Source organism: Streptomyces sp. NPDC018026 (genome assembly GCF_044327745.1).
Classification (GTDB): Bacteria; Actinomycetota; Actinomycetes; order Streptomycetales; family Streptomycetaceae; genus Streptomyces; species Streptomyces rubrogriseus.
Window position 1 is genome coordinate 1 of the sequence record NZ_JBIRFY010000007.1, and the last position, 88871, is coordinate 88871.

The following is an 88871-nucleotide window of genomic DNA, read 5'->3' on the forward strand; positions in this document are numbered from 1 at the left end:
ACTAATCCCCACCGAAGTGGTTCATCGTTCGACTTGCATGTGTTAAGCACGCCGCCAGCGTTCGTCCTGAGCCAGGATCAAACTCTCCGTGAATGCTTTACATCACGGGAGCGGAACAGTCGGAGGAATAATCCGACCGTTCACAGCGTCCTCGCTGTGTGTTACTTCAAAGGAACCTCAACCCGATCAGAGATCCGATCAGGTCGGGGTATCAACATATCTGGCGTTGACTTTTGGCACGCTGTTGAGTTCTCAAGGAACGGACGCTTCCTTCGTACTCACCCAAGAGACTCTCTCGGGCTTTCCTCCGGGCGCTTCCCTTCGGTGTTTCCAACACTATCAGGCTTTCCCGATGCTCTTGACCACTGTCCTGCGGGCATGCAGAAGGCGATCCAGCGATAGGATCTGATGAGTTGGATGCTGCCGAGGCGAGGACACCTTGCTACGCATCGCTCAACCCAGGCAGGAGTAACAACTGTACACGGGGCCGTGGAACGGGTGCAAATCCGTGAGGAGTGTGGTCTAGACCTCTAATCGGAACACTCATGCGGAACCGGTACTTCCTATGACATACCCTGCTGCTCAGTGTGCCGTCCGGGACAAGGCAGTGACGGCCCGTACAGATCCCCGCCCTGGGAGGCTTCCCATGACCACCGTCTCGTCCCCGCTCGCAGGACGCGCCATCGGACTGGCCGCCGTGCCCGATCCCGTCTTCTCCGGGGCCATGGTCGGCCCGGGCACCGCCATCGACCCCGTGCGGGAGCCCTCCGAGGCAGTCGCTCCGGTCGACGGCGTCATCGTTTCCCTGCACCCCCACGCCTTCGTCGTCGTCGACGAGAGCGGGCACGGCGTGCTGACCCATCTCGGCATCGACACCGTGCAGCTCAACGGCGAGGGCTTCGAGCTGCTCGTCAACAAGGGCGACACCGTCGTGCGGGGTCAGGGCGTGGTGCGCTGGGACCCGGCCGCGGTCGAGGCCGCGGGCAAGTCACCGGTCTGCCCGATCGTGGCCCTGGAGGCCACGGCCGAGGCGCTCACCGAACTGCGTGAGGACGGCGACGTGAAGGCCGGCGAGAGTCTCTTCCTCTGGAAGTGACGTCCGTGCCGTCGCTCGGCGGCATCGACTGCTGGCAGGACAACCACCGCGGCGGCGGGACCCGCCGCACTATCGGGACGGGTGAGATGGAGACAACGCTGCGAGGCGTCGGTGTGAGCCACGGTGTGGCGATCGGCGAGGTTCGGCACATGGGGACGGCGGTTCTGGAACCGCCCGCGAAGCAGATTCCGGCCGAGGACGCGGAACGCGAGCAGGGGCGCGCCCGCAAGGCCGTGGAAGCTGTGGCGGCCGATCTGATGGCGCGCGGCAATCTGGCCGGGGGCGAGGCGCAGGCTGTGCTCGAGGCGCAGGCCATGATGGCCCAGGACCCCGAGCTGATGGCCGACGTCGAGCGGCGGATCACCGTCGGGAGCACGGCCGAGCGTGCCGTGTACGACGCCTTCGCCGCCTACCGCGCCCTGCTGGCAGGTGCCGGCGAGTACCTGGCCGGCCGCGTGGCGGACCTCGACGACGTGCGGAATCGTATCGTCGCCCGTCTGCTCGGGGTTCCGATGCCGGGCGTTCCGGACAGTGACGAGCCGTACGTCCTCATCGCGCGGGATCTGGCGCCTGCCGACACCGCGCTGCTCGACCCGACGCTGGTGCTGGGCTTCGTCACCGAGGAGGGCGGACCGACCAGTCACAGCGCGATTCTCGCGCGGGCGCTCGGTGTGCCCGCCGTGGTGGCCCTGCCGGGAGCCGGCGAGATTCCCGAGGGCACCGTCGTGGCGGTGGACGGCAGCACCGGTGAGATCTTCGTGAATCCCCCTGCGGAGCAGAAGGCACGGCTGGCGGCCGAGGCCGCCGAGCGCAAGGCCGCGCTGGCCGCCGCGACGGGTCCCGGTGCGACCTCGGACGGTCACAAGGTGCCGCTGCTGGCGAACATCGGTGGTCCCGCCGACGTGCCCGCGGCGCTGGAGGCCGGCGCGGAGGGTGTCGGCCTGTTCCGGACCGAGTTCCTCTTCCTCGACGACAGCGAGAACGCGCCGTCGGAGGAGAAGCAGGTCACCGCCTACCGCCAGGTGCTGGAGGCGTTCCCGGAGGGCCGGGTCGTCGTGCGGGTGCTGGACGCCGGTGCTGACAAGCCGCTGGACTTCCTCACCCCGGGCGACGAGCCGAACCCGGCGCTCGGCGTGCGCGGTCTGCGTACCCTGCTCGACCACCCGGACGTGCTGCGGACGCAACTGACGGCGCTGGCGAAGGCGGCGGAGGGTCTGCCGGTCTACCTCGAGGTCATGGCACCGATGGTGGCGGACCGGGCCGATGCCAGGGCGTTCGCGGACGCCTGCCGCGAGGCCGGGCTGCGGGCGAAGTTCGGCGCGATGGTGGAGATCCCGTCGGCCGCGCTTCGGGCGCGCTCGGTGCTGCAGGAGGTGGAGTTCCTGTCGCTGGGGACGAACGACCTGGCGCAGTACACCTTCGCCGCCGACCGTCAGGTGGGCGCGGTGTCGCGGTTGCAGGACCCGTGGCAGCCGGCGCTGCTCGACCTGGTCGCGCTGTCGGCCGAGGCTGCGAAGGCCGAGGGCAAGAGCTGCGGTGTCTGCGGCGAGGCCGCTGCGGATCCGCTGCTGGCGTGTGTGCTGACCGGTCTCGGTGTCACCTCCCTGTCCATGGGTGCGGCGTCGCTGCCGTACGTGCGGGCGACGCTGGCGAAGTTCACGCTGGCGCAGTGCGAGCGTGCCGCGGCCGCCGCCCGGGCGGCGGACAGCGCCGAGGAGGCGCGGAACGCCGCGCAGGCGGTGCTGTCCGGCGAGTAGGGCCGGGTGCGGTCTGCCGCTCGGGCTGTGGTGCGGGGCGTTCCACCTTCGGGTGGGGCGCCCCGCCCGCGTTCAGTGGTGGTGTCCCGGTGGGAGTCGGTCGTCTCCGAGGTCGGGCGGTGCGCAGTAGTCGACGTTGGATTCCGGGGAGATGAGGTCGCCGGACTCGACGTCGGTGCAGTAGGCGTCGAAGACCTGGGCGGCGGTGAGGGGTTCGAGGCCGTATCCCCGCAGGCTCCAGCCGTGGATGCGGTCGGGGCCGCCCGGGGTGCTGATGCGCATGACGAGGCCGCCGGGGCTGTGCGTCGCCAGGCCGAGTGCGAGGACGCTGGTGAACTCCAGGGCCTCGGCCTCGTCGATGTGCGGTGTGCCGTCGGTCTCCTCGTCGACGAGGAGGACGGAGACGAGGGTCTCCTCCGGATGGCCCGAGACGCTGCAGACCAGGTGCCGGCTGCCCGGTGGTGCCGTTTCGAGGACGCGGCGCAGGAGGCCGGAGGCCCGGGTGAAGGCGGCGCGGCCGAGGTCCTCCCCGCAGGTGGCGCAGTTGCCGAGGCGGGCGAGGAGGGTCGACGTGTACTCCCAGGTGGCCTGGCGGACGGCTTCGTCGACGAGGGCCGGGAGCAGGTCGGTGAGGGGCTGGCCCTCGTAGGGCACGGTGGGGCCGTGGGCGGCGAGTTCGGCGGTGAACCGGGCGCGGCTGGCGGAGGCGTCGGCGTCGAGGCCCGCCGCCGTGCAGAAGTCCGCGTACTCCTCCGGGTCGAAGAGCGCGACCGTGGTGTGGGTGCCTTGTGCCGCGCGGGCCCTGAGCAGGGATTCCACCTGGCGCAGGTAGGCGGTGTGGTCGTGGAAGGTGAAGCTGCGGTAGCGCCGCATGGTGCGGAAGTCGTGTTCGTCGGTGAGCAGGCCGATGGTGCCCGCGATTTCGCGGCGCAGGACGCGTCGCATGGTGTGGTCGGTCTGGTCGGTGTGCGCCATCTTTCCCCCTGTGCACGGTCGATCAATGCTCACTCACAGTAATCGGCGGCACTGACAACGGGGCCGGGCGGGCGCGGGGAGCCGGCCGCCGCCCGGGGCGGGCGGCTCGTCGGCGTGCTGGTCAGGAGCGTTTGCGGGCGAGGTCCTCGTAGAAGTGGAGCAGGTCGAGGTTGTCGATGGAGCCGGGGTTGACGGCCTTGTCGAGCGGGGTGCCCTGGAGGAGGCGCTTGACCGGGACCTCGATGCGTTTGCCGGTCAGGGTGTGCGGGATGCCGGGCACCTCGATGACCTCGTCGGGGACGTGGCGCGGGGAGAGGTTGGTGCGGATGGTCCGCTTGATGCGGTCGAGGAGGGCGTCGTCGAGGGCGGCGCCGGGGGCCAGGTGGACGAAGAGGGGCATCCAGTAGCCGCCGTCGGGCTGTTCGATGCCGATGACGAGGGATTCCCTGATCTCGGGGAGCCGCTCGACGGCCTCGTAGATGTCGGCCGAGCCCATGCGGACGCCCTGCCGGTTGAGGGTGGAGTCGGAGCGGCCGTGGATGACGACGGAGCCGCGGGAGGTGAGGGTGATCCAGTCGCCGTGCCGCCAGACGCCGGGGTAGGTGTCGAAGTAGCTGTCGTGGTAGCGGCTGCCGTCGGGGTCGTTCCAGAAGCGGATCGGCATCGAGGGCATGGGGTTGGTGACGACCAGTTCGCCGACCTCGTCGGTGAGGGGGTTGCCGCTCGGGTCCCAGGACTGGAGGTCGGTGCCGAGGCCGGGGGCCTGGAGTTCGCCGATGTGGACCGGGAGGGTGGGGACGGCGCCCGCGAAGCAGGAGCAGACGTCGGTGCCGCCGCTGACGGAGGCGGTCCACAGGTCGGCGCCGCTCGCGGCGAACTCGTCGTGCAGCCAGCGGAAGCCGTCGGGCGGGAGCGGGGAGCCGGTGGTGGCGACGCACTGGATCGCGGAGAGGTCCAGGTCGCGGGCCGGGTGGAGGTCGGCCTTGCGGCAGGCCATGACGTAGGCGGCGGAGGTGCCGAAGAGGGTGGCGCCGGTGCGTTCCGCGATGCGCCACTGGGCGTCGGTGGCGGGGAAGCCGGGGCTGCCGTCGTAGAGGACGATCGTGGTGCCGGTGAGCAGGCCGGAGACGAGGAAGTTCCACATCATCCAGCCGGTCGAGGTGTACCAGAAGAAGCGGTCTCCGGGGCCGAGGTCGCAGTGCAGGCCGAGTTGCTTGAGGTGTTCGACGAGGATCCCGCCCTGGGACTGGACGATGGCCTTGGGCAGGCCGGTGGTGCCGGAGGAGTAGAGCACCCACAGGGGGTGGTCGAAGGGCACCTGCTCGTACCGGGGCTCGGTGTCCGCGGCCGTGAGGGTGTCCCAGTCCAGCGCGCCGTCCGGGGCCTCGGTGCCGAGGAGCGGGATGTGGACCACCGCGCGGAGGGTGGGCAGTTCCCGGCGGAGTTCGGCGACGGTGTCGCGGCGGTCGTGTTCCTTGCCGCCGTAGCGGTAGCCGTCGACGGTGAACAGGACGACGGGTTCGACCTGCTGGAATCGGTCAAGGACGCTGCGTGCGCCGAAGTCGGGCGCGCAGGAGGTCCAGACCCCGCCCACGGCGGCCGTGGCGAGGAGGGCGACCACGGCCTGCGGGATGTTGGGGAGGTATCCGCTGACGCGGTCGCCGGGGCGTACGCCGAGGGTGCGCAGTTCGGCGGCGAGTGAGGCGACCTGGCGGCGCAGCTCTGCCCAGGTGACGGGGGCCGGTTCGTGGGTCTCGTCGACGTACAGGAGGGCGGGTTCGTCCGGGCGGGTGCCGGCCGCGCGCAGTGCGTGTTCGGCGTAGTTCAGCGTGGCGCCGGGGAACCACTGGGCGCCGGGCATGGTCCGGTCGCCGAGCACGCGCGCGTAGGGGGTGGAGAAGCGGACGTCGAACCACTCCGTGACGGCTTTCCAGAAGGTGTCCAGCTCGTCGACGGACCAGCGGTGCAGGGCGGCGTATCCGCCCTCGTCGGGGGCTCCGTGGTGCTCGGCGGCCCAGGCCTGGAACCTGGTGATGCGTGCCTGGGCGATGCGTTGCGCATCTGGCTGCCAGAGCGGCTGCGGGTTCTCGGTCGACATGGGGCGGCTCCCGGACTGTGCGCGTCGTGTGCGTCCTCCGCGCACGGGCTGGGGTGTGCGCGTGACGCGGCTGACAGGGACGATGCCATGTGATCGACTTCGGCACCAGGGCGCGCCCCACATAGTCGGTGACATGAAGATGTGGTCCGGTCACGGGTGAACGGCAGTTGAACGACGCCTCCGGGCGCGGCGGTCGATGGCAGGGTGAGCAGCATGGACGGTCGTGACCTGGTGCGTTCGATGAAGACGGTCGGTTCCGTGGGGGTGGCGCAGGGGTTGCGTACGGTACGGGCGGCGTGGCGCAGGCGGCGTGCCGATGCGGCCGGGCTGCCGCCGCGGGGTGCTGAGCGGGCGCGGGTGCCGGGTCCGTTGCGGGAGGTGGAGCCGGGGCCCGGGGGCGGTGTCCTCCGGTTCGGCCGCTCGGAGCTGCGCGTTCTCGTGGCGGTGAGCGGAGCGGTGTTCTGGGGGTGGGACGGGGCCGCTCCCGAGCCTTCGTACGCGTTGGCGGGCCGCTGTCCGGAGCCGGATCCGCGGGCGGTGCTGGAGCCGGACAAGGACGGTGGTTGGCGGGTGGTGGCGGAGCGCGCCACGGTGGCCGTGTCCCGGCACGGCGCGGTGGAGGTGCGTACGCCCGGGGGTGTGGTCCTGCGCCGCGAGCTGCCGCCCCGGTGGTGGGAGCCGGTCGGCGGCGGCCCCGCCCGCTGGACGCAGCGGGCGGAGGTGGCGGCCGACGCCCGGTTCTTCGGGCTCGGCGGGCGGTCCGCGGGACCCCGGCTGCGCGAGGGCACGTACCGGCTGTGGAACACCGGTCCCGGCCTGCCCTTCGCCGCCGCCGAGGAGGCGTCCTCCGCGTCGTCTCCGTCGTCCGTCACGATGCCGGTGCAGTTGGTGGTGGCGGACGCCGGGACGCACCTGGTCTTCCACGACAGCACGTGGGACGGCACGGTGGCGTTGCGGGAGGGTGAGGAGGGAGCCGGGTCGGGGCACGACCGGCCGGGGCGGAGCGTGCTGCGGATGGACGGCGGTCCGCTGCGGTGCTGGGTGACGGTGGGCACCCCCGCGCGCGTGCTGCTGGCCTGGGCGTCGCTGACCGGGGCGCCCGCGCTGCCGCCGGCGTGGGCGCTCGGTCATCATCACGCGCTGTGGGATTCGGGCGACGAGCAGGATCTGAGGCGGGTCGTGGCCGGCCACCAGGAGCGGGAGCTGCCGCTGGACGCGGTGCATCTGGGCATCGGACACGGCGCCGCCCGTCAGGTGTTCACCGTCGACGAGGAGCGGTTCCCGAAGCTGCCCGTACTCGCCGAGGAGCTGCGCAGGGAGGGGGTCCGGCTGGTGTCGGCGGTGGAGCCGGCGGTTCGGGCCGCGCCCGGCAACCCCGTGTACGACGGCGGTGGCCGCGAAGACGTGTTCGTGCGGGATGCGGCCGGGTCGGTCGTCCGGGGCGTGGGGCGTCCGGGGGACGTGGTCTTCCCGGACTTCACGGGCGCGCCTGCGCGCGAGTGGTGGGGCGGGCTCTACGAGGAGCGGCTCGGGCAGGGGTTCACCGGGTTCTGGCACGACCTGGACGAGCCCACTTCGTTCACCGCCTTCGGGGAGTCGACGCTGCCGCGGTCGGCGCGGCATGCGCTGGAGGGCCGGGGCGGCGACCACAGGGAGGCGCACAACGTCTACGCGCTGTGCATGGCGCGCGCCGGTTACGAGGGGCTGCGGGCGCTGGCGCCCGACGAGCGGCCGTTCGTCCTCTCCCGTTCCGGGTGGGCCGGCCTGCAGCGCTACGGCGGCGCCTGGTCCGGGGCAACGGCCTCGGGGTGGCCGGGGTTGCGGGCGTCGCTGGCACAGGTGCTGGGGCTCGGACTGTGCGGGGTGCCGTTCTCGGGGCCGGATGTGGGCGGCTCCGAGGGGGATCCGTCCCCTGAGCTGTATCTGCGGTGGTTGCAGCTGGCCGCGTACCTGCCGCTGTTGCGCACCCACGCCGGGCCGCGGGCCGGGCACCGGGAGCCGTGGGAGTTCGGGACCGAGGTGCTGGAGCACGCGCGCGTGGCGCTCGTCGAACGGCGGCGGCTGCTGCCGTACTTCGTGACGCTGGCGCACCTGGCCCGGCGTACGGGTGCTCCCTGTGCGCGTCCCCTGTGGTGGTCGACGCCGGAGGACCGGATGCTGCGGGACTGCGAGGACGCGTTTCTGCTGGGCGACTGTCTGCTGGTGGCCCCGGTGCTCGGTGCGGGGACGGACCGGCGTGCGGTGCGGTTGCCGCGGGGCCGCTGGTACGACGTGGCGACGGAGCGGGCGTACGAAGGCCCGGCGCAGGTGCTGGTCGACGCGCCTTCGGGGCGGATCCCGGTGTTCGCGCGCGCGGGAGCGGTGATTCCGGTGCGGGGGGCGGACGGCGGGCCGGAGCTCGAGGTGTGGGCGCCCGCGCGGGGGCGGACCGGCGGTGGGCTGGTCGTGCCGGACGCGGGCGACGGCTGGGTGGAGCCGGAGATCGAACGGTACGTGTCCCGCTGGGAGGGGCGGCGGGTCGTCGTGGAGCGGGAGGGCGAGGACGGTCTGAGCGAGCCGTCCTGCCCGGTCCGCGTCCGTGGGCTCGCGGAGCGCCCGGCTCAGATGTAGCGGCCCTCGAAGAAGGCGCGTACGGCCCTGGTGTGGAGCGGGAAGGCGAGCTCTTCCGACCTGCGCAGGAGGTGCCATCCCTCGGTCTCGTCCGTGGCGGCGGAGGGCGGCAGGCCCTCGGCCGGCCGCTCGGGCAGCAGCCCGAAGAGCAGCAGGTGGCCGTCGGGCGAGCTCATGGCGTCGGCGAGCCGTACGTCGCGGCTCGCCGCGTCGATGCCGGTCTCCTCCTTGAGCTCGCGGACGACGGCCTGCCGCCAGTCCTCCCCGTCGTCGACGTAGCCGCCGGGCAGGGCGACGCCCCCGCGCGCGGGGGTCACGGTGCGGGTGATGACGACCAGGGCGGTGCCCTGCGTGTCGTACACGGGCTGGAGGGCCACCGCGACCGGCAGCGGGTTGCGGTAGGCCACGGTGCCGCACCCGGGACAGGTGCGGGGCCAGCCGGAGACGCCCTCTCCGTAGGGCGATCCGCAGCTCGAACAGTGGGAACCGAGCGCGGAGTTGGGAACGGAGGTTTCAGTTTCGGACACGCGGCGGACTGTATCCGATGACGGAGGGGACGGCTCCGGCAGGACGGTCAGCGGCGGCCGGAGAGCGACTTCGCGGAGACCGGGAAGTCGAAGTAGGTGTCCGGGTAGGCCTCGGGCTTGTAGGTGAAGTGCCACCACTCCTCGGGGAGGTTCACCAGGCCGACCTCCTCCAGGGTGTCCTTGAGCAGCAGCCGGTTGGCGCGCTGGACGCCCTCGATGCGGGGGTCGAGGGTGTGCGAGCGGGTGTCGAAGCAGTCGTATCCGGTGCCCATGTCGACGGAGTTGTCGGGGAAGCGCTCGTCCTCGGGGGCGAAGCAGGGCACCAGGGGCTGTCCGGGGTGGTACGGGCGGGTGGGCTCGGCCGGGAGCCGTACGAGGGTGAGGTCCACGGTGGAGCCGCGGCTGTGGCCGGACTTCTCGGCGATGTAGCCGTCGGCGAAGAGGCGGGTCTTGTCGACGTCCGGGTAGAACTCGGCCTTCATGTCCTGGTCGTCGAGGTCTTCGGCCCAGCGCACGAAGTGGTCGACGGCGCGCTGGGGCCGGTAGCAGTCGTACACCTTGAGGGAGTAGCCCTGCCGCAGCAGCCGGGTCTGGGCGAGGTGGAGGGCTTCGGCCGCGGGGCGGGTGAGGATGCACAGGGGCTGCCGGTAGCCGTCGACGCGCTCCCCGACGAAGTTGTGCGCGGTGACGTAGCGCATCTCCTCGATGATCGTCGGGTCGACGCCGCGCAGGGCCACGAAGTCCTCGGGGGCCCTCGGCTCGTGCCGTGCCTGCGCGGTGGCGGGGGCGGACGCGGCGGGGACGGCGGTGACGGCGAGCAGGGCGGCGAAGGTGGTGGCCAGACCGCGGAGCGCGGCGGAGAGTCGTGTCATGTCCCCTGCATTTATCAGGCCGGGGCTCCGGGAGGGAAGTGGGCGGCACCGCGACTCGCCGGGCACACACTGCGTGAGCGCACCGGAATCCTGCGTGAACGTCGCGTGAACCGGGCCCGATCGGGAGCCTGCCGCGCCATCCTGCTCCCGTGCGCTCCTGGACGGACACTCTCCGCTTCGCCTTCCAACCGGTGGTCAACCTGATGACCGGCGGGGTCGCGGCGCTGGAGATACTGGCCCGGCCGGAGAGCGGCGACGTGCTGGCCGAGGCGCGGCGCGATCCCGAACTCGACGGCCTGCTGGCGGTGTCGGCGCTGCGTGCGGCGGTGCGCCGGGAGACGCTGCTGCCGCTGCACGTCAACGTGTTCGCGGGCACGCTCGCCGACCTCGGTGGTCTCCGGCCCCTGCACGACGCCGTGCGCGAGGCGGGGCGGCTGCCGTGGGAGGTGACGCTGGACGTGTGCCCGCCGTACACGCATGTGCCGCGGCGGGCCCTGCTCGACGCGGTGGGCGTCTTGCGCGGGCAGGGGTTCCGGATCTCGGCGGACGGGGTCGGTGACGGGGACGCGCCGTTGCGGCTGCTGGCGGACCTGGCGCCGGAGCTGGTGAAGCTCGACGCGTCGCTGCTGGCGCGGCCTGCGGCCGTGCGGGCGATGCGGGTGCTGTGCGACGAGTCGGGGGCGCTGCTGGCCGTCGAGGGCGTGGAGACGGAGGCGCAGTGCGCCGTGGCGCGGTCGGCTGGAGCGCAGTTGGCGCAGGGCGAGCTGTTCGCGCCGCCCGCGCGGCTGCCCGCGGCGGACGTGTACGTTCCGCCCGGCTCCCCCGGCCTCGTGCCGACGCCTCGGCCGGGGCCGTCGGTGCGGCAGTTCGTGCGCCCGGCCGCGCTGTTGCCGGCGACGGCCTCGGCGGGGCGGGTGCGGGCGCTGCTGACCGGCTCGCCGGAGGTGTCCGGGGTGCTGCTCGTGGACCGGGACGGGATTCCCGTGCGCTCGGTGCACCGCTCCCGTTTCCTGCTGTCGATGTCGGGGCGCTACGGGCACGCCCTGTACGCCGACCGGCCCGCCGCCAAGCTCGGCGACCCGCCGCGGACGGTGGGCGTCGACGCGACGGCGTGGGAGGTGCTGGACGTGGTGGCCGTCGGTGGTCCGAGCCGTACGTCGGACGACGTGGCCGTGGTGGACGCGCGCGGGCGGTGTGTGGGCGTCGTACGGCTCTCGGACCTGGTGCGGGCGCTGGCGGAGAGCCGGGTGGAGGAGGCGGCCGGACTCAATCCGCTGACGCGGCTGCCCGGTTCGCAGGCGATCACGGACGAGGTGGACCGGCGGATCGCGGCCGGGCGGGCGTTCGCGCTGAGCTGGCTCGACGTGGACCACTTCAAGCAGGTCAACGACGGGGCCGGGTTCGCCGCGGGCGACGAGCTGATCCGGTCGGTCGGGCGGACGCTGCTGCGCACGGCCGCCGGGGAGACCCGCGTGGGGCACATCGGCGGTGACGACTTCCTGGTGCTCAGCGACCCGGAGGGGCTGGAACCGCTGGCCGCCGCCGTACTGGACGTGTCGTGGTCGGCCGGCGGGCGGCCCGTCACGCTGTCCCTGGCGACCGTCCTGTGCGCGCCGGGCAGCGTGCCCGACCACCGGCGGGCGGCGGCCCGTCTGGCGCCGCTGAAGAAGGCCGCGAAGGCGTTGGGCGGGGCGAGTTGGGTGCTGGGCAGGGCGGACCTGCCGGGCCACGAGGTCCGGCGCGGCACGGACCGGACGACGGCGCCGGCCGGCTGACGGGGTGGGGCAGCCGCCGTTCCGCGGGGAACCGTGCGGCCGGGCCGCGGTCCCTCCGCAGTCCCTCCGCGATTCCGGTCGGCCTTCACGACCGCCATGGAGACGCCGCGGCGCGACCGCGGCCGCCGCGGCCGACGCGGGGCGGTGGTACGCGGGTCCGTGGAGAAGGGTCCGGCCGCACGGACGACGGCGACGACGTGCGGCTGCCCGGCCGGCAGGCGGGCGGGCCGACGGCGGGGCCCTCAGGTCGGGACGGCCCGGCGGCGGTCCGCCGCCTGGGCCATCGCGTGCTGGACGACGCCGATGAGGACCTCCTTGACGGACTCCCGGTCCCGGGCGTCGCACATCATCAGGGGCACGTCCTCGTCGAGGTCGAGGGCCTGGCGGACGGTCTCGCCCGGGTAGCGCGCCGATCCCTCGAAGCAGTTGACGCCGACCACGAACGGGATGGAGCGCCGCTCGAAGTAGTCGATGGCGGCGAAGCAGTCCTCCAGGCGCCGGGTGTCGGCCAGCACGACGGCGCCCAGCGCGCCCTCGGACAGCTCGTCCCACATGAACCAGAACCGCTCCTGGCCGGGGGTGCCGAAGAGATACAGCACCAGGTCCTCGCGCAGCGTGATCCGCCCGAAGTCCATGGCCACCGTGGTGGTGTGCTTGCCCTCCACCCCGCTGACGTCGTCGACGGGCCGCCCGGCCTCGGTGAGCAGTTCCTCGGTGCGCAGCGGCCTGATCTCGCTGACCGCGCCGACGAGGGTGGTCTTGCCCACGCCGAACCCGCCGGCCACCAGGATCTTGAGCGTGACGGGCTCGACCGGCGGCTTGCCGCGCTGGGAACGCCCGAAGATCATCGGTCTCTTCTCCTTAACCTGCCGCCGCCCGACGGGCCCGGGGGCCGGCTCACAGTGCCCTCAGCCCGTTGATCACGTCGCGCAGAATGTTCTCGTCCGGCAGTTCGGCCGGGGGCACGGGCCGGTTGACGTGGACGAGTTCGATGTCCACGAGGTCGCCCACCAGGACCCGCACGACCCCGATGGGGAGGTCGAGTCCGGCGGCGAGTTCGGCGACCGACTGCGGGGCGTCGCGGCACAGGCCGACGATGTCCACGTGCTCCGGGGAGAGGGTGACGTCCGCCTCCGGATCGTCCGCGTGCGGTTCCGTGACGACCACCGCGATCAGGTCGAGGCGGTGCTGGGCCGCGCTGCTGGTGCGGCCGCGCGTCATGGCGTACGGACGGACGACGGGGCCGGCCTCGTCGTCGAACCAGTGGTTTGTTCCCTGACCGTCTGCGCTCATGTCATCCCACTTACCCGCCCGAGGGCAGATCGGTGCGCGGCGCGGCGCCCAGGTGCACGCCGACCCGCTTGACGAGCAGGGTCATCTCGTAGGCGACCTGCCCGACGTCCGAGTCGGCGTCGGACAGGACGGCCAGGCAGCTGCCGTCGCCGGCGGCGGTGACGAAGAGGAAGGCTTCGTCGAGTTCGACGACGGTCTGCCGGACGCTGCCCGCCTCGAAGTGCCGGCCCACGCCCTTGGCGAGGCTGTGGAACCCGGATGCCACGGCGGCCAGGTGTTCGCTGTCCTCCCTGGTCAGGTCCTTGGACACACCCGTGGCCAGGCCGTCGCCGGACAGGACGACGGCCTTGCGGATGCTCGCGACACGGTCCACCAGGTCGTCGAGGAGCCAGTTCAGCTCCCCGGACTTGGTCGCAGTGTGGCCGGTCGCCTTCGGTGCGGTCATCGACCGTCCCCCTTTGTCGTTCCTCGTGGTGCTGATGGTGCTGCGCCGCCGGGCGGGTCGTCACCCGTGGCGTTCTCCTTGCGGCCGCGCTGCCAGCCGCGCTGGAGCGAGGCCATGCGGTTGCGTACCTCGTCGGCGTCGCGGTCGGCGGGGTCGGAGCGGTCTTCGGCGGCCGGTTCGGGGCTCTGCCTGAGCTGGGGGGCCAGACTGGCCTGCCGGACACGTCGGGGCAGCGCCCCCGCCTCGGCGTTCGCGGGCGGAGCGTCCTCGCCCGCGGCGGGCTCGCCGCCACCGCGCCCGGCGGTGAGGCCCCCGGTTCGGTCGGTGATGGGGCCCTCGGTGCGCCCGGTGGTGCGGCCCCCGGTGCGGTCGGTCGTGCGGTCGGTGGGGCGGTCTCCGCGTCGGCGGGCGGGCAGGGCGGGCAGCTCGTCCGTTCGGGGGCCGGACGCGGCCGGGGGCTCCGTCCGGTCCGGGCCGGCCGCGGGCGGCTCGTCGGCGCTGCTTCGGGCGCCGCGTTCGGCGACGGGGCGCCCGTGCGAGCTGACCAGCTTGGGAGTGCGGCGGCGGGGCAGCGCCACCGGGGCGTTCGCCTCGGTTCCGTCCCCGGCCGTCGCCTCGTCACCGTGACGGGGCTCGGGGCGTCGAGGTCCGGTGCGGCGGGCCGCCTGGTCGTCGTCGGCCGCGACCAGGGAGCGCCGCGGGCGGAACAGGCCGCCGCGTTCGCTGTCCTGGTCGTCGAGGGCGCCCGGGAGGTCGTCGAGGGCGTCCAGGTCTACCGGCGCCTCCAGTTCGACGGGGCCGTCCAGCAGCGCGGCCGGTCGCTCCGGGAGCCGTGCGGGCACGTGGGCGAGGGCGGAACGGCGGCCCTCGTCCCGCTCCTTGTCCTTGACGTGCTGGGGACGGTCGAGGCGGAAACCGACGCCGTTGGTGTCCGGGGCGTCGTCGGTGAGCAGCGCGTCGGGGACGAAGACGACCGCGGTGGTGCCGCCGTAGGGGGACGGCTGCAGGGAGACCCGGACGTTCTGCCGCTGGGCGAGCCGGCTGACGACGAACAGGCCGAGCCGGTCGGTGTCGGACAGCTCGAACTCGGGTGTCTCGGCCAGCCGGAGGTTGGCGTCGAGCAGGGCGTCGGCGGCCATGCCGAGGCCGCGGTCGTGGATCTCCAGGGTGAAGCCGTTGGCGACGCGCTCGCCCAGCACCTGCACCGCGGTGTGCGGGGGCGAGAACACCGTGGCGTTCTCCAGGAGTTCGGCCACCAGGTGGGTGAGGTCGGCGACCGCCGGTCCGGTGACGGCGACGCGGGGCAGCCTGCGGACCTCGATGCGCTCGTAGTCCTCGACCTCGGCGACGGCGGCCCGCACCACGTCCATCAGCTGGACGGGCTTGCGCCACTGCCGGGAGGGTGCGGCGCCGGAGAGGATGACCAGGCCCTCGGCGTGCCGGCGCATGCGGGTGGTCAGGTGGTCGAGGCGGAACAGGTCGGCGAGTTCCTCGGTGTCCTCGGTCCTGCGCTCCATGGTGTCGAGCAGGGTCAGCTGCTTGTGCAGGAGGACCTGGCTGCGGCGCGCGAGGTTGACGAAGACCTCGGAGACGCCCGCGCGGAGTTCGGCCTGCTTGACGGCGGCTTCCACGGCGGCCCGCTGGAGGGTGTTGAGGGCCTGGCCGACCTCGCCCATCTCGTTCCGGTCGTATTCGAGGCGTGGCACCTCGGTCTCGACATCGACCTCCTCGCCCGCCGACAGGCGGCGCATCACGCTGGGCAGGCGGACGCCGGAGGCCTCGTGGGCCTCCAGGCGCAGCTGCTTGAGGTCGCGGATGAGGGAGCGGCCGACGCGGACGGACAGGAAGATGGAGTACAGCAGGGCGATCAGGCCGAGCGCTCCGGCGACGACGACCTTGGCGATGGTGCTGGTGGCGACCGGGTCGACGCGGTCCTGGTAGCGGTCGGCGGCGTTGTCGTCGAGGTCGCCGAGTTCCTTCAGGACGTTCCCGGCGGCGGTGTCCCAGCTCTTGGCCGTGACTCCGCGCGGGGTGCCGGTGTCGGAGGAGACGGCGGCCTGCTCGGCGACCCGGAGCGGGGCGGAGGAGGCGTTCTTCCAGAAGCGCTGGTAGCGGCCGCGTTCGGTGGAGGGCAGCAGCGGCAGGTTGATGTCGTACATCACGGTGCGCTGTGCGACTAGGTCCGAGACGTCCCGCACCTCCGTGCGGCTGAGCCGCCCGGCGACCAGGGCGGAGCCGAGGAGGGCGTCCTCGCGGGAGAGCAGTTCGCGGGCCCGGGAGACGTTGACGAGCGCGCGGTACTGCTTGTCGAGGCCCACGTCGTCGACGACGTTGAGGTTGGCGAGCAGGTCGTGGCAGGGGTCGACCAGGCGGTTGTAGAGGCCGAGTGCCTGGGCGCGGTTCACGGTGCCGTCCTCGACGCTGCGGCGCAGCGAACCGAGGCCGTCGAAGGCGTCCAGTACCGCGGTGAGCCGTTCGTCCCCGGCCCGGCCGAGGTCTTCCCGTACGCCGGCGTCGGCGGCGTTGCGGCGGATCTCCGCGACGGCCTCGTCGGTGGCGGTGCGGCTGCGCTCCAGTGCCGCCAGCCCGTCGGAGGCGCGGGGGTCGGCGAGGTGGACGAGGGTCTGGCGGCGTTCCTGCTGGAGGACCCGGACCGTGTCCGCGACGGGGTAGCCGACCTCTTCCACGACGGTGGAGAGGCTGAACAGCCGTGCCGCCTCCCGGCCCGTCAGGACCGTGGCGAAGGCCCAGATCGCGGTCAGGGACACCAGCGGCACGAGGAGCAGCGCCACGATCTTCCGGCGGATCGACTTCCCGCGAAAGCGCATGGCCTCCCCCAGCTGGACCCCCACCGGCGGGGGTACTCATGTGCGTCAACAAACGGCGCGAGCCTACTACTGACGCACAGGTAACTCGAAGACCCGTCCGGAGGCCGAACTTCCGCACCCGGGGCGAGCGATGGTCAGTTGTCCGGTCATTGCGGGAGATTGCCTCCCGGGATCCGTGGACGGGTGCGGGGCGGTCAGCACGGCGTGACGGGCGGATTGGCCGAAATTATTCGACTGCGCGGGATTTTCGGGAATCTTGGGGACCCGTCGTTCGTCATTCACTACGGGAAACGGAGGCGGAATCGGCCACAGGTGCCGCATCCCGCCCCCGGGCGGCGTAAAGCAGTGCAAGCCGGGCAGTCAGAGGGGAGACGTGTCCCCGGACACGGACGAGCGGTCTGCCGGCGGTGGGGAGTGACATGTTGATGGGCACGGCGCAGCGGCGGGGGGCGCCCGCGGACGACGGTGCGACCGGGGTGGCCGAGGAGACCTCGGCGGCGCGTCCGGAGGCGTCGGATCGCGACATTCCGGCGACCGGGCCGGGCACTCGGGCGACCGGGCCGGCCGCTCGGGCGGGCGAGCGGCAGTCGGGGTACCGGCCGTTGTGGCGCGAGGAACCCGCGCGGCGCCGCCGGATGCCGGACCCCGTGCGTACGGCGGCCGTGCGCGCGGTGCTGGTGGTCGCCGTGACGCTGATAATGGCGATGGTGGCCTTCCTGTGCACGCTGGCGGAGTCCTGGCTGGCGTTCCCGATGGTGCTCGGCAGTGTGGCGGGCACGGTGGTGGCCACCTGGGGCGTGCTGGACGTGTGGGTGACCCGGCAGGTGTGGAATCAGCGGCACGGTGTGGTGTCGGTGCCGAGCAGCACCGCGCGCGCCGTGCGCCGCGAGCGTCGCCGGGCGAGGCGGCAGGCGCGGGCCGCCGAGCGGGGCCGGGGGCGGATAGGCCGGCGGGGCGGCGCGGGGCAGCTGTCGCACCCCTGAGCGTCCGGGCGGTGCCGTCCGGGCGGCGGGAGTCACCGGATTACGCCGGCACCGACCGGTCGGCCTCGCGGGCGAGTTCGCGGGCGAGTTCGCGCCGTGCCCTCATGAAGGAGCGGGGGCGGTCCACGGCGAGCACGGCGGTGGTCCGGCCGTCGCGTTCGTAACGGGCGAGGAAACCGTCCTCGCCCGGAGCGCCGTCGCCCACCCGGCCCTCGACGACGCGGACGGTGTCGCCCGCCCGTCGTCGCCCGGCGAGCTGAAGGCGGGCTCCGTACTGGTCGGACCAGAAGTACGGCACCGACCTCGCGCTCTCCACCGTGCGTCCGGCGAGCAGGTTGGCCACGGCGGCCCGGGGCTGCCGGGTGGCGGAGGTCCAGTGCTCCGCTCGGGTACCGCCGACGCGGGCCACATCACCGACGGCGACCACCTGCGGCAGGGACGTCACACAGCCGTCGTCGCACAGGACACCGTCGTTCAGGACCAGCGGCGAGCCCGCCAGCCAGGCGGTGTTGGGCGTGGCCCCGATGCCGACGATCACCACCTCGGCGGGGAGGGTACGGCCGTCGCCGAGCACCACCCCGGTGACGGTCCCGCCGCCCCGCAGCGCGCTGACGGAGGCGCCCGTGACCAGCTTGACGCCACCCCGGCGGTGCAGTGCGGCGCACACGGCGGCCATCTCGGGTCCGAGCTGGGGCGCGAGCGGGAGGTCGGCGGCCTCGACGACGGTGACTTCGTGCCCGAGAGCGGCGCACGAGGAGGCCGTCTCCGCGCCGATGAACCCGCCGCCGACGACGACCACCCGGCGCGGCCCGCGGGTGAGTTCGGCGCGCAGGGCGCGGGCGTCGTCCAGGGTGCGCAGCGTGTGGACGCCGGACGGCCGGCCACCGGGGAGTCGGTCGCCGTACGGTGAATCGCCGGACCGTCGGCCCCCGTCGAGGCACCGGGCCGACGCGCCGGTGGCGACGACGACGCCGTCGGTGGAGACGGTGCGTCCGCCGTCGAGCAGGACGGTACGCCCGCGCGCGTCCAGGCCGCGGGCGCGGACGCCGAGCAGCCACTCGGCGTCCAGGCCGGCGCTCTCCTCCGCGTCGGTGAGCGCCAGCCGGTCCTCGTCGGCCCGGCCGGTCAGGTACTCCTTGGACAGGGGCGGCCGGTCGTAGGGCCGGTGCGGTTCGTCGCCGACGATCACCAGTCGGCCGTCGAAGCCCTGGGCCCGCAGTTCCCGGGCGGCGTACAGGCCGGCCAGCGAGGCGCCGACGACGGTCACGGTCCTCATGCGGCGCTTCCCTCCTCGGCGGCGAGGTGGACATGGACGACGCCGTCGTCGACGGAGACCCGGTGGGTGCGCACGGGCCTGCGGGCCGGAAGGCAGGTGGGCCGGCCGGTACGCAGGTCGAACGAGGCGGCGTGCAGCGGGCATTCGACCAGGCAGCCCTCGAGCCAGCCCTCGGACAGGGAGGCGTCCTGGTGGCTGCAGGTGTCGTCGATGGCGTAGAGATCGCCGTCGTCGGTGTGGAAGACGGCGATCGGCGGAGTGGACGCGACGCGGGCGGACTCGCCCTTGGGGAGGTCTTCGAGGCGGCAGACCGGAATCATGGGGGCTCCCCTCTCGGTCCGGAACGCGGGTCCTGTCGGGCCGCGGTGCGCGTACCCTTCCGGGATCCGGACGCTTGGGTAACATGATGTTTCACATGGCGCACTGGAGAGCGCTATACGCAACAGAATCCGGGGCGGACGCCCGTGCCGTCAAGGGCTTCCCGCAGACACGGTCCGCACCGGGCCGTCAGGTGATGAGAGTTGAGCCATGAGCCGCACACAGAGGCAGCCCGACCATCGTGAGGACCACGTGGCGAACAAGCAGGCCGGCGGCAGGGGCGCGGCGAGCGCCGTGCAGTCGGTGGACCGCGCCGTGAGCGTGCTGGAGATCCTCGCCCGGCACGGCGAGGCGGGCGTCACGGAGATCGCCGAGGAGCTGGAGGTGCACAAGTCCACCGCCTTCCGGCTGCTCGGCGTGCTGGAGAACCGCGGCCTGGTGGCCCAGGAGAAGGAGCGCGGCAAGTACTACCTGGGCGCCGGCGTGCTGCGCCTGGCGGGGGCGGCCGCGGTGCGGCTGGACATCTCGCAGGAGGGGGTGCCGGTCTGCCGCGAACTCGCCGACGAACTCGGCGAGACGGCGAACATCGCGGTCCTGGACGACGACGCGGCGGTCAACGTCATGCAGGCCCGCGGCACCGCCTCCGTGACCGCGCAGAACTGGCTCGGCCGGCGCACCCCGCTGCACGCCACCGCCAGCGGCAAGGTGCTGCTCGCCCATCTGCCGCCCACGTTGCGCGAGGGCCTGCTGGCCCGCCCGCTGCACCGGTTCACCGAGCACACCGTGACCGGCGCGGCGGTGCTGCGCGGCGAGTTGGAGACCGTGACCGGGCAGGGCTACGCGATCACCCAGGAGGAGCTGGAGATCGGGCTGGCCGCGGTGGCGGCGCCCGTCCGGTCCCACGACGGCAAGGTGATCGCGTCGATCAGCGTCTCGGGCCCGGTGTACCGGCTGACGCCGGACCGCCTGCCGGACCTGGCGCGGCGCACCTCGGCGGCGGGGGCCGAACTGTCCCGCCGCATGGGCTACGGCGGCTGACCGGGCGCCGGAAAGCGGCGCCTTCGGTGTGTGTTCCGGCCGTCCCGTTTCCTTTTGGCGAGGGGTTGACCCGTACCTCTTGACGGCCCGTGGACGGCGTTCCCACTATGTTCCTCACCGCGCAACCCATCGTGCTATGCGCAACAGCAGAGGAGCTTGTCGTGCCACACGAGGTCCGTGCCGTAGTCGCTGTGAAGAGGGGCGCACCCGTCGAGGTGCAGACGATCGTCGTCCCGGATCCGGGGCCCGGCGAGGTACTGGTCGCGGTGCAGGCCTGCGGGGTCTGTCACACGGATCTGCACTACCGGGAGGGTGCGGTCACCGACGACTTCCCGTTCCTGCTCGGTCACGAGGCGGCCGGCACGATCGAGGCCGTCGGTGAGGGCGTCGACGCACTCGCGCCGGGCGACTATGTCGTGCTGGCGTGGCGGGCTCCCTGCGGGGACTGCCGTTCCTGCCGGCGCGGGCGCCCCTGGTACTGCTTCCGGTCGCGCAACGCCGCCCAGCCGATGACGCTGCCGGACGGCACCCCGCTGACCGCCGCCCTCGGCATCGGGGCGTTCGCCGAGAAGACACTGGTCTCGGCCGGTCAGGCGGTGAAGGTCGACCCGGCCGCCCGGCCCGAGGCCGCCGGTCTGGTCGGCTGCGGGGTGATGGCCGGATACGGCGCCGCCGTCCACACGGGCCAGGTGGGGAGGGGCGACTCGGTCGCCGTCATCGGCTGCGGCGGCGTGGGCGACGCGGCGATCGCGGGCGCCGCCCTGAACGGCGCCGTGAAGGTCATCGCCGTCGATGTGGACGGCCGGAAGCTGGACCGGGCGGAACGGTTCGGCGCCACGCACACCGTCGACTCCCGCGGCACCGACCCGGTCGAAGCGGTCCGCGCCCTCACCGACGGCCACGGCGTGGACATCGCGATCGACGCGGTGGGCCTCCCGGAGACGTTCCGCCAGGCCTTCTACATGCGCGACCACGCCGGAGTGCTGGTCCAGGTCGGTGTCCCCACGCCCGGGACGACCGTCGAACTCCCGCTCGCCGACGTGTTCTCGCGCGGCGGCGCGATCAAGTCGTCCTGGTACGGCGACTGCCTGCCCAGCCGCGACTTCCCGTTCCTGATCGACCAGTACCTGCACGGGCTGCTGGACCTGGGGGCCTTCGTCTCGGAGACGACGACGCTGGACGGGGTGGAGGAGGCGTTCGCCAGGATGCGCCGCGGCGAGGTGCTGCGCTCGGTGGTGGTCCTGTGAACACCCGCGCCCCCGGCCGTCCGCCCCGCGTGGTGGTCATCGGTGCCGGTATCGTCGGCTGCTCGCTGGCCGACGAACTGACCGCCCGCGGCTGGACGGACGTCACCGTCCTCGAACAGGGCCCGCTGCCCGCCCCCGGCGGCTCCACCTCGCACGCGCCGGGCCTGGTCTTCCGCACCAGTCCGTCCCGCACCCTGACGGCCTTCGCCCGGTACACCGTCGAGAAGTTCTCCGCCCTCGCGCCGGACGGCGTGCCGTGCTTCCGGCGGGTCGGCGGTCTGGAACTGGCGACCACCGAGGAGCGCCTCGCCGACCTGCACCGCCGGGCCGGGTACGCCGCCTCCTGGGGCATGCGCGGCGAGATCGTCGGCGCCGCCCGCTGCAAGGAACTCTGGCCGCTGCTCGACGCGTCGGTGGTCCTCGGCGGCTTCCACACTCCGGGAGACGGCCTGGCGCACGCCCCGCGCGCCTCCCGCGCCCAGCTGGACCGCGCCGTCGCGCGGGGCGCCCGTGCCCTGGACCGGCACACCGTCACCGGCATCGAGCGGGAGGACGGCAGGGTCACCGGCGTCGTCACCGACCGGGGCGCCTTCCCCGCCGACCACGTCGTCTCCGCGGCGGGCTTCTGGGGACCGGTCGTCGGCCGCATGGCGGGTGTCGACGTCCCCCTGCAACCGCTGGCCCATCAGTACGCGCGGACCGGGCCGCTGCCCGAGCTGCGCGGCGCCACGGCGGAGGCCTCGAAGCCGATCCTCCGCTTCCAGGACCGGGACCTGTACTTCCGCGAACACGGCGACCGTCTGGGCATCGGCTCCTACGCCCACCGTCCGCTGCCCGTGGATCCGTTCGCCGTCCCCGGCCACGACGAGGCCCGCGCCCGGGGCATGGACATGCCGTCCTCGTACCCCTTCACCCCCGAGGACTGGGCGCCCAGCTGGGAGGACTGCCGCCGGCTGATGCCCGGCCTGCGCGGGGCCGGGATCGACTCCGGGTTCAACGGCGTCTTCTCCTTCACCCCGGACGGCATGCCGGTCCTCGGCGAATCCCGTGTGCTGCGCGGCTTCTGGCTGGCGGAGGCGGTCTGGGTGACCCACTCGGCCGGGGTCGCCAAGGCCCTCGCCGAGTGGATGACGGACGGACGGCCGTCGATCGACGTGCACGAGTGCGACCTCACGCGGTTCGAGGAGGCGCAGCGTTCACCGGCGTACGTCCGGGAGCGCGGTGCACAGCAGTTCGTGGAGGTGTACGACGTCGTCCACCCGCTGCAGCCGATGGAACGGCCGCGTCCGCTCCGGGTCAGTCCCTTCCACGCCCGTCAGCAGCAGCTCGGCGCGTACTTCCTGGAGGGCGGCGGCTGGGAACGCCCGCACTGGTACGAGGCGAACGCGCCCCTCGCCGCGCACCTCCGCCTGCCCGGCCGCGACGCCTGGTCGGCCCGCCACTGGTCACCGATCGCGGCGGCGGAGGCACGCGCCACCCGCGAGCGGGTCGCCCTGTACGACATGACCCCGCTGCGCCGCCTGGAGGTCACCGGCCCCGGAGCCCTCGCCTTCCTGGACCGCATGACCAGCAACAACCTCCGCAAGAAGCCCGGCGCGGTCACCTACACGCTCCTGCTCGACGAAAGCGGCGGCATCCGCTCCGACCTCACCGTCGCCCGCCTCGCCCCCGACCGCTTCCAGGTCGGCGCCAACTCCCCCGCCGACCTGGACCACCTGCTGCGCCACGCGCCGGACGGTGTCCACGTCGGGGACATCACCTCCGGCACCTGCTGCGTCGGCGTCTGGGGCCCGCTCGCCCGCGACCTCGTCCAGCCGCTCACCCCGGACGACTTCTCGCACGAGGCGTTCGGCTACTTCCGCGCGAAGCGGACCTACGTCGGCCACGTCCCGGTCACCGCGCTGCGCCTGAGCTACGTGGGTGAGCTGGGCTGGGAGCTGTACACCACGGCCGACCTGGGGCTCAGGCTCTGGGACACGCTGTGGGAGGCCGGGCGCGGACTCGGCGTGATCGCCGCCGGGCGCTCCGCCTTCGACTCCCTGCGGCTGGAGAAGGGGTACCGGGCCTGGGGCAGGGACATGACCGACGAGGACAACCCCTACGAGGCGGGCGTCGGCTTCGCGGTCCGCATGGACAAGGCGGACTTCGTCGGCAGGGCGGCACTGGAGCGCGCGGGCGAACCGGAGCGGCGGCTCACGCCCCTCCTCCTCGACGACCCCGCCGCCGTGGTGCTCGGCAGCGAACCGGTGTACGTGGACGGCGCTCCCGCCGGGTACGTGACCAGCGCCGCGTACGGCTACACGCTCGGCCGCTGCGTCGCGTACGCCTGGCTCCCGGCGGGTCTGGCCGAGGGCACGGGGGTGCACGTGGAGTACTTCGGCGCGAAGGTGCCCGCCACGGTCGCCGAAGAGCCCCTGTTCGACCCGAAGATGACCCGCATCCGCCGTTGACCGCCCCCAGGAGGCCCCGAGTTGTCCCCCACCTACGACGTGATCGTCATCGGTCTCGGCGGCATGGGCAGCGCCGCCGCCCACCACCTCTCCGCGCGGGGCGTGCGCGTCCTGGGCCTGGAGCGGTTCGGCCCGGTGCACAACCGGGGCTCCAGCCACGGCGGTTCGCGGATCACCCGGCAGTCGTACTTCGAGGACCCGGCGTACGTCCCGCTGCTGCTGCGCGCCTACGAGCTGTACGAGGACCTGGAACGGGCCACCGGCCGGGACATCGCCCTGCTCTGCGGCGGGCTGATGATCGGCCGCCCCGACGCGTGGACCGTCTCCGGCTCGCTGCGCTCGGCCCGCGAGTGGGACCTGCCGTACGAGATGCTGGACGCCCGGGAGATCCGCCGCCGCTTCCCGACGCTCGCGCCCGGTGACGACGAGGTCGCCCTGTACGAGGCCCGGGCCGGGCTGCTCCGCCCCGAGAACACCGTGGCCGCCCATCTCCAGCTCGCCACCCGGCAGGGCGCCGACCTGCACTTCGACGAGCCGGCCACCCGCTGGGAGCCGTACCGGGACGGCGTGCGGGTGCACACCGCCGAGAACACCTACACCGCTTCCCACCTGGTGGTCTGCCCGGGAGCGTGGGCGCCGCGGCTGCTCGCCGACCTCGGGGTGCCGTTCACGGTCGAGCGGCAGGTCATGTACTGGTTCCAGCCGCGCGGCGGCATCGAGCCCTTCCGGCCCGCGAACCATCCGATCTACGTCTGGGAGGACGCGGCCGGCGTCCAGGTCTACGGCTTCCCGGCCATCGACGGCCCCGACGACGGAGCCAAGGTCGCCTTCTTCCGCAAGGGGCGGGCCACGACCCCCGAGACGATCGACCGCACCGTGCACGAGCACGAGATCCGGGCCATGGCCGACCACATGTCCGGCCGCATCCCCGACCTGCCCGGCACCTTCCGCAAGGCCGCGACCTGCATGTACACCACCACGCCCGACGAGCACTTCGTCATCGCCCGCCACCCGGCGCACCCCGACTCGGTCACGGTGGCGTGCGGCTTCTCCGGGCACGGCTTCAAGTTCGTGCCCGTGGTCGGGGAGATCCTCGCCGACCTGGCCCTGACCGGCACCACCGCGCACCCCATCGGCCTCTTCGACCCCGCCCGAGGAGTACGCACGTGACGACGACTCCCCCGCCCCCCAGCCTCGTCCCGACGCTGCCGGGCCGCTACTACACCGACCCGGAGGTCTTCCGCGAGGAGCAGCGGCACGTCTTCGAGGCGCTGTGGTTCTGCGCCGTGCGCGGCGCCGACCTCGAACGTCCCGGCGCCTTCCGCACCGTGCAGGTCGGCCGCGAGAACGTGATCGTCACCCGGACCCGCACCGGCGACCTGCGCGCCTTCCTCAACATCTGCCGGCACCGCGGCGCCCGGCTGTGCCTGGAGGAGTCCGGCGAGGTGCGCCGCACCCTCCAGTGCCCGTACCACGCGTGGACGTACGACCTCGACGGCAGGCTGGTCGCCGCGCCCGACCTGCCGAAGATGACGGACGTCGACCGGTCGGCGTACGGCCTGGTCGAGGTGGCCCTGCGCGAGTGGCTCGGCTACGCCTGGGTGTGCCTGGCCGAGGAGCCGCCCTCGTTCGAGGACACGGTGTGCGGGGCGGTGGTCGAACGGCTCGGCGATCCGGCCGCCGTCGAGCGGTACGGGACCGAGCGGCTCGCGCTCGGCCGGCGCGTCCGCTACGACGTGCGGGCCAACTGGAAGCTGATCGTCGAGAACTTCATGGAGTGCTACCACTGCGCGACCATCCACCCGGAACTCACCGACGTCCTGCCCGAGTTCGCCGACGGCTACGCGGCGCAGTACTACGTGGGGCACGGCGCCGAGTTCGGCGAGGGCGTGGCGGGCTTCACGGTCGACGGCAGCGCGGGCTTCGGCAGGCTGCCCGAGGTGTCGGACGGCCAGGACCGCCGGTACTACGCGGTCACCGTGCGGCCGACGGTCTTCTTGAACCTCGTGCCGGACCATGTGATCCTGCACCGCATGTTCCCGCTGGCCGAGGACCGCACGGTGGTCGAGTGCGACTGGCTGTACGCGCCCGAGGTCGTGGCGTCGGGGGCCGACCTGTCGAAGTCGGTCGAGCTGTTCCACCGGGTCAACACCCAGGACTTCGCGGCCTGCGAGCGGACCCAGCCGGCCATGGCGTCCCGGGCCTACCGCACGGGCGGGGTGCTGGTGCCGACCGAGCACCACATCGGGATCTTCCACGACTGGCTGCTCGGCCGGCTCGGCTCGCGGCCGTCCTAGGCCGGTGACTGGGCGGAGGGCTGGGCGGGGAGCTGGGCCGGACGCTTGAACATGCGGGTCGCGGTGATCTCGCTGTGCACCGCCTCGCCCTCCCCCTCGGCGGCGGGCGTCGGCTGCGGCAGGCCGGGCCTGAGGTGCTCCTCCACGCTGATGTACTTCAGTCCCGCCCGGAGGTCGGCGTCGTTGCGCAGCCGGATGACCAGCGGGAACTCGGCCAGCGCGGTCGTGTCGAACAGGCCGGTGGTGTACAGGAGCTGGACGCCGAGCGCGTCGGAGACGGCCCGCTGGAGCTCCAGCAGGTAGGTGGCGTTGGCGCGGCCGATGGGGTTGTCGAGGAACAGGGTGCCGGCGTGGCGGTGCCGGTCGCGGCCCCGGTCGTTGCTGCGCAGCGCGGCCATCGTGCAGTACAGGGCGATGGCGGCGGTGAGCAGCTGGCCGCCGGAGAAGACGTCGCCCATCTGGCCGACGGGGACGCGTTCGGCGCGCAGTACGGCGTCGGGCTTGAGGATCTCGACGGCGACGCCCTTGGGCTGCAGGGCGGCGCCGACGCCGCGCAGCAGCAGGGACATGCCGTCGCGGCGCAGGTCGGAGTTCTTCTTCACGGCCGCGCGGGTGGCCTCGTCGACGACCTCGCCGAGCCGCTCGGTGAGGGTGGCCTGGTCGGGCTCCTCGAAGCGGATCCGCAGGAACTCCTGCCCGGACCACTCGCCCAGGCCCTCCGGCAGCCGGGACAGCCGCTGGGCGGAGCGGAGGGTGGCCAGCGCGGACTCGACCAGGCCGCGCAGCCGGTCCACGATCGAGTCGCGGTTGCGCTCCAGCTGGGCCAGCTCGTCGGTGAGGACGCGGAGCCGGGGCGCGAAGGCGTCCGCCCACTTGGCGGCGTGCTCGGGCAGCGCGGCGGCGGGCAGTTCGCGGATTTGCTGGCGGGCGGGGGTGCGGACCTGCTCGTAGCGGGTGGAGTTGGCGTGCCGGACGAGGACGTCGCTCGCCTCGCGCACGGCGGCCTCGGCCGCGGACAGGTCGGCGGCGCAGCCGCGCAGCGAACGGCGGGCCTCGGCGGCGGCCCTGCGGGCCTCCTCCAGGTCGCCCGGGTAGGGCTCGGGCTCCTCCGGCTCCTCCTCGGGCGCGTGTTCGCGCAGCAGGTCGCGGAGCATGGCGGCGATCTCGTCGAAGCCGCCGGCCGCGTCCTCGGCGGCGCGGTGCGCGTCGAGCAGTTCGGCGTGGGCCTCGCGGGCCTGGGCCAGGGCCTCGGTGCAGGTGGCGAGTTCGGCGGTCGCCGTGCGCAGCAGGCTCTGGGCGTGCTCGGCGTCGCGCGGCAGGAGCTCCTCGGGGAGGTCGGTGTGGGTGTCGCCGTCCTCGGGCGCGTGCCGTTCGGCCTCGCCGCGCAGTCGGCCGAGCTGTTCGCTCGCGCTCGACATGCGTGTTTCCAGGAGCTGCACCAGCTCCTCCGCGCGGGCGGCGGCGGCCTGCCGGGAGGGCCCGTCGGAGCCGTCGGGCGACTCCAGGAGCTGTGCGGCGCGGGTGCGTACCTTGTTGCTGAGCCGGTCGAGGTCCGCGCGGGCGGCGCTCTCGTCGCTCTCCGCGCGGGCCTGTTCGGCGCGCAGGTCGGCGCCGACGCCGACCTTCTCGTACACCTGGGAGGCGGCGCGGTAGGCCTCGCGGAGGTCGGGCAGGGACGCCTTCGGCGCCTCGGCGCCGTCCCCGGGTGCCTCTTCGGGTACGTCGTCGGGGGCGCCGGCGATCTCGGAGCGCTCGGCGCGCAGCGCGCGGGCGGTGCGGCGGGCGTCGTCGGCCGCCCGCTGGGCGGCGCGCCGGTCCTCGTCGGCGGCGCGGGCCCGCTCCAGGCAGGCCTGGGCGCGGGCCTCGGACTCGGCGCCCTCGTCGGCCAGTTCACGGAGTCTGACCTGCCAGCCGGCGCGTTCGCGCAGCCGGAAGGCGAGCCCGGCGAGGGCGTCGGCGGCGCGGCGGGCCTTCTGCGCGGCCTCCTGCCGCTCGTCCCGCAGGTGGACGGCCTCGGCGGCGCTCTCGTCCGCCTCGGCGCGCAGGGTGCGGGCCTCGGTCAGCTCGGCCTCGGTCTCCTCGGCGAAGGCGCGGGCCTCCTCGGCGGTCCGGGCCAGCTCGGCGAGGCGTCCGGCGGGGCAGCCGGTGCGCCAGGAGGCGAGCCGGGCCGCCAGCTCACGGTCCTTGCCGAGCCGGGCGGCCAGGGCGCGGATCTCCTCGTCCCGCTCGCCCGCCCGCGCGCGCAGCGCGTGCCGCTCCTCGTCGGCGGCCTGCTCGTCGTGCATGGCCGGGTTCGGCGGTACGAGGAAGACGTCGCCGGTGCCGGACTCGGGGGCCGGGGTGGGTGCGAGGAGGGCGGCGGCGGTGCCCACGGCGACGGCGGAGCGCGGCAGCAGGGCCGCGTCGCCGAGGACCTCGCGGGCGCGGGTGTGCGAGTCCGGGTCGGTGATGATCACGCCGTCGACCAGCTCGGGGCGGGCGGCCAGCACGCGCGCGTGGTCGCCGGGGTCGACGGCCTGGGCGAGGTAGCGCCAGCCGGGCAGGGCGGGGATGCCGTGCTCGCCGAGGAACTCGACGGTGGCCAGCACGTCCGGCCCCGGCGGCAGCAGTCCGCCGTCGCCGAGCGCGCCGAGGATGCGGGAGTCGTCGGCGGCGGCGGTGCGCAGGTCGAACAGCTGGCGCTCGGCGGAGGAGACGGTGTCGTCGAGCAGTTCGCGCAGCTCGTCGGCGAAGCGGTCGAGCTCCTCGGGGGTTAGGGCGCCGTCCGCCGCGGTGGGGGCGGCGGCACGGTGGTCGCGGTCCGCGTCCCGGCGGGGCTGCGGGATGCCGGGGCGGGCCCCGGCGGCCAGGCCGAGCAGCTCGGCGAGCCGCTCCTCGGCCGCCAGCGCCTCGGCGGTGCGCCGCTCGGCCTCGTGGGCGCGCTCGGCCGCGGTGGCGGCGTCCGCCGCGCGGGCCGCGGTCAGTTCGCCGCGGCTCTCCGCGGCGGCGGCCTCGCGCGCGTGCTCGGTGGCCCGGCGGGCCGTCTCGCGGGCGGTGTCCCAGGCGGCGACGGCCGTCTTCTCCGCGTCGCTGGCCGCGAGGGCGGCGCGGGCGGGGTCGGCGTCGGGCGCGCTGTCGTCCAGCCAGCCCGCGCGGACGGCCTCGGCGGTCTCCTGCTCGACCTCGGTGAGGCGCTGGCGCAGGTGTCCGGCCTCGCTGCGGGCGCGCTGCGCCTCGGTGGCGGCGTTGGTGGAGTCCCGGTGGGCGGCGTCGCTGACCTCCTGGAGGGCGGCGGACCTCGCCTCCTCCTCGTTGGCGTGGTGCTCGGCCTTTCCGGCCGCCGCGTGCAGGGCGCGGACGAGGCCGACGGCGGCCTTGGCGCGGGCGGCGAGCGCCGGGGCGGCGTCCCGCTCGGCCTCCTGGATGGCCGCGGACACGCGGGCGACCCGGTCGGCGGCGGCGCGGTGGCGCAGGACGGCCTCGGCGGCCTGCCAGGCGGAGTGCAGGGTGCGGGCCTCGGCCAGTTCGCGCTTCTGCGCGGCGGCGGCCTTCTCGGCGCCGGTCAGGGCCAGCGAGGCGTGCCGGTAGGCGAGTTCGGCGGCGATGAGGGCGCTGCGGTCCCGGGCGGACTCGGCGTGCGTGACGGCGTACGCGGCGGCCGTGACCCGCTGGGCGAGGTCCGAGGCCCGTACCCGCTCCTGGGCGCCGCGGGCGGTGAGCCGCCGGGCCAGGTTCCTGGTGCGGCGTTCGGCGGCGGCGTGGATGTCACGCGCGCGGGTGCGTGCTTCGGCGGCCTCGACGATCCGGCCCAGGAGGTCGACGGATCCGGCGGTGAAGTCCCGTTCGGCGATCAGCTCGGCGCGTCGGCCCAGCTTGTTGCCGAAGCCGCCGACCAGGTCGGCCAGGCCGTCGGTGTCGCGGGTGTCGGTGACGGCCCGCAGCAGCAGGTCGGTGAAGTCGGAGTCCTTCTTGACCGCGAAGAGGCCGGCGGCCTCGCCCTCGTCCGCGTTCATCTCGCGTTGGTAGCGGAAGAGTTCGGGGTCGAGTCCGAGGTCGCCGAGGTGCTCGATCCAGCGGTCGTGGATCTCCTCCCAGTGCACCTCCAGGTGCGGGTAGGCCTTGCCGGCCTCGGTGAGCGCGTCCCGGAAGCCCTTCATGGTGCGCCGCCTGCCCTGCGCGCCGGAGGCGCCCTCGACGGGCGGGCGGACGGCGGTGGCCTCGGCGACCGGCAGGTTGTCCAGGGTCAGTCCGGGTCCCGGCCGGAAGGAGTACCAGGCCTCGGCGAACTTCCGCGGGTCGCCCGAGACCTGCCGCCCGCGCCACTCGCTGACCTTGCCGACGACGACGCACTCGCCGGTCTGCACGTGCTGCCATTCCAGCGCCACGTGGCCGCAGTCGTCGGCGAGCAGGAACTTGCGCAGCACGCCGGAGCTGGCGCCGCCCAGGGTGTTGCGGTGGCCCGGCAGCATCACCGAGAAGATCAGTTTGAGGAGCACGGACTTGCCGCCGCCGTTCTCCAGGAAGAGCACGCCTGCGGGCGCGGGCCGGCGCGGCGGGCCGACGGGCTCCTCCTCGAAGAACTCCGCCTGCGTGGGGGCGGGGTCGGGCACGGGCCGGCCCACACCGCGCAGGTCAAGCACGGTGTCGGCGTAGCGCGCACCGGCGGGTCCGATGGAGTAGAGGCGGACCCGGGACAGCTCGTACATGGCGGACTCTCGTAAGTCTTCGGACGTCGGGGACGGTGGGACGGGTGCGGTTGTTCGGACGGGTGGTTGTTCGGTGGGGCGCGGGTCAGGAGGAGTGGAAGGGCAGGCCGGCGTCGGCGACCAGCTCCAGGTCGTCGCTCTCCTCGGCGGGCAGCAGCGTCGCCGTGCCGTCGGTGACCGGGACGACGCCCAGGTCGAGCAGCTCGGTCAGGGCGGCGCTGCCCGCCATGTCCCGCACCTGGAGCTGGTAGCGGGCCGTCGTCCGGTAGGTGCCGCCGTGGTCGTCGCCGGTGCGCTGGAGGAAGCCGGATTCGGTGAGGAACGCGGCGGCCTTGCCGACGATGCCGGTGGTGGAGCCGGGGAGTCTGCGCGCGTCCTTGGTGGCGCCGGTCGCGCTGCGCCGGACCCAGATCCGCCAGGCGGCCTCCAGGCCCGGGGCGTCGGTGGCCGGGTCGGTGTTCTCGCCCTGCCGCTCGGCCCGCTCCTCGAGTCTGCGGCAGGCCTGGCGGACGAAGGCGTCCACGCCGTTGACCGTGACGCGGCCGATGTAGCCGTCGTCGGCGAGGTCCTCGGGGCGCGGGTAGGCCATGGCGGCCACGGCGAGGTGGGCGAGGCCGTGCAGGAAGCGGTCGCCGGAGTCGGTGGCGGCCCGGCGCGCGTAGTCGCCCATGCGGACGGCGAACACCGAGTCCTCGGCGGCGGTCACGGCCATCCCCGCGCGCGGGGACACCTCCAGGACGATCAGCCCCAGGCCCGCCGCCACGGCGTCGGCGAGCCGTGCGAAGGGCGGATCCTCGCGGTAGCGGCGCAGCAGATCGGCGTACTCCTGGTCGCGGGCGGGCAGCAGCTTGGGCTGCAGGCCGAACGCGACGAGCCGCGCCGCGTCGGCGGCGTCGGCGGGCGTGACGGCCGCCGTGGCCGGTGCGGCACCCGCCTCCGGTTCGCTCCGGTCGACGTACTCGGTCACGGTCGGTGCTCCTCGCTGTGCTGTCGCGCTGTGCCGCGGTGGTGGGCCAGGGGGTGGGGGAGGTGGTGGCCGGAGCGGCGGTGCGGGCCGGTCATGCCGCCTCCGTCCGGTCCGCCGCCATTCCCGCCGCGTCCAGCAGTGCCGTGCCGACGATGAGGTCGGCGCCGCCGAACTCGGGGTCGTCCAGCTCGGTGCCGTCGTCCACGGCGAACAGCAGCTTCGGCTCCCCCTGCCGGTAGGCGGTGCCGACCGGCGGGCTGGCCGCGTGGACGGCCAGCAGCGCGACGAGGTACGGCAGTTCGGCGTCGCGGGCGCGGGCGTCGGCCAGCAGCCCCGACAGCCGGCGCGGGGCGTCGTGCGGCAGGTCGAGCAGCTCCATGGCCGCGCCGAGCTGCTCCTCGCTGAAGCGGCTGTCGTCCGGGGTGGCGATCAGGTCGGGCTCCGGCATCTCGGCGCCCAGGTGCTCCCGCTCCACCGGTGGGGTGAGGAGTATGTCGACGAGGTCGCCGACCCGGACGGAGACGGGCGTGCGCAGGCCGGTGCCGCGGGTGAAGAAGGCGTCGGTGACGCGCAGCGCCCGCTCCACGGGCAACGGCAGCACGGGGGCGACGAGATGGCCGTACAGGTCGAGGCCGGAGGTGGTCGGCGGGGTGGCGAAGGCCTGCCGGTCCTGTTCGGCGCGGAAGAGCGGGCCGGCCTCCAGGAGGCGGGACTGGAGCTGGGTGTGGCGGCGGATGCAGTCCTTGACGATGTCGACCAGCTCGGCGGCGCGCCGCTTGTGCTCGGCGTCCTCGGTCTCGTCGCGGGCCTTGCGGATGTTGGTGAGGATCGCGTTCTCGTGCCGGTACCGGTCGGCGACGTGGTCCAGGGCCTCGGCGATCATGTCGGGGACGGCACTGAGCCAGTCCACCGCGCGGACGTTGCGCCGGGTGGCGTCCAGGGCGCGGCGCAGGGTCTCCGAGTACTGGACGGTCCGGTACCTGGCCTGTTCGGCGGCAAGCTGGGCGTCGGCGAGACGGCCGCGGCTGATCAGCACCTCGAGCTTGACCTCGGCGGCGATCTGGGCGCTGGTGACGTCGGTGTCCAGGGCGCCGACGAGGACGTTGACCGCCTCGTCGGTGGTGCGCAGGTAGACGGTGCCGCCGGGGCCGGGGACCTCTTCGAGCAGTTTGAAGTCGTAGTCGCGGCGGACGTAGGTGCCGTCGGGCCCGAAGGTGCCGTACACCGCGCGGAAGCCGCGGTCGACGCTGCCGACGTTGATCAGGTTCTCCAGGACCCAGCGGGCCACCCGTTCGTGCTCGGCGGCGGGGCGGTGCGGGGCCTGGGCGGCGACGCGCGGGATCAGCCTGGCCACTATCTGGTCGTGGTCGGCGCCGGTGTCGAAGTCCATGTTGAGCGTGACGAGGTCGATGGCGGCGAGGGCGACCTCCGCCATGCCGTACACCGAGTACTCACCGGCGAGGTTGGCCTTGCGTGCGTCGAGGTCGTGCAGCGGCGCCGTGCAGGCGAGCGCGCGCAGCCGCCGCGCCAGCCCCTCGTCGGCGGCCGGGCCCGGGGCGGGGCGCGGCCCCGCGCTGAGCTGGGGCGGAACGCTGTCCGTCGATGCAGGCGAAGTCACGGTGCACAGACTAGGTCCTCCGTCTGACATCGACCCAAACGACGCAGATGGGCCCCCGGCCGGCACCGTGGCCGACCGCCGTACCGAAGGTGCAGCCGTGCAGGCGTGCAGCCGTGCAAGCCGTGCCGCCCGCGGCTAGCCCTCGTCCCCGACCCGGCGCAGGTAGACCTCCACGACGCGCTTCAGCGAGTTCTCCAGGTAGACCGCGAGCAACCGCGCCGCCGTCTCCCGCTCGCCGCTCTCCAGGGTGGCGAGGATCTCCGCGTTCCGGGCGATGTACGGCTCGTGCAGGCGCCGGGGGTCGTCCACGACGTGGAAGGCCAGGCGCAGTTCGGCGAAGACGCTGCGCATCAGCTCGTCGGTGCGTTCGCTGCCGGCGAGGGCCACCAGTTCCCGGTGGAAGTGGATGTTGGCCGTACCGACGGCTTTCCAGTCACCTTCGCGGGCCGACCGCCGTCCGTCCTCGACGGCCTCGGCGAGCCCGTCCAGGGGGTACGGCGGCTCGCCGAGGCCGCGGACGACGGCGCATTCCACGAGGGAGCGGGTGCGGTAGATGTCCTCGACGTCCTCGACGGTGAGGACCCGGACGAAGACGCCCCGGTTCAGCTCGTGGACCAGGAGCCGTTCGTGCGTGAGCAGGCGGAACGACTCGCGCAGGGTGTTGCGGGAGACGCCGAGGGCGCCGCCGATGCTGTCCTCGGACAAGCGGGTCCCGGGCGGGAAGTAGCCCTCGGCTATCCGGCTCCTGAGGATGTCCGAGACCCGCTCGGCGGTGCTGGTGCGCCCGAGGAGGGCGCGGTCGTCGGCCAGTCCCGTCAACTGCTCTGCCATGCCCGGAATTCAATCGCAGATACCAGAACGAAACAACAGGGGTATTGAGGGATCGTTGAACGATCCCCTACGGTGCCCAAGTACCGTCGCTGTACCGCTCGACCGGCACCCTCCGTCCTCCCCCTGCGAGGTGCACCATGAGCACTCCCCCGCCCCCTTCCCCTCGGACCCTCCCCTCCGGCACTCGCCCCCCGGGCACGCCCGAACACGCCCCGCAAGAGGGCCCGTTCGGCTGGCTGCGCGCCCTCGGCCCGCGGGGCCGCCGCGCCTTCGGCGGCGCGTTCGGCGGCTACGCCCTCGATTCCTACGACTACTTCACGCTGCCCCTGACCATGGTCGCGCTGGCCGCGTACTTCGGCCTGGACAGCGGTCAGACCGGGCTGCTCACCACGGTCACGCTGGTCGTCTCGGCGATCGGCGGCGCGCTCGCGGGTGTGCTGGCGGACCGGGTCGGCCGGGTCAGGGCGCTGCTGCTCACCGTGATCACCTACGCCGTGTTCACGGTGGCCTGCGGCTTCGCACCCAACTACGAGACGCTCCTCGTCTTCCGCGCCCTCCAGGGCCTCGGCTTCGGCGGCGAGTGGGCGGTCGGCGCCATCCTGGTCGCCGAGTACGCGAGCCCCAGGCACCGCGGGCGCACGCTGGGCGCGATCCAGAGCTCCTGGGCCGTGGGCTGGGCCCTCGCGGTGCTCGTGTACACGCTGGTCTTCTCGCTGGCCGGGGACGACCTGGCCTGGCGTGTCATGTTCTGGACGGGTGCGCTGCCCGCGCTGCTCGTGGTGTGGGTGCGGCGCAGCGTCCAGGACGCGCCGCGGGCCGCCGAGGCCCGGGAGAAGGGAGCCGGCAAGGGTTCGTTCGCGGCGATCTTCAAGCCGGGCACGGCGGACTCACCGGGGCTGTTGCGCGTCACGCTCTTCGCGAGCCTGCTGTCCACCGGCGTCCAGGGCGGCTACTACACCCTCGCCACCTGGGTACCGACCTATCTGAAGGACGAGCGCGACCTGTCGGTCGTCGGCACCGGCGGCTACCTGACGTTCCTCATCTCGGGCGCCTTCCTGGGCTACCTCACCGGCGGTGTGCTCACCGACGTGCTGGGCCGCAGGCGCAACATCTGGCTCTTCGCGCTGCTGTCGGCGGTCTGCATCCTGGCGTACGCGAACATCCCCAGCGGCGCCGACACCCTGCTCCTGGTGCTGGGCTTCCCGCTCGGCTTCTGCATGTCGGCCATCTTCAGCGGGTTCGGTTCGTATCTGAGCGAGCTGTACCCGACGGCCGTGCGGGGCGCGGGCCAGGGCTTCACGTACAACACCGGACGCGCCGTGGGCGCCGTCTTCCCCACCACGGTCGGCTTCCTCGCCGACAGCTGGGGCGTGGGCGGCGCACTGGTCTTCGGCGCCATCGGCTACGGCATCGCGGCACTGGCCCTGCTGGGGCTGCCGGAGACGCGAGGAAGGGAACTGGCATGAACCGTCCGCACCCCGCGACCGGGGACCGGCCGCTCGCCCTCGTCGACGAGCACGCACACGCGTGGACCCCGAAGACGGCCCGCGCCCGCTTCCGGAAGGGGCTGACCGGCCCCACGGCCGGAGTCGCCGCCGGCCACACCCAGGCCAACCTGATCTCCGTGCCCGCCGACTGGGCCTACGACATGCTGCTGTTCTGCACCCGCAACCCGCAGCCCTGCCCGGTGCTCGACGTCACCGACGCCGGGTCCTGGACCACGGTGCTCGCCGACGGCGCCGACCTGCGCACCGATCTGCCGCGCTACCGGGTGTGGCGGGACGGCGAGCTGGTGGACGAGCCGTCGGACGTGCGCGCGCACTGGCGGGACGACCTGGTGACGTTCCTGATCGGGTGCAGTTTCACCTTCGAGTGGGCGCTGGCCTCGGCCGGTGTCCCGATCCGCCACGTCGAGCAGGGCCGCAACGTCCCGATGTACGTCACCTCGCGCGCGTGCCGTCCGGCCGGGCGGCTGCGCGGGCCGATGGTGGTCTCCATGCGCCCGGTGCCGCCCGCGCACCTGTCGGCGGCGATCCACGAGAGCAGCCTTCTCCCGGCGGTGCACGGCAGCCCCGTGCACTGCGGGGACCCGTCGGCGCTCGGCATCGACGACCTGGACCTGCCCGACTTCGGCGAGGCGGTGGACCGCGAGCCGGACGACATCCCGGTGTTCTGGGCCTGCGGCGTGACTCCGCAGGCGGCGGTCATGGCCTCGCGGCCGCCCTTCGCGCTCACCCACGCGCCGGGGCAGATGTTCCTCACCGACGCCCGTGACGAGCAGTACCGCGTGGCGTGATCCCCGGTGCCACGAGGCGGCTCGGGCCCCACTGGGCGGGCGGGTCTCACGGCGCGGCCTCCGGCAGCACGGGACCCGTCGGGAGGGTCGCCTCGTGCGCGGCCAGGAACGCCTCGACGGCCGTGTTCCAGCCGAAGCACTCGGCCCGCGCGCGTGCCGCCTCCCGACGGTCCCGCTCCCGGCGTGCCAGGAGCAGTTCCACGGCGTCCGCGAAGGCGTCCCCGCTGTCGGCGGCGACGGCACCGGCGGCGCCGATCACCTCCGGCAGCGCCGAGGACGCGCTCGCCACCACGGGCGTGCCGCACGCCATGGCCTCCAGGGCGGCGAGCCCGAAGGTCTCGGCGGGGCCGGGGGCCAGACACACGTCGGCGGACGCCTGGAGGGCGCCGAGCAGCCCGGGGTCGGCGACGTGGCCGAGGAAGGCCACCGGCAGCCCCAGGGACCGCGCCCGCTGTTCGAGTCGCGGGCGCAGCGGGCCGTCCCCGGCCACCACCAGCACCATCCGCCCGCCGCGCCGCCGGAGCTCCGCCAGCGCGTCGAGTGCCGTACCGGGCCGCTTCTCCACGGACAGCCGGGAGCACATCACCAGCAGCGTCTCGTCCCCGCGCGCGTGCCGTGCCCGCAGCCCCGGGTCGCGCAGCTCGGGGCCGCGGCCGGTGAGGTCGACGCCGAGCGGGGCGCGTACCACGTTGCGGGCGCCGACACGGACGAACTCCCGTTCGGCGAACTCCGTGGTGCACACCACGCGCGCGTAGGCGTGCGCCGTTCGGACGTTGAGGGCGTCGGCGGTGCGCCGGGCCGCGCCCTCGGGCAGGCCCCAGGTGCGCAGCACGCCGTCGGCGGTCTCGTGGGAGACCATCACGGCGGGTACCCGGGCCCGCCGGGCCCACCTGCCGGTCCAGCGCAGGGTGGTGCGGTCGGACACCTCCAGGCGGTCGGGGGCCAGCTCCTCCAGCAGGACCGCCACGCGCCTCCGGTCGGTCAGGACGCGGTATCCGCCGGTGCCCGGCAGCGGCGGCCCCGGGAGCGTGATCACCCGGCCCTGCTCGGTCTCCCGGTCGTCGGCGTGCCGGCCGGGGACGACGAGCACGGGATCGTGTCCGGCCGCGCGGTATCCCTTGCCCAGTTCGCGCAGCGCGGTGCGCAGGCCGCCGGACGCGGGTGTGACGAAGTTGGCGAGCCGGACGATCCGCAGCGCGCTCATGCCGCCAGCACCGTCTTCCGGGAGGCGAGCACGTCGGTGTAGTGCCCGATCAGCCGGTCGCCGACGGCCGCCCAGGTCCGTCCCTCCACGGTGGCCCTCCCGGCGCCGCCGTAGGCGCCCCGCAGTCCGGGGTCCGCGGACAGGGACCACACGGCGTCCCGCACGGCGGCGGCGTCGCGCGGCGGCACGAGCAGCCCGGTGCGACCGTGGGCCACGAGGTCCAGCGGTCCGCCCGCCGCCGGCGCGACGACGGGCACGCCGCTCGCCATGGCCTCCTGCACGGTCTGGCAGAACGTCTCGAAGGGGCCGGTGTGCACGAAGACGTCCAGTGAGGCGAAGATCCGGGCGAGTTCGTCGCCGGTGCGGCGGCCGAGGAAGAGCGCGCCGGGCAGCGTCTGCCCGAGGCCGGGGCGGCTGGGTCCGTCGCCGACGACCACGACGCGCACGCCGTCCAGGGCGCAGACGCCGGACAGCAGCTCCACCTGTTTCTCCGGGGCGAGGCGGCCGACGTAGCCGACGACCGGTTCGCCGTTCGGGGCGAGTGCGCGACGCAGCGCCGGGTCCCGCCGGTCGGGCCGGAAACGTTCGGTGTCCACTCCGCGCGGCCACAGGCCCACCCGGGGCACTCCGTGTGCCTCGAGGTCGCGCAGGGCGGCGCTGGACGGGGCGAGGGTGAGGTCGGCGGCGGCGTGCACGGAGCGGATGCGCCGCCAGGCGGCCGCCTCGCCCGCCCCCATGTACGTACGGGCGTAGCCGGCGAGGTCGGTCTGGTAGACGGCCACGGCCGGGACACCGAGCCGGGCGGCGGCGGCCATGCCCCGGACGCCGAGGACGAAGGGCCCCGCCAGGTGCACGAGGTCGGCGCGGTGCTCGGCGATCGCGGCGGCGACCCGCCGGCTGGGCAGGGCGACGCGGACCTGCGGGTAGCCGGGGAGCGGGAGGGAGGGGATCCGGACGACGCGGCACGGAGCCTGCGGGTCCGCCTCGGCGGCGGCGGAGGTGGCCGGTGCGACGACGACGCAGTCGTGACCGCGGTCCACGAGGTGCCGGGCGGTCTGGAGCGCGCAGTGGGCGACGCCGTTGACATCGGGGGGAAAGGACTCGGTCACGATGACGACACGCATACCGGTGTTGTCGCCGGACTGGACGTGCTCGCGTCAACGTCGATCTTTCCGGCCGGGGAACGTCCCGTGAGCGTTGCCCCGCCCAGCCGGCGGGCCGGGCCACGGCCACGCCCGGCTGAGCCGCGGTCCGTCCCCCGTTCACCCGGCGCGGCCCCGGGCTCGGGCCGCACGGTGTGCGCGGTTCTCCGCCGCGCCGGGTGCCGGGGCTCTCACACGGTGGGCGCGTCCGGTCCGAAGCGGCTGCGTACCGCCGTCTGGACCTCGTCCTCCTCGGCCGGGTCGGTGGCGAGCCTGCGCAGCCGTTCGACGACGCGGTTGTCGCCGGTCTCGGCGTGCCGCGCGGCCAGTTCGCGGGTGGTCTCCTCGCAGTCCCACAGGCACTCGATGGCGAAGCCCGCCGCGAAGGACGGATCCGTGGCGGCCAGCGCGCGGGCGGCCCGGCCGCGCAGGTGGGAGGAGGCGGTTTCGCGGTAGATGTGGCGCAGTACGGGCGCGGCGCAGGCGATGCCGAGCCGTCCGGTGCCGTCGACGAGGGTCCACAGGGTCGGCGCGTCGGGGCCTTCGCCGCGTACCGCCTCCCGCAGCGCGGCGAGCACGAGATCGCGGTCCTGGGCGGCGCCCCGGCAGGCGAGCACCCGTCCGGCGGCGGCCCCCAGGGCGTCGGGCCGGTGCACCCAGCCGCGGGCCCGGTCGACGGCGGCGAGGCTGCGCATGCGCTCGTACGTGGCGACGGCGGCCTCCACGACGGGGGTCGAGCCCGTCGCCACGGCGCCGTCGATCAGGTCGAGGACGTCCGGATCGTTGCTGTCGGCGAGATAGCGCAGGGCGGTGCAGCGGGCGCCCTCGGTGCCCGACCGCGCGGCCTCGACGATCTCGGGCCGGTCCTCGGGCCCGGCGACGGCCGTGAGGCAGCGGGCGGCCGGCACATGGAGCGGGGTGCCGCGCTCGACGCCCTGCTCGGCCCACTCGAAGACGGCTCGCACGCTCCAGCCGGGGCGCGGCCCGGAGGAGTTCATCTGGCGTTGCCAGCGGTCGAAGCAGCCCGTCTCCTGGGCGGCACGCACGCGCGTGGCGATCGGCTCCCGGGGGTCCTCGGCCCACAGGCGCCAGGGCCTGGGCTCGAAGGCGTCCCGCACCGCGGCGGCCAGTTCGGCCTCGCCCTCGGCGTCGCGCGGGAAGCGGGCCAGGACGGGCGCGGCGAGGGCGCGCAGTCCCGCGTCGTCGTCGCGCAGCGCCAGCTCGTCCAGGGCCCACGCCCAGTTGACGCCGTGGGCGGCGTACCGGCGCAGCAGCTGGAGCGCGTCCAGCCTGCCGTAGGAGGCGAGGTGGCCGAGGACGGCGAGGGCCAGCCCGGTGCGCGACTCGTCGGCGTCCAGGACGTCCTCGGGGTCGAAGAGGTGCGCCTCGATCGCGTCCAGCTCGCCGTTCAGGTCGAGGTAGAGGCGGGCGTAGTAGAGGGAGCGGTTCTCGACCTGCCAGTCGTGGCGGGGGTCGTGGAGCACACAGTGGTTCAGCGCCGCGAGCGCTTCGGCGCGCGGAGCGGTGAGCGCGTGCAGCGTGCCGTCGCCGCGACCCCGCTGAAGCAGGCCGAGCAGCGTACCGCTGGGCGCTATGACCGGATCGAACATGGGAAACAGCCTCACATCAAGCGTCGACGCAACCGGGGAGCACGCGTTACCTGGCCGTGCGCCAACACGTCGGAGCGCCCGCCGTCTCTTGCTTGCTGAAGACCATGTTCCTCTGCCTCTCGTCGGTGGCCCTTGCGGGCCGAGTCACGGCCCGCGCGGTGCGGCAACACCTGCCCAGCCATCACGTCCGTGAACCACGTCGTCATGATGGCCCGGCGGTCACATCTGCCGCGACCGAAATTTCGGCGGCCCTGTACCGCCTCCCCCGTTTCCAGTGTTTTCCCTGGTCAGAAAATGTGGAGCAGGTCCGGACAGGACCCTCTCCACCGCCCGGTCACCGGGCGTCGAACAGCTCCAGCAGGTCCGTCCGGGCGAACATCCGGGCCGTGTCGACGGCCGACGGGGTGCCCGCCGCCGGGTCCGCGCCCGACTCCAGCAGCGCCTTGGTCACGTCGGTCTCACCCTTGAAGGCGGCTCCGGCGAGCGGCGTCTGACCCCGGTCGTTGACACGGTCGGCGTCGGCGCCACGGGTCAGCAGCGCGCGGACCGCGTCGGCGTGGCCGTGGTAGGCGGCGAGCATGACGAGGGAGTCGCCGCGGTCGTTGGTGAGGTCGGCCGGGACACCGGCGTCCACGTACGCCACCAGCTCCTCGGTCCGCCCCTGCCGGGCCAGATCGAAGATCTTGGTCGCCAGCTCCACGACCTCGGGGTCGGGGGCTTCACTCATCGGGCGGACCACCTCTCACTACCTGCGTGACGCTCGTACGGGTCCGACGAACGCCGGGGACAACGGGTACGCACGGCCACGAGCGGTGTGGCCGTGCGGGTGAAACGCCAGGGTACTGGCTCGCGGCACACCCGAGCGGCCCAAGGACCGCTCCGCCACGTGGGGTAATTCAGTCGAATTTCCCCCATTTGCACCTTTTATCGTATGGATACATGCTGTGAGCCTGGAAGTACTCATGGTGACTGTCCCCGTGAACCAGGAGAACTCACATGATCCTCTCGATCTCAGGCGTGGTCCTGCTCGGCATCGTCGTCTTCATCTTCTTCCGCAAGGACGGCCTCAAGGCCTCGCACGCGCTGGTCGCCGTACTGTTCGGGTTCTATCTCGCGAGTACGGCCATCGCCCCGAGCATCAAGGCGGGCGGCGAGAGCCTGGCGGGCCTCCTCGGCGGCATCAAGTTCTGACGACCCGCTCCCCCGCCCGACATCCGCACGTACGCACCTCCAGGAGGCAGCAGTGGCCCGGCGGCCCCTCCCCCGCATTCTGAGCAACGGCGGCGCACAGCTCGCCCGGAGCCGGGAGCTGGCCCGGACGGCGGCCGACAGCGCCACCGACGTCCTCCAGCCGCTGATCACGATCGCCCGCGGTCTGCGCCGACTGGCCGCGGCCGCGCGGCGCAGATGGACCGAGACCCCCAAGGACCGGCGCGGCGCGCTGCTGTTCCTGGTGGCCTCGGTGGTCCTGGTCGTGGCGCTCGTGCCGTACGGCCCGCTGCTCGCCGTCATCGTCCTGATGGCGGCGGCAGCCTGGCAGGGCAGGGAACGCACCCCGGCGGCGTCCGAGGGCACCGACGACACCCGGACCAGGCGCCTGCAGTCGCTCTACGAGGCGCTGGTCCCGTACTTCTCGATCGCGGAGGACCCCGACCCCCTGTACGCCCACGGCGGCGGGTGGGAGAAGGCGTTCCCCGCCCACGAGTTCGACGAGGACGGGCGCGTCGCCCACCTGGTGATCCGCTACCCCGCCTACTTCACCGACGGGGAGGCGGAGTCCCGGGCCCGGATCGAGCACCTGCTCACCGCGAAGTCCGGCCGGGGCCGGGAGTACCGCTTCACCTGGGACGAGGAGGCCAACCACCTCTCCGTCGACGTGCTCGCGGCGCTCCCCACCGACATCGCGGCCCAGCGTTTCGTGACGGCGCCCGGCGAGACCGTCCTCGGCCTCACCGACCCGACGCGCGTCCAGCGCACGCTCCCGCTCACCCACGGCCTGGAGCAGCGGGACGTGCCGCCGGTCGTGTGGCGCACCGGCATCCGTTCGACCGAGCCCCATCTGCTGGTCCTGGGGCAGCCCGGCACCGGAACGTCCACCCTGCTGCGCTCGGTCGCCCTCCAGGCGCTGCACCACGGCGACCTGCTGATCGTGGACGGCGGGGGCACCGGGGAGTACGCCTGCCTGGTCGGCCGGGACGGCGTCCTGGCCGTGGAGTGCGGCCTCACCGGCGCGCTGACCAGCCTGGAGTGGGCCGCCGCGGAGACGGAGCGGCGGCTGATCGCCGTGAACCGGGCCCGTCAGCAGGGCCTGGCGGCACCGGAGGACACCCGGCGGCCCCTGTGGGTCTTCCTGGACCGTCCGACCGCGTTCACGCACCTCGCCGACACGGGCGGGCGCCGCGACCCGCAGACCCTGCTCCAGGTCCCCCTGCGGCACGGCCGGGCGGCGAACGTGACGGTGGTCGTCGCCGACCAGCTCGACGCCCTCGACAGCCTCACCGACGCCGTACGGCAGCACACGCGCGCGCGTGTCGTGCTCGGCCCGGCCACCGCGGACGAGCTGGCGAACGCGCTGGGCGCGCCCCCGCACACCACTCCGCTCGACCAGGTCCCGCCCGGCCGCGGATACGCCCGCCTCGGCACCGGCCCGGTGCACCGCCTCCAGGTCCCGGCCACCCCGGACCCCTACGACGACGCGACGAGCGAGGCCCACCGGCAGGCGGTGCTCGACCTGCTCCCCCCGCGCACGACACCGGCGGACGGGGAGCAGGCACCCCTGCCCCCGGAGGCCGGGGCGGAGGTGGAAGCGGGGGCCGAGGCGAAGGTGAAGGCCGTCACCATGGAGAAGAAGGACGCCCCGGTCCGCGTGGTGGCGAGCGAGCCGGAGGCGACCGCGGCGGCGGAACCGGCCCCCGTGACGGCGGAGAAGGCGACGGCCGGGACGCCGGCCGAACCCGCGCCCGCTGAGACGGTTCCCGCCGACGCGGTCGCGGCGGAGACCTCCTGACACCCCGGCCGGGACGACGCACCCCACCGCCCGTCCCGGCCGCACCCACCGGACGCCGTCGGCCCCGGCCCTCACGCGCGTCCGTCACCCGTCCGTGCCCCACCCGCCTCGCGGACCGGTGGCCGCATCGTCGGCCGCCGCCGGCGCGGCACAACGCCCGCCGTCCCCGGCACGGGCAGGCGGGCGAACGGACGGGGACTCCGCCCACGGGGGCTTCGCGGGCGCAGGCGCCCCCGGCGGCCCCGTCGGACCGGGCCTCAGGCCACGAACGTCCGCGGTGCCTCACCGCCGCCCCCGACGCCGCCGCTCTCCACCAGCCGGGCCGCCGCGGCCAGTCGTACCGCCGCCTCCTCGGCCACCGCGCCGCCGACCGTGAACGGCAGCCGGACGTACCCCTCGAAGGCACCGTCGACCCCGAAGCGCGGCCCGGACGGGACGCGGACGCCCACCCGTTCCCCCGCCTCGGCGAGCCGGGATCCCGACAGGCCCCCGGTGCGCACCCAGAGGGTGAGCCCACCGCGGGGCACCTCGAACTCCCAGTCGGGCAGCTCCCGGCGCACCGCCGCCACCAGCTCGTCCCGGTTCTGCCGGGCCTGCTCGCGCCGCACCGTCACGGCCTGCTCCCAGCCGCCGGTGCTGAACAGCCAGTTCACGGCGAGCTGCTCCAGCACCGGTGTGCCCAGGTCGGCGTACGCCCGCGCGGCGACCAGGCTGCGGATCACGTCGGGCGCGGCGCGGACCCAGCCGATGCGCATCCCGGCCCAGAAGGCCTTGCTCGCGGAGCCGACGGTGATCACGGTGGACCCGGCCGGGTCGAAGGCGCACACGGGGCGCGGCATCTCGACGTCGTCGTCCAGCCACAGCTCGCTCATCGTCTCGTCGGCGACGAGCACCGTCCCCGCCGAGCGGGCCGCGTCGACCAGCCGTCGCCGCTGGTCGTCGTCGGCGAGCGCGCCGGTGGGGTTGTGGAAGTCGGCGACCACATAGGCGATCCGGGGCGCGGCGTCGCGCAGCACCTGGCGCCAGCGGTCCACGTCCCAGCCGGTGAGGCCCTCGGCCATCGCGACGGGCACCAGCCTGGCCCCGGCCTCGCGCATCAGCTGGAGGATGTTGGCGTAGGACGGGGACTCCACGGCGATGCGCTCGCCGCGCCCGCCGAAGAGGTGGCAGATGGCGTCGATGGCGCCCATCGCCCCCGTGGTCACCATGATCTGCTCGGGCATGGTGGGGATGCCCCGCGCGGTGTAGCGCTCGGCGATCATCGCGCGCAGCGCGGGCAGTCCGGCCGGGTAGTCGCCGTGGGTGTGCGCGTACGGCGGCAGTTCCTCGAGGGCGCCCTGCACCGCGCGGGTGAGCCAGGGCTCGGGTGCGGGCAGCGCCGCGCAGCCCAGGTCGATCACCGAACCGAGCGCCTCGGGGGGCAGCGGCTCGAGTCCGCGGGCCGGCAGCGGGTTGCCGGCCGGGACCGCGGTCCAGCTGCCCGCCCCCCGCCGGGACTCCAGGAAGCCCTCGGCACGCAGCGCCTCGTAGGCGGCGGCGACGGTGGTGCGGCTGACGGTCAGGGCGAGGGCCAGTTCGCGTTCGGCGGGCAGCCGGGCGGCGACCGGGACGCGGCCCTCCAGCACTAGCAGCCGGATGCCGTCGGCGAGCGCGCGGTAGGCCGGCGGGCGGCGCGTGCCGGGCCCGGCCGGACGGTCCTGCTGCGAGCCCAGCAGCCGCGCGAGCTGCCCCGCCCCCACGGCCGAGGTCCACTGCGCCATGAAAATCAGTCCACCTTCCCCGAATTGGCCATGGTTGACTCTCTTTCCCAAGCCACAGGGTGTCATGTGGCAGGCCACTACCACCACCCCAGGGGGCACTTCTTGTCCAGGCAGTCCAGGCAGACCAGGCAGTCCGGACGGCTCGCGCGGCGGCTGACCCAGCTCTACGGCGGTCTCGTCCTGTACGGAGCGAGTTCGGCGCTGCTGGTCAGGTCCGGGCTCGGCCTCGAACCGTGGAACGTGCTGCACCAGGGCCTCGCGGAGCACACCGGGCTGTCGATGGGCGTGGTGCTGACCGTCGTGGGCGCGGCGGTCCTGCTGCTGTGGATCCCGCTGCGCCAGCGGCCGGGCCTCGGCACGGTCTCCAACGTGCTGGTCATCGGCGCCGCGATGGACGCCACGCTGAGCCTCGTGCCGGACGCCCACGGCTGGACGCTGCGGATCGCCGCGATGGTGGCGGGCATCGTCCTGAACGGCGCGGCGACCGGCCTGTATATCGCCGCACGGTTCGGTCCTGGCCCGCGGGACGGCCTGATGACGGGGCTGAACCGGCGCACCGGGCTCTCGGTGCGTCTGGTGCGGACCGCCGTCGAGATCACGGTCGTGGTGACGGGCTTCGCGCTCGGCGGCACGGTGGGCCTCGGCACCCTGCTCTACGCCGTGTCGATCGGCCCGCTCGCCCAGGTGTTCCTGCGCGCGTTCGCCGTGCCGTCGGAACCGGACGGCAGCACGGTGGTTGCCGCGGGTCAACCCCGGCGCGCGATACTGCGTCGGTGACCACCCCGATACGCCACCCCTACCTCGACCATCCGGGACCCATCGCCTTCGCCCACCGGGGCGGGGCGGCCGACGGCCTGGAGAACACGCTGCGGCAGTTCCGCCGCGCGGTCGGGGCGGGCTACCGGTACATCGAGACCGACGTGCACGCCACGCGGGACGGGAAGCTGGTCGCCTTCCACGACGCGACCCTGGACCGGGTGACGGACGGGGCCGGGAGGATCGCCGACCTGCCGTGGGAGAACGTGCGCCACGCGCGCGTGGCGGGCGAGGAACCGGTGCCGCTCTTCGAGGAGCTCCTGGAGACCTTCCCCGGGGTGCGCTGGAACATCGACGTGAAGGCGGAGCCCGCGCTGGAGCCGCTCCTGGAGCTGATCGGCCGGCACAACGCCTGGGACCGGATCTGCGTCGGCTCGTTCTCCGAGGCGCGCGTGGTCCGCGCCCAGCGGCTGGCCGGCCCGCGCCTGGCCACCTCGTACGGCACCCGCGGCGTCCTCGGTCTGCGGCTGCGCTCCTGGGGCGTGCCGGTCGCGCCGCGCCGCTCGGCGGTGGCCGCGCAGGTTCCCGAGACGCAGTCCGGCATCCCGGTGGTGGATCACCGCTTCCTGCGGGCCGCACACGCGCGCGGGCTGCGGGTGCACGTCTGGACGGTGAACGATCCGGACCGCATGCACCGGCTTCTGGACCTGGGAGTGGATGGCATCATGACCGATCACATCGACACACTGCGCAAGGTCATGGAGGACCGCGGCGCCTGGGTATGAGCCCCCGGCCGCGCCCCGGGGACGGCGCGTTCACGGGGAAGCGAGGGCACGGTGGGCACCGACACCCTGCGGACGGATGCGGCGGACGGGGCCGACCCGGCGGCCGAACGGCGGCGCGAGCAGCGTGGCTGGTACTTCTACGACTGGGCGTGCTCCGTCTACTCGACGACCGTGCTCACCGTGTTCCTGGGGCCCTATCTCACCTCGGTCGCGGAGTCGGCGGCGGACGCGGAGGGGTACGTCCACCCGCTGGGCATACCGGTGCGCGCCGGGTCGTTCTTCGCGTACTCGGTGTCGCTGTCGGTGATCGTGGCGGTGCTGTTGATGCCCCTGGTGGGCGCGGCGGCCGACCGCTCGGGACGCAAGAAGCCGCTGCTGGCCGCCGCCGCCTACACCGGCGCCGCGGCGACGACCGGCATGTTCTTCCTCGGCGGCGACCGCTATCTGCTGGGCGGTCTGCTCCTGGTCGTCGCCAACGCGGCGCAGTCGGTCGCGATGATGCTCTACAACTCCTATCTGCCCCAGATCGCCCCGCCCGAGGAGCGCGACGCGGTCTCCTCCCGCGGCTGGGCCTTCGGCTACGCGGCCGGCTCCCTGGTCCTGATCGTCAATCTGGTCCTCTACACCGGCCACGACTCCTTCGGACTGAGCGAGAGCGCGGCGGTCCGCATCTGCCTGGCGTCGGCGGGACTGTGGTGGGGCGCCTTCGCGCTCATTCCGCTGCGGCGGCTGCGCGACCGGCGCGCGGTGGCCCGGGAGGCCGCGCTGCCCGGGTTCCGGCAGCTCGCGGCGACCGTCCGCGACATGCGCCGCCGCCCGCTGACGCTGGCCTTCCTGCTGGCCTACCTGGTCTACAACGACGGCATCCAGACGGTGATCTCCCAGGCCTCGGTCTACGGCTCCGAGGAACTGGACCTCGGGCAGTCCACGCTCATCGTCGCGGTGCTGCTGGTCCAGGTGCTGGCGGTGGCGGGCGCGCTGGCGCTCGGCCGGCTGGCCCGGAGGTACGGGGCCAAACGCACGATCCTCGGGTCGCTGGTCGCCTGGACGGTGACCCTGGCGGCCGGGTACTTCCTGCCGGCCGGGGCGCCGGGGTGGTTCTTCGTGCTGGCCGCCGGGATCGGGCTCGTCCTGGGCGGCAGCCAGGCGCTGTCCCGCTCCCTGTTCTCCCACCTGGTCCCGCCGGGCAAGGAGGCCGAGTACTTCTCGGCGTACGAGCTGAGCGACCGCGGGATGAGCTGGCTCGGGCCGCTGCTCTTCGGGCTGACCTACCAGCTGACCGGCAGCTACCGGGACGCCATCATCTCGCTGGTGGCCTTCTTCGTCATCGGGTTCGTGCTGCTCGCGCGGGTCCCGGTGCGGCGGGCGATCGGCGACGCGGGCAACCCGGTGCCCGAAAGGATTTAGCGCTCGGCGCGAAAGGGCTGTAGTGTACGCGTTTGGCCTGCCAGGCGTACCGTTACTGCGCGTCAAAGGTGCCGAATCGCTATGTCACATCTGCCAGCAGAGGTGACAAACCGGACGTCGGCGGGTACTGCACTGGTTGCAAGGCTGCGGCTGCGACGGCGACGCAGGGCCCGGATCGGGAGTCGGGACGGGAATCTTTACCGCCGCCCGGACGTTGACCGGATGACGACGACAGCGACACCTGTCCTGTGGGCGACAAGCCCGGGAGGCACGATTCATGAGTGAGCGAGCTCTTCGCGGCACGCGCCTCGTGGTGACCAGCTACGAGACGGACCGCGGCATCGACCTGGCCCCGCGCCAGGCCGTGGAGTACGCATGCGAGAAGGGGCATCGATTCGAGATGCCCTTCTCGGTCGAGGCGGAGATCCCGCCGGAGTGGGAGTGCAAGGTCTGCGGGGCCCAGGCACTCCTGGTTGACGGTGACGGCCCTGAGGAGAAGAAGGCCAAGCCCGCGCGTACGCACTGGGACATGCTGATGGAGCGACGCACCCGCGAGGAGCTCGAAGAGGTCCTTGAGGAGCGGCTGGCCGTTCTGCGCTCCGGCGCGATGAACATCGCGGTCCATCCGCGAGACAGCCGCAAGAGTGCGTAGCGGGAAACCGTAGGCGACACAACCGAACAAAAACCGCGGGTGCCGTACATGAGCTTCATGTACGGCACCCGCGGTTTTGCCCTGCCGAGACCCCGAGCCCCCGAGCCCGGACCGCGCGCTCAGCGCGTCAGCGGAGGGCGCGGGTCCTGCGGCGTGTCGTCCGGGTCGTCCCGTATGACCTCGCCCTGGACCACCTTGCCGTCCGGCTGGTGCATCCGGGCCTGGCGGAAGGCGTCGCCCAGGGTGCCGGGCCCGGCGTCGCGGAGCTTGCGCTCCACCGTCCGCTGGGCATAGCGGCTGACGCCCTTCTGCACCGGGGGCAGCAGCATGAGCAGGCCGAGCACGTCCGAGATCAGGCCGGGCAGGATCAGCAGCAGCCCGCCCAGCATCATCAGGCCGTTGCCCTCGCTGTTCGGGCGGGCCTCGGGCGGCACGCCCGCCCGCATGGCCGACTGCTGCTGGTTGAGCGTCTCGGTGAGGTTGCGGAAGGCCCGGCGGCCCGCCGCCTTGATGACCATGGAGCCGAGGACGACACCGGCGACCAGGAGCAGGAAGACCATGAAGCCGCTGGACGCCCCCGCGACCACGGTCAGCAGCCAGATCTCCAGCACGAGCCAGGCGGCGGCGCCCAGCGGCAGGAAGGTGCGCAGCCGGGAGCGCGGAGGCCGGGCGGAGGACCTGGGGGTCTGGGCGCCAGTCGTCATACTCCCAGTGTGCCTGGCCCCGGCTCAGTGCGGCATAAGAGGGCGGTCAGGCCTTGGCGTCGGACGCCTTCGCCGGCTCGTCGAGGGAGTCCGCCGGCCTGTCGCTCGCAGCCGTCTGCCCGTCGGCCGCCGTGCCGGACTGCCTGTCGCGGCCGAGCACCTTGCCGACCCTCTCCCCCACGCCCCACGTGGTGACCCGCCACAGGGCCTCCACCAGGATGTCGCGGCTCATCTTGGAGTCGCCGAGTTCCCGCTCGACGAACGTGATCGGCACCTCCACGACGTGGTAACCGGCCTTGATCGCCCGGCGGGCGAGGTCGACCTGGAAGCAGTACCCCTGGGAGGCGACCTCCTCCAGGCCGAGCCCCTCCAGGGTCTCGCGGCGGAAGGCGCGGTAGCCGCCGGTGATGTCGCGCAGCGGCAGATCGAGCGCGATTCTCGAGTACATGCTGCCGCCGCGCGAGATGATCTCGCGGGACTTGGGCCAGTTCACCACCCGGCCGCCGGGCACCCAGCGCGAGCCGAGGACGAGGTCGGCACCCTTGAGGGCGGTCAGCAGGCGGGGCAGTTCCTCGGGCTGGTGGGAGCCGTCGGCGTCCATCTCGATCAGCACGCCGTAGCCGTGCTCCAGGCCCCAGCGGAAGCCGGCGAGGTAGGCGGCGCCGAGCCCTTCCTTGCCCTTGCGGTGCATGACCTGGACGTGGTCGTCCGCGGCCGCCAGTTCGTCGGCGAGCGCGCCGGTGCCGTCGGGGCTGTTGTCGTCGGCCACGAGCACGTGTGCCTCGGGGACGGCCTCGCGCACGCGCGTGACGATCGCCTTGATGTTCTCCGCCTCGTTGTAGGTCGGGATGATCACCAGGGCCGTGCCCAGGGGGCCGAACCGCCTCTCCCGCCCCGCAGCCGCGGGCGTCCCGTCGCCGTCGTTCACCACTGCCCCTTCGTGTCCGTACACAGAGGACCACCATAATCGCCGCGGCCTGCGCCGACGTGACAGGACGGCCGTACGGTGGTGTCGTTTTCCCGGAACCGGGGTAGGGATGGCCGATTCAGGCCGTTTGTGCGACGGATGGGGGCCCGGCGCCCTTCGGGCCGGCCCGGGACCCGCCGGCTGCGGGTCGACCTAGGCCGTTGTCTACTGAGCGCCCGGGCCCCACCCGGGTCACACCTCCCGACCGGCCGGAACGTTCCCTCGTCGCGGTGCGGGCACTGAGCCTGGCTCCCAGTGGCGGTGCCCCGGTGCGGCACACCGTCCCTGACTCAGCGGCGCCGCGACGCGTATGCGGAAGATTCCCCGGTCGGGCGTCCGGTGGTGGACTCCGCCGAACCTACCGGCCCCCCGCCGTCGCCTGTCAACAGTCGTTCCACCTGCACCTTTGATGTCAATGCGCAGGTCAGCGCGGAGGAGACGCAGGTCGTGGCCGCGCGAAGATCATCGCCCCGTCGGCCGTGGAGATCACTCGCCCGGCCGTACGAAGACCGTCCGGCCGCCCACCACGGTACGCAGGCAGAGCGGCAGGTCCCGGCCGGGGGTGAGGTCGGGGAGGCCGGGGGTGCCGGAGCGCGGGTCGGTCGACCAGCGGGCCACCCGGTCGTCCGGGGCCTGGACCACGAGTTCGCCGGTACGCCACACGGCGTAGTCCGCGGGCACGCCCGGCACCAGGACACCCGCGTCGTCGCGGCCGATCGCCCGCCAGCCGCCCCGGGTGTGCGCCGTGAACGCGGCGCGGACGGAGACCCGGTGCTCCGGGGTGCGGTGGAAGGCGGCGGCCCGGACGGTCCCCCACGGGTCGAGGGGCGTGACCGGGCTGTCGGAGCCGAAGGCGAGCGGCACGCCGGCGCGCAGCAGGGCGGCGAAGGGGTTGAGCGTGCGGGCCCGCTCGGCGCCCAGACGCTGGGCGTACATGCCGTCCTCGCCGCCCCAGAGCGCGTCGAAGGCGGGCTGGACGGAGGCGGTCAGGCCCAGTTCCGCGAAGGCCGCGACGGTCTCGGGGGTGAGCATCTCGGCGTGCTCGATCCGGTGGCGGGCGGCCCGGACGCGGGCGAGGCCGATCTTGTCGGCGGCGGCGCGCACTCCCTCCACGACGGCGCCCACGGCGGCGTCGCCGATGGCGTGGAAGCCCGCCTGGAGGCCCGCCTCGGTGCAGGCGACGACGTGCGCGGCGACGGCGGCGGCGTCCAGGTGGGCGGTGCCGGTGTGGCCGGCGTCGGCGTAGGGCTGGTGCAGGCAGGCGGTGTGGGAGCCGAGGGAGCCGTCGACGAAGAGGTCCCCGGCGGCTCCGACGGCGCCCAGCTCCCGCGCCTTGTCGACGTCCTGCTCGGCCCAGTAGCCGATCACCCGCGGCCCGTGCTCCTCGGCGGACAGGCGCAGCAGGCCGGTCAGGTCGTCCTCGGAGGAGATGTCCGGGCCTGCGCATTCGTGAACGGTTCCGATGCCGAGGGAGGCGGCGTGCGCGAGGGCCGCGCGCTGGGCCGCGGTGCGCTGGGCGGGGGTGACGGCCCCGAGGGCGGCGGCGCGTACGGCGTGGTGGGCGTCGCCGGTGAGCGGGCCGTCCGCGCGCGCGAGGTCACCGGGCGCCAGGTCGAGCAGGGCGGTGGTGACGACGGCCGAGTGGACGTCGATCCGGCTGAGGTAGAGGGGACGGCCGCCGGTCGCGGCGTCCAGTTCGGCGCGCGTGGGCGGCTGCCCGTCGGGCCAGCGGGCGGCGTCCCAGCCGTGACCGAGGAGCACGCGGTCGTCCGGGCGGGCGGCGGCGAAGTCCCGTACCAGGGCGAGGGCCGCCTCGCGGGTCGGGGCGCCGGACAGGTCGAGTCCGGTGAGGGCGAGGCCGGTGGCGGTGGTGTGCACGTGTGCGTCGGTGAACGCCGGGGTGACGAGGGCGCCGTCCAGGTCGATCACCTCGTCGACCCCGTCCGCGAAGGCGTCCGCGGCGCCCTCCGAGCCGACCCAGGCGACCTGGCCGCGTTCGACGACCATGGCCGTCGCGAAGGGGTCGGCGGGACTGTGGACCTCGCCGCGGCGCAGCAGGACGGTCGAGGACGGGGTGGTGGACTCACTCATGGACACCAGTCTCGCCCCTCGCGGGGGCCGCCCGGCAGCCGGGGCGGCCGGGCGCGCGGCCGTGGCCCCGCACTCCCGCGCGAACGCCGTCAGATGCGCGGCGGACGGGACTCGTAGGGGGTCGAGAGGACCACGGTGGTGCGGGTCGAGACACCGGCGAGGGAGCGGACCCGGGCGAGCAGTTCCTCCAGCTCGTGCGGGGTGGCCACCCGGACCTTGAGGATGTAGTTCTCGTCGCCCGCGACGCTGTGGCAGGCCTCGATCTCGGGGACCCCGGCGAGGCGGTCCGCGATGTCGTCGGGGGCGCTGGGGTCGAACGGTTTCACCGAGATGAAGGCGGTCATCGGCAGCCCGACGGCCTCCGGGTCGACGACCGCGGCGTAACCGCGGACGACGCCACGCTGTTCCAGCCGCCGCACCCGCTGGTGCACGGCCGACGTGGACAGGCCCGTGGCCTTGCCCAGGTCGGTGTAGCTCATCCGCCCGTCCTTGACGAGCAGCTGCACGATCTGTCGGTCCAGCTCCTCCATGGCGCAAGAACCTACAGTGCCGTTGACCTCCTCGGACACCTGAGCAGTCCGGGTCATGTCCCGTTCGTGATGTGACGGGTCGTCGGACAGGGTCCGGACGGGGGCCGGGTGGGGACAAAACCGCCGCACGGGGCATCTGCGAACGGCATGTGACGAAGACCACACTGGTTGAACGTTCTCCGTGATGTTCTCGTGATTACCCCGGAGGGGGGACGGGAAGTGCTTGCTGTGGTCGAGGCCGCAGTGCCGTCACGGCCCAGCCCGAGGGGGAGAATCCCATGCAGAGTCTTAAGCGCCCTGGTCGTACCACGCCCAAGCGGCAGCAGCCGGTCGTCGAGCCCGTATCGGAGGGTGTCGAACCCGACGCCTTCGACGACGAGGAACTCGACGCCTACGACACCTTCGAGATGTACCGGGTGTTCTGCCCGGACTGCGCGCAGCCCATCGCCCTGCTGGCGGACGAGGAGACGCTGCCGGAGCACGCCCTGTGCGCCTCCCCGTGGAACCCGTTCGGGCTCACGGTCTGCGCCGGCACCGGCCGCAGGGCCACCGAGGCGCGTCCGGCGGACGAGTCGTTCCGGCCCCACGAGCAGGACACCGCCCTGCTGTTGACGCTCCCCCGGGGCCTCGACTGGCGGACTCAGCCCTTCTCCCACGTCGGCGGCCCGGGCTCGCGCCCGATGCGGGTGCCGACGATGCGGCGCGAAGCGGCCTGAGGCCCCCGAGCGCCCGTTTCGAGGGGCCGGCCCACCCATTGCGTCACCCCGCCCGCGCCGCGGCTCACAGGATGCCGCGGCGCGGGCCGGCGGCGGACGCCCACGAACTCACGCTCGATTGCCTCCGCCGGTGACCTGTCCGCACTTCGGCGCGTTGCCCGGGTATGACCCCCACGTACTCGTCGACCGGGAGTCGGCGCCGCGTGTTCGTGCCGGTGCCCGCGGGACCGGTTCCCCCGGCCCCGCAGATCCCGGACCCGCCGATCTACCGTGAACTGATGCGGACCTGGGCCGACGGCGGCCGCACCCTGCCCGGACGCCACGACCCGGAGTGGGTCAGGCTCGCGGAGCCCCCGCGTGGCCTCGGGGACTTCTTCGCCACGGGTGACTTCTTCACCACCGGCGACTTCCGGGTCGGCGGCGACTTCGGCGTCGCCGCCGACCTCACCGCTCCTCGGGACCCGCGAGGTGACGGGCGATGACCATCCGCTGGATCTGGTTGGTGCCCTCGACGATCTGCAGCACCTTGGCCTCGCGCATGTACCGCTCGGCGGGGAAGTCGGCGGTGAAGCCGTACCCGCCGAGGATCTGCACGGCGTCGGTGGTGGCCCGCATCGCCGTGTCGGTGCAGTGCAGCTTGGCCATGGCGGCCTGCTTGGCGAACGGCAGCCCGGCGTCGCGCAGTCGGGCCGCCGTCAGGTACAGGGCCCGGCCCGCCTCGATCTGGGTCGCCATGTCGGCGAGCATGAAGCGCAGCCCCTGGAAGTCGGCGATCGGCCTGCCGAACTGCCTGCGCCCGGCCGCGTACGACAGCGCCTCGTCCAGCGCCGCCTGGGCCACGCCGATCGCGCAGGCGGCGATGCCCAGCCGGCCGGAGTCGAGCGCGGACAGCGCGATCGCGAAGCCCTGCCCCTCGTCGCCGAGGCGGCGGGCGTCGGGGACCCGCACACCGTCGAGGTGGACCTGTGCGGTGGGCGAGCCCTTGAGCCCCATCTTCTTCTCCGGCACCGCGGCGCTCAGCCCCTCGGCGTCGGCGGGCACCAGGAACGCGGTGATGCCGCGCGGTCCGTCCTCGCCGGTGCGCGCCATGACGGTGTAGAAGTCGGCGATGCCGCCGTGCGTGATCCACGCCTTGGTGCCGGTGAGCACCCAGTCTCCGCCGCTTTCGCGCACGGCCTTGGTGCGCAGCGAGGCGGCGTCGGAGCCGGCGGCGGGCTCGGAGAGGCAGTAGGCGCCCAGCAGACCGCCGCCGAGCATCGCCGGCAGGTGCTCGGCCTGCTGCTCCTTGGTGCCGTACGTGGCGAGCGCGTAGGAGGCGAGCGTGTGCACGCTGACGCCGAGGCCGACGGTGAGCCGGGCCGCGGCCAGCTCCTCGAGGACCTGGAGGTAGACCTCGTACGGCTGCTCCCCGCCGCCGAACTCGGCGTCGTAGGGCAGTCCGAGCAGGCCCGAGTCGGACAGGAGGGTGAAGACCTCGCGCGGGAAGCGTCCGGTGTCCTCCTCCTCGGCCGCGCTCGGGGCGATCTCACGCTGCGCGATGTCGCGGACGAGCGAGATCAGGTCCCGTGCCTCGTCCGTGGGCAGTTGCCGGTCCACCGGCTGCGGGGCGCGGTCGGGCATGGCGACGCTCTCCTCCCTTTCGGGCACATCGGCGGACCTGCGCCTTGGGTGGAGGCGGCTCCGCCGGGTCGTTCGGGCCTGGCCGATGCTCGCACTCCCGGGTCGCGGAAGCGGCTGACCAGCGGCTGTGCGCTGTGAGTATGCCCGATCGGAGGCATGGAGTCACCAGTTAACGACCGCTTACTCGAAGAATTCCGGGAATGACCCCGGCCGGGCCCGCGAGGGACGGGATTCCGGCTGGATTCCGGCCTCGGGACTCAAGAATGGTCCGAACCATTGACCACACTGGTCTAGTCCTCCTACGGTGACGGACCGAGCGCATTACCGCGTTCATGCCAATCGGCGCGCGTTTCCCTCATCCCCCCACGAGGAGACACCCGATGCACGTCCCGCACCTCCCCCGCGTCCGCCCCATCCGGACGTTGTTCTCCGCCCTGTGCACCGTCGCCCTCGGCGCCGGTCTGCTGGCCGGGGCCGGCCCCGCCACGGCCACCGCCGCGCAGGCCGAGGCGCCCGCCGCGCAGGCCGCGGCCGGGTCCAAGGTCGTCGGCTACTTCACCGAATGGGGCGTCTACGACCGCAACTACCACGTCAAGAACATCGAGTCGTCGGGCTCCGCCGACAAACTCACCCACATCAACTACTCGTTCGGCAACGTCACCGGCGGCAAGTGCGCCATGGGCGACGCCTACGCGGCGACCGACAAGGCCTACACCGCGGCCGACTCCGTCGACGGCGTCGCGGACACCTGGGACCAGCCGCTGCGCGGCAACTTCAACCAGCTGCTCAAGCTGAAGCAGAAGCACCCCGACCTGAAGATCCTCTGGTCGTTCGGCGGCTGGACCTGGTCCGGCGGCTTCGCGCAGGCCGCGCAGAACCCGGAGGCGTTCGCGCAGTCCTGCTACGACCTGGTCGAGAACTCCAAGTGGGCCGACGTCTTCGACGGCATCGACATCGACTGGGAGTACCCGAACGCCTGCGGCCTGAGCTGCGACACCAGCGGCCGCGACGCCTTCCCGAAGCTGATGGCCGCCCTGCGCGCCAAGTTCGGCCAGGACTACCTGGTCACCGCGGCGATCACGGCGGACGCCACGGCCGGCGGCAAGATCGACGCGGCGGACTACGCCGGGGCCGCGCAGTACGTCGACTGGTACAACCCGATGACGTACGACTTCTTCGGCGCCTGGGACGCCACCGGGCCGACCGCTCCGCACTCGCCGCTGACCTCGTACTCCGGCATTCCGAAGGAGGACTTCCACACCTCGGCGACGATCGCGAAGCTCAAGGGGCTCGGCGTCCCGTCCTCGAAGCTCCTGCTGGGCCTCGGCTTCTACGGCCGCGGCTGGACCGGCGTCACCCAGTCGGAACCGGGCGGCACCGCGACCGGCCCGGCGAAGGGCACGTACGAGAACGGCATCGAGGACTACAAGGTGCTCAAGGCCAGCTGCCCCGCGACCGGCACGGTGGGCGGCACCGCGTACGCCAAGTGCGGGAGCGACTGGTGGAGTTACGACACCCCGCAGACCATCGCCACCAAGATGGCGTACAAGAACGAGCAGGGTCTCGGCGGCACCTTCTTCTGGGAGCTGAGCGGCGACACCGCGAACGGTGAGCTGATCAAGGCGATCGACTGAACCACCTGGCGCGTACGGGGGGCGAAGGGGCGGGAACCTGCTCGGGTTTCCGCCCCTTCGCCGGCGTCGTCCGTCTCGTCAGGCGTCGTCCGTCTCGTCAGGCGTCGTCGCGGCGGGCCGGGGCCGGGGCGGGGTAGGCGGGATCCAGTTCCTCGATGGCGCGCAGCGTGCCGCCGAGCGACTTCACCAGCAGTTCGCGCATGGTCTCGCGGGGCAGTTCGGGCCGCCCGATCCAGTCCAGGGTGGCGCCCTCGACGCTGCACACCCAGGCGAGCAGGCCCATCCGGGCCAGCGGACCGATGTCCGAACGGCCGTATGCCCCTTCGGCGATGGTGGCGACGATGGCCTCACGCACCCCGTCCCGGATGCCGTGCACCTCGGTGTCGAAGCCGACTCCGCCGCTGACGATGGTGCGGTAGGCGGCCTGGTTGTGCTCCGCGTAGCGCAGATAGCCGTCGATGGTGCGGTGGACACGGTCCACCTGCGGCAGTTCGGTGCCGCGCGCCGCGGTGGTGACCAGGCCGGCGACGGAGTCCTGGATGATCGCCAGGTAGTAGCCCCGCTTGGACTGGAAGTAGTAGTAGATCAGCCCCTTGGCGACATGCGCCTGGCGCGCGATGTCGTCCATCGAGAGCGCGTCGTAGGACGTGTCGGCGAACAACTTCCGCCCGATGGCGATGAGTTCGGCGCGGCGTGCCACCGAGCGCTCGGTGCCGCGTGCCCGGGGACGGGCGTCGGCACGTTGTTGACTGATATTCAATTTCGACCCTGGTCTCCTACGGGCGGCGGGACCTCCGCAGTATGGCAGGTCGGGTCGTGGGGCAGGTCACACACGGGTCACGTCACAGCAGGCCCAGCTGAACCACGAGCATCGCGACCACCACGACGAGGGTCCAGCCCATGACGTGTTCCAGGATCTTCGGTCCGTCGTCGTCCTTGGGGCCGCCGGTACGGACACGGGTGGCGGCTGCGCTGTGTGCGGTCATGGCTTCTCGCTGATCTCGGCTTCGGCTGGGCGGAGTCCCCCCGCTCACGGTGTCCACCTTGCCACCGTGAGCGGCTTTTGCGGCCGAGAGCTTGGTCACAGCGGTGCGGCCCGCTCCGCTCAGCGCACGCCCACCGCCGCGAGGGCCTCGCGCTGACGCGGGCCGGGGTGGGCCGGGAAGTACAGGTAGCAGACGCCGCCGGTGCCGGAGACGACCTTGCCGCTGGCGTTGTACCGCTTCGTCCTGAGCCAGATGTTCTCCCACTCGCGCCGCCTGTAGACGCGGCGCACGGCGTCGTTGTCGTCCGAGGCCGGGTCGTTGGCGATCACGTCGCCGTCGGCGGTGAAGCCGATCACGGTCATCAGGTGGCCGGAGGTGCCGTACCCCGATCCGGTCAGCTCCTCCTCCAGGAACGACTGGGACGTTATGGCCGGGATGCCGGCCGCGATCAGCGTCTCCAGGTCGGCGAGGGAGCCGAGGCGGGTCACCACGCCCTGGAGGCCCTTGAAGGTGGCTGCGTAGGCGGCGTTGAAGGGCCAGTTGCCGCAGCCCTCGTACTGGTTGTCGTACGTGTACCGGGCGGCGTGGCAGACCTGCGGGTCGGCGTAGGAGGGGTCGACCCAGGCGAGCTGGTCCTCGGTGAGGCGCCCGCCCCAGTACTCGATGATCATCTGCGAGGAGGTGGGGCTGCACCAGGCCTCGCCGCCGTTGTCGTACTCCGGGTACTGGCCCTTGTGGATCTCCTGCGAGTAGCGCGGGACGCGCAGTTCTCCGGCGTACCCGGGGGTGGAGGCCGGCACGGTGAAGCGGTCGGGGACGTCGGAGCCCATCGCGCCGAGCCGCCAGACGGTGGGCGTGGTGCGGGTGCCCGGGCGGCGGTGGAGGGTGAGCCGGAGCCGGTAGGAGACCAGGCGCAGGCCGGTGGCGGCGTCGTCGATCGAGAAGGTGTCGGTCCAGATGCTGCTCCTGCCGTCGCCCTGGTCGTCGACCGAGGTCCGCCTGATGTCCCGCTCGCCGTCGCCGGCCGTCCAGCGGCCCATCACGTACCAGGGCGTGGCCGTGCCGTCGGAGTAGGTGCCCTTCAGTTCGACCTGGATCCAGGTGCCGCCCGGCGTGTGCGCGTTCCAGGAGGCGATGACCTCCGTCGAGGGCACCGTGAGCCGGTGGACGGGTGAGGTCCAGGTCGCGTACTCCCAGGCGGCGGTGGTGCCGGTGTGCGGGTCGGTGTAGTCGACGGTGCCGGCCGGGGCGCCGATCACGACGCCCGGGCGGGCGCCCGCGACGGGCCGGGCGCCCCGCACGGTCCCGCGCCGCCAGTCGCCGAGGGTGGTCCAGGCGCGGTAGTCCACCGGCCGCCGGGCGCCGTCCCGGTCGCGGTCCGCGGCGCCACCGCCGGGACCCGCGCCGGACGCGGCCCGGGCGGTCGCCGGGATCGCCCCGCCCGTCACGGCGGCCGCGGCGACGGCTGCGGCCAGCAGGGCTCTGCGGGACGGCTGTTCGACTCTGCTCATGAGCGGGAGACCCCCAGGTGTCCGGGTCGGGCGGGTCCGTCGTTGCACGGTCGTGCGCCAACTATGGCCGCAGGTGCCCGCTCCTGCCAGCACTTCCACGCACGCCACGCCACCAATATTGGTGTCGACCACTGGTTAGAGTGCGAGGGAACACGTCCGCCCGCGCGCCACCCTCGGGATCCGCCATCCTCGACCTCGCAGCCCGGCTCTGCCGGCTTCCCCCCTCCTGCGGACCCGTACGTCTGATCGCGGTCGACGGACACGCCGGGTCCGGCAAGTCCACCTTCGCCGGGCGGCTGGCGGCCGGACTGGGCGGTGCGCCGGTGCTGCACCTCGACGACATCGCCAGTCACGAACAGCTGTTCGGCTGGACCGCGCGGCTGCTCGCCCAGGTGATCGAGCCACTGGGGCGCGGTGAGACCGCGCACTACGCGCCGTACGACTGGCGGACCCGGCGGTTCGGGGTGCCGCTCGCCCTGGAGCCCGCTCCGGTGATCCTGGTCGAGGGCGTCGGCGCCGGCCGCGCGGCGCTGCGGCCGCACCTGGCCGGGCTGCTGTGGATGGACCTGCCCGCGGAGCGGGCGTGGGCGCGCGGACGGGAGCGCGACGGAGCGGAACAGCGGACGTTCTGGGACGGGTGGATCCCGGCCGAGCGCCGGCACTTCGCCGAGGACCCTTCGCGCCCCTTCGCGCACCTTCTGGTGCGACAGCGCGAACAGGGGTACGAGGTGCTGCCGGGGCCGGCGGGGAGCGCCTCCGGAGCCCACTTCCTCACGCAGGGTGACGGACCTTCGGCAATGTGCTGAACTCGTGAAGATCGCGACCCGGCAACCCGCCGACGTGCCCCAACTTCGCTTGACCCAGGGGCCGTACAGGTCTTACGTTCTGAATGTGCGGCAGTTCGAAGCCGCCGACAGACGCGAAGCCCCCGGTTGTTCCCCCGTGATCGGGGGCTTCGTTCTGCCCCGAGCACGCTTTCCGGCTCCTCCGCGACGCCATACGCTCACCCTCGGTCACCGTCCGGTGGCCCGCCCCGCCCGCTCCCACCTCGCGGAACGGCCCCTCCCGCACCCTTCGGAGGAATGACCGCCGCGGGTACGATGCCCTCGGTGCGACCTACGGGAGATTGCCGCACGCACCTGCAACTCCGGTCCGCGGTACAGCCGTTGACCGAGGCGGCCGGCGAGCGACGGCTCGGTGGCATACCGACGGGGGCACGGTAGGTGGGGGACGTGATGGACTTCGGCACGCAGGGCCCACAGGCCCCGGCCGAACTCGCCTGGCTGCGCGGCGTGGACGCCTACACCATGGGGGCCTACCCGCAGGCGGAGGAGGAGTTCCGGGCGGCGGTGCGGATCGATCCCACGATGGCCGACGGCTGGCTGGGACTGCACGCGCTGCGCGTCGACACCACGAACGCGCTCCTGCGAATGTTCCGCAACCGCGACCGCTTCGGCGAGCAGCGGGCCCGGCACCGCCGGACGCTCAACTCCTGGTACTGGCTGGGCTGGTGGGTGCAGCCCGTGCTGGAGAACCCGCGCGACCTGCTGCTGGCGCACGCCTCGCACTGGCTGGACGGCCGGCACGTGCCGGAGCTGGACCGCGCCCTGGCCGGGCTGCCACCGGTGGACTCCGACGCGCAGGTCCGCTTCCTGCACGCGTGCCGCGCCTACCTCGTCAAGGACTGGGAGCGGCTCGTCCGGCACACCGACCCGCTGCTCGGCGACCCCTTACTGGGCATCGAGGCCGGGCTGTTCAGCGGCATGGCCCGGGTCCGCCTGGAGATGTACGGGCAGGCCGAGCCGCTCCTTTCGGCGGCCCTGATGCGGTGCCGCAGCGAGCAGCCGCAGCGCAAGGAGCTGCGCTACTGGCTGGCGAGGGCCCACGAGGGCACCGGGCGCAGCGCCGCCGCGCTCCCGCTGTACCGGGCGGTGCACCGCGTCGACCCCGCCTTCATGGACACCTCGGCCCGGCTGGCCGCGATCGCCGAGGGTGACGGCTACGAGGACCCGGCCGACCTCACGGGATACGCGCAGGCGGGTGCGGGGACGGACGGCCTGGACGGGCTCGACCCCCTGTTCGGCACCGAGGAGCGCGGGGTCAAGGTCTCCGCCCCGGAACCCGCGCTGTCCGCCCCGCTGCCCCCGCTCGGCGGGCCGTCGGTGCGCGAGAAGGCGGACGGGCCCGACCCGTCCCTGCCCAGCGGGCCCACCGATCCGGCACTGCTGGAGGAGGCGCTCGCCGAGCTGGAGCGGATGGTGGGCCTGGAGCCGGTGAAGCGCCAGGTCAGGGCGCTGTCCGCGCAGCTGAACATGGCGCGGCTGCGGGCCGGGCAGGGCTTGCCCGTGCAGCCACCCAAACGCCACTTCGTCTTCTCCGGCCCCTCCGGCACCGGCAAGACCACCGTGGCCCGCATCCTGGGCCGGGTCTTCTACGCCCTCGGGCTGCTCGGCGGCGACCACCTGGTGGAGGCGCAGCGGGCCGATCTGGTCGGCGAGTACCTGGGCCAGACCGCCGTGAAGGCGAACGAGCTGATCGACTCCGCGCTCGGCGGCGTCCTCTTCGTCGACGAGGCGTACTCCCTGTCCAACTCCGGGTACGGCAAGGGCGACGCGTACGGCGACGAGGCGCTCCAGGTGCTGCTGAAGCGGGCCGAGGACAACCGGGACCACCTGGTGGTGATCCTGGCCGGCTATCCGGAGGGCATGGACCGGCTGCTGGGCGCCAATCCCGGGTTGTCCTCGCGTTTCACGACGCGGGTGGACTTTCCGTCGTACCGGCCGCTGGAGCTGACCTCGATCGGTGAGGTGCTCGCGGCGGAGAACGGGGACGTGTGGGACGAGGAGGCGCTGGACGAGTTGCGGTCGATCGCCGGGCACGTGGTGGATCAGGGGTGGATCGACGAGTTGGGGAACGGGCGGTTTCTGCGGACGCTGTACGAGAAGAGCTGTGCGTACCGGGATCTGCGGCTGTCCGTGTATCCGGGGGCGTTGACCCGGGACGATCTGGCGACGTTGCGGTTGCCGGATCTGATGCAGGCGTACGGGGAAGTGCTGTCGGGGCGGGGGCCGGGGGGTCCGTCGGCCGTATAGGGCCGAGCCTCGGTGCGGGGGGGGTGGGGACGCGGCCCGGCGTTGCGGGGTGCCGCTGCGCCCACCCGTGCCGCCTGGGGGTACCTCCCAGGCCGTTCAGGCACTGGGGGAGGCACGACTGCCCGCAGCGGCGGCGGGGGAGTTACGTGGCCAGGGTTACCTCTTTGTTTCTGTGGGCCGGGTCGCGGACCTCGCCGACCAGGAGTTCCAGTACGTCTTCCAGGGCGACCAGGCCGAGTACCCGGCCCGACGGGTCCGTGACCTGGGCCAGGTGGGTGGCCGCGCGGCGCATCACCGTGAGGGCGTCGTCCAGGGGGAGTTCGGGGCGCAGCGTGGTCATCGGGCGCCACAGGTGCTGGGGGACGGCACGGTCGGACTCCTCCAGGTCGAGGACGTCCTTGACGTGCAGGTACCCCATGAAGGCGCCCTGGTCCGCCGCGATCGGGAAGCGCGAGTAGCCGGTGCGGGCGGTGAGCGCGACGATCTCCCCGGGCGTGACCGAGGGGCTGACCGTCACCAGGGACTCGCGCGGCAGGAGCACGTCCGTCACCGGGCGGGAGCCCAGCTCCAGGGCGTCCTCCAGGCGTTCCTGCTCCTCGGGGTCGAGGAGCCCCGCCTGGCCGGCGTCCTCCACCAGCCGGTTGAGCTGCTCACTGGTGAAGACGGCCTCGACCTCGTCCTTGGGCTCGACATGGAAGAGCCGCAGGATGCCCTGGGCGCAGGCGCCGAGCGTGACGGTGATCGGCCTGCACAGGCGGGCGAAGGCGACCAGGCCGGGGCTGAGCCACAGCGCCGCCTTCTCGGGGGCGGCCATCGCCAGGTTCTTCGGGACCATCTCGCCGATGACCAGGTGGCAGAAGACCACGACGGCCAGCGCGATGACGTAGCCGAGCGGGTGGATCATGCCGTGCGGCAGGTGGATCCACTCGAAGACCGGCTCCAGGAGGTGCGCGACGGTCGGCTCGGCGACCGCGCCCAGGGTCAGTGAGCAGACGGTGATGCCGAACTGGGCGGCGGCCATCATCTGCGGCAGTCGTTCCAGGCCGTACAGCACCTGCCGGGCGCGGGTGGTGCCGAGCGGTTCGATCTGGCTGCGGCGCACGGAGACGAGCGCGAACTCGGCGCCGACGAAGAAGCCGTTGGCGAGCACGAGCAGTGCGGCGAAGAGGAGTTGCAGGACGCTCATCGGGCGGCCTCCAGGGCGGTGACCGCGGCGGTGCGCACCAGGCGTATCCGCTCGGCGCGGTAGTGGCCGACCTGGCGGACCGAGAGCCGCCAGCCGGGCAGCTCGGCCCGGTCGCCGACGGCCGGGATGCGGCCGAGCAGGTCGGCGACTAGTCCGGCCACGGTCTCGTACGGGCCCTCGGGCGCGTCCAGGCCGACGCGGCGCAGGGCGTCCACGCGGCAGCTGCCGTCGACGTCCCAGGCGGGGCGGCCGTCCTCGGGCGGGGCGGGGGCCAGTTCGGGCGCGTCGAGGCCGTCGTGCTCGTCGCGGACCTCGCCGACGATCTCCTCGACGATGTCCTCCAGGGTGACGACACCCGCCGTGCCGCCGTACTCGTCGACCACGACGGCGATGGGCTGCTCGCTGCGCAGCCGGGTGAGCAGCGGGCGTACGGGCAGGGTCTCGGGGACGAGCAGCGCCGGGCGGGCGATCCGGCCGGCCGGGGTGCGCAGCCGGTCGTGCACGGGGACCGCGAGGGCGTCCTTGAGGTGGACCATGCCGACGATCTCGTCGATCTTCTCCCGGTAGACGGGGAAGCGGGACAGGCCGGTGGCGCGGGTCAGGTTGACGACGTCCTCGGCGGTGGCCGAGGAGTGCAGGGCGCTGACCTTCACGCGGGGGGTCATGACGTGCTGGGCGGTCAGTTCGCCGAGGGAGAGGGTCCGCACGAAGAGGTCGGCGGTGTCCTGTTCCAGGGCGCCGGCCCGGGCGGAGTGCCGGGCCAGGGAGACCAGTTCGCCGGGGGTGCGGGCGGAGGCCAGTTCCTCGGCGGGTTCGATGCCCAGCGTGCGGACCAGGCGGTTGGCCACGGTGTTGAGGGCGGCGATCACCGGGTGGAAGAGCCGGGCGAAGGCGTGCTGGGGTCCGGCCACGAAGCGGGCGACCTGGAGCGGCTTGGAGACCGCCCAGTTCTTGGGCACCAGTTCGCCGATCACCATCTGCACGGCGGAGGCCAGCAGCATGCCGACGACGACCGACACGCCGGACACGGCGCCGTCGGGGACGCCGACGGCCGTGAACGGCCCGTCGAGCAGCCGGGCCAGCGCCGGTTCGGCGAGCATGCCGACGACGAGGGAGGTGATGGTGATCCCGAGCTGGGTGCCGGAGAGCTGGAAGGACAGCTCCTTGAGGGACTCGACGACCCGGTGGGCGCGCCGGTCACCGGCCGCGGCGGCCTGTTCGGCGTCGGGCCGTTCGACGGTCACCAGGCCGAACTCGGCCGCGACGAAGAAGCCGTTGGCGAGGATCAGCAGGAACGCGGCTGCGAGGAGCAGCAGGGGGGTGGTCATGAGGCCGCCGCCTGTGGGGTGTCACAGCAGGGGGCGGCGCAGGTACTGCAGGACGGTCCGTCCATCGCCGGAGGGAGTCACTCCTCGGGTAGCAGGAACCCCGCGCACCGGGCGGAGCGACGGGGGCGAGGACGCGACGTCCGCGTCCTCGTTCCCAGATTAATCACGAAAAGGGGGCCCGCGGCAGGGTCGGCGGCGCCGCGTCTAGTCACGCGGCGCCTCGGGGAGGGCACCGGAACGGGCCTCCACGAGGTCGCGCAGGGCACGTGCGTCGGCGAGCGCCCGCTGCTTGGCGATGCCGGGCTGGATGCCGAGCGCGGGCAGGCTGGTGCCGTCGCTGAGGTCGAGGAAGACCCAGGGGTCGCCCTGCCGGAGGTTGACCCGGAGGATCTCCGGCCAGGCGAGACGGCGTGTGGTGGTCAGGTTGACCACGGTGACGCCCGTCTCGTCGGCGGCGACCCGGGGCCGGGCCAGCAGGAGCAGCACGCCCGCCAGGAGGAGTGCGGTCAGCACGAAGCTGAGCCGCTCCCCCGGGCCGAGGCCGGCCAGCACCATCCCGAGCACCGTGACGGTCACGAAGGTGACGGCCGCGAGGACGATCAGGACGGCGCGGGTGCGGCCGGGGCGGAAGGTGACGGGCAGGGCCGGCAGGTGGTCCGGCGGGGTGTCGGGCATGGCGTGGCTCCGGGCGTGCTCCTGGGGTGGCGGCGGGTCAGAGCCGGCAGGCGTGGATGGCCGTGGTCAGGATGGCCCGGGCGCCGATCTCGTACAGGTCGTCCATGATCCGCTGGGCCTCCTTGGCCGGGACCATCGCGCGGACGGCGACCCAGCCCTCGTTGTGCAGCGGGGACACGGTCGGGGACTCCAGGCCGGGGGTGAGGGCGACGGCCTTCTCCAGCTGCTCCACCCGGCAGTCGTAGTCCATCATGACGTAGGTCCGGGCCACCAGGACGCCCTGGAGGCGGCGCAGGAACTGCTGGACCTTGGGCTCGGTGGTCTCGTCGGGCTCCGCGTCCGAGCTGGGGGCACCCCCGGACGAAGTCTGGGGGAGGATCACGATGGCCTCGGACTTCATGATGGGCTCGCCGAAGACCTCCAGGCCCGCGTTGCGCAGGGAGGTGCCGGTCTCGACGACGTCCGCGATGACCTCGGCGACGCCGAGCTCGATGGCGGTCTCGACGGCGCCGTCCAGGTGGACGACGGAGGCGTCGACGCCGCGGTCGGCCAGGTGGGCGGCGACGATGCCCTCGTATGAGGTGGCGACGGTGCGGCCCTTGAGGTCGTCGATGCCGGTGGCGGTGCCGGGCTTGCCGGCGAAGCGGAAGGTGGAGCGGGCGAAGCCGAGCGGGAGGATCTCCTCGGCGTGGGCGCCGGAGTCGATCAGCAGGTCGCGGCCGGTGATGCCGATGTCGAGCTTGCCGGAGGAGACGTAGATCGCGATGTCGCGGGGGCGGAGGTAGAAGAACTCCACCTCGTTGACCGGGTCGACGATCCGCAGTTCCTTGGACTCGCGCCGCTGCTGGTAGCCGGCCTCATGCAGCATCTCCCCCGCGGGGCCTGACAGGGAACCCTTGTTGGGGACGGCGATGCGCAGCATGAGGTCGGCTTCCTTTGTGTGAAGGGGTGGAGAGAAGGGGGTCCGGCTCTACAGGTGGGCGTAGACGTCGTCCAGGGAGATGCCGCGGGCGACCATCATCACCTGGACGTGGTACAGCAGCTGGGAGATCTCCTCGGCCGCGGCGTCCTTGCCCTCGTACTCGGCGGCCATCCAGACCTCGGCGGCCTCCTCGACGACTTTCTTGCCGATGGCATGGACCCCCTTGTCCACCAGTTCGGCGGTGCGGGAGGTGGCGGGATCGCCGTTGGCTGCCTTGTGCTGGAGCTCGGTGAACAGCTCCTCGAAAGTCTTCTTGGACATGGTGCCGCCCACTTTACGCGTAGTGCCGACCGGACTAACGCCACGGTTCGGATACTGAGCGGAGCGTGGCCGCCGTGGCGACGGCCGCGGTCACCGCCTCGTGGCCCTTGTCCTCGCTGGAGCCCTCGATGCCGGCCCGGTCCAGGGCCTGCTCCTCGGTGTCGCAGGTGAGGACGCCGAAGCCGACGGGGACGCCGGTCTCGACGGAGACCTGGACCAGGCCCTGGGTGACGCCCTGGCAGACGTAGTCGAAGTGGGGGGTGCCGCCGCGGATGACGACGCCGAGGGCGACGATCGCGTCGTAGCCGCGGCCCGCGAGGACCTTGGCCACCACCGGCAGTTCGAAGCTGCCGGGGACCCTGAGCAGGGTCGGCTCGTCGATCCCCAGCTCGCGCAGGGCGCGCAGGGCCCCGTCCACCAGTCCGTCCATCACCTTGTCGTGCCACTGCGACGCGATCACGGCGACCCTGAGGTCCCCGACGTTGCGTACGGACAGTTCCGGTGCACCCTTGCCGCTCACGTGTCTCCTCGTAGTACTTGCTTACTGGTTGCCGCAGGTGGACACGGGGGTCGTGTCCAGCCAGGGCAGGTCGTGTCCCATCCGGTCCCGCTTGGTGCGCAGGTAGCGGAGGTTGTGCTCGCCGGCCTGGACGGGCATGGGCTCGCGGCCGGTGACCGTGATGCCGTGCCGTTCGAGGGCGGCGCTCTTGTCCGGGTTGTTGGTCATCAGGCGGACCGCGCGCACGCCCAGGTCCTGGAGGATCCGGGCGCCGGCGCCGTAGTCGCGGGCGTCGGCGGGCAGGCCGAGTTCCAGGTTGGCGTCGAGGGTGTCGCGGCCGCGCTCCTGGAGTTCGTAGGCGCGCAGCTTGGACATCAGGCCGATGCCGCGTCCTTCGTGGCCGCGCAGGTAGACGACGACTCCCCGGCCCTCGGCCTGGATGCGGTCCAGCGAGGCGTCGAGCTGCGGGCCGCAGTCGCAGCGCTGGGAGCCGAAGACGTCGCCGGTGAGGCACTCGGAGTGGACGCGGACCAGGACGTCCTCGCCGTCGCCGATCTCGCCGTGCACGAGGGCGATGTGCTCGACGCCGTCGACGGTGGAGCGGTAGCCGTACGCCGTGAACTCGCCGTGCCTGGTGGGCAGCCGGACCTCGGCCTCGCGGCGGACGGTGGGCTCCTCGGTGCGCCGGTAGGCGATGAGGTCTTCGATGGAGATGATGGTCAGGCCGTGCTTGCGGGCGAACGGGATCAGCTCGGGCAGCCGCAGCATGCGCCCGTCCTCGCCGGCGATCTCCACGATGGCGCCGGCCGGGCGCAGCCCCGCGAGGCGGGCCAGGTCGACCGCGGCCTCGGTGTGGCCGTTGCGGACGAGCACGCCGCCGGGGCGGGCGCGCAGCGGGAAGACGTGCCCGGGGCGGACCAGGTCGGTGGGTTCGGCGGTGCCGCCCGCCAGGAGCCGGAGGGTGGCGGCGCGGTCGGCGGCGGAGATGCCGGTGGTGACGCCGTGGGCGGCGCCGGCGTCCACGGAGACGGTGAAGGCGGTCTTCATCGACTCGGTGTTGTCGTCGACCATCTGCGGGAGCCGGAGCCGGTCCAGTTCCTCGCCCTCCATGGGGGCGCAGATCAGGCCGCGGCACTCGCTCATCATGAAGGCGACGATCTCCTCGGTCGCCTTCTCGGCGGCGATGACGAGGTCGCCCTCGTTCTCGCGGTTCTCGTCGTCGACGACCACGACGGGGCGGCCCGCGGCGATGTCCGCGACGGCCTGCTCGACGGGGTCGAGGACGAGGTCCTCGGGGCCGTCGGGGCTGTAGAGGATGGGTGCCGTGCTCATGCGGGCGCTCCTTCCGGAAGGGGGCGGGCCGCGTCGCGGGAGCGCAGCCACCAGTCGCGCAGGCCCCACAGGACGAGCGCGCCGTACAGGACGTAGACGAAGCCGGAGAAGGCGAAGCCGTTGGCGAAGTTCAGCGGGACGCCGACGAGGTCGACGAGCAGCCAGGCGAACCAGAACTCGACCATGCCGCGGGCCTGGGCGTACATGGCGACGACGGTGCCGACGAAGATGTACGCGTCCGGCCAGGGGTCCCAGGACAGGGTGGGGAAGGCGGTGAACAGGCCGCCGACCGCGAGGGTGCCGACAGCGGCCGCGGCGGCCAGCGCGCCGCGTTCGCGCCAGGTGGCGAACCGTACGGCGACGGAGCCGTCCTGGGTCTGCCGGCTGCCGCGGTTCCACTGCCAAAAGCCCCAGGCGGCGACGACCATGACGACGATCTGCTTGCCGGCGCTGCCGGAGAGGTGGGCGGTGGCGAAGGCCGCGAAGAGGACGAGCCCGGAGGCGAACTGCACGGGCCAGGTCCAGATCGAGCGCCGCCAGCCGAGGGCGAGGCCGAGCAGACCGATCACGTTGCCGATCATGTCCGACCACTTGATGTGCTGGTCGAAGAGCGTGAACGCCTCGGAGTTGAGCCAGTTCACTTGGTACTCCCCTGGGCTCCGAGCAGCCGCTCGACGTACTTGGCGATGACGTCGACCTCGAGGTTGACCGGGTCGCCGGGCTGTTTGATGCCCAGCGTGGTCAGGGCGAGGGTGGTGGGGATGAGGCTGACGGTGAAGAAGTCGGGGCCCGCGTCGACGACGGTGAGGCTGATGCCGTCGACGGTGATGGAGCCCTTCTCCACGACGTAGCGGGCGAGGTCGGCGGGCAGCGAGATCCTGACGAGCTCCCAGTGCTCGGAGGGCTTGCGCTCCAGGATCTCGCCGGTGCCGTCGACGTGGCCCTGCACGATGTGCCCGCCGAGCCGGGCGCCGACGGCGGTGGGGCGCTCCAGGTTGACGCGGGAGCCGACGGCGAGCGCGCCGAGGCTGGAGCGGTTCAGGGTCTCGGCCATCACGTCGGCGGTGAACGCGTCGCCCTCGTGGTCGACGACCGTGAGGCAGACGCCGTTGACGGCGATCGAGTCGCCGTGCCGGGCGCCTTCGGTGACCGCGGGGCCGCGCACGCGGAAGCGGCAGGCGTCGTCGAGGGTCTCGACGGCGGTGATCTCGCCCAGCTCTTCGACGATTCCGGTGAACACTTCCCGGGTCCTCCTGCCTCTTCGGGCACGGACTCCGGGGCTGTCGGAACGACAGAGTCACGGACGAGGACACCGGGAGCGACGCCGCACAGGGCGCACCCCTGACGGGCACGCCCAGAAATCGGCGGCGCGCACGTATGCTCGCCCGCCGCGCACTGCCTCCCATCCGGACTTTAACCGTCGGTCCAGGAATTTCACCTGGTCAACCGGTCGCTGGAAGCGACCGGGTCGCGGACTGTAACCGCCGGTTCGGACTTTCACCGACCCCGGAGTGCGCTGCTTCTGGTACACGGCCAGTGTGCCACGACTGATCCCCGTCCATGCGGACGGAGGGTGTGGAGTGGCTCACAGAACGCTCTTCCCGTGACCGGGACGTCACCGCGGCCGCTCCAACTGGGCGGCCCTCCGCCCGCCTTGAGATTGGTCCATACCTATTGACTCACTGGTCTAGTCCTCTCTAGGGTCTGCGCAACTTCCGTGGAGAGGAACCGACTGTGCCTTCCCCGTCACGCTCCAGATCCCGCCACAGAGCGGGACCTGCCCTGTTCGCGGCGGCCGCCGCCGTCGCCGGCCTGCTGCTCGCCGGTCTCCCGGCGACCGCGTCGCAAGCCGCCGGCCAGGAGTCCTGTCGACCCGACGGGCTCTACGAGACCCCCGGCGTCGAGGTCCCCTACTGCTCGGTCTACGACGCCGACGGCAGGGAGAAGATGGGCGCCGACCACCCGCGCCGGGTGATCGGGTACTTCACGAGCTGGCGCACGGGCAAGGACGGCAAGCCGGCCTACCTCGCCTCGGACATCCCGTGGGACAAGATCACCCACATCAACTACGCCTTCGCGCACGTCGACGGCGGCAACAGGCTCTCCGTGGGCTCGGACGGCGAGAAGAACGCGGCGACCGGCATGACCTGGCCCGGGGTCGAGGGCGCCGAGATGGACCCGGACCTCCCCTACAAGGGCCACTTCAACCTGCTCAACAAGTTCAAGAAGCAGCACCCGGACGTCAAGACGATGATCTCGGTGGGCGGCTGGGCCGAGACGGGCGGCTACTTCGCGGACGACGGCTCGCGCGTGGACTCGGGCGGCTTCTACTCGATGGCCACCAACGCCGACGGCTCGGTCAACCAGGCCGGCATCGACACCTTCGCCGACTCGGCGGTCGACTTCGTCCGCAAGTACGGCTTCAACGGCGTCGACATCGACTACGAGTACCCGACGACGATGAAGGACGCGGGCAACCCGCTCGACTGGTCCTTCGCCAACGGCCGCCGGGCCGGGCTGGTCAAGGGCTACGCGGTCCTGATGAAGACGCTGCGCGAGAAGCTCGACCGCGCGGGCGCCGCGGACGGCAGGCACTACCTGCTCTCCGTCGCCGCGCCGTCCTCCGGGTACCTGCTGCGCGGCATGGAGACCTTCCAGGTCCAGAAGTACCTGGACTACGTCAACATCATGTCCTACGACCTGCACGGTGCCTGGAACGAGTACGTCGGCCCGAACGCCTCGCTCTTCGACGACGGCAAGGACGCCGAGCTGGCCGCCGCCAACGTGTACGGGAGCGCCCAGTACGGCGGCATCGGCTACCTCAACACCGACTGGGCCTACCACTACTTCCGCGGCTCCATGCCGGCCGGCCGCATCAACATCGGCCTGCCGTACTACACCCGCGGCCACAAGAACGTCCAGGGCGGCACCGACGGCCTGTGGGGCAAGGCCTCCGCGTCCACCTGCCCGGCGGGCTCCGGCCTGACCAAGTGCGGTGACGGCGCCGTCGGCATCGACAACCTCTGGCACGACCTCGACACCAACGGCAAGGAGTCCCCGGCGGGCTCCAACCCGATGTGGCACGCCAAGAACCTGGAGAAGGGCATCGTCGGCGACTACGTCACCGACTACGGCTTCCCGGCGGACACGAAGCTGACCGGCACCTACGCCCGCAAGTACGACTCCACGCTGGTCGCCCCCTGGCTGTGGAACGCCGAGAAGAAGGTCTTCCTGTCCACCGAGGACGAGCAGTCGGTCGGGGCCAAGGCCGACTACGTGGTGGACCGCGGCATCGGCGGCGCGATGATCTGGGAGCTGGCCGGCGACTACGGCTGGAACGCCGCCAAGGGCCAGTACGAGCCGGGTGACACGCTCACCTCGCTGATGTACGACACGTTCAAGTCGGCCGCGCCCTACGGTGCGAGGAAGTCGAACGCGGACCTGCCGGCACAGGCCGTGGACGTGGACGTGGAGTTCACCGACTTCAAGCTGGGCGACTCCAACTACCCGATCACGCCCAAGCTGCGGATCACCAACAACACGAAGACCGCGCTGCCGGGCGGCACGGAGTTCCAGTTCGACTACGGGACCTCGGCCCCGGGGAACGCCTCCGACCAGTCGGGTTTCGGTACCAAGGTCATCAGCAGCGACCACACGGGCGGCAACGCGGGCGGTCTGAAGGGCGACTTCCACCGGGTGTCGCTGAAGCTGCCGGCGTGGCAGTCGCTGGCGCCGGGCGCGACCGTGGACCTGGCGTTCAACTACTACCTGCCCGTGTCGACCCCGTCGAACTGGACGGTGACGATCGGCGGCAAGGCGTACGCCCTGGCGGGTGACCTCGCCCGGGGCACGACCGTGGTGGACCCCGGCACGCAGACGCCCACACCCACCCCCACCCCCACGCCCACGGGCACCGAGTCCCCGGGGCCGAGCCCCAGCCCGACGGACGACACCGGGCAGTGCACCGCTCCCGCCTGGGACACCGCCTCGTCGTACGGGGGCGGCACCACGGTGTCCCACCAGGGGCACACCTGGAAGTCCAAGTGGTGGACGAAGGGCGAGGAGCCCGGAACCACCGGTGAATGGGGTGTCTGGCAGGACCTCGGAGCCTGCTGACCCCCGCCCGACCGGGCCCGGCGGCGGTGACGAAGGCCCTTGCCCGCCGCCGGGTCCCCCCAACGCACCCTGCCGGACTCTCTGGCAGGGTGCCGTCATGAGCACCGCGACCACCCCGAGCGCAGCCGACGACTTCGAACGTCACCGCCCCCGGCTGTTCGGCATCGCCTACCGCATGCTGGGCTCGGCCGACGAGGCCGAGGACGCGGTCCAGGACGCCTGGCCGCGCTTCGCCGGGGCCGACCGGGCGGGGATCGAGCAGCCGGGTGCCTGGCTGGCCAAGGTCGTCACGAACCTCTGTCTGACCCGGCTCACCTCCGCCCGCGCCCGCCACGAGAGCTACGTCGGCACCTGGCTGCCGGAGCCCGTCGTCACCTCGGACGGCACGCTGGGCCCGCTGGAGTCGGCCGAGCAGCGCGACGCGGTGTCCACGGCGCTGCTCCTGCTGCTGGAACGTCTCACACCGACCGAGCGGGCGGTGTACGTGCTGCGGGAGGCCTTCGCGTACGGGTACCGCGAGATCGCCGGGGTCCTGGACCTGACCGAGGCGAACTGCCGTCAGCTGCACCGGCGGGCGGTCCGGCGGGTGGGCGAGCCGGGGTCCCGGTTCGAGCCGGCGCCCGGGCTGCGGGACCGGCTGGTGGCGTCGTTCCTCACCGCGGCTCGCGAGGGCGACCTGGCGGGTCTGGAGAAGCTGCTCGCCGAGGACGTGACCTGGTGGAGCGACGGCGGCGGCAAGGTCTCCGCGGCCCGCCGCCCCGTCGAGGGCCGGGACAAGGTCCTGCGCTTCACGGTGGGCGGGATGCGGCGCTTCACGACGGACTGGGACCTCACCGTCGCCGAGATCAACGGCGCGCCCGCCCTGGTCGCCCATTCGGGCGAAGACCTGGTCGGCGTCCTCACCTTCGAGCTGCGCGACGGGGTGATCAGCGAGCTGCACGCCGTGATGAACCCGGACAAACTGGGATTCGCAGGCCGTCAGCTGGCCCGGCCGTGAGAAATCCCGCCCGGCGTTGTCACATTTCGCGGGTGCCGCGCGGTCCCAGCTGACGACAGGGCGCTCCACCCGGGAGCCCCCCACGTCCGACAGGGGCTGAACGGCATGACCACGATCCTGGTGACCGGCGGGACCGGAACGCTTGGCCGGCTCGTCACCGAGCGGCTGCGCGCCGCCGGACACGAGGTGCGGGTGATCAGCCGGCACAGCGAGCCGTACGCCGTCGACCTGCGCGAGGGCGGCAGCGGCCTGGACACGGCGCTCGCCGGGGTCGAAACGGTCGTGCACTGCGCCACCACGCAGCGCGGCGGGGACGAGCGGTCGGCGGCGAACCTGATCGCGGCGGCGAAGCGGGCCGGGGTGGCCCACCTGGTCTACATCTCGATCGTCGGTGTCGACCGGGTGCCGCTGGGCTACTACCGGTCCAAGCTCGCCGCCGAGAAGCTGGTGGAGGAGTCCGGCCTCGGGTGGACGGTGCTGCGGGCGACCCAGTTCCACGACCTGGTGGTGCAGATGCTGCAGGCCCTGGCCAAGCTGCCGGTCGCGCTACTGCCGGGCCACGTCTCCGACCAGCCGGTGGAGGTCGCGGAGGTCGCGGACCGGCTCGCCGAACTGGCCGCGGGCCCGCCCGCCGGGCGAGTGCCGGACATGGGCGGTCCCCAGGTGCGCACCTTCGAGTCGCTGGCCCGCGCCTATCTGGACGCGACGGGCCGCCGGCGGGCCGTGGTGAACGTGCCGCTCGCGGGGAAGACTTACCGCGCGCTGCGCGAGGGCGGGCACCTGGCTCCCGAGCACGCGGTCGGCAAGGGGACGTTCGAGGAGTACCTGGCGGCGCGGTTCGGCGGCGGGAGGGACGGGCGGCGCGGATGAGCGGACGGGCGGGGCTGCGGGCGGGGCTGGGACTGCTCGCGGGCGGCCAGGTGGTGCTGGGACTGTGGATCCTGCTGCTGCCCGAGCTGTTCTGGAAGTGGCCGTGGGTGTCGCGCCTGCCGCCCTACAACGAGCATCTGCTCCGGGACTTCGGCGGGGCGAGCCTCGCGCTCGCCGTGGTGCTGTGCGCGGCGGTGGCGACGATGGAACGCCGCCTGGTGCTGACGGCGCTGGTGGCCTACCTGGTCTCCTCCGTCGCCCACCTCCTCTTCCACGCCCGGCATCTGGAGCCCCTGTCGGCGGCGAGCGCCGGGGGCTTCACGGCCCTGCTGGGAGCGGCGGTCCTGCTCCCGGCGGTACTGCTGTGGCGGGCGGCGGCCGGCACGGCGTTCCGGGAGCCGGAGCCCGCGGAGCGACGGCCCGCGCGACGCCGGTCCACTCCCTGAGCCGGCCCGCGGCAGGTTCACGCGGGCGACGCACACCCCGCGACTCCCGCGGCCCCGGCCGCCTTCGGGACTCCCGGGCCCCCGGGCCCCCGGGCCACCTTCGGGCCGTCCTGTCCCGGCGCCCGGCCAGCCCGCACCGACGCCCCCTCGTGCCCGGGGGCGGCCATGTCCGGGCGCGGGCACGGACCCCACCGGACAGCGCCGCGGGCTATCGCTCCGGTGGTGCGAAGAGGTCGTCCTGCGCGCGGTCGCGGGCGGTGAGCAGGGCGCCGCGCAGTACCGCGCCGCCGCCCAGGGTGCTGGGCCGTACCTCCGTGGCCAGCGGTGACATGCGGGTGAGCCGGCGCTGGACGCGGTCGGCGAGGGCACCGGCGCCCGCCCGGCCGATCTCACCGGCGAGGACCAGGCAGCCGGGGTCGAGGACGGAGACGACGGCGGCGGCGCCGAGGACGACGCGGTCGGCGAGCGCGTCGAGGAACCGCTCGGCGGCCGGGTCGCCCCCGGACGCCGACCGGCGTACCGCCTCCCGGACCAGCGCGGCGGCGTGCGGCTCGGGCCCGGCGGGCCGGGCCGTCACTCCGTGCTCCGTCGCGAGGGCGGTCACCGCCGCCGAGCCCGCCACGGAGTGGAAGCCGCCGTCGCAGTCGGTGGCCGACGGCAGGCCCGCGGTGCCGGGCACCGGCATGAAGCCGATCTCGCCCGCGCCCCCGGACACGCCCCGGCGCAGGGTGCCGTCGAGGACGACGGCGGCGCCGATGCCGAGGCCGAGCCAGAGGAGGACGAAGGTGTCCCGGTCGCGGGCGGCACCGTCGCGCTGTTCGGCCAGGGCGGCGAGGTTGGTCTCGTTCTCCACGCCGACCCGCGCCTCGGGGAACTTCTCCTGGAGCGCGGCCATCAGCCGGCGATGCCACTCCGGCAGCCCGCTGGAGTCCCGCAGCTCCCCGCCGACCGGGTCGATCAGGCCGGGCGCGCCGATGCCGACGGTGTGCAGCCGGTCGGCGCCTGCCTCCTTGACCGCGCGCTCGACCAGGCTCACCGCCTGCTCCACCGCGGGACCGGTGCCGGAGTGGTCGTCGATGGGCACGGAGGCCTCCGCGAGGACCCGGCCGAGCAGGTCGGAGACGAGCACGGCGACGCCTTCGGTGCGCACGTCGAGGGCGGCGAGATAGGCGCGCTCGGCGACGATGCCGTACAGCTTGGCGTTGGGTCCGCGGCGCTGCTCGCCCGACTCCCCCGCCACCTCGATGAGTCCGGAGGCGGTGAGGCGTTCGACGAGGTCGGCGACGGTGGGCCGGGACAGGCCGGTCAGCTGCTTCAACTGCCCTGCCGTCAACGGGCCCTCCTGCTGGAGCAGATGAAGGGCGAGCCGGTCGTTGATGGCCCGGGCGGTGCTCGGGGATGCGGGCATGCCGGGATCCTTCCAGATCGGCGGCGCGGGGGCCGCACCGGTATTCCACTATCTATCAGGCAGGCTCCCTGATAGTTTACGCCGCGGATTGACGGACACGGAGGGGTGGACCATGAAGACAGGGACCTACGGGCGGCGCGAGGTGAAACACGCCCGGTACGCCGTGGCAGCCGTGTTCGCCGTGCACGGCTCCGTCACCGGCTCCTTCGCGACCCGCATGCCCTGGATCCAGGACCACGCCGGCGTGAGCGCGGGCCAGTTGGGGCTGGCGCTCGCCTTTCCCGCGCTCGGCGCGTCCCTGGCCATGCCGCTGGCCGGCCGCGTCAGCCACCGCTTCGGCGCCCGTGCCGCTCTGCGCGGCCTGCTGGCCCTGTGGACGCTGGCGCTGATCCTGCCCTCCCTCGCCCCGAACCTGCTCATCCTGTGTCTCGCCCTGTTCGCCTACGGCGCCGCGGCGGGCATGTCGGACGTGGCGATGAACGCCCTGGGCGTCGAGATCGAGAACCGCCTGGACAAGTCGATCATGTCCGGTCTGCACGGCATGTGGAGCGCGGGCGCGCTGATCGGTTCGGCGGCCGGGACGCTCGCCGCTCACCTGGGCACGGACGCCAGGACGCACCATCTCCTGGCCGCCGCGGTGCTGACCGTGACGGGCCTGGTCGCCTGCACGTGGGTGCTGGACCTGCAGCCCGCCGAGGACGAGGACCCGCCGCCGCGCTTCGCGCTGCCACCCAGGTCGGCGCTGCTGATCGGCGCGGTCGGGTTCTGCGCGGTGTTCGCGGAGGGCGCGAGCCTGGACTGGTCGGCGGTCTATCTGCGGGACGAGCTGGAGACCTCGGCCGGTCTGGCGGCGGCCTGCACGACGGGCTTCACGCTGACGATGGCACTGGCCCGGCTCGCCGGCGACAAGGTGGTGGACCGGTTCGGCGCGGTCCGCACGGTGCGGGTGAGCGGTGTGCTGGCCACCCTCGGCGGCCTGCTCGTCGTGGTCGGCGGCCATCCGGCGGTGGCGATGACCGGCTTCGCGCTGATGGGCCTCGGCATCGCCGTGGTCGTCCCGCTGTGCTTCGCCGCGGCCGGCCGGGCCGGCTCCAACCCGAGCCTGGCCATCGCCGGCGTCGCGACCATCACGTACACCTCGGGCCTGGTCGCGCCGAGCGCGATCGGCGGTCTGGCCCAGGCCACCAGCCTGGTGGTGTCGTTCGGTCTGGTGACCCTGCTGGCCTGCTGCCTGGTGGTGTTCGCGAGGGTGCTGCGGGCCGGGGACCGCAACCGGCCGAAGATCAGTCCGCCGGTCGCAGAAGTGCCCGACCGGCAGTCCTGAACGCCTCGCTCCACGGCGCCGGACGCAGCGTACGCGCGTCCAGCCGGACCAGCACCCGGGCGCCCCGGGCGTAGGTGGTGGCGCCGTCCGCCGAGCAGAACCGGAAGCCGTAGGTGAGACCGGTGGTGCCGAGCCGGTCCAGCCACAGGTGGACGGCGTACGCGCTGGGGCGGGTGACCGGCGCCTCGTAGCCGATCGTCAGTTCCCTGACCGCGTTGCAGGCGTCGCCCGCCGCCTCCCAGTCGCCCTCGAACCGGATGCCGTGCCCGGCCCACAGCTCCGTCCAGGCCCGCTCGACCATCACCGGGTAGCGGGCGTTGTGCAGCAGTCCGAGGGCGTCCAGGTCGTCGAAGTGGACGGTCACGGGGACGAGCCGGCCGTACGGCACGGTGGGCGGGACGGGGGCGGCGGGCGCTTCGGCGGTCACGGCGGACTCCTGGGTGGTGCGGGGTGATACGTGCGGGGTGTCGGCGCGCGTACGGGACCCTCACCATCCTAAGCGGACGCTCAGGACACCCTTCGGGGAAGGGTGCAGGTCAACCGCACGGCCGGGCACCCCTGACAATGGTCCGGTCAGACCTCGGTACAGAGAAAGCGAAACCTCACCATGGACCTCGGCGTGCGTTGGAAACTGCACGGGGACGGGAAGGTACCCGCCCCCGGAGCGGTGGTCCGCCCCGACGAACGGCTCTCCTGGCCGCGCACCGCCGGGCTCGGCGCCCAGCACGTGGTGGCCATGTTCGGGGCGTCCTTCGTGGCTCCGGTCCTGATGGGCCTGGACCCCAACCTCGCGATCATGATGTCGGGCGTCGCGACCGTCATCTTCCTGCTCGCCACCCGCGGCCGGGTGCCCAGCTACCTCGGCTGCTCGCTCTCCTTCGTCGGCGTCGCCGCGGTGATCCGGGCGCAGGGCGGCACCAGCGCCACGGTGACCGGCGCGGTCCTCGTCGTCGGCGTCGCGCTGTTCCTGGTGGGGCTCGCCGTGCAGCGGTTCGGGGCGCGGATCATCCACGCCGCGATGCCGCCGGTCGTCACCGGCGCGGTGGTGATGCTGATCGGCTTCAACCTGGCCCCGGTCACCGCGTCCACGTACTGGCCGCAGGACCAGTGGACGGCGCTGTTCGTGATGCTGTTCACCGGTCTCGCCGTGGTCTGTCTGCGCGGCTTCTGGTCCCGGATCGCGATCTTCCTGGGGCTGGTCTTCGGGTACGTCCTGTCCTGGGCCCTCGACCGGATCTTCGGGAAGATCCACTCGGTGGACGGCAGCGGCAAGCTCACCGACCACTGGCGGCTGGACTTCTCCGCCGTGGGCCAGGCCGACTGGATCGGGCTGCCGTCGTTCCACGGGCCGAGCTTCGAGTGGTCGGCGATCCTGGTGGCGCTGCCGGTCGTCATCGCCCTGATCGCGGAGAACGCCGGGCACGTCAAGGCGGTCGGCGAGATGACCGGCGACAACCTGGACGACAAGCTGGGCACGGCGATCTCCGCCGACGGCATCGGCTCGGTGCTCTCCACCGCCGTCGGCGGGCCGCCCAACACCACGTACTCCGAGAACATCGGCGTGATGGCCGCGACCCGGGTCTACTCGACGGCCGCGTACTGGGCGGCGGCCGGTTTCGCCCTGCTCTTCGGCCTCTGCCCGAAGTTCGGCGCGGTCGTGGCGGCGATCCCGGGCGGCGTCCTCGGCGGCATCACCGTCATCCTCTACGGCATGATCGGGCTGCTCGGCGCGCAGATCTGGATCAACGCCAAGGTGGACATGCGCAACCCGCTGAACCTGGTGCCGGCCGCCGCGGGCATCATCATCGGCGTCGGCAACGTCAGCATGGAGTTCACCGACACGTTCTCGCTCAGCGGCATCGCGCTCGGCACCCTGGTCGTCATCACCGGCTACCACGCGCTGCGCGCCTTCGCCCCGGCGCACCTCAAGACGCAGCAGCCGCTGCTTGACGAGGGCACGTCGTCGTACGACGCGAAGACCGGATCCGGCGGAGCCGGGTGACGGCCGCCCCGGTGGTGACGGCGGGGCTCAGCGCGCCAGGTCGTAGGCGTACGAGGGCGTGAAGGTCCCGGGCTCGCCGCGGCAGCCGTCCGACTCCCCGGGCAGCTTGACCCACAGGTAGGCGTCGATGCGCCCCATGCCGGTGGTGAGGGTCGGTGCGCGGCCGAGGCTGCGGCCCTCCGGGTCGCACCACTCGCCGTCGGCCGGGGCGCCGTTGCCGTTGCGGCTGGTGTCGATGACGGCACCGAGGCTCGCCGGACCGCCGAGGGCGTCGAGGACCGCGCGGTCGTAGGCGACCTCGTCGGCGGTGGCGTGGAAGTTGGAGACATTGCTGAAGACGCCGTCGGAGGAGTCGGCCGAGGCGGCACCGGCCTGTTTCAGCCAGCCCGCCTGCTTGGCGGGCGCGTGCCAGCCGGAGTGACCCGCGTCGTAGTACACCCGGGCGGCCGGGTTGGCGTCCTTCATGACCCGCCCGGCGCGGGCCAGGGAGGCGAAGCGGTCGGCGCGCCCACCGGCGGTGAGGCACTCGGACTGGGCGACCGAGTCGGGCTCCAGCACGACGATCACCTCGCCGGTGCCCAGCCCGGCGGCGAACCGGTCGATCCAGGCGTCGTAGGCGTCGAGGTCGGGCGCGCCGCCCTCCGAGTGGCCGCCGCAGTCGCGGTCGGGTATCGCGTACGGCACCAGGACCGGCACCCGGCCCCGGGCGGCGCCCGCGGCGGTCACGGCGCGGACCCGGGAGGTGATGGTGGCCGGTGTGTGGTCGGCGAACCAGACGGCGGCCGGGTGCCCGGCGATCCGGGACGCGATGACGTCCTGGCGCGGGTCGTCGGGGTGGGCCCGGACCCAGTCGAGGACCTGGGAGTCGGGGTGCCGGTAGAGCCGGGTGGCGGGATCCGTCGTCCGGGGTTCCCTCTTCGTGGAGCTCCGCTTCGGCGAAGGGGAGGAAGTGGGCTTCCCGGCGGTCGGCGACGGTGACACCGACGGCGACGCGGATCGCGACGCCGACACGGACGGGAACGGCGAGACGGGCAGGGCGTCCAGCCGCACCGAGTGGGTCACCCGCGGGTGACCGGCATCGGCACGGTCGGCGTCCTCGCCGCCCAGCGCGGTGAGCATCCCGGCGGCGGTCCCCACGGCGACGACGACGGACGCCGCCGCGACCATCGCACCGCGTCCTGCGGCCCGCCTGCGCTCGGCCCTGCGAGCAGCCCGGCGCCGGGCACGACGGCCTGACACGTACGGTCCCCCTCCCCCGCGCGGCGGGCGCGTTCCCCCGTTCTGGGGAAGCGTCGGGCCCGCCGGCACTCCCGTCAGCCTAAAGCTGCGACGCTGCGGCCATGGCGCACTGCGAGCAAGTCCCGACGGCCGCCTTGACGGTGGACACCGTCCTGTCCCGGATGCGCGCCCTCGACACCGCGCTGCCGGCCCGGGACGGAGTGGCCGTCTTCAACCGCGTCTACCTCGCCGTCACGGAGGCGGTGGACCGGCACATCGACGGCGGCCGGTTCGCGGACGCCTCGGCCGCGACCGCGCTGGACGTACGGTTCGCGGAGCGCTATCTGGCCGCCGTGGACGCGGCGGAGGAGGACCGCCGTCCGCCCGCCTGCTGGCGCGCCCTGTTCCAGTTCCGGCGCCATCCCGGGGTACGGCCGCTGCAGTTCGCGCTGGCGGGCATCAACGCGCACATCGGCCACGACCTCGCGCTGGCCGTGGTGGACACCTGTCGTACGCTCGGCTGCGAACCCGTCGACCTGGAGGACGAGTTCGACCGCGTGGGCGATCTCCTCGTCTCGCTGGAGGAGCGCATCCGCGACGAGCTGATGCCGGGTCCCGACGTCCTGCAGATCGCCGACCCGCTGACCCATCTGCTGGGCTCCTGGAGCCTGGACCGCGCCCGCGAGGCCACCTGGGCGGCGGCCCGAGCGCTGTGGGCACTGCGCCGACTGCCGGACGTCGCCGGGGAGTTCACCGTACGGCTGGACGCCGCGGTGGGCTTCGCGGGCCGCATGCTGCTCACACCGCTGCCGGACTGACCGCGGGTTCCCGCGGCGTGCGCTCCGGGTACTCCCGTGTGGTCGCTGTACGTTGCAACCGGTGGGTCCCGTGGGCAACCTGGTGGGAACCACGGGCAACATCGCACCCCGACTGCGAAGGAGCACCCCGGCTATGACGACCCGGCTCGGACTCGGCCTCCCCCAGATGCGGCAGTACGACATCGGCAAGGACGTCCCCGACGTGGCGCGCGCGGCGGAACGGATGGGCTACGAGAGCCTGTGGGTGTTCGAGCGCGCCCTGTTCCCGGAGCCCGCGACCCAGGGGCTCTTCGGCGTGGAGGGCCTGCCCTGGCCGGACACGTACCGGAGCGTGGCGGAGCCGCTGGTCACCCTCGCCCTCGCCGCCGCGGTCACCGAGCGGGCCCGGCTGGGCACGAGTGTGCTGGTCGCCCCGCTGCACGTCCCCTTCCAGCTGGCCAAGTCGCTGGCCTCGCTGGACGCGGCGAGCGGCGGCCGGGTGATGGCGGGCTTCGGTACCGGCTGGTCGCACGACGAGTACGCGGCGGCGTCCGTGCGGCCGTTCGCCGAGCGCGGCGCCGCCCTGGACGAGCTGATCGGAGTGTGCCGCGCGGTGTGGGGGCCCGATCCGGTGGTGTACGACGGCGAGGTCACGAAGATCGCGTCGGCCGTGGTCGGCCCCAAACCCGCCCGGCCGATCCCGATCCTGCTGGCGGCGGGCGGCAGCGGGCGGGCCCGGCGTCGCCTGGTCGACCACGCCGACGGCTGGCTGCCCACCGGCATGGGCGCCGAGACCGTCGCCGGGCAGTGGCGGGAGCTGCGGGAGCTGGCCGCCGAACGGGGCCGCACGGAACCGATCCGGACGGTGCTGCGGGTCAACACCCGCTACAGCGCCAAGAACTACGAGGGCTCCGACCGCCGTCCCTTCCAGGGCGGCGTCGACCAGATCGTCGAGGACCTGGCCGCGCACGCCGAGATCGGCCTGGACGAGATCCTCCTCGACGTGCAGAGCACCACGCGCGACGCCGGGGAACTCAAGGACGTCGCCGCCCAGGTCTACGAGAAGGCGCGGGCGGCCGGGATCTAGGACCCGTCCTGAGACTAGTCCTCGGGGAGTTCCACCGGCGCGATCTCCTCGTACAGGTCGCCGGGGCCGGGGTTGGTCGCGTCGGTCTCGCCGCCGAGGTGGTGCATGACGCCCCAGACCGCGTTCAGCGCGGTCTGGACGGCGCCCTCGGCCCAGCCGGCCGTCCAGGAGATGTCGTCGCCGGCCAGGAAGATGCCCCGCTTGTCCTCCGGCAGCCGTTCCTGCATGAAGTGGGTGAACAGGCGCCGCTGGTAGCGGTAGTGCCCGGGCAGGTTGGCCTTGAACGCGCCCATGAAGTAGGGCTCGTTCTCCCAGGAGACCGTCACCGGGTTGCCGATGACGTGCTTCCTGATGTCGACGTTCGGGTAGATCTCGCCGAGCGACTTCAGCATGACCTCCATCCGCTCGTTCGCGGACAGCGGCAGCCACTTCAGGCTGTCGTCGCACCAGGTGTAGGAGAGGCAGATGACGGCGGGCCTGTCCGGGCCGTCGTCGAGGAGGTAGGTGCCGCGGGTCATGCGGTCGGTGAGGGTCATCGACATGACGTCCCGGCCGGTGACCTCGTCCTTGTCGAGCCAGAAGGGCCGGTCGACGGGCACGAAGAGCTTGCTGGACTCCATGTAGTGGGTCCGCTCGATCGCGGTCCAGTGGTCGATCGGGAAGAGCGAGTCGTCGCAGGCGATCTTCGAGAGCAGCATCCAGGACTGAGCGGTGAAGATCGCCGCCCGGTAGGTGCGGATGTCGCCGTCGGCGTCGGTCACGGTGATGCGGTTGCCCGCGGTGCGGTTCAGCCGGGTCACGGCCGGGCGGGGCTCGCCGTCCGCGTGCAGGGACCGCAGGGAGGTGCCGTGCGGCCAGTGGACGATCTTCTCCGGCTCGCGCTCCCACAGCCTGAGCGGCAGCTGCTGGGAGCCGCCGACGATGCCGCGATGGTGGTCGTCGGCCTCGGTGTAGACGACGCGGAGGATCTCCAGGATGGAGTTGGGGAAGTCGGTGTCCCAGCCGCCGGTGCCGAAGCCGACCTGGCCGAAGATCTCGCGGTGCCGGAAGGACTTGAAGGCCTCGGAGTCGCACAGGAAGCCGTAGAAGGTCTGGTTGTCGAGCTTCTCGACCAGCTTCGCCCAGATCTCGCGGATGCGCGGGACGTCGCGCTCGCGCAGGGCGCGGTTCATGTCGGTGAAGTCGGCGCCCTCTTCGAGGCACTTCGCCCAGGCGTCGGCCACGTCCCGGTAGACCTGGGGCAGGTCGTCGAGGGTCTCGGCGTAGTGCGACTCGCCCTTGAGGTCGACGACGGTCGACGGCGTGGCCTCGGCGAGGGGGTTGGGGAAGGCCTGGGTCCGAAGGCCCACCAGGTCGATGTAGTGCTGGAGGGCGGTGGAGGAGGGCGGAAAGCGCATCGCGCCCATCTCGGCGGTCAGCGCGGGGTCGCAGCCGTCGAAGCCGACGGTGCGCAGCCGGCCGCCGATCCGGTCGGCCTCGTGGACGACGGGCCTCAGGCCCATCTTCATCAGCTCGTAGGCGGCCACGATGCCGGACAGGCCGCCGCCGATGACGGCGACCTCGGTGCCGTGCTCGGTGGCGGGTATCTGGCCGAGTCCCGCCGGGTGGGCGAGGAAGTCGTCGTACGCGTACGGGAAGTCCGGCCCGAACATGGTGATCGGCGGCTGCTGCTCGTCTGCGTGCTCGATCGCGTTGGGCACGGTGGACGTCATGGGGTGCGGACTCCTTGCACGGGTGGAACGGGGGTCGGGACGCGCGTGGCTGCGGGTCTCAGGCGAGGGCGCCGTAGAGGCCGGGGCGGCGGTCCTTCAGGTACGGGTTGGCCTCGCGCGAGGCGGCGAGGAAGGCCGGGTCGGCGTCGGCGAGGATCAGCTCCTCCGCCCGCCCGGCGCGGGCGCGGGCGACGCCGTCGGGCCCCGCGAGGACGGACAGGCCGACGAACTCGAACTCGCCCTCCCGGCCGACGCGGTCGACGTACGCGACGTACATCTGGTTCTCGAAGGCCCGCACCGGCACGACCGACTCGGCGACGAACTGGAACGGGTGCATCTGCGCGGTCGGCACGAGCAGCAGGTCGGTGCCGGCCAGGGCGTGGGCGCGGACGTTCTCCGGGAACTCGACGTCGTAGCAGATCATCAGGCCCACGGTGAGGCCGTTCAGCCCGGCCTGGACGACGGGCTGCCCGCCGGGGGTGAAGTGGTCGCGCTCGAAGCAGCCGAAGAGGTGGGTCTTGCGGTAGCCCGCGAGCCGGGTGCCGTCCGCGGCGATGAGCTGGACCGAGTTGTAGACGCGCTCGCCGTCCCGCTCGGGGTAGCCGTACGCGACGGCCAGGCCGTGGCGCCCGGCGATCTCCGCGACGGCGTCGGCCGCCTCGCCGTCGGCGGGCTCGGCGAGGACACCGATCGCGTCGCCGATGGCGTATCCGGTCAGGAACAGCTCGGAGGTGACGAGCAGCGCGGCTCCCGCGGCGGCGGCGCGGCCCGCGGCCTCGTCGAGGACCTTGAGGTTCTCGGCGGTGGAGCCGGGGCGGCCGGAGCTCTGGAGCAGGGCGGTGCGCATGCGTGTTCCTCACCGGTCGCAGGGGGGTTCGGGGGCCAGATAGACGGTACGGTCGGCGGACTCGGCCGGACAAGACGGACCTGTTGCGCACCGGTGAGCGGATCGTTGCGTGCCCCGGGCAGCGCACGGCGATTCGTTGCGCACCCTCCGGCGGGTGCGGTCCTCGTCCCCCGGGAGCAGACCGGGGCGGCGCTCCCCCGCCGCGCGGCGGAGGCGGCGCCCGTCCTGGGCGCGATGTGGTGCGGGCGCGGCGCCGGGACAGTGGTGACCGTCAAGTGGTGACCGTTCGGTTCACCGGCTTCGATCCACGGGAGACGACCGCCATGAAACGCCGTACCGCGACCGCCGCGCTCTGCGCCGCCCTGCTGCTCACCGCCGTCACCACGGGCGCGGCCGTCGCCGCCGGCCCCGACGGGAAACCGCACGACGGCCCGCCCCCGAGGGAGGCCGCCGCCCTGACCGGCACCGCCAAGCTGTACCGGTCGGCGGGGGACGACATCACCTTCAGCTTCGACGCCCATCTGGCGGCCGAGGACAATGAGGACCCCCTCAAGGCGACCGGGACCTTCCAGTTCAGCCACTACCTGGACGGCAAGGGCGCGCGGGCCGAGGCCACCGTGGACTGTCTCCTGACCGGCGGTGACGTGGCCGTCGTATCCGGCGTCATCACCGACTCCGACCTCCCCGGCGCCGAGGGGAAGCGGGTCGGCATCACCGTCCACGACCTGGGCCGCCATGACCGACTGGGTTACAGCTGGGCGGCGACGGGCAGCCCTGCGGAGGGCGGGGAGCTGCCCCGGTGCGTGGGGTCGGCGCCCTTCGAGAAGGTCAGGAAGGGGACCGGCGACTTCGACGTCGTGCCCTGGCAGCCGCGGCTGTAGTCCGGGCGGCGCCGGCCAGCAGCAGCGCCGTCAGGACGTACGGCAGCGCGGAGAGCGCGAAGGCGGTGCCGTGGCCCCACGCCGTGGCCGCCGCCGCGTAGGCACCGTAGGTGGCAAGGTTGCCCAGCTCGGTGCCGAGGCCGGCGACCGAGGTCAGGGTGGCCCGCCCGGTGTCGTCGATGCGCTGCTGGAGGCGGGCGTCGGCCAGCACGGTCGCCAGCTGGAAGCCGCCGAAGGCGAGCGCCACCAGGACCAGGGCGGCCGGTGTGCCGGCGAGGGCCCCCACGGCCAGGGCGAGCGCGGAACCGGTGAGCAGGGCGGCGAACCCGTTGGCGGTCAGGCGCTGCGCCGCACCGGCCAGCAGGCTGCCGGCCGTGGCTCCGGCCCAGATCACCAGCAGCAGCCAGGGCACGGTCTCGGCCGCAACGCCGGTGTCGTGCGCCAGCAGCGGCGTGTACTCGTCGAGCGCGCCCCACACCGCGGTCACGGCCGGTACGAGGAGCAGCGCGCCGCGCACGGACCGGTCGGCGCGGGCGTCGGCGAGTCCCGCGCGCAGGGTCGCGGACCAGCGTTCGCCGCCGCCGGAGGGTGTCCGGTGCTCGGGGAACCGGGTGGCCACGGCCGCCGCCGCCAGACAGGCGAGCACGCTCGCGGCGCCCACCGCGTCGTAGCCGCCCCGGGCGAACACCGGACCGGCCAGGCCCATGGCGGCCATGGTCGCGGCGATGCCGATGGCCCGGGCCCGGCCCATGACGCGGGCGTAGTGGCCGGCCGCGCCGGCCCGGTCGAGTTCGTCGTAGACCAGCGCCTCCAGCGCGCCCGAGCCGAGCGCGCCGCCCGCGCCCCACAGCACGAAGCCGAGCGCGAAGGCGCCGTAGGAGGGCACGAGCACCCACAGTGCGAAGCCGGCGGCGGTGAGCAGCGGGCCGAGGATCAGCAGCAGCCGCCGGGAGACGGCGTCGGCCCAGGCGCCGGAGGGCACCTCGAGCAGTACGCCGGTCAGCGACCAGAGGCCGAACAGCGAGGCCGTCTGCCAGACGGACAGACCGGTGTCGGCGAACAGCAGCGCGTACACCGGGTAGAGCAGGACGAACTCGTCGCAGAACGCGGAGGCGTACAGCGTGCGCACGAGCCGGCGGGTACCTGCGGGCGCGTGGGCACGGCCGGTCGGGGTGGAGAGAGTCATGAGGCCTTCCCGAGGGGGCGGATCGGACACCGGAGGTACGGCGTCCGGGGCGGCCCTCGGGAGGAGGCGCCACGGGTGGCGCGGGTGGCGCGGGTGGATCAATGTCGCCAGGTCATGGCACCGATGCTAGGGGGCGGGCGGCGCGCTGCCCACCGGATTACGTGGGCGAGCCCGACGAGAAGCGCCGCAGCAGCGGCGAGAGCACCAGCACGGACTTGGTGCGTTCCACGAACGGTTCCCCGGCGATCCGCTCCAGGACCCGTTCGAAGTGCCGCATGTCGGAGGCGAAGACCTGGGCGACCGCGTCGGCGTCCCCGGTGACGGTGGACGCGGCCACGACCTCCTGGTAGCGCTCCAGGCCCCGCTGGATGGTCTCGGGCGAGGTGTTGCGGCGGCAGAAGATCTCGACGAACCCCTCGGTCTCCCAGCCGAGCGCGGCGGGGTCGACCCGTACGGTGAAGCCGGTGATGGCGCCGGTGGCGCGCAGCCGGTCCACGCGCCGTTTCACGGCGGGCGCGGAGAGGCCGACCGACTGCCCGATGTCCGCGTAGGAGCGGCGGGCGTCCTCGGCGAGGGCGTGCACGATGCGTTCGTCGAGATCGTTCAGCACTGCGGGTCGTTCACTTCACTTCTGGTGCGTCCGGACCTCGGCGGGTCCGGTGCGGCGAGATGGGAGCGGCGGTGGCCGTACCCGAAGTAGAACACGAGCCCGACGCCCGTCCGGACACCCTCGGATCCGGGCCCGGTCAGTGACCGTCCGGCTCGCCCGCGGCCTCGCGTGCCTCGGCCGCGTCCGCGGCGTCGAAGCCGATCTGTCCGGGTTGGCCGCGGGCGGCCTCCTGGGCGTCGATCCAGCGCGTGTGCGCCTCCCAGGCGGCCTGCTTGCTGGTGCCGAGGGCGGCTCCGATCTGCGCCCAGGAGGCACCGGCCTCGCGGGCGGCGCGGACGGTGAGCTGGCGCCCGTAGGCGGCCTTGCGGGCGACCACCTCGCTCAGCGCGAGCAGTTCGAGGAGCTGGGGGCGGTCCAGGGCCTCGTCGTCGCTGCCGAACCCGGCGAGGGACTCGCGGGCGCGCAGCTCGTCGAGGCGGGCCACGGCGGTCAGCAGGGTGTGCTGCGGCTCGATGCTCTGCGGTGTCGTCATGCGTCCAGCGTCGTGGGGGGGGGGGGGGGGCGGCCCCCCCCCCCCCCCCCCCCCCCCGGCGGCGGGGGGGGCCCCCCCCCCCCCGCACCCCGGCCGCCCCCCCCGGCGCCCCCCCCGGG

The 88871-nt window shown here is 73.3% G+C and carries 76 protein-coding genes, 1 rRNA gene and 1 riboswitch; of the genes, 32 read left to right on the forward strand and 45 right to left on the reverse strand.

Annotation, left to right across the window (positions count from 1 at the left end):
* Window positions 1–93, reverse strand: a 16S ribosomal RNA gene (locus tag ACH4D3_RS22035); the annotation flags it as partial.
* Window positions 94–646: 553 nt separating this feature from the next.
* Between ACH4D3_RS22035 and ACH4D3_RS22040 the strand changes: the two genes are divergently transcribed.
* Window positions 647–1096 carry a PTS glucose transporter subunit IIA gene (locus ACH4D3_RS22040; protein WP_398324384.1) on the forward strand — a complete coding sequence of 150 codons (450 nt, stop codon included), beginning with the start codon at window positions 647–649 and terminating at the stop codon, window positions 1094–1096.
* A gap of 86 nt (window positions 1097–1182) precedes the next feature.
* Window positions 1183–2853, forward strand: coding sequence for a phosphoenolpyruvate--protein phosphotransferase (gene ptsP, locus ACH4D3_RS22045; protein ID WP_398325292.1), 1671 nt, complete (start codon window positions 1183–1185; stop codon window positions 2851–2853).
* Window positions 2854–2925: 72 nt separating this feature from the next.
* Here ptsP and ACH4D3_RS22050 read toward each other — a convergent pair whose 3' ends face one another.
* Together ACH4D3_RS22050 and ACH4D3_RS22055 are read right to left on the reverse strand one after the other, a co-directional pair.
* Window positions 2926–3828: a hypothetical protein gene (locus tag ACH4D3_RS22050; RefSeq protein WP_398324386.1), complete on the reverse strand. Its 903-nt coding sequence runs from the start codon at window positions 3826–3828 to the stop codon at window positions 2926–2928.
* A gap of 121 nt (window positions 3829–3949) precedes the next feature.
* Window positions 3950–5926, reverse strand: coding sequence for an acetoacetate--CoA ligase (locus tag ACH4D3_RS22055; RefSeq protein ID WP_398324388.1), 1977 nt, complete (start codon window positions 5924–5926; stop codon window positions 3950–3952).
* Window positions 5927–6139: 213 nt separating this feature from the next.
* On the opposite strand from ACH4D3_RS22055, the gene ACH4D3_RS22060 reads away from it, so the two are divergent.
* A complete protein-coding gene (locus tag ACH4D3_RS22060) occupies window positions 6140–8536 on the forward strand; it encodes a glycoside hydrolase family 31 protein (protein ID WP_398324391.1) in 2397 nt (798 codons plus the stop codon).
* On the opposite strand, the gene ACH4D3_RS22065 is transcribed toward ACH4D3_RS22060, so the two are convergent.
* Entirely contained in the window at window positions 8527–9063 is a 537-nt protein-coding gene (locus ACH4D3_RS22065) for an NUDIX domain-containing protein (RefSeq protein WP_398324393.1), read from the reverse strand. The two genes, ACH4D3_RS22060 and ACH4D3_RS22065, sit on opposite strands and share 10 nt — an antisense overlap.
* 47 nt (window positions 9064–9110) lie before the next feature.
* A complete protein-coding gene (locus tag ACH4D3_RS22070) occupies window positions 9111–9935 on the reverse strand; it encodes a M15 family metallopeptidase (RefSeq protein WP_398324396.1) in 825 nt (274 codons plus the stop codon).
* A 149-nt stretch (window positions 9936–10084) separates the two neighbouring features.
* Here ACH4D3_RS22070 and ACH4D3_RS22075 point away from each other — a divergent pair, with 149 nt between their 5' ends.
* Complete coding sequence (locus ACH4D3_RS22075; protein ID WP_398324399.1) at window positions 10085–11710, forward strand: GGDEF domain-containing protein; 1626 nt, start codon at window positions 10085–10087, stop codon at window positions 11708–11710.
* A gap of 242 nt (window positions 11711–11952) precedes the next feature.
* On the opposite strand, the gene ACH4D3_RS22080 is transcribed toward ACH4D3_RS22075, so the two are convergent.
* The 4 genes from ACH4D3_RS22080 to ACH4D3_RS22095 are packed head-to-tail and all read right to left on the reverse strand — an operon-like array spanning window position 11953 to window position 16276.
* A complete protein-coding gene (locus tag ACH4D3_RS22080) occupies window positions 11953–12558 on the reverse strand; it encodes a GTP-binding protein (RefSeq protein ID WP_398324401.1) in 606 nt (201 codons plus the stop codon).
* Between the two features lie 49 nt (window positions 12559–12607).
* Complete coding sequence (locus ACH4D3_RS22085; RefSeq protein WP_398324404.1) at window positions 12608–13003, reverse strand: DUF742 domain-containing protein; 396 nt, start codon at window positions 13001–13003, stop codon at window positions 12608–12610.
* Window positions 13004–13013: 10 nt separating this feature from the next.
* A complete protein-coding gene (locus ACH4D3_RS22090) occupies window positions 13014–13448 on the reverse strand; it encodes a roadblock/LC7 domain-containing protein (protein WP_398324407.1) in 435 nt (144 codons plus the stop codon).
* Window positions 13445–16276, reverse strand: coding sequence for a nitrate- and nitrite sensing domain-containing protein (locus ACH4D3_RS22095; RefSeq protein WP_398324409.1), 2832 nt, complete (start codon window positions 16274–16276; stop codon window positions 13445–13447). Before ACH4D3_RS22095 ends, ACH4D3_RS22090 begins: the two co-directional genes overlap by 4 nt.
* Before the next feature lie 425 nt (window positions 16277–16701).
* Here ACH4D3_RS22095 and ACH4D3_RS22100 point away from each other — a divergent pair, with 425 nt between their 5' ends.
* Complete coding sequence (locus ACH4D3_RS22100) at window positions 16702–17259, forward strand: hypothetical protein (protein ID WP_398324411.1); 558 nt, start codon at window positions 16702–16704, stop codon at window positions 17257–17259.
* A 40-nt stretch (window positions 17260–17299) separates the two neighbouring features.
* On the opposite strand, the gene ACH4D3_RS22105 is transcribed toward ACH4D3_RS22100, so the two are convergent.
* Together ACH4D3_RS22105 and ACH4D3_RS22110 are read right to left on the reverse strand one after the other, a co-directional pair.
* Window positions 17300–18535: an NAD(P)/FAD-dependent oxidoreductase gene (locus ACH4D3_RS22105; RefSeq protein ID WP_398324414.1), complete on the reverse strand. Its 1236-nt coding sequence runs from the start codon at window positions 18533–18535 to the stop codon at window positions 17300–17302.
* Entirely contained in the window at window positions 18532–18855 is a 324-nt protein-coding gene (locus ACH4D3_RS22110; RefSeq protein ID WP_398324417.1) for a bifunctional 3-phenylpropionate/cinnamic acid dioxygenase ferredoxin subunit, read from the reverse strand. The genes ACH4D3_RS22105 and ACH4D3_RS22110 overlap by 4 nt, the downstream gene beginning before the upstream one ends.
* 208 nt (window positions 18856–19063) lie before the next feature.
* On the opposite strand from ACH4D3_RS22110, the gene ACH4D3_RS22115 reads away from it, so the two are divergent.
* The 5 genes from ACH4D3_RS22115 to ACH4D3_RS22135 all read left to right on the forward strand — a co-directional run bounded on the left by ACH4D3_RS22115 (window position 19064) and on the right by ACH4D3_RS22135 (window position 25885).
* Window positions 19064–19891 (forward strand): IclR family transcriptional regulator, encoded by an 828-nt coding sequence (locus ACH4D3_RS22115; protein ID WP_398324419.1) that lies wholly within the window; start codon window positions 19064–19066, stop codon window positions 19889–19891.
* Window positions 19892–20052: 161 nt separating this feature from the next.
* Window positions 20053–21138, forward strand: a complete 1086-nt coding sequence (locus ACH4D3_RS22120; RefSeq protein WP_398324422.1) for an S-(hydroxymethyl)mycothiol dehydrogenase — start codon at window positions 20053–20055, stop codon at window positions 21136–21138.
* Window positions 21135–23588, forward strand: coding sequence for an FAD-dependent oxidoreductase (locus ACH4D3_RS22125; protein WP_398324425.1), 2454 nt, complete (start codon window positions 21135–21137; stop codon window positions 23586–23588). The genes ACH4D3_RS22120 and ACH4D3_RS22125 overlap by 4 nt, the downstream gene beginning before the upstream one ends.
* A gap of 21 nt (window positions 23589–23609) precedes the next feature.
* Window positions 23610–24758: an N-methyl-L-tryptophan oxidase gene (gene solA / locus ACH4D3_RS22130; RefSeq protein WP_398324428.1), complete on the forward strand. Its 1149-nt coding sequence runs from the start codon at window positions 23610–23612 to the stop codon at window positions 24756–24758.
* Window positions 24755–25885: an aromatic ring-hydroxylating dioxygenase subunit alpha gene (locus tag ACH4D3_RS22135; RefSeq protein WP_398324430.1), complete on the forward strand. Its 1131-nt coding sequence runs from the start codon at window positions 24755–24757 to the stop codon at window positions 25883–25885. The genes solA and ACH4D3_RS22135 overlap by 4 nt, the downstream gene beginning before the upstream one ends.
* Here the strand turns inward: ACH4D3_RS22135 and ACH4D3_RS22140 are convergent.
* The 4 genes from ACH4D3_RS22140 to ACH4D3_RS22155 all read right to left on the reverse strand — a co-directional run bounded on the left by ACH4D3_RS22140 (window position 25882) and on the right by ACH4D3_RS22155 (window position 33986).
* Entirely contained in the window at window positions 25882–30570 is a 4689-nt protein-coding gene (locus tag ACH4D3_RS22140; RefSeq protein WP_398324433.1) for a hypothetical protein, read from the reverse strand. The genes ACH4D3_RS22135 and ACH4D3_RS22140 overlap by 4 nt on opposite strands.
* Before the next feature lie 85 nt (window positions 30571–30655).
* Complete coding sequence (locus ACH4D3_RS22145) at window positions 30656–31537, reverse strand: hypothetical protein (protein ID WP_398324435.1); 882 nt, start codon at window positions 31535–31537, stop codon at window positions 30656–30658.
* 91 nt (window positions 31538–31628) lie between these two features.
* Complete coding sequence (locus tag ACH4D3_RS22150) at window positions 31629–33155, reverse strand: hypothetical protein (RefSeq protein ID WP_398324438.1); 1527 nt, start codon at window positions 33153–33155, stop codon at window positions 31629–31631.
* 135 nt (window positions 33156–33290) lie between these two features.
* Entirely contained in the window at window positions 33291–33986 is a 696-nt protein-coding gene (locus ACH4D3_RS22155; RefSeq protein ID WP_398324440.1) for a GntR family transcriptional regulator, read from the reverse strand.
* A 137-nt stretch (window positions 33987–34123) separates the two neighbouring features.
* On the opposite strand from ACH4D3_RS22155, the gene ACH4D3_RS22160 reads away from it, so the two are divergent.
* The gene (locus ACH4D3_RS22160) at window positions 34124–35452 is read left to right on the forward strand and encodes an MFS transporter (RefSeq protein WP_398324443.1); all 1329 of its coding nucleotides are present in this window, start codon (window positions 34124–34126) and stop codon (window positions 35450–35452) included.
* Window positions 35449–36282 (forward strand): putative hydro-lyase, encoded by an 834-nt coding sequence (locus ACH4D3_RS22165; RefSeq protein WP_398324445.1) that lies wholly within the window; start codon window positions 35449–35451, stop codon window positions 36280–36282. The genes ACH4D3_RS22160 and ACH4D3_RS22165 overlap by 4 nt, the downstream gene beginning before the upstream one ends.
* Before the next feature lie 46 nt (window positions 36283–36328).
* Here ACH4D3_RS22165 and ACH4D3_RS22170 read toward each other — a convergent pair whose 3' ends face one another.
* The 4 genes from ACH4D3_RS22170 to ACH4D3_RS22185 form a co-directional block, all read right to left on the reverse strand.
* Window positions 36329–37486: a glycosyltransferase gene (locus tag ACH4D3_RS22170; RefSeq protein ID WP_398324448.1), complete on the reverse strand. Its 1158-nt coding sequence runs from the start codon at window positions 37484–37486 to the stop codon at window positions 36329–36331.
* Complete coding sequence (locus ACH4D3_RS22175; protein WP_398324451.1) at window positions 37483–38610, reverse strand: glycosyltransferase family 4 protein; 1128 nt, start codon at window positions 38608–38610, stop codon at window positions 37483–37485. The genes ACH4D3_RS22170 and ACH4D3_RS22175 overlap by 4 nt, the downstream gene beginning before the upstream one ends.
* 209 nt (window positions 38611–38819) lie before the next feature.
* On the reverse strand, window positions 38820–40238 hold the full coding sequence (locus tag ACH4D3_RS22180; RefSeq protein WP_398324453.1) for a HEAT repeat domain-containing protein: 1419 nt from the start codon (window positions 40236–40238) through the stop codon (window positions 38820–38822).
* Window positions 40239–40572: 334 nt separating this feature from the next.
* Window positions 40573–40965 carry an ankyrin repeat domain-containing protein gene (locus ACH4D3_RS22185; protein WP_398324455.1) on the reverse strand — a complete coding sequence of 131 codons (393 nt, stop codon included), beginning with the start codon at window positions 40963–40965 and terminating at the stop codon, window positions 40573–40575.
* A 269-nt stretch (window positions 40966–41234) separates the two neighbouring features.
* On the opposite strand from ACH4D3_RS22185, the gene ACH4D3_RS22190 reads away from it, so the two are divergent.
* Together ACH4D3_RS22190 and ACH4D3_RS22195 are read left to right on the forward strand one after the other, a co-directional pair.
* Window positions 41235–41429: a hypothetical protein gene (locus tag ACH4D3_RS22190; RefSeq protein WP_003977410.1), complete on the forward strand. Its 195-nt coding sequence runs from the start codon at window positions 41235–41237 to the stop codon at window positions 41427–41429.
* A gap of 52 nt (window positions 41430–41481) precedes the next feature.
* A complete protein-coding gene (locus ACH4D3_RS22195) occupies window positions 41482–43245 on the forward strand; it encodes a hypothetical protein (protein WP_398324458.1) in 1764 nt (587 codons plus the stop codon).
* Window positions 43246–43502: 257 nt separating this feature from the next.
* Here the strand turns inward: ACH4D3_RS22195 and ACH4D3_RS22200 are convergent, their stop codons facing one another.
* Window positions 43503–45005 carry a PLP-dependent aminotransferase family protein gene (locus ACH4D3_RS22200; protein ID WP_388514027.1) on the reverse strand — a complete coding sequence of 501 codons (1503 nt, stop codon included), beginning with the start codon at window positions 45003–45005 and terminating at the stop codon, window positions 43503–43505.
* A 102-nt stretch (window positions 45006–45107) separates the two neighbouring features.
* Here ACH4D3_RS22200 and ACH4D3_RS22205 point away from each other — a divergent pair, with 102 nt between their 5' ends.
* The 4 genes from ACH4D3_RS22205 to ACH4D3_RS22220 all read left to right on the forward strand — a co-directional run bounded on the left by ACH4D3_RS22205 (window position 45108) and on the right by ACH4D3_RS22220 (window position 48605).
* The gene (locus tag ACH4D3_RS22205; protein ID WP_398324461.1) at window positions 45108–45782 is read left to right on the forward strand and encodes a YitT family protein; all 675 of its coding nucleotides are present in this window, start codon (window positions 45108–45110) and stop codon (window positions 45780–45782) included.
* On the forward strand, window positions 45779–46546 hold the full coding sequence (locus tag ACH4D3_RS22210; protein ID WP_398324464.1) for a glycerophosphodiester phosphodiesterase: 768 nt from the start codon (window positions 45779–45781) through the stop codon (window positions 46544–46546). The genes ACH4D3_RS22205 and ACH4D3_RS22210 overlap by 4 nt, the downstream gene beginning before the upstream one ends.
* A 51-nt stretch (window positions 46547–46597) precedes the next feature.
* The gene (locus ACH4D3_RS22215; protein WP_398324466.1) at window positions 46598–47953 is read left to right on the forward strand and encodes an MFS transporter; all 1356 of its coding nucleotides are present in this window, start codon (window positions 46598–46600) and stop codon (window positions 47951–47953) included.
* 277 nt (window positions 47954–48230) lie between these two features.
* Window positions 48231–48605 carry an RNA polymerase-binding protein RbpA gene (locus ACH4D3_RS22220; protein WP_003977404.1) on the forward strand — a complete coding sequence of 125 codons (375 nt, stop codon included), beginning with the start codon at window positions 48231–48233 and terminating at the stop codon, window positions 48603–48605.
* A gap of 119 nt (window positions 48606–48724) precedes the next feature.
* Here ACH4D3_RS22220 and fxsA read toward each other — a convergent pair whose 3' ends face one another.
* The 4 genes from fxsA to ACH4D3_RS22240 form a co-directional block, all read right to left on the reverse strand.
* Window positions 48725–49309: an FxsA family membrane protein gene (gene fxsA / locus ACH4D3_RS22225; protein ID WP_398324469.1), complete on the reverse strand. Its 585-nt coding sequence runs from the start codon at window positions 49307–49309 to the stop codon at window positions 48725–48727.
* A gap of 46 nt (window positions 49310–49355) precedes the next feature.
* Window positions 49356–50237, reverse strand: a complete 882-nt coding sequence (locus ACH4D3_RS22230) for a polyprenol monophosphomannose synthase (RefSeq protein ID WP_398324472.1) — start codon at window positions 50235–50237, stop codon at window positions 49356–49358.
* A gap of 525 nt (window positions 50238–50762) precedes the next feature.
* Window positions 50763–52367: an amidohydrolase gene (locus tag ACH4D3_RS22235; protein WP_398324474.1), complete on the reverse strand. Its 1605-nt coding sequence runs from the start codon at window positions 52365–52367 to the stop codon at window positions 50763–50765.
* A gap of 89 nt (window positions 52368–52456) precedes the next feature.
* Window positions 52457–52897, reverse strand: coding sequence for an Lrp/AsnC family transcriptional regulator (locus ACH4D3_RS22240; RefSeq protein WP_104633953.1), 441 nt, complete (start codon window positions 52895–52897; stop codon window positions 52457–52459).
* Between the two features lie 278 nt (window positions 52898–53175).
* Between ACH4D3_RS22240 and ACH4D3_RS22245 the strand changes: the two genes are divergently transcribed.
* Entirely contained in the window at window positions 53176–53613 is a 438-nt protein-coding gene (locus ACH4D3_RS22245) for a hypothetical protein (protein ID WP_398324477.1), read from the forward strand.
* A 164-nt stretch (window positions 53614–53777) separates the two neighbouring features.
* The gene (locus ACH4D3_RS22250) at window positions 53778–54095 is read left to right on the forward strand and encodes a hypothetical protein (protein WP_398324480.1); all 318 of its coding nucleotides are present in this window, start codon (window positions 53778–53780) and stop codon (window positions 54093–54095) included.
* On the opposite strand, the gene ACH4D3_RS22255 is transcribed toward ACH4D3_RS22250, so the two are convergent.
* Window positions 54058–55233, reverse strand: a complete 1176-nt coding sequence (locus tag ACH4D3_RS22255; RefSeq protein WP_398324483.1) for an acyl-CoA dehydrogenase family protein — start codon at window positions 55231–55233, stop codon at window positions 54058–54060. The genes ACH4D3_RS22250 and ACH4D3_RS22255 overlap by 38 nt on opposite strands.
* Before the next feature lie 380 nt (window positions 55234–55613).
* Here ACH4D3_RS22255 and ACH4D3_RS22260 point away from each other — a divergent pair, with 380 nt between their 5' ends.
* Window positions 55614–56867, forward strand: a complete 1254-nt coding sequence (locus ACH4D3_RS22260) for a glycoside hydrolase family 18 protein (RefSeq protein ID WP_398324485.1) — start codon at window positions 55614–55616, stop codon at window positions 56865–56867.
* A 97-nt stretch (window positions 56868–56964) separates the two neighbouring features.
* Here ACH4D3_RS22260 and ACH4D3_RS22265 read toward each other — a convergent pair whose 3' ends face one another.
* The 3 genes from ACH4D3_RS22265 to ACH4D3_RS22275 all read right to left on the reverse strand — a co-directional run bounded on the left by ACH4D3_RS22265 (window position 56965) and on the right by ACH4D3_RS22275 (window position 59364).
* Complete coding sequence (locus tag ACH4D3_RS22265; RefSeq protein ID WP_398324488.1) at window positions 56965–57627, reverse strand: TetR/AcrR family transcriptional regulator; 663 nt, start codon at window positions 57625–57627, stop codon at window positions 56965–56967.
* Window positions 57628–57709: 82 nt separating this feature from the next.
* On the reverse strand, window positions 57710–57853 hold the full coding sequence (locus ACH4D3_RS22270; RefSeq protein ID WP_398324489.1) for an SCO1431 family membrane protein: 144 nt from the start codon (window positions 57851–57853) through the stop codon (window positions 57710–57712).
* A gap of 119 nt (window positions 57854–57972) precedes the next feature.
* On the reverse strand, window positions 57973–59364 hold the full coding sequence (locus ACH4D3_RS22275; protein ID WP_398324492.1) for a peptidase C39 family protein: 1392 nt from the start codon (window positions 59362–59364) through the stop codon (window positions 57973–57975).
* A gap of 131 nt (window positions 59365–59495) precedes the next feature.
* Between ACH4D3_RS22275 and ACH4D3_RS22280 the strand changes: the two genes are divergently transcribed.
* Both ACH4D3_RS22280 and ACH4D3_RS22285 read left to right on the forward strand, forming a co-directional pair.
* A complete protein-coding gene (locus ACH4D3_RS22280) occupies window positions 59496–60170 on the forward strand; it encodes a uridine kinase (RefSeq protein ID WP_398325294.1) in 675 nt (224 codons plus the stop codon).
* A 429-nt stretch (window positions 60171–60599) separates the two neighbouring features.
* Window positions 60600–62456: an AAA family ATPase gene (locus ACH4D3_RS22285; RefSeq protein ID WP_398324494.1), complete on the forward strand. Its 1857-nt coding sequence runs from the start codon at window positions 60600–60602 to the stop codon at window positions 62454–62456.
* Window positions 62457–62598: 142 nt separating this feature from the next.
* Here ACH4D3_RS22285 and ACH4D3_RS22290 read toward each other — a convergent pair whose 3' ends face one another.
* From ACH4D3_RS22290 to ACH4D3_RS22330, 9 genes are all read right to left on the reverse strand, one after another.
* Window positions 62599–63642: a hemolysin family protein gene (locus ACH4D3_RS22290; RefSeq protein WP_398324497.1), complete on the reverse strand. Its 1044-nt coding sequence runs from the start codon at window positions 63640–63642 to the stop codon at window positions 62599–62601.
* Window positions 63639–64970, reverse strand: a complete 1332-nt coding sequence (locus tag ACH4D3_RS22295) for a hemolysin family protein (RefSeq protein WP_398324500.1) — start codon at window positions 64968–64970, stop codon at window positions 63639–63641. The genes ACH4D3_RS22290 and ACH4D3_RS22295 overlap by 4 nt, the downstream gene beginning before the upstream one ends.
* Window positions 64971–65174: 204 nt before the next feature.
* On the reverse strand, window positions 65175–65645 hold the full coding sequence (locus tag ACH4D3_RS22300) for a PH domain-containing protein (RefSeq protein ID WP_398324503.1): 471 nt from the start codon (window positions 65643–65645) through the stop codon (window positions 65175–65177).
* A gap of 37 nt (window positions 65646–65682) precedes the next feature.
* Window positions 65683–66567, reverse strand: a complete 885-nt coding sequence (gene hisG, locus ACH4D3_RS22305) for an ATP phosphoribosyltransferase (protein ID WP_398324506.1) — start codon at window positions 66565–66567, stop codon at window positions 65683–65685.
* Between the two features lie 48 nt (window positions 66568–66615).
* A complete protein-coding gene (locus ACH4D3_RS22310; RefSeq protein WP_011027788.1) occupies window positions 66616–66888 on the reverse strand; it encodes a phosphoribosyl-ATP diphosphatase in 273 nt (90 codons plus the stop codon).
* Window positions 66889–66922: 34 nt separating this feature from the next.
* Window positions 66923–67408: a 6,7-dimethyl-8-ribityllumazine synthase gene (ribH, locus tag ACH4D3_RS22315; RefSeq protein ID WP_052837924.1), complete on the reverse strand. Its 486-nt coding sequence runs from the start codon at window positions 67406–67408 to the stop codon at window positions 66923–66925.
* Window positions 67409–67429: 21 nt separating this feature from the next.
* On the reverse strand, window positions 67430–68719 hold the full coding sequence (locus ACH4D3_RS22320; protein WP_398324511.1) for a bifunctional 3,4-dihydroxy-2-butanone-4-phosphate synthase/GTP cyclohydrolase II: 1290 nt from the start codon (window positions 68717–68719) through the stop codon (window positions 67430–67432).
* Window positions 68716–69360, reverse strand: coding sequence for a nicotinamide riboside transporter PnuC (locus ACH4D3_RS22325; protein WP_398324513.1), 645 nt, complete (start codon window positions 69358–69360; stop codon window positions 68716–68718). The genes ACH4D3_RS22320 and ACH4D3_RS22325 overlap by 4 nt, the downstream gene beginning before the upstream one ends.
* Entirely contained in the window at window positions 69357–69959 is a 603-nt protein-coding gene (locus ACH4D3_RS22330; RefSeq protein WP_159325213.1) for a riboflavin synthase, read from the reverse strand. Before ACH4D3_RS22330 ends, ACH4D3_RS22325 begins: the two co-directional genes overlap by 4 nt.
* A gap of 148 nt (window positions 69960–70107) precedes the next feature.
* A riboswitch (FMN riboswitch) is annotated at window positions 70108–70238 on the reverse strand.
* Window positions 70239–70453: 215 nt separating this feature from the next.
* Here ACH4D3_RS22330 and ACH4D3_RS22335 point away from each other — a divergent pair.
* From ACH4D3_RS22335 to ACH4D3_RS22350, 4 genes are all read left to right on the forward strand, one after another.
* Window positions 70454–72835 (forward strand): chitinase C-terminal domain-containing protein, encoded by a 2382-nt coding sequence (locus ACH4D3_RS22335; protein ID WP_398324516.1) that lies wholly within the window; start codon window positions 70454–70456, stop codon window positions 72833–72835.
* Window positions 72836–72932: 97 nt separating this feature from the next.
* On the forward strand, window positions 72933–73832 hold the full coding sequence (locus ACH4D3_RS22340; RefSeq protein WP_398324519.1) for an RNA polymerase sigma-70 factor: 900 nt from the start codon (window positions 72933–72935) through the stop codon (window positions 73830–73832).
* A gap of 105 nt (window positions 73833–73937) precedes the next feature.
* The gene (locus ACH4D3_RS22345; protein ID WP_398324522.1) at window positions 73938–74702 is read left to right on the forward strand and encodes an SDR family oxidoreductase; all 765 of its coding nucleotides are present in this window, start codon (window positions 73938–73940) and stop codon (window positions 74700–74702) included.
* Entirely contained in the window at window positions 74699–75148 is a 450-nt protein-coding gene (locus ACH4D3_RS22350) for a hypothetical protein (protein ID WP_398324524.1), read from the forward strand. Before ACH4D3_RS22345 ends, ACH4D3_RS22350 begins: the two co-directional genes overlap by 4 nt.
* Window positions 75149–75356: 208 nt before the next feature.
* On the opposite strand, the gene ACH4D3_RS22355 is transcribed toward ACH4D3_RS22350, so the two are convergent.
* Complete coding sequence (locus tag ACH4D3_RS22355) at window positions 75357–76556, reverse strand: ROK family transcriptional regulator (protein WP_398324527.1); 1200 nt, start codon at window positions 76554–76556, stop codon at window positions 75357–75359.
* A gap of 112 nt (window positions 76557–76668) precedes the next feature.
* On the opposite strand from ACH4D3_RS22355, the gene ACH4D3_RS22360 reads away from it, so the two are divergent.
* On the forward strand, window positions 76669–77880 hold the full coding sequence (locus tag ACH4D3_RS22360; protein ID WP_398324528.1) for an MFS transporter: 1212 nt from the start codon (window positions 76669–76671) through the stop codon (window positions 77878–77880).
* On the opposite strand, the gene ACH4D3_RS22365 is transcribed toward ACH4D3_RS22360, so the two are convergent.
* On the reverse strand, window positions 77840–78307 hold the full coding sequence (locus tag ACH4D3_RS22365) for an acyl-CoA thioesterase (RefSeq protein ID WP_398324531.1): 468 nt from the start codon (window positions 78305–78307) through the stop codon (window positions 77840–77842). The genes ACH4D3_RS22360 and ACH4D3_RS22365 overlap by 41 nt on opposite strands.
* 180 nt (window positions 78308–78487) lie before the next feature.
* Here ACH4D3_RS22365 and ACH4D3_RS22370 point away from each other — a divergent pair, with 180 nt between their 5' ends.
* Window positions 78488–79882: a uracil-xanthine permease family protein gene (locus ACH4D3_RS22370; RefSeq protein WP_398324533.1), complete on the forward strand. Its 1395-nt coding sequence runs from the start codon at window positions 78488–78490 to the stop codon at window positions 79880–79882.
* Between the two features lie 27 nt (window positions 79883–79909).
* Here ACH4D3_RS22370 and ACH4D3_RS22375 read toward each other — a convergent pair whose 3' ends face one another.
* Window positions 79910–81049 (reverse strand): glycoside hydrolase family 6 protein, encoded by a 1140-nt coding sequence (locus ACH4D3_RS22375; protein ID WP_398325297.1) that lies wholly within the window; start codon window positions 81047–81049, stop codon window positions 79910–79912.
* Window positions 81050–81222: 173 nt separating this feature from the next.
* Here ACH4D3_RS22375 and ACH4D3_RS22380 point away from each other — a divergent pair, with 173 nt between their 5' ends.
* On the forward strand, window positions 81223–81918 hold the full coding sequence (locus ACH4D3_RS22380) for a DUF5995 family protein (RefSeq protein ID WP_398324536.1): 696 nt from the start codon (window positions 81223–81225) through the stop codon (window positions 81916–81918).
* Window positions 81919–82051: 133 nt separating this feature from the next.
* The gene (locus ACH4D3_RS22385) at window positions 82052–82984 is read left to right on the forward strand and encodes an LLM class F420-dependent oxidoreductase (RefSeq protein WP_398324538.1); all 933 of its coding nucleotides are present in this window, start codon (window positions 82052–82054) and stop codon (window positions 82982–82984) included.
* 14 nt (window positions 82985–82998) lie between these two features.
* Here the strand turns inward: ACH4D3_RS22385 and ACH4D3_RS22390 are convergent, their stop codons facing one another.
* The gene (locus ACH4D3_RS22390) at window positions 82999–84696 is read right to left on the reverse strand and encodes a flavin monoamine oxidase family protein (RefSeq protein ID WP_398324541.1); all 1698 of its coding nucleotides are present in this window, start codon (window positions 84694–84696) and stop codon (window positions 82999–83001) included.
* 58 nt (window positions 84697–84754) lie between these two features.
* Window positions 84755–85543, reverse strand: a complete 789-nt coding sequence (locus ACH4D3_RS22395; RefSeq protein ID WP_398324544.1) for a carbon-nitrogen hydrolase family protein — start codon at window positions 85541–85543, stop codon at window positions 84755–84757.
* Between the two features lie 323 nt (window positions 85544–85866).
* On the opposite strand from ACH4D3_RS22395, the gene ACH4D3_RS22400 reads away from it, so the two are divergent.
* Entirely contained in the window at window positions 85867–86424 is a 558-nt protein-coding gene (locus tag ACH4D3_RS22400; protein WP_398324547.1) for a Repetin, read from the forward strand.
* On the opposite strand, the gene ACH4D3_RS22405 is transcribed toward ACH4D3_RS22400, so the two are convergent.
* From ACH4D3_RS22405 to ACH4D3_RS22415, 3 genes are all read right to left on the reverse strand, one after another.
* On the reverse strand, window positions 86372–87610 hold the full coding sequence (locus tag ACH4D3_RS22405) for an MFS transporter (protein ID WP_398324550.1): 1239 nt from the start codon (window positions 87608–87610) through the stop codon (window positions 86372–86374). The two genes, ACH4D3_RS22400 and ACH4D3_RS22405, sit on opposite strands and share 53 nt — an antisense overlap.
* 157 nt (window positions 87611–87767) lie before the next feature.
* Window positions 87768–88220 (reverse strand): Lrp/AsnC family transcriptional regulator, encoded by a 453-nt coding sequence (locus tag ACH4D3_RS22410; RefSeq protein WP_003977367.1) that lies wholly within the window; start codon window positions 88218–88220, stop codon window positions 87768–87770.
* Window positions 88221–88356: 136 nt separating this feature from the next.
* The gene (locus ACH4D3_RS22415; RefSeq protein ID WP_398324553.1) at window positions 88357–88752 is read right to left on the reverse strand and encodes a hypothetical protein; all 396 of its coding nucleotides are present in this window, start codon (window positions 88750–88752) and stop codon (window positions 88357–88359) included.
* Window positions 88753–88871 lie beyond the last annotated feature (119 nt).

Coding starts and splice junctions, on each gene's coding strand:
- ACH4D3_RS22040 (WP_398324384.1), top strand. CDS start 647: ATGACCACCGTCTCGTCCCCGCTCGCAGGACGCGCCATCGGACTGGCC.
- ptsP (WP_398325292.1), top strand. CDS start 1,183: ATGGAGACAACGCTGCGAGGCGTCGGTGTGAGCCACGGTGTGGCGATC.
- ACH4D3_RS22050 (WP_398324386.1), bottom strand. CDS start 3,828: ATGGCGCACACCGACCAGACCGACCACACCATGCGACGCGTCCTGCGC.
- ACH4D3_RS22055 (WP_398324388.1), bottom strand. CDS start 5,926: ATGTCGACCGAGAACCCGCAGCCGCTCTGGCAGCCAGATGCGCAACGC.
- ACH4D3_RS22060 (WP_398324391.1), top strand. CDS start 6,140: ATGGACGGTCGTGACCTGGTGCGTTCGATGAAGACGGTCGGTTCCGTG.
- ACH4D3_RS22070 (WP_398324396.1), bottom strand. CDS start 9,935: ATGACACGACTCTCCGCCGCGCTCCGCGGTCTGGCCACCACCTTCGCC.
- ACH4D3_RS22080 (WP_398324401.1), bottom strand. CDS start 12,558: ATGATCTTCGGGCGTTCCCAGCGCGGCAAGCCGCCGGTCGAGCCCGTC.
- ACH4D3_RS22085 (WP_398324404.1), bottom strand. CDS start 13,003: ATGAGCGCAGACGGTCAGGGAACAAACCACTGGTTCGACGACGAGGCC.
- ACH4D3_RS22090 (WP_398324407.1), bottom strand. CDS start 13,448: ATGACCGCACCGAAGGCGACCGGCCACACTGCGACCAAGTCCGGGGAG.
- ACH4D3_RS22095 (WP_398324409.1), bottom strand. CDS start 16,276: ATGCGCTTTCGCGGGAAGTCGATCCGCCGGAAGATCGTGGCGCTGCTC.
- ACH4D3_RS22100 (WP_398324411.1), top strand. CDS start 16,702: ATGGGCACGGCGCAGCGGCGGGGGGCGCCCGCGGACGACGGTGCGACC.
- ACH4D3_RS22105 (WP_398324414.1), bottom strand. CDS start 18,535: ATGAGGACCGTGACCGTCGTCGGCGCCTCGCTGGCCGGCCTGTACGCC.
- ACH4D3_RS22110 (WP_398324417.1), bottom strand. CDS start 18,855: ATGATTCCGGTCTGCCGCCTCGAAGACCTCCCCAAGGGCGAGTCCGCC.
- ACH4D3_RS22115 (WP_398324419.1), top strand. CDS start 19,064: ATGAGCCGCACACAGAGGCAGCCCGACCATCGTGAGGACCACGTGGCG.
- ACH4D3_RS22140 (WP_398324433.1), bottom strand. CDS start 30,570: ATGTACGAGCTGTCCCGGGTCCGCCTCTACTCCATCGGACCCGCCGGT.
- ACH4D3_RS22155 (WP_398324440.1), bottom strand. CDS start 33,986: ATGGCAGAGCAGTTGACGGGACTGGCCGACGACCGCGCCCTCCTCGGG.
- ACH4D3_RS22160 (WP_398324443.1), top strand. CDS start 34,124: ATGAGCACTCCCCCGCCCCCTTCCCCTCGGACCCTCCCCTCCGGCACT.
- ACH4D3_RS22165 (WP_398324445.1), top strand. CDS start 35,449: ATGAACCGTCCGCACCCCGCGACCGGGGACCGGCCGCTCGCCCTCGTC.
- ACH4D3_RS22170 (WP_398324448.1), bottom strand. CDS start 37,486: ATGAGCGCGCTGCGGATCGTCCGGCTCGCCAACTTCGTCACACCCGCG.
- ACH4D3_RS22175 (WP_398324451.1), bottom strand. CDS start 38,610: ATGCGTGTCGTCATCGTGACCGAGTCCTTTCCCCCCGATGTCAACGGC.
- ACH4D3_RS22180 (WP_398324453.1), bottom strand. CDS start 40,238: ATGTTCGATCCGGTCATAGCGCCCAGCGGTACGCTGCTCGGCCTGCTT.
- ACH4D3_RS22185 (WP_398324455.1), bottom strand. CDS start 40,965: ATGAGTGAAGCCCCCGACCCCGAGGTCGTGGAGCTGGCGACCAAGATC.
- ACH4D3_RS22190 (WP_003977410.1), top strand. CDS start 41,235: ATGATCCTCTCGATCTCAGGCGTGGTCCTGCTCGGCATCGTCGTCTTC.
- ACH4D3_RS22200 (WP_388514027.1), bottom strand. CDS start 45,005: ATGGCGCAGTGGACCTCGGCCGTGGGGGCGGGGCAGCTCGCGCGGCTG.
- ACH4D3_RS22220 (WP_003977404.1), top strand. CDS start 48,231: ATGAGTGAGCGAGCTCTTCGCGGCACGCGCCTCGTGGTGACCAGCTAC.
- fxsA (WP_398324469.1), bottom strand. CDS start 49,309: ATGACGACTGGCGCCCAGACCCCCAGGTCCTCCGCCCGGCCTCCGCGC.
- ACH4D3_RS22235 (WP_398324474.1), bottom strand. CDS start 52,367: ATGAGTGAGTCCACCACCCCGTCCTCGACCGTCCTGCTGCGCCGCGGC.
- ACH4D3_RS22240 (WP_104633953.1), bottom strand. CDS start 52,897: ATGGAGGAGCTGGACCGACAGATCGTGCAGCTGCTCGTCAAGGACGGG.
- ACH4D3_RS22245 (WP_398324477.1), top strand. CDS start 53,176: ATGCAGAGTCTTAAGCGCCCTGGTCGTACCACGCCCAAGCGGCAGCAG.
- ACH4D3_RS22250 (WP_398324480.1), top strand. CDS start 53,778: ATGACCCCCACGTACTCGTCGACCGGGAGTCGGCGCCGCGTGTTCGTG.
- ACH4D3_RS22255 (WP_398324483.1), bottom strand. CDS start 55,233: ATGCCCGACCGCGCCCCGCAGCCGGTGGACCGGCAACTGCCCACGGAC.
- ACH4D3_RS22260 (WP_398324485.1), top strand. CDS start 55,614: ATGCACGTCCCGCACCTCCCCCGCGTCCGCCCCATCCGGACGTTGTTC.
- ACH4D3_RS22270 (WP_398324489.1), bottom strand. CDS start 57,853: ATGACCGCACACAGCGCAGCCGCCACCCGTGTCCGTACCGGCGGCCCC.
- ACH4D3_RS22275 (WP_398324492.1), bottom strand. CDS start 59,364: ATGAGCAGAGTCGAACAGCCGTCCCGCAGAGCCCTGCTGGCCGCAGCC.
- ACH4D3_RS22285 (WP_398324494.1), top strand. CDS start 60,600: ATGGACTTCGGCACGCAGGGCCCACAGGCCCCGGCCGAACTCGCCTGG.
- ACH4D3_RS22290 (WP_398324497.1), bottom strand. CDS start 63,642: ATGAGCGTCCTGCAACTCCTCTTCGCCGCACTGCTCGTGCTCGCCAAC.
- ACH4D3_RS22295 (WP_398324500.1), bottom strand. CDS start 64,970: ATGACCACCCCCCTGCTGCTCCTCGCAGCCGCGTTCCTGCTGATCCTC.
- ACH4D3_RS22300 (WP_398324503.1), bottom strand. CDS start 65,645: ATGCCCGACACCCCGCCGGACCACCTGCCGGCCCTGCCCGTCACCTTC.
- hisG (WP_398324506.1), bottom strand. CDS start 66,567: ATGCTGCGCATCGCCGTCCCCAACAAGGGTTCCCTGTCAGGCCCCGCG.
- ACH4D3_RS22310 (WP_011027788.1), bottom strand. CDS start 66,888: ATGTCCAAGAAGACTTTCGAGGAGCTGTTCACCGAGCTCCAGCACAAG.
- ACH4D3_RS22320 (WP_398324511.1), bottom strand. CDS start 68,719: ATGAGCACGGCACCCATCCTCTACAGCCCCGACGGCCCCGAGGACCTC.
- ACH4D3_RS22340 (WP_398324519.1), top strand. CDS start 72,933: ATGAGCACCGCGACCACCCCGAGCGCAGCCGACGACTTCGAACGTCAC.
- ACH4D3_RS22345 (WP_398324522.1), top strand. CDS start 73,938: ATGACCACGATCCTGGTGACCGGCGGGACCGGAACGCTTGGCCGGCTC.
- ACH4D3_RS22350 (WP_398324524.1), top strand. CDS start 74,699: ATGAGCGGACGGGCGGGGCTGCGGGCGGGGCTGGGACTGCTCGCGGGC.
- ACH4D3_RS22355 (WP_398324527.1), bottom strand. CDS start 76,556: ATGCCCGCATCCCCGAGCACCGCCCGGGCCATCAACGACCGGCTCGCC.
- ACH4D3_RS22360 (WP_398324528.1), top strand. CDS start 76,669: ATGAAGACAGGGACCTACGGGCGGCGCGAGGTGAAACACGCCCGGTAC.
- ACH4D3_RS22370 (WP_398324533.1), top strand. CDS start 78,488: ATGGACCTCGGCGTGCGTTGGAAACTGCACGGGGACGGGAAGGTACCC.
- ACH4D3_RS22375 (WP_398325297.1), bottom strand. CDS start 81,049: ATGGTCGCGGCGGCGTCCGTCGTCGTCGCCGTGGGGACCGCCGCCGGG.
- ACH4D3_RS22380 (WP_398324536.1), top strand. CDS start 81,223: ATGGCGCACTGCGAGCAAGTCCCGACGGCCGCCTTGACGGTGGACACC.
- ACH4D3_RS22385 (WP_398324538.1), top strand. CDS start 82,052: ATGACGACCCGGCTCGGACTCGGCCTCCCCCAGATGCGGCAGTACGAC.
- ACH4D3_RS22390 (WP_398324541.1), bottom strand. CDS start 84,696: ATGACGTCCACCGTGCCCAACGCGATCGAGCACGCAGACGAGCAGCAG.
- ACH4D3_RS22395 (WP_398324544.1), bottom strand. CDS start 85,543: ATGCGCACCGCCCTGCTCCAGAGCTCCGGCCGCCCCGGCTCCACCGCC.
- ACH4D3_RS22400 (WP_398324547.1), top strand. CDS start 85,867: ATGAAACGCCGTACCGCGACCGCCGCGCTCTGCGCCGCCCTGCTGCTC.
- ACH4D3_RS22405 (WP_398324550.1), bottom strand. CDS start 87,610: ATGACTCTCTCCACCCCGACCGGCCGTGCCCACGCGCCCGCAGGTACC.
- ACH4D3_RS22415 (WP_398324553.1), bottom strand. CDS start 88,752: ATGACGACACCGCAGAGCATCGAGCCGCAGCACACCCTGCTGACCGCC.